The sequence below is a fragment of the Pseudomonas purpurea genome (genome assembly GCF_039908635.1).
Lineage (GTDB): Bacteria > Pseudomonadota > Gammaproteobacteria > Pseudomonadales > Pseudomonadaceae > Aquipseudomonas > Aquipseudomonas purpurea.
This window is the reverse complement of the sequence record NZ_CP150918.1, coordinates 516,613-631,955: the sequence shown is the minus strand read 5'-3', so window position 1 is coordinate 631,955 and position 115,343 is coordinate 516,613. Positions and strand designations below refer to the sequence as shown.

General features: G+C 60.3%; 91 protein-coding genes, 7 pseudogenes and 1 riboswitch (2 of these 99 only partly in view). Of the genes and pseudogenes, 55 read left to right on the top strand and 43 right to left on the bottom strand.

The genetic code is table 11. From position 1 onward, the window contains the following. Nucleotides 1-569: the beginning of a phosphoserine phosphatase SerB gene (gene serB / locus AABM54_RS02830; protein ID WP_347903604.1), read on the bottom strand. 646 nt of this gene lie to the left of the window's left edge; 569 of the gene's 1,215 nt are visible here — the first part of the coding sequence; the start codon lies at nucleotides 567-569; the stop codon falls past the left edge of the window. A gap of 134 nt (nucleotides 570-703) precedes the next feature. Between serB and AABM54_RS02825 the strand changes: the two genes are divergently transcribed. After that, complete coding sequence (locus AABM54_RS02825; RefSeq protein ID WP_347903603.1) at nucleotides 704-2,233, top strand: AhpA/YtjB family protein; 1,530 nt, start codon at nucleotides 704-706, stop codon at nucleotides 2,231-2,233. A 179-nt stretch (nucleotides 2,234-2,412) separates the two neighbouring features. On the opposite strand, the gene AABM54_RS02820 is transcribed toward AABM54_RS02825, so the two are convergent. The 9 genes and pseudogenes from AABM54_RS02820 to AABM54_RS02780 all read right to left on the bottom strand — a co-directional run bounded on the left by AABM54_RS02820 (nucleotide 2,413) and on the right by AABM54_RS02780 (nucleotide 11,838). Continuing rightward, nucleotides 2,413-3,126 (bottom strand): PqiC family protein, encoded by a 714-nt coding sequence (locus AABM54_RS02820; protein WP_347903601.1) that lies wholly within the window; start codon nucleotides 3,124-3,126, stop codon nucleotides 2,413-2,415. 175 nt (nucleotides 3,127-3,301) lie between these two features. Continuing rightward, complete coding sequence (parC, locus tag AABM54_RS02815; RefSeq protein WP_347903599.1) at nucleotides 3,302-5,566, bottom strand: DNA topoisomerase IV subunit A; 2,265 nt, start codon at nucleotides 5,564-5,566, stop codon at nucleotides 3,302-3,304. A gap of 10 nt (nucleotides 5,567-5,576) precedes the next feature. Beyond that, nucleotides 5,577-6,099 (bottom strand): annotated as a pseudogene (locus tag AABM54_RS02810) (TIGR02281 family clan AA aspartic protease). Further along, nucleotides 6,096-7,079 (bottom strand): esterase-like activity of phytase family protein, encoded by a 984-nt coding sequence (locus AABM54_RS02805; RefSeq protein WP_347903598.1) that lies wholly within the window; start codon nucleotides 7,077-7,079, stop codon nucleotides 6,096-6,098. The pseudogene AABM54_RS02810 and the gene AABM54_RS02805 overlap by 4 nt, the downstream one beginning before the upstream one ends. Continuing rightward, nucleotides 7,079-8,983 (bottom strand): DNA topoisomerase IV subunit B, encoded by a 1,905-nt coding sequence (parE, locus tag AABM54_RS02800; RefSeq protein ID WP_347903597.1) that lies wholly within the window; start codon nucleotides 8,981-8,983, stop codon nucleotides 7,079-7,081. Before parE ends, AABM54_RS02805 begins: the two co-directional genes overlap by 1 nt. Before the next feature lie 42 nt (nucleotides 8,984-9,025). Beyond that, the gene (locus AABM54_RS02795; RefSeq protein ID WP_347903596.1) at nucleotides 9,026-9,625 is read right to left on the bottom strand and encodes a YqiA/YcfP family alpha/beta fold hydrolase; all 600 of its coding nucleotides are present in this window, start codon (nucleotides 9,623-9,625) and stop codon (nucleotides 9,026-9,028) included. A gap of 242 nt (nucleotides 9,626-9,867) precedes the next feature. Further along, nucleotides 9,868-10,678: pseudogene (cpdA, locus tag AABM54_RS02790) on the bottom strand (3',5'-cyclic-AMP phosphodiesterase). 99 nt (nucleotides 10,679-10,777) lie between these two features. Next, nucleotides 10,778-11,230 carry a DUF1249 domain-containing protein gene (locus AABM54_RS02785; protein ID WP_347903594.1) on the bottom strand — a complete coding sequence of 151 codons (453 nt, stop codon included), beginning with the start codon at nucleotides 11,228-11,230 and terminating at the stop codon, nucleotides 10,778-10,780. Continuing rightward, complete coding sequence (locus AABM54_RS02780; protein ID WP_347903592.1) at nucleotides 11,221-11,838, bottom strand: NUDIX domain-containing protein; 618 nt, start codon at nucleotides 11,836-11,838, stop codon at nucleotides 11,221-11,223. Before AABM54_RS02780 ends, AABM54_RS02785 begins: the two co-directional genes overlap by 10 nt. A gap of 213 nt (nucleotides 11,839-12,051) precedes the next feature. Here AABM54_RS02780 and AABM54_RS02775 point away from each other — a divergent pair, with 213 nt between their 5' ends. Then, entirely contained in the window at nucleotides 12,052-12,798 is a 747-nt protein-coding gene (locus AABM54_RS02775) for an RsiV family protein (protein ID WP_347903591.1), read from the top strand. Here the strand turns inward: AABM54_RS02775 and cytX are convergent. Continuing rightward, on the bottom strand, nucleotides 12,767-14,059 hold the full coding sequence (gene cytX, locus AABM54_RS02770; RefSeq protein ID WP_347903590.1) for a putative hydroxymethylpyrimidine transporter CytX: 1,293 nt from the start codon (nucleotides 14,057-14,059) through the stop codon (nucleotides 12,767-12,769). The genes AABM54_RS02775 and cytX overlap by 32 nt on opposite strands. 212 nt (nucleotides 14,060-14,271) lie before the next feature. Beyond that, nucleotides 14,272-16,161, bottom strand: coding sequence for a phosphomethylpyrimidine synthase ThiC (gene thiC, locus AABM54_RS02765; protein ID WP_347903588.1), 1,890 nt, complete (start codon nucleotides 16,159-16,161; stop codon nucleotides 14,272-14,274). A gap of 170 nt (nucleotides 16,162-16,331) precedes the next feature. Further along, nucleotides 16,332-16,437: riboswitch (TPP riboswitch) on the bottom strand. A 196-nt stretch (nucleotides 16,438-16,633) separates the two neighbouring features. Between thiC and AABM54_RS02760 the strand changes: the two genes are divergently transcribed. Next, nucleotides 16,634-18,067: a TolC family outer membrane protein gene (locus AABM54_RS02760; RefSeq protein ID WP_347903586.1), complete on the top strand. Its 1,434-nt coding sequence runs from the start codon at nucleotides 16,634-16,636 to the stop codon at nucleotides 18,065-18,067. A 171-nt stretch (nucleotides 18,068-18,238) separates the two neighbouring features. Here the strand turns inward: AABM54_RS02760 and waaA are convergent. Next, nucleotides 18,239-19,520, bottom strand: a pseudogene (gene waaA, locus AABM54_RS02755) (lipid IV(A) 3-deoxy-D-manno-octulosonic acid transferase). A gap of 23 nt (nucleotides 19,521-19,543) precedes the next feature. After that, nucleotides 19,544-20,434, bottom strand: coding sequence for a LysR family transcriptional regulator (locus AABM54_RS02750; protein WP_347903585.1), 891 nt, complete (start codon nucleotides 20,432-20,434; stop codon nucleotides 19,544-19,546). Between the two features lie 103 nt (nucleotides 20,435-20,537). Here AABM54_RS02750 and AABM54_RS02745 point away from each other — a divergent pair, with 103 nt between their 5' ends. The 4 genes from AABM54_RS02745 (at nucleotide 20,538) to AABM54_RS02730 (ending at nucleotide 24,064) form a co-directional block, all read left to right on the top strand. After that, nucleotides 20,538-20,870: a multidrug efflux SMR transporter gene (locus AABM54_RS02745; protein WP_347903583.1), complete on the top strand. Its 333-nt coding sequence runs from the start codon at nucleotides 20,538-20,540 to the stop codon at nucleotides 20,868-20,870. A gap of 199 nt (nucleotides 20,871-21,069) precedes the next feature. Further along, a complete protein-coding gene (locus AABM54_RS02740) occupies nucleotides 21,070-22,245 on the top strand; it encodes an FAD-dependent oxidoreductase (protein ID WP_347903582.1) in 1,176 nt (391 codons plus the stop codon). Further along, nucleotides 22,242-23,054: an aldo/keto reductase gene (locus AABM54_RS02735; RefSeq protein WP_347903581.1), complete on the top strand. Its 813-nt coding sequence runs from the start codon at nucleotides 22,242-22,244 to the stop codon at nucleotides 23,052-23,054. Before AABM54_RS02740 ends, AABM54_RS02735 begins: the two co-directional genes overlap by 4 nt. 44 nt (nucleotides 23,055-23,098) lie before the next feature. Next, nucleotides 23,099-24,064, top strand: a complete 966-nt coding sequence (locus AABM54_RS02730) for a metal ABC transporter ATPase (RefSeq protein WP_347903580.1) — start codon at nucleotides 23,099-23,101, stop codon at nucleotides 24,062-24,064. Nucleotides 24,065-24,228: 164 nt separating this feature from the next. On the opposite strand, the gene hldE is transcribed toward AABM54_RS02730, so the two are convergent. The 6 genes from hldE to AABM54_RS02700 all read right to left on the bottom strand — a co-directional run bounded on the left by hldE (nucleotide 24,229) and on the right by AABM54_RS02700 (nucleotide 32,294). Then, on the bottom strand, nucleotides 24,229-25,650 hold the full coding sequence (hldE, locus tag AABM54_RS02725) for a bifunctional D-glycero-beta-D-manno-heptose-7-phosphate kinase/D-glycero-beta-D-manno-heptose 1-phosphate adenylyltransferase HldE (protein WP_347903579.1): 1,422 nt from the start codon (nucleotides 25,648-25,650) through the stop codon (nucleotides 24,229-24,231). A 75-nt stretch (nucleotides 25,651-25,725) separates the two neighbouring features. After that, nucleotides 25,726-27,147: a PIG-L family deacetylase gene (locus tag AABM54_RS02720; RefSeq protein WP_347903578.1), complete on the bottom strand. Its 1,422-nt coding sequence runs from the start codon at nucleotides 27,145-27,147 to the stop codon at nucleotides 25,726-25,728. A 16-nt stretch (nucleotides 27,148-27,163) separates the two neighbouring features. Further along, nucleotides 27,164-28,060 (bottom strand): GNAT family N-acetyltransferase, encoded by an 897-nt coding sequence (locus AABM54_RS02715; RefSeq protein ID WP_347906124.1) that lies wholly within the window; start codon nucleotides 28,058-28,060, stop codon nucleotides 27,164-27,166. Then, nucleotides 28,060-29,850, bottom strand: coding sequence for a lipid A export permease/ATP-binding protein MsbA (msbA, locus tag AABM54_RS02710; RefSeq protein ID WP_347903576.1), 1,791 nt, complete (start codon nucleotides 29,848-29,850; stop codon nucleotides 28,060-28,062). The genes AABM54_RS02715 and msbA overlap by 1 nt, the downstream gene beginning before the upstream one ends. 142 nt (nucleotides 29,851-29,992) lie before the next feature. Then, nucleotides 29,993-31,099: an O-antigen ligase family protein gene (locus AABM54_RS02705; RefSeq protein WP_347903574.1), complete on the bottom strand. Its 1,107-nt coding sequence runs from the start codon at nucleotides 31,097-31,099 to the stop codon at nucleotides 29,993-29,995. A gap of 76 nt (nucleotides 31,100-31,175) precedes the next feature. Next, complete coding sequence (locus AABM54_RS02700) at nucleotides 31,176-32,294, bottom strand: capsular biosynthesis protein (protein WP_347903572.1); 1,119 nt, start codon at nucleotides 32,292-32,294, stop codon at nucleotides 31,176-31,178. A 314-nt stretch (nucleotides 32,295-32,608) separates the two neighbouring features. Between AABM54_RS02700 and AABM54_RS02695 the strand changes: the two genes are divergently transcribed. Next, nucleotides 32,609-33,235 (top strand): toluene tolerance protein, encoded by a 627-nt coding sequence (locus tag AABM54_RS02695; RefSeq protein ID WP_347903570.1) that lies wholly within the window; start codon nucleotides 32,609-32,611, stop codon nucleotides 33,233-33,235. A gap of 18 nt (nucleotides 33,236-33,253) precedes the next feature. Here AABM54_RS02695 and AABM54_RS02690 read toward each other — a convergent pair whose 3' ends face one another. The 4 genes from AABM54_RS02690 to AABM54_RS02675 all read right to left on the bottom strand — a co-directional run bounded on the left by AABM54_RS02690 (nucleotide 33,254) and on the right by AABM54_RS02675 (nucleotide 37,717). Beyond that, a complete protein-coding gene (locus AABM54_RS02690; RefSeq protein ID WP_347903569.1) occupies nucleotides 33,254-34,558 on the bottom strand; it encodes a capsule biosynthesis protein in 1,305 nt (434 codons plus the stop codon). After that, complete coding sequence (locus AABM54_RS02685) at nucleotides 34,555-35,481, bottom strand: glycosyltransferase family A protein (RefSeq protein ID WP_347903567.1); 927 nt, start codon at nucleotides 35,479-35,481, stop codon at nucleotides 34,555-34,557. The genes AABM54_RS02690 and AABM54_RS02685 overlap by 4 nt, the downstream gene beginning before the upstream one ends. Further along, nucleotides 35,453-37,207 carry a carbamoyltransferase gene (locus AABM54_RS02680; RefSeq protein ID WP_347903565.1) on the bottom strand — a complete coding sequence of 585 codons (1,755 nt, stop codon included), beginning with the start codon at nucleotides 37,205-37,207 and terminating at the stop codon, nucleotides 35,453-35,455. The genes AABM54_RS02685 and AABM54_RS02680 overlap by 29 nt, the downstream gene beginning before the upstream one ends. 174 nt (nucleotides 37,208-37,381) lie before the next feature. Continuing rightward, nucleotides 37,382-37,717 (bottom strand): YceK/YidQ family lipoprotein, encoded by a 336-nt coding sequence (locus AABM54_RS02675; RefSeq protein WP_347903564.1) that lies wholly within the window; start codon nucleotides 37,715-37,717, stop codon nucleotides 37,382-37,384. 256 nt (nucleotides 37,718-37,973) lie between these two features. Here AABM54_RS02675 and AABM54_RS02670 point away from each other — a divergent pair, with 256 nt between their 5' ends. Then, nucleotides 37,974-40,076, top strand: coding sequence for a TonB-dependent receptor (locus AABM54_RS02670; RefSeq protein WP_347903562.1), 2,103 nt, complete (start codon nucleotides 37,974-37,976; stop codon nucleotides 40,074-40,076). Nucleotides 40,077-40,112: 36 nt separating this feature from the next. Here the strand turns inward: AABM54_RS02670 and AABM54_RS02665 are convergent, their stop codons facing one another. From AABM54_RS02665 to glnE, 8 genes and pseudogenes are all read right to left on the bottom strand, one after another. Next, nucleotides 40,113-41,564 (bottom strand): lipopolysaccharide kinase InaA family protein, encoded by a 1,452-nt coding sequence (locus AABM54_RS02665; RefSeq protein WP_347903560.1) that lies wholly within the window; start codon nucleotides 41,562-41,564, stop codon nucleotides 40,113-40,115. After that, nucleotides 41,564-42,317: pseudogene (locus tag AABM54_RS02660) on the bottom strand (lipopolysaccharide kinase InaA family protein). The gene AABM54_RS02665 and the pseudogene AABM54_RS02660 overlap by 1 nt, the downstream one beginning before the upstream one ends. Next, nucleotides 42,314-43,048, bottom strand: a complete 735-nt coding sequence (locus AABM54_RS02655) for a lipopolysaccharide kinase InaA family protein (protein WP_347903558.1) — start codon at nucleotides 43,046-43,048, stop codon at nucleotides 42,314-42,316. Before AABM54_RS02655 ends, AABM54_RS02660 begins: the two are co-directional and overlap by 4 nt. Further along, nucleotides 43,048-43,854 (bottom strand): lipopolysaccharide core heptose(I) kinase RfaP, encoded by an 807-nt coding sequence (gene rfaP, locus AABM54_RS02650; protein WP_347903557.1) that lies wholly within the window; start codon nucleotides 43,852-43,854, stop codon nucleotides 43,048-43,050. Before rfaP ends, AABM54_RS02655 begins: the two co-directional genes overlap by 1 nt. After that, nucleotides 43,854-44,975, bottom strand: a complete 1,122-nt coding sequence (locus AABM54_RS02645; RefSeq protein ID WP_347903555.1) for a glycosyltransferase family 4 protein — start codon at nucleotides 44,973-44,975, stop codon at nucleotides 43,854-43,856. The genes rfaP and AABM54_RS02645 overlap by 1 nt, the downstream gene beginning before the upstream one ends. Then, a complete protein-coding gene (gene waaC, locus AABM54_RS02640; RefSeq protein WP_347903553.1) occupies nucleotides 44,975-46,036 on the bottom strand; it encodes a lipopolysaccharide heptosyltransferase I in 1,062 nt (353 codons plus the stop codon). Before waaC ends, AABM54_RS02645 begins: the two co-directional genes overlap by 1 nt. 1 nt (nucleotide 46,037) lies before the next feature. Beyond that, nucleotides 46,038-47,072, bottom strand: coding sequence for a lipopolysaccharide heptosyltransferase II (waaF, locus tag AABM54_RS02635; RefSeq protein ID WP_347903551.1), 1,035 nt, complete (start codon nucleotides 47,070-47,072; stop codon nucleotides 46,038-46,040). Nucleotides 47,073-47,375: 303 nt separating this feature from the next. Beyond that, nucleotides 47,376-50,316: pseudogene (glnE, locus tag AABM54_RS02630) on the bottom strand (bifunctional [glutamate--ammonia ligase]-adenylyl-L-tyrosine phosphorylase/[glutamate--ammonia-ligase] adenylyltransferase). 382 nt (nucleotides 50,317-50,698) lie between these two features. On the opposite strand from glnE, the gene aceE reads away from it, so the two are divergent. The 5 genes and pseudogenes from aceE to msrA all read left to right on the top strand — a co-directional run bounded on the left by aceE (nucleotide 50,699) and on the right by msrA (nucleotide 60,426). Further along, entirely contained in the window at nucleotides 50,699-53,344 is a 2,646-nt protein-coding gene (gene aceE, locus AABM54_RS02625; protein WP_347903549.1) for a pyruvate dehydrogenase (acetyl-transferring), homodimeric type, read from the top strand. Between the two features lie 11 nt (nucleotides 53,345-53,355). After that, the gene (gene aceF, locus AABM54_RS02620) at nucleotides 53,356-54,975 is read left to right on the top strand and encodes a dihydrolipoyllysine-residue acetyltransferase (RefSeq protein ID WP_347903547.1); all 1,620 of its coding nucleotides are present in this window, start codon (nucleotides 53,356-53,358) and stop codon (nucleotides 54,973-54,975) included. A gap of 303 nt (nucleotides 54,976-55,278) precedes the next feature. Next, a complete protein-coding gene (locus AABM54_RS02615) occupies nucleotides 55,279-56,673 on the top strand; it encodes an alkaline phosphatase D family protein (protein ID WP_347903546.1) in 1,395 nt (464 codons plus the stop codon). Between the two features lie 214 nt (nucleotides 56,674-56,887). Continuing rightward, nucleotides 56,888-59,582: pseudogene (locus AABM54_RS02610) on the top strand (EAL domain-containing protein). Between the two features lie 196 nt (nucleotides 59,583-59,778). Beyond that, nucleotides 59,779-60,426 carry a peptide-methionine (S)-S-oxide reductase MsrA gene (gene msrA / locus AABM54_RS02605; protein WP_347903545.1) on the top strand — a complete coding sequence of 216 codons (648 nt, stop codon included), beginning with the start codon at nucleotides 59,779-59,781 and terminating at the stop codon, nucleotides 60,424-60,426. A 114-nt stretch (nucleotides 60,427-60,540) separates the two neighbouring features. On the opposite strand, the gene AABM54_RS02600 is transcribed toward msrA, so the two are convergent. The 5 genes from AABM54_RS02600 to putP all read right to left on the bottom strand — a co-directional run bounded on the left by AABM54_RS02600 (nucleotide 60,541) and on the right by putP (nucleotide 66,437). After that, entirely contained in the window at nucleotides 60,541-61,377 is an 837-nt protein-coding gene (locus tag AABM54_RS02600) for a 23S rRNA (adenine(2030)-N(6))-methyltransferase RlmJ (RefSeq protein ID WP_347903544.1), read from the bottom strand. Nucleotides 61,378-61,493: 116 nt separating this feature from the next. After that, nucleotides 61,494-61,799 (bottom strand): hypothetical protein, encoded by a 306-nt coding sequence (locus tag AABM54_RS02595; RefSeq protein ID WP_347903543.1) that lies wholly within the window; start codon nucleotides 61,797-61,799, stop codon nucleotides 61,494-61,496. A gap of 118 nt (nucleotides 61,800-61,917) precedes the next feature. Further along, entirely contained in the window at nucleotides 61,918-62,652 is a 735-nt protein-coding gene (locus tag AABM54_RS02590; protein ID WP_347903542.1) for a DUF4123 domain-containing protein, read from the bottom strand. Then, on the bottom strand, nucleotides 62,645-64,663 hold the full coding sequence (locus AABM54_RS02585) for a type VI secretion system tip protein VgrG (protein ID WP_347903540.1): 2,019 nt from the start codon (nucleotides 64,661-64,663) through the stop codon (nucleotides 62,645-62,647). The genes AABM54_RS02590 and AABM54_RS02585 overlap by 8 nt, the downstream gene beginning before the upstream one ends. A 289-nt stretch (nucleotides 64,664-64,952) precedes the next feature. Beyond that, a complete protein-coding gene (putP, locus tag AABM54_RS02580) occupies nucleotides 64,953-66,437 on the bottom strand; it encodes a sodium/proline symporter PutP (RefSeq protein WP_347903538.1) in 1,485 nt (494 codons plus the stop codon). 463 nt (nucleotides 66,438-66,900) lie between these two features. On the opposite strand from putP, the gene putA reads away from it, so the two are divergent. Further along, nucleotides 66,901-70,854, top strand: coding sequence for a trifunctional transcriptional regulator/proline dehydrogenase/L-glutamate gamma-semialdehyde dehydrogenase (putA, locus tag AABM54_RS02575; RefSeq protein ID WP_347903537.1), 3,954 nt, complete (start codon nucleotides 66,901-66,903; stop codon nucleotides 70,852-70,854). Between the two features lie 256 nt (nucleotides 70,855-71,110). Continuing rightward, the gene (locus AABM54_RS02570) at nucleotides 71,111-72,913 is read left to right on the top strand and encodes an acyl-CoA dehydrogenase (protein WP_347903536.1); all 1,803 of its coding nucleotides are present in this window, start codon (nucleotides 71,111-71,113) and stop codon (nucleotides 72,911-72,913) included. A 146-nt stretch (nucleotides 72,914-73,059) separates the two neighbouring features. On the opposite strand, the gene AABM54_RS02565 is transcribed toward AABM54_RS02570, so the two are convergent. The 3 genes from AABM54_RS02565 to AABM54_RS02555 form a co-directional block, all read right to left on the bottom strand. After that, entirely contained in the window at nucleotides 73,060-74,997 is a 1,938-nt protein-coding gene (locus AABM54_RS02565; protein ID WP_347903535.1) for a methyl-accepting chemotaxis protein, read from the bottom strand. 99 nt (nucleotides 74,998-75,096) lie between these two features. Continuing rightward, nucleotides 75,097-75,399, bottom strand: coding sequence for a cell division protein ZapA (locus AABM54_RS02560; protein ID WP_347903533.1), 303 nt, complete (start codon nucleotides 75,397-75,399; stop codon nucleotides 75,097-75,099). Next, nucleotides 75,396-75,626 carry a hypothetical protein gene (locus AABM54_RS02555; protein ID WP_347903531.1) on the bottom strand — a complete coding sequence of 77 codons (231 nt, stop codon included), beginning with the start codon at nucleotides 75,624-75,626 and terminating at the stop codon, nucleotides 75,396-75,398. Before AABM54_RS02555 ends, AABM54_RS02560 begins: the two co-directional genes overlap by 4 nt. 278 nt (nucleotides 75,627-75,904) lie before the next feature. Between AABM54_RS02555 and AABM54_RS02550 the strand changes: the two genes are divergently transcribed. The 4 genes from AABM54_RS02550 to selO all read left to right on the top strand — a co-directional run bounded on the left by AABM54_RS02550 (nucleotide 75,905) and on the right by selO (nucleotide 84,463). Continuing rightward, nucleotides 75,905-77,530, top strand: coding sequence for a methyl-accepting chemotaxis protein (locus AABM54_RS02550; RefSeq protein WP_347903530.1), 1,626 nt, complete (start codon nucleotides 75,905-75,907; stop codon nucleotides 77,528-77,530). Nucleotides 77,531-77,821: 291 nt separating this feature from the next. After that, nucleotides 77,822-79,564: a potassium/proton antiporter gene (locus AABM54_RS02545; RefSeq protein ID WP_347903529.1), complete on the top strand. Its 1,743-nt coding sequence runs from the start codon at nucleotides 77,822-77,824 to the stop codon at nucleotides 79,562-79,564. Between the two features lie 36 nt (nucleotides 79,565-79,600). Beyond that, nucleotides 79,601-82,951, top strand: a complete 3,351-nt coding sequence (gene mscK / locus AABM54_RS02540) for a mechanosensitive channel MscK (RefSeq protein ID WP_347903527.1) — start codon at nucleotides 79,601-79,603, stop codon at nucleotides 82,949-82,951. 48 nt (nucleotides 82,952-82,999) lie between these two features. Then, complete coding sequence (gene selO / locus AABM54_RS02535) at nucleotides 83,000-84,463, top strand: protein adenylyltransferase SelO (protein ID WP_347903526.1); 1,464 nt, start codon at nucleotides 83,000-83,002, stop codon at nucleotides 84,461-84,463. A gap of 6 nt (nucleotides 84,464-84,469) precedes the next feature. Here selO and AABM54_RS02530 read toward each other — a convergent pair whose 3' ends face one another. Beyond that, nucleotides 84,470-84,859, bottom strand: coding sequence for a transcriptional regulator (locus AABM54_RS02530; RefSeq protein ID WP_347903525.1), 390 nt, complete (start codon nucleotides 84,857-84,859; stop codon nucleotides 84,470-84,472). Beyond that, on the bottom strand, nucleotides 84,856-85,152 hold the full coding sequence (locus AABM54_RS02525) for a type II toxin-antitoxin system HigB family toxin (protein WP_347903523.1): 297 nt from the start codon (nucleotides 85,150-85,152) through the stop codon (nucleotides 84,856-84,858). Before AABM54_RS02525 ends, AABM54_RS02530 begins: the two co-directional genes overlap by 4 nt. A 306-nt stretch (nucleotides 85,153-85,458) precedes the next feature. Here AABM54_RS02525 and AABM54_RS02520 point away from each other — a divergent pair, with 306 nt between their 5' ends. The 23 genes from AABM54_RS02520 to trxC all read left to right on the top strand — a co-directional run bounded on the left by AABM54_RS02520 (nucleotide 85,459) and on the right by trxC (nucleotide 105,423). Next, the gene (locus AABM54_RS02520; protein ID WP_347903521.1) at nucleotides 85,459-87,243 is read left to right on the top strand and encodes an SLC13 family permease; all 1,785 of its coding nucleotides are present in this window, start codon (nucleotides 85,459-85,461) and stop codon (nucleotides 87,241-87,243) included. 308 nt (nucleotides 87,244-87,551) lie between these two features. Next, a complete protein-coding gene (locus tag AABM54_RS02515; RefSeq protein ID WP_347903519.1) occupies nucleotides 87,552-88,070 on the top strand; it encodes an Hcp family type VI secretion system effector in 519 nt (172 codons plus the stop codon). 408 nt (nucleotides 88,071-88,478) lie between these two features. Beyond that, nucleotides 88,479-88,997, top strand: a complete 519-nt coding sequence (locus tag AABM54_RS02510) for an Hcp family type VI secretion system effector (RefSeq protein ID WP_347903517.1) — start codon at nucleotides 88,479-88,481, stop codon at nucleotides 88,995-88,997. Nucleotides 88,998-89,129: 132 nt separating this feature from the next. Further along, the gene (gene tssI / locus AABM54_RS02505; protein ID WP_347903515.1) at nucleotides 89,130-91,214 is read left to right on the top strand and encodes a type VI secretion system tip protein TssI/VgrG; all 2,085 of its coding nucleotides are present in this window, start codon (nucleotides 89,130-89,132) and stop codon (nucleotides 91,212-91,214) included. Continuing rightward, nucleotides 91,211-92,005, top strand: a complete 795-nt coding sequence (locus AABM54_RS02500; protein ID WP_347903513.1) for a DUF4123 domain-containing protein — start codon at nucleotides 91,211-91,213, stop codon at nucleotides 92,003-92,005. Before tssI ends, AABM54_RS02500 begins: the two co-directional genes overlap by 4 nt. Beyond that, nucleotides 92,002-95,166 (top strand): hypothetical protein, encoded by a 3,165-nt coding sequence (locus tag AABM54_RS02495; protein WP_347903511.1) that lies wholly within the window; start codon nucleotides 92,002-92,004, stop codon nucleotides 95,164-95,166. The genes AABM54_RS02500 and AABM54_RS02495 overlap by 4 nt, the downstream gene beginning before the upstream one ends. Before the next feature lie 109 nt (nucleotides 95,167-95,275). After that, nucleotides 95,276-95,812: a hypothetical protein gene (locus tag AABM54_RS02490; protein ID WP_347903509.1), complete on the top strand. Its 537-nt coding sequence runs from the start codon at nucleotides 95,276-95,278 to the stop codon at nucleotides 95,810-95,812. A gap of 161 nt (nucleotides 95,813-95,973) precedes the next feature. Next, entirely contained in the window at nucleotides 95,974-96,882 is a 909-nt protein-coding gene (locus tag AABM54_RS02485) for a hypothetical protein (RefSeq protein WP_347906122.1), read from the top strand. After that, the gene (locus AABM54_RS02480) at nucleotides 96,879-97,451 is read left to right on the top strand and encodes a hypothetical protein (protein WP_347903507.1); all 573 of its coding nucleotides are present in this window, start codon (nucleotides 96,879-96,881) and stop codon (nucleotides 97,449-97,451) included. Before AABM54_RS02485 ends, AABM54_RS02480 begins: the two co-directional genes overlap by 4 nt. A gap of 23 nt (nucleotides 97,452-97,474) precedes the next feature. Next, on the top strand, nucleotides 97,475-97,936 hold the full coding sequence (locus AABM54_RS02475; protein ID WP_347903506.1) for a hypothetical protein: 462 nt from the start codon (nucleotides 97,475-97,477) through the stop codon (nucleotides 97,934-97,936). A gap of 51 nt (nucleotides 97,937-97,987) precedes the next feature. Further along, nucleotides 97,988-99,241, top strand: a complete 1,254-nt coding sequence (locus AABM54_RS02470; protein WP_347903505.1) for a hypothetical protein — start codon at nucleotides 97,988-97,990, stop codon at nucleotides 99,239-99,241. Nucleotides 99,242-99,364: 123 nt separating this feature from the next. Next, a complete protein-coding gene (locus tag AABM54_RS02465) occupies nucleotides 99,365-100,348 on the top strand; it encodes a DUF6708 domain-containing protein (protein WP_347903503.1) in 984 nt (327 codons plus the stop codon). A gap of 90 nt (nucleotides 100,349-100,438) precedes the next feature. Continuing rightward, the gene (locus tag AABM54_RS02460; RefSeq protein ID WP_347903501.1) at nucleotides 100,439-100,831 is read left to right on the top strand and encodes an immunity 22 family protein; all 393 of its coding nucleotides are present in this window, start codon (nucleotides 100,439-100,441) and stop codon (nucleotides 100,829-100,831) included. A 90-nt stretch (nucleotides 100,832-100,921) separates the two neighbouring features. Further along, a complete protein-coding gene (locus tag AABM54_RS02455) occupies nucleotides 100,922-101,215 on the top strand; it encodes a DUF3349 domain-containing protein (protein ID WP_347903499.1) in 294 nt (97 codons plus the stop codon). Between the two features lie 43 nt (nucleotides 101,216-101,258). Further along, nucleotides 101,259-101,687, top strand: a complete 429-nt coding sequence (locus tag AABM54_RS02450; RefSeq protein WP_347903497.1) for a hypothetical protein — start codon at nucleotides 101,259-101,261, stop codon at nucleotides 101,685-101,687. A 25-nt stretch (nucleotides 101,688-101,712) separates the two neighbouring features. Beyond that, nucleotides 101,713-102,057, top strand: a complete 345-nt coding sequence (locus tag AABM54_RS02445) for a hypothetical protein (RefSeq protein ID WP_347903495.1) — start codon at nucleotides 101,713-101,715, stop codon at nucleotides 102,055-102,057. Nucleotides 102,058-102,084: 27 nt separating this feature from the next. Next, nucleotides 102,085-102,531 (top strand): SMI1/KNR4 family protein, encoded by a 447-nt coding sequence (locus AABM54_RS02440; RefSeq protein ID WP_347903493.1) that lies wholly within the window; start codon nucleotides 102,085-102,087, stop codon nucleotides 102,529-102,531. Between the two features lie 29 nt (nucleotides 102,532-102,560). Beyond that, nucleotides 102,561-102,824: a hypothetical protein gene (locus AABM54_RS02435; protein ID WP_347906120.1), complete on the top strand. Its 264-nt coding sequence runs from the start codon at nucleotides 102,561-102,563 to the stop codon at nucleotides 102,822-102,824. A 36-nt stretch (nucleotides 102,825-102,860) separates the two neighbouring features. Then, the gene (locus AABM54_RS02430) at nucleotides 102,861-103,466 is read left to right on the top strand and encodes a hypothetical protein (RefSeq protein ID WP_347903491.1); all 606 of its coding nucleotides are present in this window, start codon (nucleotides 102,861-102,863) and stop codon (nucleotides 103,464-103,466) included. A gap of 104 nt (nucleotides 103,467-103,570) precedes the next feature. Beyond that, nucleotides 103,571-103,798, top strand: coding sequence for a hypothetical protein (locus tag AABM54_RS02425; RefSeq protein WP_347903489.1), 228 nt, complete (start codon nucleotides 103,571-103,573; stop codon nucleotides 103,796-103,798). Then, the gene (locus tag AABM54_RS02420) at nucleotides 103,795-104,220 is read left to right on the top strand and encodes an SMI1/KNR4 family protein (RefSeq protein WP_347903487.1); all 426 of its coding nucleotides are present in this window, start codon (nucleotides 103,795-103,797) and stop codon (nucleotides 104,218-104,220) included. Before AABM54_RS02425 ends, AABM54_RS02420 begins: the two co-directional genes overlap by 4 nt. A gap of 197 nt (nucleotides 104,221-104,417) precedes the next feature. After that, nucleotides 104,418-104,888: a hypothetical protein gene (locus AABM54_RS02415; RefSeq protein ID WP_347903486.1), complete on the top strand. Its 471-nt coding sequence runs from the start codon at nucleotides 104,418-104,420 to the stop codon at nucleotides 104,886-104,888. A gap of 100 nt (nucleotides 104,889-104,988) precedes the next feature. After that, nucleotides 104,989-105,423, top strand: coding sequence for a thioredoxin TrxC (gene trxC / locus AABM54_RS02410; protein WP_347903484.1), 435 nt, complete (start codon nucleotides 104,989-104,991; stop codon nucleotides 105,421-105,423). A gap of 7 nt (nucleotides 105,424-105,430) precedes the next feature. On the opposite strand, the pseudogene AABM54_RS02405 reads toward trxC, so the two are convergent. Then, nucleotides 105,431-106,202, bottom strand: a pseudogene (locus tag AABM54_RS02405) (ParA family protein). A gap of 359 nt (nucleotides 106,203-106,561) precedes the next feature. On the opposite strand from AABM54_RS02405, the gene AABM54_RS02400 reads away from it, so the two are divergent. The 12 genes from AABM54_RS02400 to AABM54_RS02345 form a co-directional block, all read left to right on the top strand. After that, on the top strand, nucleotides 106,562-107,281 hold the full coding sequence (locus tag AABM54_RS02400) for a beta-ketoacyl synthase chain length factor (protein ID WP_347903482.1): 720 nt from the start codon (nucleotides 106,562-106,564) through the stop codon (nucleotides 107,279-107,281). Further along, complete coding sequence (locus AABM54_RS02395) at nucleotides 107,257-108,069, top strand: lysophospholipid acyltransferase family protein (protein WP_347903480.1); 813 nt, start codon at nucleotides 107,257-107,259, stop codon at nucleotides 108,067-108,069. Before AABM54_RS02400 ends, AABM54_RS02395 begins: the two co-directional genes overlap by 25 nt. Further along, nucleotides 108,047-108,322, top strand: coding sequence for a phosphopantetheine-binding protein (locus AABM54_RS02390; RefSeq protein ID WP_347903478.1), 276 nt, complete (start codon nucleotides 108,047-108,049; stop codon nucleotides 108,320-108,322). The genes AABM54_RS02395 and AABM54_RS02390 overlap by 23 nt, the downstream gene beginning before the upstream one ends. Nucleotides 108,323-108,331: 9 nt before the next feature. Next, on the top strand, nucleotides 108,332-108,586 hold the full coding sequence (locus AABM54_RS02385; RefSeq protein ID WP_078469483.1) for an acyl carrier protein: 255 nt from the start codon (nucleotides 108,332-108,334) through the stop codon (nucleotides 108,584-108,586). Beyond that, nucleotides 108,583-109,128 (top strand): hypothetical protein, encoded by a 546-nt coding sequence (locus AABM54_RS02380; protein ID WP_347903476.1) that lies wholly within the window; start codon nucleotides 108,583-108,585, stop codon nucleotides 109,126-109,128. The genes AABM54_RS02385 and AABM54_RS02380 overlap by 4 nt, the downstream gene beginning before the upstream one ends. Beyond that, nucleotides 109,125-110,807 carry an AMP-binding protein gene (locus tag AABM54_RS02375; protein ID WP_347903474.1) on the top strand — a complete coding sequence of 561 codons (1,683 nt, stop codon included), beginning with the start codon at nucleotides 109,125-109,127 and terminating at the stop codon, nucleotides 110,805-110,807. Before AABM54_RS02380 ends, AABM54_RS02375 begins: the two co-directional genes overlap by 4 nt. Nucleotides 110,808-110,932: 125 nt before the next feature. Then, nucleotides 110,933-111,667, top strand: coding sequence for a glycosyltransferase family 2 protein (locus AABM54_RS02370; RefSeq protein ID WP_347903472.1), 735 nt, complete (start codon nucleotides 110,933-110,935; stop codon nucleotides 111,665-111,667). Beyond that, entirely contained in the window at nucleotides 111,664-112,608 is a 945-nt protein-coding gene (locus AABM54_RS02365) for a glycosyl transferase (RefSeq protein WP_347903471.1), read from the top strand. Before AABM54_RS02370 ends, AABM54_RS02365 begins: the two co-directional genes overlap by 4 nt. Continuing rightward, nucleotides 112,589-114,133: an aromatic amino acid ammonia-lyase gene (locus AABM54_RS02360; RefSeq protein ID WP_347903470.1), complete on the top strand. Its 1,545-nt coding sequence runs from the start codon at nucleotides 112,589-112,591 to the stop codon at nucleotides 114,131-114,133. The genes AABM54_RS02365 and AABM54_RS02360 overlap by 20 nt, the downstream gene beginning before the upstream one ends. Further along, entirely contained in the window at nucleotides 114,126-114,551 is a 426-nt protein-coding gene (locus tag AABM54_RS02355; RefSeq protein ID WP_347903469.1) for an acyl-CoA thioesterase, read from the top strand. The genes AABM54_RS02360 and AABM54_RS02355 overlap by 8 nt, the downstream gene beginning before the upstream one ends. A gap of 164 nt (nucleotides 114,552-114,715) precedes the next feature. Continuing rightward, nucleotides 114,716-115,294: an outer membrane lipoprotein carrier protein LolA gene (locus tag AABM54_RS02350; protein ID WP_347903468.1), complete on the top strand. Its 579-nt coding sequence runs from the start codon at nucleotides 114,716-114,718 to the stop codon at nucleotides 115,292-115,294. Further along, nucleotides 115,278-115,343, top strand: the start of a protein-coding gene (locus AABM54_RS02345; RefSeq protein WP_347903467.1) for an MMPL family transporter. Its footprint extends 2,274 nt past the window's final position; the window shows 66 of its 2,340 coding nt (coding positions 1-66); its start codon is at nucleotides 115,278-115,280; its stop codon lies beyond the right edge, outside the window. Before AABM54_RS02350 ends, AABM54_RS02345 begins: the two co-directional genes overlap by 17 nt.

Sequence of the window (115,343 nt, the reverse complement as noted above, 5' to 3'; positions counted from 1 at the left end):
CGATTGCGACGGAACAGCGAGTCTTCCTGGAACGCGATGTCGACATTCAATTCCTGCGCGACGCTGAGGAACTCGGCGCGCAATGCCTGCGGATCAGCCGCTTCACCACGCACGGAAAACTCGATACAGCCCTTGCCCTGGTCTGCTGGCGTGTCCAGCGGCATGCGTCCCGACAGACGGTCGATGTGATCGATGTTCAGGCCATACTTGGCGGTGATCGAACTGACACGCTGCAATTGTTCGGCGGTCACTTTGCGGGTCAGCAGGGTCACGATGTGACGCTTTTTACCCTGGGCACCGACCCATTGCTGGTAATCCTCTTCGGACACCGGCGTGAAGCGCACCTGCTGATCCAGCTCGTAAGCCTTGAACAGTATGTCCTTGAGCACCGACTGACCGGCCTCGGTGCCTGGAATCTCAACGAGGATGCCAAATGACAACGTGTCGTGGATCACAGCCTGACCAATGTCGAGAATGGTCACGCCACCCTGGGCCAGAACACCGGTAATGGCCGCAGTCAGACCCGGACGGTCGACTCCCGTGATGTTTATCAGGACGATTTCGCGCAAGGCGCACCCCCGCAGGTGGAAAAAAACCGCATTCTACCCACTTTCAGTGACCATCGGGCACAGCCAGCGCTTTGCCGGTCTAGGGGCTATCGCTATACTGCGCCTCAACTTCACGGACAAAAGAGCCGAGCTCAGTGAACCGGCCTACGCCAGTCAAAACCGACAACTTCTTCCTGCTGATCTTCCGTGCGCTGCGCCACCGCCGTGTACCGATTGCATTACGCATTGCCAGCCATAACGTGATCCTGGTCGCCCTGGCCCTGGTGATCTACGCCTGCGTGATGGGTTTGCAGTTCAAACAGGCCATGCACGAACAGGCCGATGCGCTGGGTCAGAGCCTGACCACCCAGACCGCCACGTCCGCCACCGAGTTGCTGGTGTCCAACGACATCCTCAGCCTCAACGTGTTGCTGAACAACCTGACCAAGAATCCGCTGGTGGCCCACGCCGCTATTTATAGCGTGGACAACCGCATCCTCGCCGAATCCGGCCAACGCCCCAAACACAGTTTGCTGGGTGAAGCCGAGGGGTTGTACCAGAGCAAGATCACCTTCCAGGACGTGACCGCCGGCCACCTGCGCATCAGCCTGGACATGGACCAGTTCCAGCAGCCGATGACCATCAGCCTGCAAAGCATGGGCATTCTCAGCGCCATCCTGCTGGCATTGTCCCTGGCCCTGAGCCTGCGCCTGGGTCGGCACATCTCGACACCATTGCTGCAATTGCGGGTATGGCTGCGCGATATCGACGAACACACCCCGGCGACTCAACGCCAGGATGAAATCGGCGACCTGGCCCGCCAGCTCCACTCAAGCTTCGCCCCGGAGCGGGTAGAACCGGAGCCCGAGCCGGAGCCCGAATACGACGACGCCGAAGACCTCGATCCTGTGTTCGAAGTCCGCAACCTGCGCGACCCGAGCTTCGACGAAACTGCCCCGGTCGCCGGCCTCAAGCCTGCGCCACGGCATCTGGTGAGCGCCGAAGAAGACGAACTGGATGAAGAAGACCCGTTCGCCGACCTGCGCGACCACACGGCCACCGCACCAGCCATCAAGCCGCAACCCAAACCGGTGGTTCCGGCGTTACCTCAGCACAGCGCGGTACTGGCCGTGCAACTGGGCGCCCAGGAACAACTGCGTCGCCTGCCCCGCGCACGGCTGACCGAGTTGCTTGAACGTTATCGCGACTGTCTCGACCAGGCCGCCTCGCTGTATCAAAGCGAGCTGCACACCCTGAACGATGGCAGCACACTGATGCTGTTCCACAGCGAAGACAGCGGCGACGACTACCTGACCAACGCCATTTGCTGCGGTGAACTGCTGCGCGCGCTGGGCCATCAGTTGCAGATTGAAGTCGCCGACAGCGGCATCACCCTGCAACTGCAATTGGGCCTGACGCTGGGCGAGGAACTGTTCGGCCTGAGCCAGATCGACCTGTTGCTCACCGAAACCGCCCAGGATGCCCTGGCCCTCTCCCAGCACAGCCGCAACCTGCTGCTGGTGGAGCGCAAGATCAGCGACGACACACTGATCCGCCAGCGTGCGCGTATCCGCCCGATTGCCAGCCCGGAAGGCGCGTGCTGCGTAGAGCGCTTGATGGAGCCTTATCCATCGATGCTCGAGCGACAACTGGCGCGCATGCACGAGACCCGAGCCAAAAGCTGACTCCGGCCCGTGAACGAAAAAGCCCGCAGACGAGTGATCGTCTGCGGGCTTTTTGTTGCCTGCACTGACGCCATCGCGAACAAGCTCGCGATGAGGCCGGAAGCAGCACCAGAGATCTCCAACCGTCAGAAACAACAAAGCCCGCATCAACGCGGGCTTTGTCTTTGCAGCAATCCAACCTAGAACCTGAACACTTCCATATCCGTACGGATCGGCGAGGCCATCGGCATCTTCTGCTGCTTTTCCGCTTCCGGTGGCGCGGCCACAGGCTTGGGTGCCGGTTTGCGCGGAGCTTCGGCAATCGGCGGCTGGTTGGCCAAGGGCTTGAGTGCTACCGACAACTGATCGGCCAGGCGCTGCAACAACACTCCCTGAGCCTGAACCTGAGCGGCGGTGCCACCGGCATGCTGCTCTTGCAGGTGGATGATGCGGTTGTCACGAACCTGGCCGCGACGGTCGATCAGGCGCCATTGAGCATCAAGAATCGCCGGTTGCGATTCGCCCGAATCCAGGCGAGTGATCGACAGCAGCACCTGAACGTCGGGAGTGAAACCCAGGGTCGCCGGGGCCAATACGACGCGCTGGCTGTCCAGATGGCCAGCCACCTGACGCAACAACAACTGATTGATGTCAGACGACAGGCTGCCCGCCCAACGACCATCGGTGGACGCTTGCAGGCTGCCATCGGGCTGACGTTGCAGCAGGGTTTCACGTTGCAGGTAATCGGCAACCAGCACCGGCCCCAACAATACCGACATGCCCGCGCTTTGCGCAGGCTGGGCCGGACTTCCGCTGTCCAGCTGATACAGCGACACCGGCTGGTGAACGCTGCAACCCGCCAGGCCAAGAACGCCGGCGAGCAACAAAATTAGAGGAAGGCGCAGAACAGTCATCATCCCATCCAGGGGTGGCCACAAGGCCAGCCACAGTAAAAATACTCAATAAATATGAAGAACGCTGGGCCACGCCCGCGTGTGAAAGGCCATATCATCCGTGAATATGCGTTCCGACTCCAGCGCGAAAGCGCCGATCTACGGGTTAAATCGTAGATCGAACGCTCTAGACCGCTTAATTGAGAGTTTCTACCAACAACGCGTCAACCCGCTGAAAACCCCGCGGCAGCTTGTTGCCACGACGCCCGCGCTCACCTTTATAGTGCTCCAGGTCGTCGGCCTTGAGTGACAGGGTCCGTTTACCGGCTTGCAGAACCAGCGTGGCGCCTTCCGGCAGCACGGCGATATCAGTGACGTATTCCTCACGGCTGGCCACACGTTCGCCGGAAATCCCGATGATCTTGTTGCCCTTGCCTTTGCCCAATTGCGGCAGGTCGCTGATCTTGAAGATCAGCAGGCGCCCTTCGGTGGTCACCGAGGCCAGCCAGTTCTGCTCACGGTCGGCGACCGGACGCGGCAGGATCACCTTGGCATTGTTCGGCAGGCTCAACAGCGCCTTGCCGGCCTTGTTCTTGGCTTGCAAGTCTTCGCCCTTGACCACAAAGCCGTAACCGGCGTCGGAGGCGATGACATACCGCGCATCGTCCTCAGGCATCAGTACGCATTCGAAAGTCGCACCCGGCGGCGGTGTCAGACGGCCGGTCAGTGGCTCGCCCTGGCCACGGGCCGACGGCAGCGTGTGGGCCGGCACCGAATAACTGCGACCGGTGGAGTCGATAAACACCGCGAACTGGTTGGAGCGACCGGCCGCCGAGGTTTTGAAACCGTCCCCTGCCTTGTAGGAAAGCCCGGTTGCATCGATTTCGTGGCCCTTGGCAGAGCGAACCCAGCCTTTTTCCGACAGCACCACTGTCACTTTCTCGTTCGGCAGCAGGTCGTGTTCGGTCAGGGCCTTGGCTTCGGCGCGCTCGACAATAGGCGAGCGGCGGTCGTCGCCATAGGTTTCGGCGTCCTTGATCAGTTCGGTACGCACCAGTTTCTTGAGCTTGGCTTCGCTGCTCAGCAAGGCTTGCAGTTTGGCTTGTTCTTTGAGCAGTTCATCCTGCTCGGCGCGCAGCTTCATTTCTTCCAGGCGCGCCAGCTGACGCAGGCGAGTGTCGAGAATATAGTCGGCCTGGATTTCGCTCAGGGCGAATCGCTCGATCAACTTGGCTTTCGGGTGTTCCTCGGTGCGGATGATGTGGATCACTTCATCCAGGTTGAGGTAGGCGATCAACAAGCCGTCCAACAGGTGCAAGCGACGCTCGACCTTGTCCAGACGGAATTGCAGGCGACGACGCACGGTCTGAACCCGGAACTCCAGCCATTCCACCAGCAGCGCCCGCAGGTTTTTCAGCTGCGGCTTGCCATCCAGGCCGATGATGTTGATGTTGACCCGGTAGCTCGACTCCAGCTCGGTGCTGGCGAACAGGTGCTGCATCAGCGCGTCGTGGTCGACCCGGTTGTTGACCGGAATGATCACGATCCGGCACGGGTTTTCGTGGTCGGATTCGTCACGCAGGTCGGCCACTTGCGGCGCCTTCGACGGCTTGGCCTGCATCATCGCGGCGATCTGCTCCAGCACCTTGGCGCCGGACACCTGATGAGGCAGAGACGTGACGATGATGTCGCCGTCTTCGATGTGGTACACGGCGCGCATGCGCACCGAACCGCGACCGGTTTCGTAGATTTTCAGCAGGTCAGCGCGCGGCGTGATGATTTCCGCTTCGGTCGGGTAGTCCGGGCCCTGGATGTGTTCACAGAGCTGTTCGACCGTGGCCTTTGGTTCATCGAGTAAACGCACGCAGGCCGTGGCGACTTCCCGCAGGTTGTGCGGCGGAACGTCGGTGGCCATGCCCACGGCGATGCCGGTGGTGCCGTTGAGCAGGATGTTCGGCAAACGGGCCGGCAATACCAGCGGTTCGTCGAGGGTGCCGTCGAAGTTCGGGCCCCAGTCTGCCGTACCCTGGCCCAGTTCGCTGAGCAGCACTTCGGAGTAACGCGACAGGCGCGCCTCGGTGTAACGCATGGCGGCGAAGGATTTCGGATCATCCGGCGCACCCCAGTTACCCTGGCCGTCCACCAGCGTGTAGCGGTAGCTGAACGGCTGGGCCATCAGCACCATGGCTTCGTAGCACGCCGAGTCGCCGTGAGGGTGGAATTTACCGAGCACGTCACCGACGGTCCGTGCGGATTTCTTGTGCTTGGAGTCAGCGTCCAGCCCCAACTCACTCATGGCGTAGATGATTCGCCGTTGTACCGGTTTCAGGCCGTCGCCGATGTGCGGCAGGGCACGGTCCATGATCACGTACATGGAGTAGTTGAGGTAGGCATTTTCGGTGAAGTCGGCCAGTGAACGGCGTTCTACGCCGTCCAGGCTGAGATCCAGGGAGTCGCTCATGCGGGCCTCATCAGTTCGTTGTCTGGCGCAGCAGCAAAGTGCCGCCACGCTGAGTGAATTCAAGTTGTTTCAGGGCGCTCATGCCCAGCAGCACTTGCTCGCCGCCCAGGGCCTGGTGCCACCAGGGCACGCACATCGTGCAACACGATGTCGCCCAGCTTCAGTTGGTCGAGGCGGGTTCGATAGCCCTCGCTGCGACCGTTGGCGGTGCTCAGGGTGACCGGAGCGCCTTTTTCCAGGCTCAACCGTTCGGCCAGGCTGGACGGGATCGACACATCGGTCGCCCCGGTGTCGAGCATGAAACTCACCGGTTGGCCGTTGATCTGGCCGCTGGCAACGAAGTGCCCCTGGCCGTTACCGACCAGTTTCACTTCGATATAGCCCTCGCCCTGTTGCGAGGTGACCTGTGCATTGGGGTTCTCCTGGCGCTGTTCCCATTGCCCGAAAAACCGCGTCGCCAGAAACAGTCCGGCACACCACGCCAGGACCAGCAGCACGCGGCCAGCACGTTTACCCGGTGTCTGTTGACTCATGGCTTGGCGCTCCAGCCACCTTCCGGCGCCGCGAAGCGCCAGACAATCGGGCGCTTCTCGCCATCGGCACGGGCGCCGTTGTTGTTGTCGATACCGATCCAGGCACCGTCCGCGTCCACCACCAGCGCTTCGGCCAGGCCGTAACGCTGTGGATAACGTCGATGGGGCTGCAACGCTTCACGGGCATACGACCAGCAGCGCTCGACCTTGGCGGTTTCAGTGTCCCGGCGACAGACCTGAAACGCATTGCGTTCAAGGGTGAAGAGCTTGCCGTTGAACAGCGACAGGTCGGCAAAGTCCCTGGGGACCGGCTTGGGATCGGGAAACTGTGTTGGCTGCATTTCCAGGCCGGCCTCACTCAGCAGTACACAACCGCCATCGCAATCCCAGACCGTCTGCTTGCGTTTGATCAGCATCAGCCCGCGGCGCTCGCGCTCGGCGGCCAACCAGATGCTGTCGCCCGCGGCGTTGACGGCCAGGCCCTCGAACAATGCGTTGAAGTGCAGCAACAAACCACTGGCCCGCGCTTCACGGACCATGATCGGCGAGATCTTGAGCCACGACGCAGGCCCCAATGGCGGCACTTGCAGCACCGCCGCATAGGACTCGCTGACGATGTAGCGATTGCCGGCCTTGTCGCAGGTGATGCCTTCGAAATCCAGCTCCCCGCCGCGCACGAGCGATGCCGCCCAGGTCCTCGAGTTCAAGCCCCAGGGCAAGCCGCTGTCGGGCGGTGGCGGTACGTCGATACGCACGGTTTCAGCCAGCCAGGTGTTTTCGCTGGTGTCTAGACGATAGATTCGGTCATCGTCGCGGTCGGACACTGTCCACAGTGCCTTGCCGCACAGCGCCAACCCCGAAAGGTTGCCGCCGCGCATGCCTTCCACGGGGTGCTCGGACACCAGAGTCAGCTCGGGGGCAGGCTCTGCGGCCACGCTCGACGCCAACAGCAGCAACGCCAGGGCAAAGCCTTTGCGCATCAGGCCAGAACCTCGGCCAGGTTGCCTTTGGACTCCAGCCATGACTTACGGTCACCGGCGCGCTTTTTCGCCAGCAGCATGTCCATCATTTCCGCCGTCGCTTCGTAATCTTCCAGCGTCAGTTGCACCAGGCGCCGTGTGTTCGGGTCCATGGTGGTTTCACGCAGTTGCGGCGGGTTCATTTCACCCAGACCCTTGAATCGGGTGACCTGCGGCTTGCCGCGTTTCTTCTCGGCCACCAGACGATCGAGAATGCCATCGCGCTCGGCCTCGTCCAGGGCGTAGTAAATCTCTTTGCCCAGGTCGATGCGGTACAGCGGCGGCATCGCGACGTAAACGTGACCGGCGTCCACCAGCGGGCGGAAATGCTGGACGAACAACGCGCAGAGCAAGGTTGCAATGTGCAGGCCGTCGGAGTCGGCGTCGGCGAGGATGCAGATCTTGCCGTAACGCAGTTGGCTCATGTCCGCAGCGCCCGGATCGACGCCGATGGCCACGGCAATGTTGTGCACTTCCTGGCTGGCGAGTACTTCACTGCCGTCGACTTCCCAGGTGTTGAGGATCTTGCCGCGCAACGGCAGGATCGCCTGGAACTCTTTGTCCCGCGCCTGCTTGGCCGAACCACCGGCGGAATCACCTTCCACCAGAAACAGCTCGGAACGCATCGGGTCCTGCCCGGCGCAGTCGGCAAGTTTGCCCGGCAGCGCCGGACCTTGGGTGATGCGTTTGCGCTCGACCTTTTTGCTGGCCTTCAAACGGCGGCCGGCGTTGTTGATCGCCAGTTCCGCCAGTTGCAGGCCCAGTTCAGGGTGAGCGTTAAGCCACAGGCTGAAGGCGTCCTTGACCACACCGGAAACAAACGCCGCCGCCTCGCGGGACGATAGACGCTCTTTGGTCTGGCCGGAGAATTGTGGCTCCTGCATTTTCATCGACAGGACAAAAGCAATGCGTTCCCAGACGTCTTCTGGCGCCAGCTTCACGCCACGCGGCAGCAGGCTGCGGAACTCGCAGAATTCGCGCATCGCATCGAGCAAACCCTGACGCAGACCGTTGACGTGAGTACCGCCCTGGGCCGTCGGGATCAGGTTGACGTAGCTTTCCTGCACACTGTCGCCGCCTTCAGGCAACCACAGCAGCGCCCAGTCGACCGCTTCCTTGTTACCGGCCAGGCTGCCGCAGAACGGCTCGTCCGGCAGGCGTTCGAATTCGCTGACCGCGTCCACCAGGTAGGAGCGCAGGCCGTCTTCGTAATGCCATTCGACTTTTTCGCCAGTGGCCTTGTCTTCAAAACTGACCAGCAGGCCGGGGCACAATACAGCCTTGGCCTTGAGCACATGTTTGAGGCGGCTGATGGAGAATTTGGGGGAGTCGAAGTACTTCGGGTCCGGCGCGAAGTACACGCTGGTCCCGGTGTTGCGCTTGCCAACAGTGCCGACGACTTCCAGGTCGGTGGCCTTGTAGCCATCGGCGAAGGTCATCTGGTACTCGTTGCCGTCGCGTTTGACGCGCACCCGCACCTGGGTCGACAAGGCGTTGACCACCGAAATACCCACCCCGTGCAAACCGCCGGAGAACTGGTAGTTCTTGTTGGAGAACTTGCCGCCCGCATGGAGCTTGGTGAGGATCAGCTCGACGCCCGAGACGCCCTCTTCCGGGTGAATATCCACCGGCATGCCACGGCCGTCATCGCTGACTTCCAGGGAGTGGTCCGCGTGCAGGATGACCTGCACCGATTTGGCGTGCCCGGCCAAGGCTTCGTCGACGCTGTTGTCGATGACTTCCTGGGCAAGGTGGTTCGGCCGACTGGTGTCGGTGTACATGCCGGGGCGTTTACGCACCGGGTCGAGGCCCGAGAGGACTTCGATGGCGTCTGCGTTATAAGAGCTAGCGCTGGGAGTGGCCATGGGGTCTCGTCGTCAGTCGTTCATGAAATAGGGGGCGAAGGTTCACAGTGCCGTGAAGTCGATCGAATCCGCGCCAATACCGGCAAAACTCAACAAGGCCGGCAATTGCCCGGCGAACCCCTGAAAGCTATGGTCGCCGCCGGCCTGGATGCGCAAGGCACAGGCTCGGTAATACTGCTGGGCGTGGCGATAGTCCAGCGTTTCGTCGCCGGTCTGCAACCACACCTGGAACCGCTGCGGGTCCTGGGGTGCCGGCACTTCCAGCTCGGCCAGGGCCGTCACGTGGTCGTGGGTCAATTCCCAGGCTTCGTCGGTGTAGAGATTCTTTTGTGTGCCCAGGTAACCGTCGAACATCCGGTGGGGACTGACGGCGGGGTTGACCAGCAAGGCCTTGAGGCCATGGCGCTCGGCAAGGTGAGTGGCATAGTAGCCGCCGAGCGAGCTTCCGACCAGCAATGGCCGTCCCAGCTCGGCAATCGCCTGCTCCAGCTGACCGATGGCCTCACGCGGGTGGTGATGCAACGCGGGCACCCGTAATTGCTCGCCCAGGCCCAGGGAATCCATGACGGCGATCAGTTGGCAGGCCTTTTTCGACGCGGGGGCGCTGTTGAAACCGTGGATATAAAGGATCGAACCGGACATGTGAACTCCCTGGACGTCTGGCAAAAGGCGCAGTTTACAGGGAGTCGACGAGATTGACTTGCTCGGGAGCGAATCGGATTGCTCCGTTCAGAGACAAACCCTGTGGCGAGGGAGCTTGCTCCCGCTCGACCGTGAAGCGGGCGTAAGTTCGGCGAGAGCGGTATATCAGATCAACCGCAATCGAATGTCTTGGGGCTGCTTCGCAACCCAACGGGAGCAAGCTCCCTCGCCACAAAGGCACCTCAGTAACCGGTCGAGCCATAATCAACTTCAAAATCGAACCCCGTCACCCGTTCCACACCGGTTTCCAGCCGTCCATCCGGCAACAAACGCAACCAGCGATAGCCCGGCGCCAGGGTATCGACCGTGAAGTCCTCACTGCCCGGCTCGAACTGAATGCAAGTTGACGGTGAAGCGATCAACCGCACATCGTTGCGCCACTGGTCGATTTCTTGATGCACGTGACCCCAAAGTACCGCGCGCGCCTGCGGAAAACGATCCAGGACAGCAAACAACGCGTCAGGGTTACGCAGGGCCTATCGGTTCCATCCAGGCACACCCAATGGACACCGGATGATGGTGAAAACACACCAGATGGTGGTGCTCCGGGGCTTCGCTCAACGCCTGCGCAAGCAATTGCAGTTGGTCATCCTGCAAATACCCCGGCACGGAGCCCGGCACTGCCGAGTCGAGCAAGATGATCCGCCAGTTGCCCAAGTCCACCACCGGTTCCAGCAACTGACTTTCGACGGCGGCGTGGGCCATGATCTGTGGCTCATCGTGATTGCCCGGAATCCACCGCGCCGGCGCATCGATCTGCCGGGTCATGTCGCGAAACTGCTGATAGGACGCCAGCGTACCGTCCTGGGACAAATCACCGCTGGCGATGATCAGGTCGACCCGGGGTTGCTGCGTCACCACCAGTTCGATGACTTTTTGCAGGCTTTCGCGGGTCTTCATGCCCAGCAGCGTACCGTCGGCTTCGGCGAACAGATGGCTGTCGGAGAGTTGCACCAGCAGCACTGAATCGGCGGCGGTCAGATGGCTTGGCAAGGCGCCCTCCCAGGACAAGATCACGGGTGTGGATGAATGGCGCAATTATGCTGGGGGAACGCGCAAAGTGGAAACCCGCGAACCGGACGCAGTTCACATCTATCGAACCGCTTCGAACTCGTGCCCGCAGGCCAGGCAGTGGCTGAGCCACTCGCCGAGAAAAACATTGAGCTGGGACTTTTCGTCTGGCTGATGCATCAAGGCGTTGGGGTAAGGATAGATGCCGCGAAAGCGTCGCGCATGCTCGGCACTGATGACCTCGGCCATGCGCGCATCGTGGTAGACCTGAACTTCAAGTTGCGGCACCGGCAGCCACGGCAGGCTGTGTTCCTGACGCACGCGCAACGTGGTGGTGTAAGGGCAGGCCTGTATCACTTCCAGGGTCAGCACCCCGAGCATCTGGTCGCCCTGGGTCATCGCAATGCGCCGCGCGGCCGGCTGGTTGCGCATGTCCGGCAACAGGCGCATCAGGCGGGCGTAATTGGCCTCGCAGGCGCTTTGCAGCCCCACGAGGTCGACCCGATAACGATCGCGCTGTTTGTTTACGACCATAACCCCCTCACTTCATCGCGGTTCAAGGCCAGCCATTGCAAGGCAATGATGCTTGCCGCGTTGGAAATCCGTCCATCACGCACCGCTTGCAGGGCGTCTTCAAAGTCCCAGACCGAGACACGAATGTCTTCCGCTTCCTCCACCAGACCATGCAGGCCGCCAACCCCGGCACTGTCGCAACGCCCCAGATACAAATGCACGTACTCGGTACTGCCGCCAGGCGATGGGAAATAGTTGAGCATCGGCCACAGCGCAGAGAACACAAGCCCAGCTTCCTCCTGCGCTTCGCGATGAGCAACTTCTTCCGGTTGTTCATCCTTGTCGATCAGACCGGCTACCAGTTCGATCAGCCATGGATTGTCGATCTTGCCCAGTGCGCCTGCACGAAACTGCTCGATCAGCACCACTTCGTCGCGCTGCGGATCGTAAGGCAATACACACACGGCATCATGACGAACGAACAGTTCACGACTGATCTCGCGACTCATGCCACCGGCGAACAGCTCGTGACGCAGGTGAACGCGATCAAGTCTGTAGAAACCCTTGAAGCAGTTTTCGCGGCGCACGATGTCTACGGCGGTTGGGGTGGCGTTGGCAAAATCAGTCATATCAATCCTCGTCTGCTGCAATTGCGTCCGAGGTTCCCCCTCGAGTTCGCGCCATCCTAACGCGCCCGCGCCCATTGATGCAGCCCCTTTGCCGTCAGCGGGATAGACGGCAGGAGCTTAAACATCTCTAATTAGCGTAGTGGCGAACCGAGCGCCACGCTGGCAGTCGAAGCCGGTAACTTTTTGCCTTTCCCTGTTTGATGAAGGACGCCCATGTCGCTTTTCAAAGTTGCCTCCGTGGCCTGTATCGCCCTTACGCTAGGCGCTTGCCAAAGCCTGTTTCAGCCCGGCGCGCCAGCGCCGGCGCAATCCACTCGCGATGCGTCCGAACAGGTCAAACCAGGTTGCACGGGCCCCGACTGCCCACTGGTCAACATCGACACGGTGCATTTCCCGAGCGAACCGCAACTGGACCGGATCATCGAACAGCGCCTGCTGCAAATGACCCGCACCTCGGCGGGCGCGGCGCTGCCGGCCTCCCTCAACGCCTACCGCGAGCAGTTCCTGCGCGAGGCGAGTGACCGCCACAGCATGTACCTGCAAGCCAAGGTACGTGAGCAACATGACGGGCTGGTAATCATTGAACTCTCCAGTTTCCTGGACACAGGCGCGGCCAATGGCACGCCGGGACGGGGTTTCATCAACTACTCGCGCCCACAGCAAAAAGAGCTGAGCCTGAGCGACATGCTGTTGCCGGGGCAGGAAGGAGCGTTCTGGAAGACCGCACAGGTCGCTCACAACAGCTGGCTGATCAATTCGAAAATGGACCGTGATCCGGACTTCGTTAAAAATTGGCCCTTCCAGAAGACCCCGAACGTGGCCTTGACCAGCGCCGGGGTGGTACTCAAGTACAACGTAGCGACCATCGCACCCTACTCGATGGGCCTGATCGAAATGAACATTCCCTACGCGCGCCTCAAGGGTCTGATCAAGCCCGAGCTGGTGCCCGAGCGTCGCTGAAGACCCGACCCAGCAACAACTGCAGCAGCCCTGCCACCACCAGTGACGGCAGGGTTGCGCCCACTTGCGGGTAGAGGTTGGCAAGCAGGTGATAAGTGCTCACCCCGCCCAGCCAGGCCAGCAATGCCGGCCAGCGCAGTACGCTCGACGCTGCCTTGGCGCTGCGCTTGCGCAGGATGAAGTGATCCACCAGCACCACGCCGAACAGCGGCGCAAACACCGAACCGATCAACAACAGGAAGTTCTGGTACTGGGCCAACGGCGCCAGGCACGCGATCAACGTGCAGATCACACCAATGGCCAGCGCCAGGTGTTCGACTTTCAAGCGCAACAAAATCCCGCTGGAGACCGCCGCCGAGTGAATGTCGGCGAAGGCGTTTTCCGACTCATCGAGCAGAATCAACAGCAGCGGAATTCCCAGACCGGCACCGGCCAGCGCCAACAGCAAGGCATTGACTTCACCGCTCGGGGCAAACGCCAACGTGTAGGCCACACCCAGGCTCATCAGCCAGAAGTTACCGATGAAAAACCCCAGCGCAGTGCCGCCGAACACGCTTTTGGCGCGTTTGCCGAACCGCGAGTAATCGGCGATCAGCGGCAACCACGACAGCGGCATGGCGATGGCGATGTCAAAACCCACGGCGAACGGCATCGAGCCGTCACCGGCCTGCGCCCACAGCGCGGCCAGATCGGCTTTGGCGAAGAGGTTCCAGGTCAGCCAGATGCAGGCCGCCAGCAGCAACCAGATGCCCCACTTGCGCAGGATCTGACGCACGAACGTCAACGGACCGCTGACCGCCAGCAGGGTCGCCAAGGCGCCAAAGAACAGGGTCCAGATCAGCGGGCTGGCCATCAGGCTACCGTCGCTGAATGCACGGGCGCCCAGCAGGCTGGCCGCATCGCGCATGACGATGATTTCGAACGAGCCCCAACCGATCAGTTGCAGCAGGTTCAGCAGCGCCGGCAGGCTCGCGCCTTTTGCACCGAGGCTGAGTTTGAGCGCGGCCATGGCCGACAGGCCAGTGTCGCTGCCAATCACCCCGACGCAGGCCAGCAGCAGAACGCCGACGAGCGTGCCGAGAAAAATCGCCAGTAACGAACCCGACAGGCCCAGCCCCGGCGCGAGCAAAGCGCCCGTCTGCAAGACCATCAGGCCGATGCCGAGGGAGAACCACAGGGAAAACAGATCGCGACCGCCGAACACACGTTTGTCGATTGGCACCGCGATATCGGGAGAATAGGTACTGGTTGAAATGCTCAAGGGTGTTATCTCAGAGGGACATTTGTTGTTGTGTTGACCACCCTTTGTGGCGAGGGAGCTTGCTCCCGCTGGGCTGCGAAGCAGACCCAAAACCAGTCACCGCGTTCCGACAGATAGATCGCGAATACCGGGTTTACGACTGCTTCGCAGCCGAGCGGGAGCAAGCTCCCTCGCCACAGGGGTAAGCGGTGCAGCTGAGTGCACCGCTCAGATCAAACCTTCTTGTACAGCTGACTGCCTTCCTGCTTGAAGCGCTCGGCCTGTTCGGCCAGGCCTTGGGCGACGTCCACGTCGACCGCGTCGATCCGCTGGTTGGCCGCGTACTCGCGGACTTCCTGGGTGATCTTCATCGAGCAGAACTTCGGCCCGCACATGGAACAGAAATGCGCGACCTTGGCCGAATCCTTCGGCAGGGTTTCATCGTGGTACGAACGCGCGGTGTCCGGGTCCAGGCCGAGGTTGAACTGGTCTTCCCAGCGGAACTCGAAACGCGCCTTGCTCAAGGCATTATCGCGGATCTGCGCGCCCGGATGCCCTTTGGCCAAGTCCGCTGCATGCGCGGCGATCTTGTAGGTGATGATCCCGGTCTTCACGTCATCCTTGTTCGGCAGGCCCAAGTGTTCCTTCGGCGTGACGTAGCAGAGCATGGCGCAACCGAACCAGCCGATCATCGCCGCACCGATACCGGAGGTGATGTGGTCGTAGCCCGGCGCGATGTCGGTGGTCAGTGGGCCGAGGGTGTAGAACGGCGCCTCGTCGCAGCACTCCAACTGCTTGTCCATGTTCTCTTTGATCAACTGCATCGGCACGTGGCCCGGGCCTTCGATCATGCACTGCACATCGTGCTTCCAGGCGATCTTGGTCAGCTCGCCGAGGGTTTCCAGTTCACCGAACTGCGCGGCGTCGTTGGCGTCGGCAATCGACCCCGGACGCAGGCCATCGCCCAGCGAGAAGCTGACGTCGTAGGCCTTCATGATTTCGCAGATGTCTTCGAAATGGGTGTAGAGGAAGTTCTCTTTGTGGTGCGCCAGGCACCACTTGGCCATGATCGAACCGCCGCGCGAAACGATGCCGGTCACGCGTTTGGCGGTCAGCGGCACGTAGCGCAGCAACACACCGGCGTGAATGGTGAAGTAGTCGACGCCCTGCTCGGCCTGCTCGATCAGCGTGTCGCGGAACAGCTCCCAGGTCAGGTCTTCGGCCGCGCCGCCGACTTTTTCCAGGGCCTGGTAGATCGGCACGGTGCCGATTGGCACTGGCGAGTTACGGATGATCCACTCACGGGTTTCGTGAATGTGCTTGCCGGTGGACAAGTCCATGACCGTGTCCGAACCCCAGCGAATGCCCCAGGTCAGTTTCGCCACTTCTTCTTCGATGGACGAACCCAGTGCGCTGTTGCCGATGTTGCCGTTGATCTTCACCAGGAAGTTACGGCCAATGATCATCGGTTCCAGTTCGGTGTGGTTGATGTTGGCCGGAATGATCGCGCGACCGCGGGCGATCTCGTCACGGACAAATTCAGGGGTGATGATTTTCGGCACGCTGGCGCCGAAGCTGTGACCCGGGTGTTGCTGGTCCAGCAGGCCGGCGGCGCGGGCCACTTCGAGCTTCATGTTTTCGCGGATGGCAACGTATTCCATCTCGGCGGTGATGATGCCTTTGCGCGCGTAGTGCATCTGGCTGACGTTGGCCCCGGCCTTGGCGCGGCGCGGGTTGTTCACGTGGGCGAAACGCAGCTTGGTCAGCTCGGCGTCGGCCAGGCGTTCCTGGCCAAAGTTGGAGCTCAGGCCCGCCAGGCGCTCGGTGTCGCCACGGGACTCGATCCACGGCGAACGCACATCGGCCAGGCCTTTGCGCACGTCGATGATGACGTTGGGGTCGGTGTACGGGCCCGAGGTGTCGTACACCACGACCGGCGCGTTGATCTCGCCGCCGAAGTCGGTCGGGGTCACATCAAGGCTGATCTCGCGCATCGGCACCAAAATGTCCGGGCGCGAACCCTGAACATAGATTTTTTGCGAGCGGGTAAACGGCTGAACGGACTGTTGATCGACTTGGGCCGATTCACTCAGGTGGGTCGTATTTTTTGGTTTTGTACTCATCACGGGCTCTCCAGACAGCATCCAGGCAGTGGAATTTTGTCGGAGCGAACCTGTAACGAATGGACGCAGCCAACCAGCGATAACAAAGCCTGGATGGTGCTGTGCTTGGCGCACGAGGGCTGTTCGATTGTCGAACAACATCCCGGACGAAGCACAAGAGGACTCGCCGGGTGACGAGAAATCTTGTTCCCTACGCAGGCGCTAACCTGATCAGGTTCAACGGGATCCGAAATTATTCGATCTCAGCCTCATAGCAAGGCACCCCGACAAGAACCCGGCCAGTCTAGACACAACTGGCAAAGAACACCAACCCCGGAGCAATCAGCGTGATGAATGGCGCAATTACAGGATTGTTGCCACCCCGGACCGCTACTACACTCGCTAGCCACTGCCGAGCCTTGACGCTCCGAATCGTGCGCCGTAGCCTTGGCGCTTGAATTATCGCCGTAATATTCACTCTAGGGATCGTCTCATGCTGCGCAAACTTTCACTGGCCCTTGCCGTGTCTTGTGCGTCCAACGGAATGGCCTGGGCAGCAGAAGCGCCCTTAAGCACCAAAACCGATCTGGTCAGCGTCTATCAGGAAGCCGTCGACAATAACGCCGACCTGGCGGCCGCCCGCGCCCAATACGGCGCGCAAAAAGAAGTCGTGCCCCAGGCCCGCGCCGGCCTGCTGCCCAACCTCTCGGCCGGGATGGACGTCAACAACACCCGGACCCAGCTCGACCAGCCGTCATCGACCTTTACCCGCAGCGGTAACGTGTATCAGGCAACGCTGGCACAACCGATCTTCCGCGCCGACCGCTGGTTCCAGTTGCAGGCCGCCGAAGCCGTCAACGAACAAGCGTCCCTGCAACTCTCGGCCACCGAACAGGACCTGATCCTGCAAAGCGCCGAAAACTACTTCTCGGTGCTGCGTGCCCAGGACAACCTGGCCTCGACCAAGGCCGAAGAAGCCGCATTCAAACGCCAGCTCGACCAGTCCAACGAGCGCTTCGATGTCGGCCTCTCGGACAAGACCGACGTCCTGCAATCGCAAGCCAGTTACGACACCGCCCGCGCCAACCGGATCCTCGCCCAACGCCAGGTCGATGACGCCTTCGAAGCGCTGATCACCCTGACCAACCGCCAGTACAACTCGATTCAGGGCATCGTCCACACCTTGCCGGTGCTGGCGCCGACGCCGAACGACGCCAAGGCCTGGGTCGACACCGCCGCCAGGCAGAACCTCAACCTGCTGGCCAGCAACTACGCGGTCAGCGCCGCCGAAGAAACCCTCAAGCAACGCAAGGCCGGCCACGCGCCGACCCTCGATGCGGTGGCGCAATACAAGAAAGGCGACAACGACGCCCTGGGCTTCAGCAACCCGAACCCGCTGGGCCAGCGTTACGGCAGCGATGTAGAACAGCGCTCCATCGGCCTGCAACTGAGCATCCCGATCTACAGCGGCGGCCTCACCAGCTCCCAGGTGCGCGAGTCCTACTCACGCTTGAATCAAACCGAGCAACAGCGCGAAAGCCTGCGCCGGCAAGTGGTGGAAAACACCCGCAACCTGCACCGGGCGGTGAACACCGACGTTGAACAGGTACAGGCACGCCGCCAGTCGATCATCTCCAACCAGAGCGCGGTGGAAGCCACGGAGATCGGCTATCAGGTGGGGACGCGCAACATCGTCGACGTGCTCGACGCCCAGCGTCAGCTGTACACCTCGGTACGCAACTACAACAACAGCCGCTACGACTACATCCTCGACAACCTGCGCCTGAAACAGGCCGCCGGCACCTTGAGCCCGGGCGACTTGCAGGACCTGGCGCGCTACCTGAAGGCCGACTACAACCCGGACAAGGACTTCCTGCCGCCAGACCTGGCGAAAGCGGCAGCCGAGCAGCTAAAAGCCCGGCCTTGAGTGGTTTTTGTGGCAGGTCTTACCTGTGGCGAGAGAGCTTGCTCCCGCTGGGCGGCGAAGCGGCCCTAAACCCTGAACATGCGATCTGTCAGGCAGACCGCATTGGCTGATTTCACGACTGCTGCGCAGCCGAACGGGAGCACGCTCCCTCGCCACAATGGATCGGCAGATTCAGGATTTTTCGATCAACCGCCCCAACCCATCCAGCAACCGCTGCAATGCACCCTGATTGGTGCGCATCACCTTGAGTCCCGCCTCGGCCATTTTCTGTGCGTCACGGGGCAACTCGAACAAGCGCTGCACCTGCACCGCCAGCCCTTCGGCATCATCGACTTCCAGCAACGCACCGGCACTGCGCATCAGCGCGGCGATCTCGTGGAAGTTGAACAGGTGCGGGCCGCTCAGCACCGGTTTGGCCAGTGCTGCCGGTTCCAGCAGGTTATGCCCGCCATTGGGCACCAGGCTGCCGCCGACGAACGCGCTGTCAGCCAAGGCATACAAAAACAGCAACTCGCCCATGGTGTCGCCCAGCAGCACCGAGGTGTCGGTGCTGACGGCGTCGCCCGTCGAACGGCGGACCGTGGCAAAACCTTGCTGCTGGCACAACTCGAACACCGGGCCGAATCGCTCGGGGTGACGCGGCACCAGAATCAACAAGGCATCCGGATGGCTGGCGAGCAATTGCCGATGGGCCGCGAGCACCACCTCGTCTTCGCCTTCATGGGTGCTGGCGGCAATCCAGACCGGACGCTCGCTCGCCTGCCATTGCTCGCGCAGTTGTGCGGCGCGCTCAAGCAACTGGGGATCGATGCTCAGGTCGAACTTGATCGAACCGGTCACCTCGACGGTTTCCGCCCGTGCACCCAGATCACGCAAGCGCTGGGGCCTCGGCCTCTGTCTGCACCGCAAACAGGCTCATTTCGGCCAGCATCGGCCCGGTCAGTTTACGGAAGCGACCATAACCCCTGGCCGAACGTTCCGAGAGTCGGGCATTGGCCAGCGCCACGGGAATCCCGCGCTTGGCGCACTGATGAATGTGATTGGGCCACAACTCGGTTTCCATGATCACCGCCAGTGTGGGCCGGACCTTGTCGAGAAACCGCGCCGCCGCGCAGGGCACGTCATAGGGCAAATAGCAGTGCTGAATCCGCGACTCGCCCGCAAACATTGCCTGAATCCGCTCCGAGCCGGTCGGGGTCATGCAGGTCACGGTAATCGGCAGCTGTGGATAACGCTCCAGCAAGGCGCGAATCATCGGCGCTGCCGCAATGCTTTCGCCCACCGAGACCGCATGCACCCAGATCCCGCCCGGCTGCATGGCCGGCAAGCCCAGGGAGAACCGCTCGCCGATACGTTTGGCGTATGCCGGCGCCTTGCGCGCTCGCAGCCACAGCCGAATCGCTACCAGTGGCAGCCCCAGATAAAACAGCGCGGTGTAGAGAGTTCTATTCATGGCGGCGGAGTTTATCGACTTTTCTAGCCAATCGCCCGCAAGTGCACGGCAAATCGCTCAGCCAGCCAACGCGCCGCCGGACCGAGAGGCTCATCGCGCCGCCAGACCAGCTCTACCACCAACGCGGGCGGGGTCCATTCGCTGACCAGTTCGACCATCTGGTTCTGATACGCCGAATACTGCACCACGTTGCGCGGCAACCAGGCCCAACCGAGGCCACGCATCAATAATTCGGCCATCACGTAGAAGCTGTCGGCCCGCCAGACTTGGGGGCTGGCCGCTTCGCTGCCGGGATAAACGCTGGACTGAGTGGCCATCAACAACTGCCGATGCTGCGCCAGTTGCTGGCAATTGACGCTCGCCAGCGCAGCCAGCGGGTGCCCGACCCCGCAGACCGTGACCATCTCGATGCTGCCCAACACCCGGCGCTCCAGGGCTTCAGGGATTTGATCGTGGTAAAACAACAGCCCCAGGTCGGCCCGACGCTCCACCAGTTTGCGTGCCACGTCACCCTGGGCGCCGCTGGCCAGTTGCACCTCCAGGCTGGGAAACTGCTCGGCCAACGATTCAAGGCTGTCGATCACCGGTTGAAACGGCATGGCCTCATCCTGAGCCAGACGCAACAGCGCTTCCTGACCCCGCACCAAGGCCTGCGCCCGGCCATTGAGCCGCTCGCACTGGCGCAGTACTTCCCGCGCCTCTTCCAGTAATGCACTGCCCGCTTCGGTCAGGCGCGGCTGGCGCCCGCTGCTGCGCTCAAACAGGCTGACGCCCAGGTCCGCCTCAAGCAGCGCAATCGCGTTGCTGACCGCCGACTGCGCCTTGCGCTGTTCCCGTGCCACGGCGGAAAACGAACGCTGCTCGGCGACGCTGACGAACAGGCGCATCTGTTCCAGGTCCCATTGAATATCCACGGCACAACCCATCTGTAAATAAGATAGGTAATGACTTTACCGCATCTAAAGAGTCTCTAAAATGCCGACCTCATCAAGCAGGCCCAAACACGAGGAACTCCCCATGAACGCTTACTACTACCTGGCTATCGCCATCTGCGCCGAAGTGATTGCCACCGTATCGATGAAAGCGGTCAAGGGACTGAGCACGCCGCTGCCGCTGGCGCTGATCATCGTCGGCTACGGCATCGCCTTCTGGATGCTGACCCTGGTGGTGCGCACCGTGCCGGTGGGTGTGGCCTACGCCGTGTGGGCCGGGATGGGCATCGTGATGGTCAGCGTCGCGGCGCTGTTCCTCTACGGGCAGAAACTCGACATCCCGGCCATGCTCGGCATGGCGCTGATCGTCCTGGGCGTGGTTGTTATCCAGCTGTTCTCGAAAACGGCCGGTCATTGAGATTTGAAGCCCGATCATTGTGGGAGCGAGCTTGCTCGCGATGGCGACATAACATTCAGCATCAATGTTGACTGACCCACCGCTATCGCGAGCAAGCTCGCTCCCACTGGCTCTGCATCCACCCGATTGATCAGCAACAATTCCCCTCTTCCACGAGTCTGTATACTGCGTCCCTCGTCTTGAACACTGAGGTCGCTGCATGCCATCCGTTATTTCCACCGACGTGCTGATTGTCGGCGCAGGCGTTGCCGGCCTCTGGCTGAACGCACGCCTGCGTCGCCAGGGTTTTTCGACCGTGCTGGTGGAAAGCGCCAGCCTGGGCGGCGGGCAGAGTGTGAAATCCCAGGGGATCATCCACGGTGGCGCCAAGTACGCGCTGCACGGTGCGTTGACCGGCGCCTCGGAAGCCATTGCCGACATGCCCCGCCGCTGGCGTGAAGCCCTGGCGGGCAGTGGCGAGCTGGACCTGTCCGGCGTGCGCCTGCTGTCCGAAGCCCACTATCTGTGGTCGCCCGGCACCCTGGCAGGCAACCTCACCAGTTTCTTCGCCAGCAAAGCCGTGCGCGGGCGGGTCGATCAGGTCAAGGGCGAGCAACTGCCGCCAGCTCTGCAAGACAAGCGCTTCAAGGGCAAGGTCTATCGCCTGGCGGAACTGGTGGTCGACGTGCCAAGCCTGATCGGGCGTCTGGCCGAGCTGGCCGGTGACGGCCTGCTGGCCGGGCAAAGCATCGAACCGCTGCTGGAAAACGGCGAGCTGGTGGGCTTGCGGGTCGATGGCCGTGAGATTCACGCGCAACGCATCGTCCTCAGCGCCGGCGCTGGCAACGCCGATCTGCTGACGGCCCTGGGCCTCGCCCAACCGGCCATGCAACGCCGACCGCTGCACATGATTCTGGTCAAAGGCCCGAGCCTCAAGCCGCTGTACGCCCATTGCCTGGGCGGCGGGCCGAAGCCGCGCATCACCGTGACCACCCACCCGGCTGCCGACGGCCAGTGGGTCTGGTACCTGGGCGGCGACATCGCCGAGGCCGAAGGCGTGGCCCGCGAACCGGCCGCGCAAATCGCCGCGGCCCAAAAAGAACTCGGCAACCTGCTGCCATGGGTCGACCTTAGCCAGGCGCAGTGGGCGACCTTGCGCGTCGACCGTGCAGAACCGCTGCAATCGGGCCTGAGTCGCCCTGACAACGCCTTCCTCGCCGAGCAGGATCGCCTGCTGGTGGGCTGGCCGACCAAGCTCGCCCTTGCCCCGGACTTCTCGGACCGTGTGCTCGCCGCCCTGCAACGCGACGGCATCCAGCCACGCCAGGTCGCACCGCTGCCGGCACTGCCAAAACCACCGATGGGCGTTCCGGCCTGGGAGCAATTGCTGCCATGAGCCAAGCGACCCTGCACGACCTGCATCGCCCACTCGGCAGCACTGGCCTGCTGGTTTCGCCGCTGGGCCTGGGCACAGTGAAACTGGGCCGCGATCAAGGGGTGAAATACCCCAACGGCTTTCAGATTCCGGATGATGACGAAGCGCGCATGCTGCTCAAGCTGACCCGCGACCTGGGCATCAACCTGATCGACACCGCCCCCGCTTATGGTCGCAGCGAAGAACGCCTCGGCCCCTTGTTGCGCGGCCAGCGCCAGGAATGGGTGATCGTCAGCAAGGTCGGCGAAGAGTTCGCCGACGGTCAGTCGCGCCACGACTTCAGCGCCGCTCACACGCGCTCCTCGGTGGAGCGTAGCCTGCAACGGCTTGAAACGGACTTTATCGACCTGGTGCTGGTGCACTCGGACGGCAATGACCTGGCAATCCTCAACGAATGCGAGGTGTACCAGACCCTGGCCGACCTCAAGCGCGAAGGCAAGATTCGCGGCTTCGGCTTCTCCGGGAAAACCGTCGACGGTGGGCTGAAGGCCCTGGAACAAGGCGATTGCGCCATGGTCACCTACAATCTCAACGAGCAGGCCGAGCGGCCGGTCATCGATTACGCCGCCGCCCATGGCAAAGCGATCCTGGTGAAAAAGGCCCTGGCCAGCGGCCACGTGTGCCTGAGCCCCGGCGTAGATCCGGTGCGGGCCAGCTTCGAGCTGTTGTTTGCCCAACCCGGCGTTGCCAGTGCTATTGTCGGGACCATTAATCCGCTGCACCTGGCCCACAATGTGGCCACCGTTGCGCAAGTCCTGCGTAGTCACTAAATACGCCGCCCACGCGGCCGACCCCGACGCAAGAAGGAGCCGACATGCCGCGTACGCTCATCAGAAAGAACCCCAGCAACTTCAAGACCCTGCCGTTGTACGTCGAGGCAACCGCCGAAGGCCTGAGTTATCAGAGCGTCGGGCGGCCGCTCAACTTCGCCCAGACCCTGCAACGCCGGCGCCCGGTGACGGTGGCCAATCCCGAGCATTTTTCGCTGGAACTGGCCAACCTCGGGGTCTCGGTGCGCCTGACCCTACACTGGCAGAATCGCGATTACTGGGTGTTGGTACGCCAGCGTCGCCAGGACCGTGGCGACGTGGTGCTCAAACTGATTTCCGGCTACGTGCCGGCCCACGAGCTGAACCTGCCGCTGCACACGGCCATCCAGGAAATCGCCGAAGAATGCCTGCTGGAAACTCCCGAAGGCTGGTTAGGCGGGCGTTTCAACGACACCTGGCTACCGGCGCCCTACGCCAGCGCATTGCATTACCGTGAAGCCCTGCCGTTTCGCCTGACGCCGCTGTCCGGCAGTGCGCGACCGATACGTTGCGCCAACCTGACCTTGATCGAGCGGCCACGCGCCTACGTGCACCTGCCAACGGCGTCGCTGCAACTGATCTACGATTTGCGCCTGGACGTGCCCAGGGAAGCCAAATCCCTGAGCCTGTTTCACGTCGATGAACGGCTTGAAGGCGATCAACTGGTTGCCCGCCTGGACCGCAAGCGCCCCGACCTGTACCTGATGCCGCTTCAGGACGGCCAACCGTTGCCCGAGCTCTATACCTTGAAAAAGGATCAGCTCTACCCCGCAAGTACGCGTGGTTTGTATCTGGCAGAGAGTTTTGCCCGACAGGAGGGCTGGCTGGTGCGCGATGAGCGAATTCGCTGGAAGGACTGGCTCAGGCAGCAAGGGCTGAGCCAACCGAACAAGGAGTCAGGCCTCAAACGCCTGACCGGCAAGGCCAAGCAATTGCTGAAGAAAATCGTGCCGCGCAAGGCCGCGCGATAGACAGACGGGTGGGCTGTTGTGGCGAGGGAGCTTGCTCCCGCTCGGTTGCGCAGCAATCGTAAACCACCAGACGCAGTCACTCTGAAAAACCGCGGTGTATGGTTTCAGGGCCGCTTCGCGCCCCAGCGGGAGCAAGCTCCCTCGCCACAGTGACCGCGTCGTTTTCAGTTATTACGGATCTTCTCGACAATGGCCGTGGTCGAGCTGTTTTCAACCAGCCCCAGCACTTTCACCTTGCCGCCGTACGCGGTCACGATGTCGGCGCCGACTACCTGGTCGATGCCGTAATCGCCACCTTTGACGAGGACGTCCGGCTTGACCTGCGCCAGAAGGTTTTCCGGGGTGCCTTCAGGGAAGCTGATCACCCAGTCCACGGCGCCCAGACCTGCCAACACCGCCATGCGCCGGTCGACGCTGTTGATCGGGCGTCCCGGGCCTTTCAAACGGCTGACCGAGGCATCGTCGTTGACCGCGACGATCAAGCGATCACCCTGGGCCCGCGCCTGCTCCAGGTAGGTCACGTGACCGGCGTGGAGGATGTCGAAGCAGCCGTTGGTGAAGACGATTTTCTCGTTGTGCGCACGGGCATCATCGATGGCCAGCAGCAGTTGATCGAGGCTCAACACACCGCGCTCAGAACCTTCTTCACGCTGAATGGCGCGACGCAGCTCCGGGGCGCTGATGGCCGCCGTACCCAGCTTGCCGACCACAATGCCCGCCGCCAGGTTGGCCAGGGCCACCGCGTGCGGCAGCTCTTCACCGGCCGCAATCGCCGCCGCCAGGGTGGAAATCACCGTATCGCCCGCACCCGTCACGTCGAACACTTCACGGGCCCGAGCCGGTAAATGCAGCGCCGGATGCTCGGGACGCAGCAAGGTCATGCCGTGTTCGCCACGGGTCACCAGCAGCGCACCCAGTTCAAGGTCGTGCATCAGTTTCGCGCCCTTGGTCACCAGGTCGTGCTCATCGGCGCAACCGCCGACGATGGTTTCGAACTCGCTGAGGTTCGGCGTAATCAGGCTCGCGCCACGGTAGATCGAGAAGTCCTTACCCTTGGGGTCGGCCAGCACCGGAATGCCACGGGCACGGGCGGCCTGGATCAGCACCTGGTGATTCTTCAAGGCACCTTTGCCGTAGTCGGACAGCACCAGCACCTTGATGCCTTCGAGCAAACCGTCGACTTCAGCACCCAGCGCGAGCGCATCGGTGGCAAACGGTTCTTCGAAGTCGATACGCAGCAGTTGCTGGTGACGGCTCATGACCCGCAGCTTGACGATGGTCGGCTGGTGCGCAATGCGCTGGAACAACGCCCGGACGCCTGCGCCCTTGAGGCTGTTGGTCAGGCTGTCGGCGGCTTCGTCGTCGCCGGTCACGCCGACCAGGGACGCAGGCGCACCGAGGGCCGCAATGTTCAAGGCAACGTTGGCGGCACCGCCCGGGCGGTCCTCGATTTGCTCGACTTTGACCACTGGCACGGGCGCCTCAGGGGAAATCCGCGAGGTACCACCATGCCAGTAACGGTCGAGCATGACATCGCCGACCACCAGGACAGGGGCCTGATCAAATCGCGGCATGGACAACTTCATGGAAACTCCAGGGGCGGTAAAAACGCCGCGAATAATAACATAGGGAGGGGGCCTGACCGCACGCGAAGCGCCGGCTCAGGAGCGCTCATCATTTGACGGCGAGCCCAGCGGGCGCACCCAGAACAGTTCATGGCGGCGCACAGCCTTGCGCATGAACTCATCTTCACCGGTAACCGGCCAGCGACGACCCGCCAGCACGCGCTGGATCAGACGGCGCAGGCGCTTCTTGAAGGGTGGCCGGCCTTGTAAATCATGCTGCATGCCCAGCGCCATGGCCTTGTCCAGACGCTTGTCGGCGTCCAGCGTCGGGCTCCACAAGGCATCGGCCGGCAGCGCTTCAATGGTCGGCGGCAAGGCGATGCCATAACCGGCCGGGCCCATCGGCCAGCGGTCATTGTCGTGCAGGTGATTGGCATAGAGCAGCAACGTGCGCGGGCGCCAGGCACTGAGTTCGATGGCTTCCAACAGCGCGTGGGTGCTGGCGATGTGGTCGCTGTGAGGGTCCAGTTCCGGGTGCGGCGTGAGCACCGCTTCAGGCCGGCAGTGCTCAAGCACGCCCACCAGGTCGGCGACAAGATTGCGCCAATGCGGCTGACCATCGACATCACCGGCCAGGCTCAGTGGGTTCTGTCGACGCAGCGGGCGGATATCACACTCACCAGACTCACGGGAACCGAAAGCCTGATCAGGCTGCTGCGCCATGGCGGGCAATTGCAGGCAGTAATAGCCGAGTTGGAGGCAGCGATGTTGCGACACACCGCCCCACAGCGGCACCGCCAGGCTGTCCCATGTGCGCAAGCGCCCCTTGAGACGCGCCGCCTGCGCACTGTCGAGCCCCAGCTTGCGATAGTTCTCGGCTTCGATCTCGCCCTGGGTCAGGGTGACAATCGTGACCTCGGGTGCTCGACTGTAAAGACCAAACGCCGCCAGTTCGGCGTCGTCGGCATGGGGAGCAACGATCAGCAAACGCTGATCGGCGTAATCGGGATGGCTCAAGGCATACAGGGTTGCGGTTTGACTCAGCGTGCAGAAACGCCCGCGCAGCGTCAGTTGCCCGGCCACCAGTGCCGCACCTTGACCGGACAGGTTGAGAAAACGCTCGCCATTCACCCCGCGCTCGAAATCCTGACGGTCCTCGCCGACCCACACCTGCGGGTCGAACAAACGCCCCAGCCCACGGCTTTTGACCCGCAGTTGCAGCACCAGTGTCTGCGCATCGCCAATCTCGCCGGCAACCTGCAAACGCCCTTGCTGCACGCTCACCGCAAACTGTGGCGTGCCAGGCGGGAAATCATAGCGGTAGTCATCGCCAGGGGCATAAAACAGATGGTCGGCAAACCAGGCTTCATGGGCAATCCAGCCCAGCAGCAATAGCAGCGGCAACGGCCACCAAGCCACGAAAACGCCGAACAACACCAGCAGCGATGCCGCCACCAGCAGCACCAGACGCTTGTTTTTACGATGGCGCTTGAGCAATTGCTGCTTGCGTCCGCTCATGGCTGCATGACCTCGTTCACACCTGGTAGACCGGGACCCGGTTGCACCAGCGGTCCTTGTATTCGCGATCGGCGCGGCCAAAAGAGTAGCGCAGCGGTTTGCCAACGGCGCGCGCCTGTTCCCAGGCGTCCTGGGTATTGACGAAACTGAGCACGCTGCCGGGGCTGAACTCGCGGTTCTGCGGGTCGACGCCACCGTTGATGTACTCCAGGCTGACCCACTGCGGTGCCTCCACCCGGTACAACACCTGGATGGCAACCGGTTCATCGTTCAGGTAGACCAGCGAGCCGGTCATGAACTCACGCAGCAGCGTGAACACTTCGGCGAGGAGGGCCTTGCCCGGCGCTTCGAAGTTCCAGCGGCGCTGGAACAGGTCGGCATAAATCGTCGCCTGCTCGGCGGCGCTCAACTCCAGCATCGGCCGAATGCGGCCGCCCGCCTCTTCCAGCAAACGCTGTTCGCGACGCTGGTTGTAGCGGAACTTCTTGCTGTAGTCCTCGGGCAGACGCGCCAAGGCCAGGCCTTCGGGCTGTTCGATCAGGGAGCTGATGCGCCCGGCATTGAGCTCGGACACATACCGCGCACGATGACGCAGGCGAATCTGTGCCTGCTCCGCCACTGGCAGGATGATTTCGGCATTGCCCATGTCGAACATGCCGCGCTTGCGCTCACGCTTGAGCACGTCCTTGGACAGCGCCAGGTGACGGCCCCAGGTCGGTATCGCAGCCTGCAACTCGCCATCGGCAAACCAACCCAGGTAACGCACGGCGATGCCCGCCAACGCGGACAATCGTGCAACAACCTCGGGATGGGTCGCGACGCTGCCGCCAAACCGATGCCAGGCCTGGGCGTAGGCATCGGCATCGATAGGGGTCCAACCGTTTTCTCGCCAGACTCGCCAGTGACTCAAAATCAAACGTGCGACTCCGTCATTGCCTCGTCCGTACTTTCGATAAAGTCCTTCTCGTGCAAGCGTGCATAAAGACCATTGAGCGCCAGCAGCTCGGCATGAGTGCCGCGCTCGACGATCTGGCCCTTGTCCATCAGCAGGATCAGGTCGGCTTTTTCAATGGTCGACAAGCGGTGAGCAATCACCAGCGTGGTACGGCCCTTGATGACTTTATCCAGCGCCGCTTGAATGTGCCGCTCGGACTCGGTGTCGAGTGCCGACGTTGCCTCGTCGAGGATCAGCAGCGGGGCGTTCTTGAGCAACGCCCGGGCAATTGCCAGACGCTGGCGCTGACCGCCGGAAAGCAGCACGCCGTTTTCGCCCACCAACGTGTCGTAGCCTTGCGGCATTTGCTCGATGAACTCAGCCGCATAGGCATCTTCCGAGGCCTTGCGCACATCTTCGAACGGCGCTCCGGCGAGGTCGCCGTAAGCAATGTTGTTGGTGACCGTGTCATTGAACAGGGTGACCTGCTGGGTCACCAGCGCAATGTGGCGACGCAGGTTGGTCAGCTTGTAGTCTTCGACGTCCAGCCCGTCGAGCAGGATCTGCCCCTTTTCGTGCTGGTAGAACCGTGGAATCAGGTTGGCTAGGGTCGACTTGCCACTGCCTGAGCGCCCCACCAGCGCAACCATCTGACCGGCCTCGGCGGTGAACGAAATGTCGTTGAGCACAAGGCGCTCGGTGTTCGGGTATTGGAAGCTCAGGTTACGGACTTCGAGGCGGCCGCTGATCTTCTCGCGCTCCTGGGTGCCGGTATCGACTTCAGGTGCCTCATCGAGCTGCTCGAAAATGCTTTCGGCACCGGCCAGACCCTTCTGGATCGTGGCACTGACTTCCGACAACTGACGGATCGGTTTGGGCAGCAGGCCCGCAGCGGTGATGTAGGCAATCAACTCACCGGCAGATGCGTCGCCACGGAGGTAGAGGACCAGATACATCAGCACGGCCATGCCGACGTAAATCACCAGTTGCAGGACCGGGGTGTAGATCGACTGGGTCCGGGTCATGCCCAGGCTGCGATTCATGTTGTCGGAGCTGGCCTTGTGGAAACGCTCCTTTTCATAGGTCTCGCCACCGAAGCTGCGGACCACGCGGTAACCTTGAATGGTTTCCGAGGCCACGTGGGTCACGTCGCCCATCGCCACCTGGATCTTTTTGCTCTGCTTGCGGAATTTCTTGCTCGCGCTGCTCACCAGCACCGCGATGATCGGCAGGATCGCCAGCAACACCAGGGTCATTTTCCAGTTGCTGTACACCAGGTAACCGAACAGGAAGACCACGGTCAGGCCTTCACGGATCACCACTTTGATCGCGTCCGTTGCCGCGCCGGTGACCATGGTCACGTTGTAGGTGATGCGGGAAATCAGGTGACCGGAGTTGTTGTTATCGAAATAACGGTTCGGCAAGGTCAGCAGGTCGTCGAACAAGGCGCAGCGCAGGTCGTGAACCACGCCACGCGCCACCTTGGCCAGATAATAGTTGCCCAGGAATGAACCAATACCCTGATAGACCGCAATCATCACGATCAGGAACGGCACGCCGAGCACCAGCGAAACGCCCAGGAACTTGGTGTCCGAGGGTTTCTGCAAGGCATCGAGAAAGTGCTTGAGCATGTCGGCCAGCATCGGCTGGCTGGAGGCGAACAGTACAAAACCAACAATACTGATGGCAAACGCCCCCCAGTACGGGAGTACGTATTTCAGCAATCGCAGGTAGATCTTCATACTGGATTGCTGGGCAGGATTGGCCATTCGGCGAGCCTCGTACAGTTTAAAAAAGAGACAGGGGGCGGATTGTAACAGCGAACCCATCGCAAAATGGCGATGTCGGCCAGCCGACCGGCAAAAGGGCCGGTGGCCAGGCAGACATCATGCTCACAGGGAGCTGAATCACTTACAGAGGCGGGCCTGAAACATTGGCCGAAGCCTCACCTGTTTTCCCTTCGCGACCGGCCAGGACCAGGCTCAGGCCAATGGGCAGCCAGGTAATAAGCCAGTCAGCATTGGGCTTGAACCACAGGCCGATCCCGTCGGTCAGCAACGACACACTGGCGAACACCCATAACGCCAGCAATGCCTGACCCAGCGGTACATCCCGGCACGCCCAGCCACGCCAGCCGACGCGCACCCACAACAACAAAAACAGTATCAAGCCGGGCACACCCAGACGAACGCCCGTGTCCAGAAACAGGTTGTGCGGGTGCTTGTATGTGGAACCATCCGAGAGCTGGATCAAGTAGGTGTCAAACCCGACACCTGTCATCCAGTGGTCGCGTATCAATTGGACGCCGCCATGCCAGAGTTCCGGCCGGTAGGAAACGCCACGCTGAAGCAATATCTCGGGGTCGACAGCGGCTATGCATGCGATACCCACCACGGCCACAAGAATGAAGTACCCGCAGCGACGGGACTTGAGCGCTATGGCCATGACCACCAGCGTTGCAGCCAGGGCGATCCAGACGCCACGTGTCTGGCTCGATGCCAGAAATGCGGCATAACCCAAACCCGCAAACAGCAGCAACACTGCAACAGCAGGCTTGAGGCGAACATTCTTGAGCATGAACACGCCCATCACCGCCAGAGCGCCAACGGCATGGGAAGCCATGATGATGGCGTTCCAGACACCGATGGCGCTCAATCGGCCGCTCATGGGATTGCCGACAACAATATAGAAGTACACCCAGGACACACCGGCCATCAACCCGCCAAACACGCCGGCATACAGCAGCAAGCGCTCCAGGGGAATCATCGGTTGTTGCGCCGCCAGAACAATTCCAGCCAGGGAAAGCCCAATCAGAAACGGCATTTTGCCTTCACCGATCGGATCCTCGGCTCCGTGTATCAACAGCACCGTCAGTACCCAACCGGCCAACGCACCGTACAACCAGCACTCCGACTGCTTAAGGCGAAGACGGAAGTCGCGCGTGAACAACGCCAACAAGGCCGGCACCCACATAAAGGCGATGATCAGTTGGTGGTATAGCTTGCTGGTCGGCGACACCCATGCCCCACACAGGAATACGACCAAGCCTGCAAATGCCAGGGACGGAAGCAGGCCTTTACCTCCCGGACCGAACCTAAGCCACGTCACGAAAGGCCCTCAGCATTCGGCTCGCAACCCGTTCCAACTGCTTGGCGTCTGCATTTTTCCATCCCCCTTCAATGCAGTATTCATGGGTCATGTAGTGCAAGAAATTCAGCCTTATCCGCTCCTCGAGCGGCCAATGGGGGAAAGCCTTTACCCGTTCGACCAGTTCATCGCTGGAGTCAGCATGAACGACCAGTCCTTCGATGTTGAAAAATGCCTGACCCAACGTCAGAACCGGTTTACCTAACAGCAGACTTTCCAGCCCAACCGTCGAGTTCAGGGTGATGACGAACTGACTGGCCTCGATCAACTCTTGAGTCGAGTTGCCATTGGCGAACAGCAGACGCTCATGGGTCCGGGCATGGAGCTCCGGGTAGCATTCGTGGCTCGACGGGTGTTCCTTGAACACCACGGTTACGCCGGCTTCCCGGGCCAGCCGCTCACCCAGGGCAAACATCTCCCGCATGTTGCCGACCCAGGGCGAAAAGAGCCGGACCTGAGTGTCACGATCATCCTGAAACGGGATGAAAACAAACTGCTCCGGCAAGACGATCGGCGCAATACCTGTAGTGCGGGGCTTGCGTGGAATGAGTGTAGGAGCCGCCTGGTCCTCATGCACCGAAAAAGGATAGTTGAGGTAGAAACCGGCATCACGCGGGACGGAGTTGCGGTAGTTCACACCACGCCCATCCACCGTCGTGGTATCGGGCAGCAGGCCGTTTTCGAAAAAGAAGGTTTTGCAGCCGGACGGCGCCAGTGCCACCAGCAACTGGCAATAGCGATGGGAACCATTCCAGACCACCAGGGCATCGGGGCGCTCTCGATCAAGCAAGGCTTGCGCGCGGAGGGCCATCCAAGTTAATTCAAGACGTAACAAAAAGCGGTACAGGCGACCACTGTTCTTGTTTTTGACGTTCCGCTCTTCGCACTTTTCCTCGATAAGCCCCTGCCAGTCGATTCGCGCAAGTACGCTGGAGATCCGCCAAGGCCTCGGCCAAGGCATTTGTGGCACGGTGACAACTTTACCCTTGAGCTCGGTTTCATTGATCAACCGATTGAAATAGAGGCCTTGGTGCTTGGCCATGGAAATGAACAGCATTGTCGTCATAGGGCGTCCAGAAAATAGGCTGCATCCACCCGCCTAGGTGCAACAGAATCACGTGAGACAAACCCGGTATTTCAACGTCCTGTCATGCGCCGGTTCGCGCATAGAAGCATGAAACCATAATAGAAGGGGCAAGCGCTCAGTGGTAGTCGGCCATACAACGTGACAGGCGGGCAGCTGCGACGAGAACCACGTAATACGAGCGAATTCGTCATAAAAAAAGTGGGGCGATTGTACCACAGCGGTTTTTTGCGACGTGCACGCTGCGGTAACATAGCCGGCTGCCCATCCCCTCAGGCCAAGCCTCTGGAGCCTTGATGCAAACGCTGGACCATGCCGTTTATCTCAACATGCGCGAGGGCGCCGACGTTCTCGAAGCCGATGGTAAAGGAGATAAAGTATTGCGCCTGGCCGACGGCTCGATGCTCAAGCTATTTCGTCGCAAGCGCCTGCTGACATCCGCCCTTTGGGCACCCTATGCCCGGCGCTTCGCCGACAATTGCCAGGTGCTGCGTGAACGCGGCATCGAATGCCCGAGCGTTCGCCAGGTCTATCGAATCCCCAGCATCAAACGGGACGCCGTGCACTATGACCCCCTGCCCGGACGCACCCTGCGTCAGTTGCTGGGCACCGACGCGAGCCTTCGCGCACAACTGGGCGAGTTCATGGCCCGCCTGCACGAAGACGGCATTTACTTTCGCTCGGCCCACTTGGGCAACGTGGTACTGACACCTGAGAACACGCTGGGGCTGATCGACATCGCTGACTTGCGCGCCTACCGCAAGCCACTTCGAAAGGGTCTGCGCCTGCGCAACTTCAAACACATGCTGCGCTATCGCGAGGACCGCGCCTGGTTACTGGCCGATACTCAATTTGCCGAGCATTACCTACGCCACCAGCACGTGTGCAACGCAAAGGAATTGAGCTTGGCACTCAACACCTGAACCCGGAAATGCCGGCTATCAACCGGCAGCAGGCAACGTAAACGTCTCGAAGTGACGTTTCGGATCTTCGCCGCGCAGCAGCTCGTCGACCAGTTGCGCGGTTTTTGCCAACCCCTGAGAGCCATGTACCAGGTGGTAATCGGCAAACCCGCGCGCCTTGGCGACATGCCCCGGATAATCCTGTTCGACCGCTTGCAACTGCCGGGAAAACTCCTCGACATTGCGCACTTGCGGGCCGAAAAACAGCGCGTGAGAGAAAATATCCTCATCGCCACCGGCGTTGACATGGATCACCGGCCGCCCCGCCAGCCCTGCCTCGATACCGGCATTGGACATGATGTTGACGACGACGCTGGCCTGCGCCAAAGCGTCTGCCAGTGAGTACTGGGTGTCGAGCAACTCGATGTTCGGTAACTGCGCAGCGGCATCGCTCCAGAACTGCGCACGACTGCGCGGGTGACGCTTGAACAGCACGCGATAATGCGAATGCTGCTCGGCCCAGTCGCGCAGCAACTGATAGGTCTGTTGGTAGCCAGGCTCTTTCTCTTTGTCCGGGCCGACCCCCAGAATCAGCAACGTGTGCAGGCCGGGCTCGGCGACCGGCAAATCATAGGTTTCATCGGCCAGGTAAGAGCCGAGCAGCACCACGGTCGATTCGCCAAAGCGCAGCGTTCGCTCCTGCAGGGCAACCAGTGAACTGTGGCCAAAGACGCCGTAATAGTCGTAGTCGTTCATCCCCAGCCGCCGCGACGACTCCAGCGTCGTGGCATGGGCCAAATGCAGCAACGGCGCGCCACGCGCCGCCAATGCCAACCGCAGAAAGGGCGCGTGAAGGCTGCCGTTGCGTTCGTTGATCAGCACCTTGGGGGTGTAGGTACTCACCAGCCATTGAGCATGGGCGGCGTACACCAGATAACGCAGCGGCACCGACTGCGGCGGCCTCGCCAGCATGCGCTCGGCACAGGCATCGGACGGCGAACGCAGGGCTGCCTCCACCAGATGCGCGCCCCGCTTGCGCACGGCATCGATCAGAATATTTTTGCGTTGAAGCGCCATGGATTTTGGCGCTGAATGCAGCAGCAGCACTTCGCAAGGGGCTGCCACTACCGAACCATTCATGCATGCCTTGGCACGAACACCGACCGCCACATCCACCAACACGTCACGCAACAGGCGCATCACACTGGCGCAGCGACCATGCCGTTCGCGCAACAGCTTCCAGCGATAGCGGTCCAGCTCGCGAGCCTTTTGCGCCCAACTGCCTTCAGCCTGAAACACGCCCTCAACAGGCAATGGCGTAGACACCGGACGCGGCTCGTTCATTTGAACAGCAACCGGATAGCCTTGCGGGTGTAAGACCAACGCGTGAGTGCACGCACATCGGTGCGCACGGCCTGACGATAGAACGCCTTGGCGTTGACATAGTCGCCAGCGCTGTAGCAATCGCGAAACAACGACAGGCAACGCTGAGCCAGGAACGGCTGACGCAAATCCTGAAGTTCAGCCGGCATGCGCGCAGGGGAAAACACCTCGTCGACCATCCCGGCACCCGCCGCCAGGCTTTGCTTGAGGTCATGCCGCATGCTGTCGCCGTGCTTGTAGATCAGCGCCAATGGCTGATCAAGCACGCTGCATGGAAACCGCGCCAGCACTTGGGCAAACACCGGAATGTCTTCGACGTTGCGCAGGTGCTCGGGATAGTTGCCCGGCGCAAACACTTCGCGATGCATCGCACAGGCACCGTTGGACAGCGACACGGTCTTGTCCAGCAAGTAGCCGCGCACCCGTTGCCGGGCAGTGGCCGGCAATGGCTTTACGGCGTGCAGGGAGCGACGACCATCGTCGAACACCGACCAGTGCCCGCCAATCACCAGACGGCTTTCGGGGTGACTGGCAATGTGTTGCGTCAACGCAGCCAACGCGCCCTGGGCCATCTCGTCATCGGCATCGAGGAAGATCAGGTAGCGCCCCGAAGCCTCCACAATCCCGCGATTTCGTACCGAAGACAGACCGCCATTGGGTTTGCGCAAGGCACGAAAACGTCCGGGATGTTGCGCCTGAAGCTGCTCCAGAACTTGCGGGGTCGCGTCGGTAGACCCGTCGTCGATCACCAGCAATTCGGCTTGGGCGTCAGCCAACTGCGCCAATACCGATTCCACCGCACGCGGCAGGGTCTTGGCGTAGTTGTAGGCCGGAATGACGACGCTGATCAGCAGCTCAGACAACGGTGTGCCCTTCCACGCCATCCTTGACCACCAGAATGTCTTCCATGATCAGGTACTGCAGATCGGAGCCGAAGAACATGTTCAGGGCGTCGGTCGGCGAGCAGATCATCGGCTCGCCACGGCGGTTCAGCGAGGTGTTCAGCGACACACCGTTGCCGGTCAGCACTTCCAGCGCTTTCATCATGTCGTAGTAGCGCGGGTTGTATTCGCGCTTGAGCACCTGGGCGCGGGACGTGCCGTCTTCATGGACGACTTCCGGCACACGGGTTTTCCACTCTTCAGCCACTTCGAATGTGAAGGTCATGAACGGTGCCGGGTGATCGATCTTGATCATCTGCGGCGCCACGGTGTCGAGCATCGACGGGCAGAAAGGCCTCCAGCGCTCGCGGAACTTGATCTGATGGTTGATCCGGTCAGCCACGCCGGTGGCGCTCGGGCAACCAATGATCGAACGACCGCCCAGCGCACGTGGACCGAACTCCATGCGACCCTGGAACCAGGCCACCGGGTTGCCCTCGACCATGATCTTGGCGATACGCTCCGGCATGTTGTCGATCTGCTGCCATTTCGGCGCGCTCGGGTGACGTGCGCAGGCGGCGATCACGTCTTCGTTGCTGTACGACGGGCCGAGGTAGACGTGTTCCATCTTCTCGACCGGTACGCCACGGGCGTGGGACACATAGGCCGCAGCGCCGACCGCAGTACCGGCATCGCCGGACGCCGGTTGCACGAACAGCTCCTTGACGTCATCGCGGGCGATGATTTTCTGGTTCAGCTTGACGTTCAGTGCGCAACCGCCCGCGAAGGCCAGCTTGCCGGTTTCCTTGAGCACGTCGCTCAGGTAGTAATCGATCATCTGCAACGCCAGTTTCTCGAACAGCGCTTGCATGCTCGCGGCGTAGTGGATGTACGGCTCGTCGGCAATGTCGCCTTCACGTTTCGGGCCCAGCCACTCGATCAGCTTCGGCGTGAAGTAGAAACCTTTGCCTTTCTCTTTGTAGCGACGCAGGCCGATGACGTTGGCGTAGTCGGTGTTGATCACCAACTCGCCGTTTTCGAACGAGGCCAGGCGCGAGAAGTCGTATTTGCTGGCGTCGCCGTACGGCGCCATGCCCATGACCTTGAACTCGCCATCAAGCATTTCGAAACCGAGGAATTCGGTGATCGCGCCATACAGGCCACCGAGGGAGTCCGGGTCAAAGAACTCTTTGATCTTGTGGATCTTTCCGTTCTCGCCATAACCGAAGAAGGTCGTGGCGTACTCGCCCTTGCCATCGATCCCCAGGATCGCGGTTTTCTCTTTGAAACCGGAGCAGTGGTAAGCGCTGGAGGCGTGGGCCAGGTGATGCTCGACCGGTTCGATCTTGATTTTCTTCGGGTCGAAGCCCAGTTGCTGGAGACACCAGACAATCTTGTTGCGATAGCGTTTGTAGCGACGGTTGCCCATCAGGATCGCATCAAGTGCACGATCCGGGGCATACCAGTAACGCTTGGCGTAGTGCCAGCGCGCCTTGCCGAACAGGCTGATCGGGGCGAACGGAATCGCAACCACGTCAACGTCGGACGGCTTGATGCCCGCCTGTTCCAGGCAGAACTTCGCCGATTCGTAGGGCATGCGGTTCTTTGCATGTTTATCGCGTACGAAGCGCTCCTCTTCAGCCGCCGCGACCAGCTTGCCGTCGATGTACAGGGCTGCGGAAGGATCATGGCTAAGGGCGCCGGACAGGCCAAGAATCGTCAATGCCACAGGGGTCTAGCCTCTTAAGTCTGCATGCAGGCGACGTGCGCCTGAAAATAATGTGTCCTCGCACAAGGGCGAGAAACAGCTAAAGGGCGGGATTATAGCGTAAAGATCGCGGGAATGACCCAGCGGTTATCAGCCCCTGAAAGATCACATCGAGCGAGCGCGTTCCGACTTTGATCATCCGCGACCGGGCCTCCAGTAAATGTTGATACTGCCATCCGCGCTCTGCCGGTAGACCGTATAAGGCAAGGCAAACGTGTCGAGGACACCCGAGACCGTCATGTCCAGTAATATGGCCGGCGCAAGGATACCCGTGGAGTCTGGTGGTGCATTCAATATGCAAAAGTCATAAGCCAGGCCGCTGTAGATGCGCGGAATGGATTGACAGTAGGTCTTGTGTTTCCTGAGGCCATGAGCCGCTTCGGCCTCATCGCGCAGTACCGTACTGACGGTCCCGCAACCCGCCACTGCCAGTAAAAAGATACCGAACACCACTGCCATTTTTATCGTCAAGATTCGCCCTCCGAGAACGTCAGGCAAACTAGCATTGCAGTGGTTCACGTCACAGATCACAGCCTCTCTAGACTGCGTAGGAAGGTTCGTAACGATTTGTCGCCCCTGACCCACAGAGCCCGCGCTTGCCCGCCGAGGCGCGACTGAATGTCGCACAGGGGCTGCGCCAGAAGTTTCACTCGTTAAACTCGCGGCCCTTTTTCATCCTGCATCCGCGCGCTGATCGCCATCGCCCTCTCGGAAACCCTCCCCGCCCATGAAAATTGCTGTCCCCGCGCACGTTGCGCTGCTGCTCTATGGCCTGAGTTTCAATAGCCCCAGCCAGGCCGACGACTCCCCGCTGTTGCTCGACCCGAGCGTGGTCACCGGCTCGTGCAGTGCCAGCCCGACCTTCGATTTGCCGTACTCGGTCGACAGCATCAGCCGTGAACAGATCAGCGACGGCCAACCGGGCATCAACGCCTCCGAGACCTTGCAGCGCGTACCAGGCCTGGTGGTGCAAAACCGCCAGAATTACGCCCAGGACTTGCAGATTTCCTCCCGTGGCTTCGGTGCCCGTTCAGCCTTCGGGGTGCGCGGGATCAAGCTGCTCGCCGACGGCATTCCAGCCAGCACCCCGGATGGCCAGGGCCAGGCAGCCACCTTCAACCTCGACACCGCCGAGCGCATCGAAGTGCTGCGCGGCCCGGCAGCGACCTTGTATGGCAGCAACGCGGGCGGGGTGATCCAGATGTTTTCACGCAACGGCGAAGGCCCGCCGCGCATTGGCGCCGAAACGCTGATCGGCAGCGATGGCCTGGGCAAAAACCACCTCACGGCCGAAGGTGCGGTGGACGGCGCGGGCTTCGTGCTCGACGCCTCTGGGATGGACACCGACGGCTATCGCGACCACAGCGCCGCTCGCCGCGACCAGACCTTCGCCAAGCTCAACCTCACGCCCGACGACGACAGCAAACTGGCGCTGACCTACAGCAGTCTGGAGCAGAACGCCACTCAAGACCCACTGGGCCAGACCTGGGACGCCTACAAGGCCGACCCGCGCTCGGTGAGCCGCAACGCACTGACCTACAACACCCGCAAGAGCATTGATCACCAGCAGATCGGCCTGAACTACGAGCGCTACTTCGGCGATGCAACCTTGCAAGTCAATGCCTACACGGGCGAGCGCAGCGTAATCCAGTACCTGTCGATCCCCAAAGGCACGCCGGCCAATGAACGCGGTGGTGGCGTAGTTCAGTTTGATCGAAAGTTCTACGGCGCCGGCGTGCGCTGGTTGCAACCCGTCAGCGGCGTCCCCGGCGAGCTGACGCTGATCACCGGGCTGGATGTCGACCAGAGCCAGGACGACCGCCACGGCTATCAGAATTACCGTGGCGGTACGCTGGGTGTGAAAGGTGAAATGCGTCGCAACGAAGTCGACACTGCGCGCAGCCTTGATCCCTACATTCAGGCCAACTGGGCCATCGAACGCTGGACGTTCCAGGCCGGGTTGCGCCACAGCACCATGGAACTGGACGTCGACGACCACTTTCTGAGCAACGGCGACGCCAGCGGCAACAAGCGTTACCAGAAAAACACCCCGTCAATGAGCGTGATGTATGCCTTCAGCAATGACTTGCATGGTTACGTCAGCGCCGGTAAAGGCTTCGAAACCCCGACCCAGGCAGAGCTGGCCTATGCGCCGGGCGCCGCCGAAGGCTTCAACTTTGGCTTGAAACCGTCCGAAAGCACTCAATACGAAATCGGCTTGAAAGCCCAACTCGGCCACCGCACACGAGTGAACGCGGCGCTGTTCCAGATCACCACCGAGGACGAGTTGGTGGTGGCCCAATCCATCGGCGGTCGCACCAGCTACCAGAACGCCGGACGCACATTGCGCCGTGGTTTTGAATTGGGTGTCGAAAGCCAGTTGAGCGAGCAGTGGAGCGCGAACCTGGCCTACACCCGCTTGCAGGCGACCTACGACAGCGACTTCACCAGCGGCACCGGTGCGGCGCAAAAACATATCGAACAAGGCAACTACCTGCCGGGCGTGCCGCAGACCACGCTGTTCGCGGAGCTGAACTGGAAGCCGCGAGACGGGGTCAGCACCGCCGTCGAAGGGGTGTATCGCAGCAAGGTCTACGTCGAAGACACCAACCAGGCCCACGCGGCACCGGGCTACAGCGTGTTCAACTGGCGCGCACGGTTCGAACAGAAAGCCGAGCACTGGACGTTCCACCAGACCGTGCGCCTGGATAACCTGTTGGACCGGCAGTACGTCGGCTCAGTGATCGTCGGCGACGGCAATGGCCGCTATTACGAAGCGGCGCCGGGACGCTCGTGGTATGCGGGCGCGGGGGCCGAGTACAGCTTCTGAGGATGGCGACCGCTTGCGGTCGATCGCAGGCTCGGCTTAGTGGGCGCTACCCGCATCCTTGGGCAGGCGCTGATCAATCACTTGATACAGCGCGCTGCTCTCTGGCCAGTTGCGCATGAACCGCGCCCGGTCCCGTGCATACGCGGGGGCGAAGCTGGCGAGGGAGCCGTGCTGACACATCGAATCGAGGTCGATCAACGCCCAGCGACCCTCGTGCCAGAACAGGTTATGCCCCTTGAAATCGCCATGGCTGATCCGCTCGCGAATCAGCTCGGCGAACAAATGCTCCAGCGCCTGCAACTCGGCCTCGGGGGCCGCGCCACTTTCCACGAACGGTGCAAAACGCCCAATGATGTCCGGGCCCGGTAAAAACTCGGTCACCAGGTACGCACGGCTGCGCAGCCAGAGAAAGCGCTTCTCCAGCAAGGCCAGCGGCTTGGGCGTGGCAAAGCCCAGGAACGCCAGGCGATTGCCTTCACGCCAGGAACACCAGGCCCGGCTCGGGCGCCAAAAACGCTTGAGCCAGTGGGCGAAGCCTTTGATGTTGTAGCGCTTGACAAGCAACGTACGCCCTGCCACCTCAACCTTGCCGACGCTCGCCGCGCCGCCGGTCTTGAACAGGTGACCACGACTCAGCAAGGCATCGGCCTGCTCCAGCACCGGCAGCATGGCGGCGGCTTCTTCGCGACGTATCGCCCGCAAGCCGAAGGCCCCGCGCTGAACGCTGAACAACGTGCATTCGCGGCCGACCTTGTTGAGGAAGTCCTTCAGGCGCCAACTGCGAACCTTGTTCACCTGCTTTTGCAGGGCTTCGAGCGGCAACGCGTGCTCGCTGTTGCTCAGCAGGTAATGCACCAGCAGTTCTTCGGTGAAGGGTTCGAGGGTCTTGGGCAACTGGGCGAAAAACACCCCGAGATTCTCCAGCACCTTGTCTCTGGACAACGGTTTGCCGGCCTGCTCGACGCAAATACCCGCGCCGTCGATCAAGTACAGTTGGCCGCCGTGGCGCAGCAGGTTGTCCAGGTGCAGGTCTTCCTGCCACAGGCCCTTGCCGTGCAGCCGGGCGATGGCGGCAAGCGCTTCGGCCAGCACCGCCACTTGTGGGTCCGCCAGCAACGGCAGCGCCTCGACAGCTTGCCAGGCGTCGCCCAGGCTTTGCGCGTCCTCGAGAAACTCGAACAATAACCAGCCGCCCTCACCGTCTTTCAAGCCATCGGCCAGCAGCAACGGGGTGGTCATGCCTTGCTCGGCAAGCAAACGCACGCCGTCCCGCTCACGCTGAAAGTGCCGGGCGGCCTTGCTGCCGACCAGCAGTTTTGCCAGCACCGGACGCCCGCGCCATACGCCCGCCCCGACGTAGCGCTGCCCCGGCAGCACCCGCAGCAGCGTAAGCAATTGCAGTTCGGCGCTGCCAGCGGCATCCGCCAGCTCAAGACTCAACGGCAGGCTCGGCGCACGGCCGGCATGCCTCAACTCGGACAAACGCATCAGCGTGCTTCCTTGTCGCTGCGTCGTGCGCTCAACCGACCGATCCAGGTATCGACCAGTGCACCGTCCTGCGGATGATCCAGGTAAGTCGCCAGCAGCAACCGCACATGCTCTGCGCTCCAGGCCTGCGAGCGACGCAGCAGCGGCTCAAGGTCCTTGATCCGGTCGCGCAGACCGAATAACAACGGACGGGTCTTCTCCAGGTCGATCAACTGCGCCCGATACCCGCCAACCGTGGCCTGCAAGAAAATGTGCTTGGGATAGAAACAGCCGTGCATCTGCCGCACGCCGTGCAGGCGCCGCGCCAGCTCGCCGCAGGCCCTTGACGATGGCGCGCTGCTCGCTCTCGGCCAATTGCGGCCATTGCTGCAACAGCGAATCCAGATCGTCCCAACCGTCCAGCGCCCGAGTCAGCAACACGGCGCGGGTTTCGCCCGGCACCTTGCGCTCACCGAAGAATGCCGCCTGCAACGCCGGAATCCCCAGCGTCTGATAACGGAGGATATTGCGAAATTCACGGGCGAAACTCGGCTCGCCAAAGGGCCGGTGCAAGGTCCGCGTCAGGTAGTTGCTCTGGCGCTTGAGGTAGAACCCCCGCCCCTCCAGATCCATCCGGAACACACTGCTCCAGCCTCCCCGGTTGGTGTTGGGTTCGTCCACCGCGTCAAGCTCTTTGGCCCACAACGCGTCAAAGTTGCCAAGGCCATGACGCTCAAGCAGCGCCTTATCATCGGCGGCCAGGAAATCAGTCATTCGCGTCCCTCGAAAAATCTCACAACATGCCGGATACGCCGCTTGTCCGCGACAGTCAGCCGAGCCCGTTGACGGTATTGCAAATAGAAGCGCAGGCGCTGGGTTGCCGACAGATGATACTTGGCGACCTTGTCCAGGCAGGCCAGATCCTTGGTGATTCGGTACTTGAGCCAGAAGCCGCGCCAGAAGTCGCCGTTCGGACAGTCGATCAGGTACAGCTGCGCCTCGTCATCGACCAGCAGGTTGCGCCACTTCAAGTCGTTATGGGTGAAGCGCTGCTCATGCATGACCCGCGTATAACGAGCCAGTTGACGGCTGACGCTATCGACCCAGGCCCGATCGGCCAGGCGCGGATCCTTGCGAGCCGCCAGCACCGACAAGTCCTCAGTACACGGCAACTCGCGGGTGATCATCGCCCCACGCGCGTAGGCGGCGTAGCGCCGCTCCAGGCCCCAGCCCACCACTTCGGCCGTGGGGATGCCCCATTTGGCGAAGCGCTTGAGGTTCTGCCACTCGGACTTGACCCGAGGCCTGCCCAGGTAGCGGCGCAAGCCCTTGCCGGCGCCGACATAACGCTTTACGTAATAATTGATCCCGTGACGCTGGACACGAATGACCTCGGACAACGGGTCGCGCGTCAGACGCTCACCCTCCAGGGCGAATACGGCGTCGAGACTGCCAAATTCATCGTGCAGCGCACGATAGGCAGGCTCAAGGTTCCAACCCGCCATCAGAGCGCATCTCCATAGCGCTGTTTGCGCTCGTAGAGTTTGTTGGCCTTGCCTTCAAGCCAGGCGAGCAATGACGCTTCTTCACGCAGGACCTGACGCAAGGGTTGCTGGAAATAACCCTTGAGGAACCGCAGCTTGTCGCGGCGAGTCAGGCCGATATCCAGTGCCGAGAAGTACAGCGCCGCCAGGTCTTTGTTGCGCCAGCGCTTGGTGATCGCCGGGCGGGTCTGGGCGCGGTGCAGGTCGATCACCGAGAGTTTGAAGTCGTCGGCCGTCACTGGTTTGTCGGTGTGCAGCAGGAAGTGACAGATGTAGCAGTCGCGGTGGTTGACCCCGGCGCGGTGCATCATGCCAGTCATGCGCGCCACTTCGGCGATCAGCGCATGTTTGAGCGCAGGTGCCGGCGGCTGCTTGAGCCAATCGATGCTGAAGTCTTCCAGGCTGACGGTCGGCGCCAGTTCTTCGGTGACGATGAACGAGTGCTGATCCGCCGGGTTGCTGCCGCGCTCGCCGTAGGCGACGGCGGTCATGGTCGGCACGCCGACTTCCTGCAAACGCTGGATCGCCCGCCATTCCTGGCCGGCGCCGAGCACCGGCAACTTGGCGGTGAGCAGGTTCTTGAAAATCTCGCCCCAGCCAATACCCCGGTGAATTTTCACGAAGAACCCGTTCCCGGCAACTTCAGTGCGCAAGGTGCGGCGAGCTTCGAGCTCACGGTAAACCTCGCCCTTCAGGCCTTCGACTTCGGTGAACGCATCGCGTCCGGCCCAAAGGCTCTTGAACGGTTCGGCAAGAATCAACTTCATCAGTGCTGCTCCGCCAGAATCACATCCGCCGCATGTTGCGGCATGCTGTAGAGATCGGCCGTGTCGGCGAAGGCCAGGCCATTGCGGCTCCAGGCCGCACGCGCTGCGTCGTCGCTCAACATGGTCGTCAGGTACTGCGTGAGTTGCGCCTGTTCGAACGGCTCGTCCAGCACCAGACCGCTGTCGGCCTCGGCAATGTAATGGGCATAACCGCACACCGCACTGACCAGCACCGGCAAACCGGCCACCAACGCCTCAAGCAATACCGTCCCGGTGTTTTCGTTGTAGGCCGGGTGAATCAACAGGTCGGCGCCCAGCAGGAAACGCGGGATATCGCTGCGCCCCTTGAGGAACTGCACGTTGTCGCCGAGCCCCAACGTGGCGCTCTGCAACTGGAATACTTTGGGGTCGTCCTGGCCAATCACAAACAACCGGGTCCGTTTACGCAGTTCCGACGGCAACGCCGCCAACGCCTTGAGGCTGCGGTCGACACCCTTGGTCTTGAACCCGGAACCGATCTGCACCAGCAACAACTCATCGTCGGCCAGGGCGAACTCGCGGCGGAATTCGGCGCGAATCTCGGCCGCATTGGCCGGCGCACGACGATCCTGGGCAATGCCCGGTGGCAGCAAATGGAAGCGCTCGAGCGGCGTGTCGTAATGCTTGATGAACAGCGGCTGTTGCACTTCGGAGATCATCAGCACTTCGGTTTTCGCGTCTTTGGCGAACACCGCGCGCTCGTACTCGGCGAAGTGCCGGTAGCGGCCCCAGCGACGGTAAAGCGAATGGCGCAGGTTCTGTGCCTTGTCTTCGAAGCAGCCGTCGGCGGCGTAGTAGACGTCCAGGCCCGGCATCTTGTTGAAACCGATCAACCGGTCCACCGGCCGCTTGGCCAGGTCTGCTTCCATCCAGGCCGTGAGTTTCTCGTTGCGCCGATGGTTGAAGATCGCCTTGACCGGCGCCACCAGCACTTCGAAACCCGGCGGGACGTCGCCTTCCCAAATCAGCGTGTAAACGCGGATTTGATGCCCGCGCTGCTGACATTCCAGCGCAATACGCATGAAATCACGCTGCAAACCGCCAAACGGGAAATATTTATAAAGGACAAAAGCCAGTTGCATCAGCGCAGCTCCTCAGCCAGTAACAACGTGCTTAATCGGCTCGCGACACGCTCGGGGTTCAGGCGAGTGAAGCACAGCGGCCACTCGCGCTTGATGTCGAACCGGCGCTGGTCTTCAGCGCTCGGTTGATAAGTGCATTTCTTTTGCAGGCACGGCGCGCACGAAAAGTCGCTCGCCAGGTGAATCTGACTCTTGCCATAGGCGCCGGTCAGGCCCGGATTGGTCGGGCCAAACAACGACACGGTCGGCACATCCAGCGCGGCGGCCAGGTGACCGAGGCCGGTGTCCACCGCGACGCAGGCTTGAGCGCCGGCCAACACCCGCGCGACGCCCGCCAGGTTCAACTTGGGCAGCACTTCGGCGTTGCGCATGCCCTTGGCAATGCGTTCGGCTCGGGCCTTCTCCAGCGGATTGCCCCACGGCAGTTTCACCGCCATGCCCTGGTGCCCCATGCGCTCGGCCAGTTCACGCCAATAGGTTTCCGGCCAGTGCTTGGTGTCCCAGGTGGTGCCGTGCAGGAACACCACGTAGGGATTCTTGCGCGGCAGTTCCACCAGGCGCTCGACGTTCAGGCCATAGTCGCCCAGCCCTTGCGGCAAATCGTAACCCAGAGCCACGGCAAACAACTGGCGCAGCCGCTCCACCGCATGCTGCCCACGGGCCACCGCCAGACGCCGCGAATAAAAGCGCGCCGCCATCGGCTCGCGGGCCGAATCCTTATCGAGCCCGGCCACCGGGGCGTTGACGTAACGGGTCAGCCAGGCGCTTTTGAGCAAGCCCTGAGCGTCGATCACCAGGTCATATTTCGTGGCGCGAACGCTTTGCTTGAAGCGTTTCCACTCGCCGCTTTTGAAGGTCTGCCAGAGGTTCTTGCGCCAGCGACGGATCGCCACCGGAATCACTTTGCCCACGGCCGGGTGCCAGGTCGGAATCTCGGCAAAGCCTTCTTCCACCACCCAGTCGAATGTGATCCCGGGGATAGCCCGCATCGCGTCGGTCAATGCCGGCAACGCGTGGATCACATCGCCCAGGGATGAAGTCTTGATCAGCAATACCCGCAACTTAACGGACCTCTACCGGAGCGCCTTGCAGGCGTTCTAAGGCTTCGTTCACCGGTTGCGGCATCAACTGGCGCAAGCAGTTGTAATGGCCGAAGCGGCAGGTGCGATCAAAGCAAGGGCTGCATTCGATGCCCAGACGCACGATCTCGACCTTCTCGGCCAACGGCGGGGTGAAGCCCGGCGACGTCGAGCCATAAACCGCCACCAGCGGACGGTTCAGCGCAGCGGCAACGTGCATCAGGCCGGAGTCGTTGGACACCACCGAATCGGCACAGGACAGCAAGTCGATGGCCTCGGCCAGCGAGGTCCCACCACTGAGGTTCACGGACTCTTCACGCAAGCCCGGAATCAGCCGCGCGCGAATATCTTCGCCCACCGCGTGATCGTTTTTCGAGCCGAACAGCCAGACTTGCCAACCTTCACGGTTCTTCGCCTCCGCCACCTTGGCGTAGTGCTCGGACGGCCAGCGCTTGGACTCGCCGAACTCGGCACCGGGACACAGCGCCAGCACCGGACGGTCAAGGGTCAGGCCAAACTTGGCCAACGCCGCATCACGGCTGCCCGGGTCGATTTGCAGGCTCGGGCGCGGGTACGGCGTGGGCAGGTCGGCGCCCGGTTCGTAGGCCAGCGCCATAAAGCGCTCGATCATCAGCGGGTAGCGTTCTTTATCGAGTTTGCGCACGTCATTGAGCAGGCCGTAACGGAACTCGCCACGCCAGCCGGTGCGCTTTGAAATGCCAGCGAAAAATGGCACCAGCGCCGACTTCAGCGAGTTGGGCAGCAGAATCGCCTGGTCGTACTGGCCGGCCAGGGACTTGCCGATCCGCCGCCGCGTTGCCAGCTCCAGCGCACCGTGGCCGAGCGGGAAGCTCAAGGCCTGGCGCACTTCGGGCATGCGCTCAAGGATGGGCCGACTCCACTCGGGGGCCAGCACGTCGATTTCGCACTGAGGATGACGCTGTTTCAGACACTGAAAGAGTGTCTGCGCCATCACCATGTCACCGACCCAACTGGGCCCAACGATCAGAATTTTCATAGTTATCCACAAACGAATAAGGGAGGCATAAGCCTCCCCGCCTCGATAATCCAGCACCTGCAGCCTTGGCTGTCAGGTCATTTGGACGAGCCGGCTGGGGCTCGTCGGAACAATTCTGTACACATCATCAGTCAGCATAAACCTTTGTGGCGAGGGAGCTTGCTCCCGCTGGGCTGCGAAGCCGCCCAAAAACCTGCCACTGCATTTTATCTGACACACCGCGCCGACTGAGTTACGACTGCTTCGCCGCCGAGCGGGAGCAAGCTCCCTCGCCACAAAAGCCCGCCACATTCCGAGTCGGTTTCAGCTTAGCCCCAGCTCACGCCAGATCCGTAGCACTTCGCGACGTTCGGCCACGAATTGGTCACCGGCAATCACCCCGGCCTCGTTCTGCAGGGCCTGGCGATGAGCGGCGGCGCGGTAGGTCTTGTAAGCCTCACGCAGCAGGCTGGCATCGTCGGCGGGCATCAACCCGACCTCCTCCAGCCCTTCGAGTATCCGGATGTTATCCGTGTACCGCAGCAGCGAGGGGTGCGTGTCGGACCACGCCAAAGCGGCGTATTGCACCATAAATTCAATATCGACGATACCTCCGGCGTCCTGCTTGAGATCGAACGGCGCCGTGGCTTCGAAGGCATTTGCCGCAGTGCCGGCGGCGGTCGCCTTGCTGCCAAGGTTGTCGCGCATCTTGGCACGCATCTCGCTGACCTCCTGGCGCAGCATCGACAAGTCACGCTCACGCCCCAAAACCTGCGCCCGGACCTTCTCGAATGCCTGGCCGACATCCTGACTGCCCACCAGCACCCGCGCCCGCACCAGCGCCTGATGTTCCCAGGTCCAGGCTTCATTCTCCTGATAACGCGCAAACGCGCCGAGCGAACTGACCAGCAGCCCCGACGCACCGGACGGACGCAAGCGCATGTCAACCTCATACAACTGGCCGGAGTTGGTCTGGGTGGTCAGCAAATGAATGATGCGCTGGCCGAGACGGGTGAAAAACTGCGCGCCGTCGATCGGTTTCACGCCATCGGTTTCCGCCTGCGGATCGCCGTCGTGAATGAACACCAGGTCCAGGTCCGAGCCATGCCCCAGCTCCAGGGCCGCCCACCTTGCCGTAACCGACAATGATGAACCCCGGGTCGCACAGTGTGCCGTCGCTGCGTTGCGGCGAACCGTATTTGGCCACGGTTTGACGCCATGCCAGCGCCAGCACTTGCTCCAGAATCGCTTCGGCGAGCCAGGTCAGGTAATCGCTGACTTTCATCAGCGCCAGGCTGCCGGCGATCTCCGAGGCGGCCACCCGCAAACGGTGCGCCAGTTTGAAATGGCGCAGGGCTTCCATCTGTTGTTCGAGGTCATCCTCGGGAATCCGCGTCAGGCGCTCGCGCAACTCGGCGGCCAGTTCCGGCGCCAGCGGCGGCTTGAACAGGCGACCTTCGTTGAGCAACTCGTCGAGCAACAACGGGAAACGGGTGATCTGCTCGGCGATCCACGGGCTCGCCGCGCACAAGGTCAACAACCGCCGCAGCGCACCGGGGTTTTCGGTGAGCAACACCAGATAAGCCGAACGCCGCGCCACCGCCTCAACCAAAGGCAGCACGCGTTCCAGCACCAGGTCCGGGCTGGCATGTTCCACGGCCTGGGCCAGCAAGCGCGGGATGAACACATCCAGACGCTCACGCCCCAGACGCTGCATCGAACGCAATTGCGGGCTGCTGCGCAAGCCGGCCAGCGCCTTCAAGGCCTTGCTTGCATCGATGAAACCGCCCTCTTCCAACTGTCGGCACGCCGCTTCGTCGTCCTGAGCTTCTTCCCAGAGCGGCAGCCATTCACCGCCGACCACCACTTCGCTTTCCTCACCCTCTTCTTCGTCAGGGTCGGCGATGACCTGACGGAAGTGCCAATCAACGCGACCGCGCCAATACATCAGCCGCTCATGGAACGACGCCCAATCGGCGAACCCGAGCATGAAGGCAATGCGCGCCTGATCCTGCGCGCCGTCCGGGAGCATTTGGGTCTGGCGGTCGGCAATCGCCTGGATCGCATGTTCGGTGTATCGCAGAAACTCGTAACCGTCGCGCAACTCGCTGACCACTGCTGGCGGCAGATAACCTTGCCCTTCCAGCGTACTCAGCACTTTTAATAGCGGGCGCTGCTGCAAACTCAGGTCGCGGCCACCGTGGATCAACTGGAACGCCTGGGCAATAAACTCGACTTCGCGAATGCCGCCGGAGCCGAGCTTGATGTTGTCGGCCATGCCTTTGCGCCGCACTTCCTGCTGGATCAACTGCTTCATGGTGCGCAGCGCTTCAATCGCCGAGAAGTCCAGATAACGCCGATAAACGAACGGGCGCAGCATGTCTTGCAGTTGCGCACCGGCCACTTGATCGCCGGCCACCACCCGCGACTTGATCATCGCGTAGCGTTCCCAGTCGCGGCCCTGGTCCTGGTAGTACTGCTCCAGCGCATTGAAGCTGAGCACCAGCGCGCCGGACGAACCATAAGGCCGCAGGCGCATGTCGACGCGGAACACAAAACCGTCGACGGTCATCGGGTCCAGCGCCTTGATCAACCGCTGGCCCAGACGAATAAAGAACTCCTGATTGTCCAGCGCACGTTTCACACCGACTGTTTCACCGCCCTCGGGGTAAGCGAAGATCAAGTCAATGTCCGACGACAGGTTGAGCTCGACGGCGCCGAGCTTGCCCATGCCGAGGATGACCATCTGCTGCGGCTCGCCACTGCGCCGCCCGGTCGGTGTACCGAACTGCTGGCAGTGGCGCTGATACAACCATTGATACGCCTGGTCGATGCTGGCGTCGGCCATGTCCGAGAGGTCGCGGCAGGTCTGGATCAGGTCGGCCTGACGCGTCAGGTCGCGCCAGATGATCCGCACTTGCAGGCGGGTCCGCTGGCGGCGCAGCACGCGCCCCAACTCATCGTCGGTGGTCGCGGCTTGCACGGCGGCCGCGATTTGCCCGCACAACTCGCCGGGGGCGAGGCTGCGCTCAAGCTCCCCGGACTGCGCCAGCTCAAGCAACATCAAAGGATCACGAACGCTCTGTTCAATCACGAAGTCGCTGGCAGCGGTCACACGGGCGAATGCGGCCCAGCGTTCGGGCGACCAGGTGGACAAGCCATGGTCATGGTCCAGCGTGGCAACCGCGGCACGGAACGACTGCTCGGCACGGCTGACAAACGGCTGGAGAATGGCGGGCAGTTCGGCAAGCGAAGGGAGGCTCATGGGCTATCCTTGATCGGCGTAGAAAGGGCGGTCTGTAGTGAACGCATCAAATGCACTACGCGATGGACTGTCGAACAAAAGTTAGAAATAGCTGAAAAAAGAATTTTCTTGGCAGCCAGCATCAAGCTTTCACCTTTCTTTGTTGGCAAAAGACCAACCTTAACGATTATTCTCACAACGCAGCAGGAGGCCACAAGCCGTTCTTCTGTAGTTTTACTACTCGTATATACATTCGAAAGGCTGAAATGGCCGACGATTTGTAGTAAAACTACACGCCGCCGAATCAACCTTCGGCAATCCAAGAATTTATATCGTCTGCCCACAAGGCCAGTCGCAAACTCAGGCAACCGATTCTGGTAGCCTTTCCGCCCTGGAGCAAGCCATGCAAGACCTCGATCCCGTCGAAACCCAGGAATGGCTGGACGCCCTGGAATCGGTTCTCGACAAAGAAGGCGAAGACCGTGCTCACTATCTGATGACCCGTATGGGCGAACTCGCGACCCGCAGCGGCTCGCAACTGCCCTACGCCATCACTACGCCGTACCGCAACACGATTCCCGTTACCCACGAAGCACGCATGCCTGGCGACCTGTTCATGGAACGCCGCATTCGCTCGCTGGTACGCTGGAACGCGATGGCCATGGTTATGCGCACGAACTTGAAAGATTCTGACCTGGGCGGTCACATCTCCAGCTTCGCTTCCAGCGCAACCCTGTATGACATCGGCTTCAACTACTTCTTCCAGGCCCCGACCAATGAACACGGCGGCGACCTGATCTACTTCCAGGGTCACACCTCGCCAGGCGTTTACGCCCGTGCGTTCATGGAAGGCCGCATCACCGAAGACCAGATGAACAACTTCCGCCAGGAAGTCGACGGCCAGGGCTTGTCGTCCTATCCGCACCCATGGCTGATGCCTGACTTCTGGCAGTTCCCGACTGTATCCATGGGTCTGGGCCCGATCCAGGCGATCTACCAGGCACGCTTCATGAAGTACCTGGAAGCCCGTGGCTTCATCCCTGAAGGCAAGCAAAAAGTCTGGTGCTTCCTGGGCGACGGCGAGTGCGACGAGCCGGAATCCCTGGGCGCGATCTCCCTGGCAGGCCGCGAGAAGCTGGACAACCTGATCTTCGTCATCAACTGCAACCTGCAGCGCCTCGACGGCCCGGTTCGCGGCAACGGCAAGATCATCCAGGAACTCGAAGGCGTGTTCCGCGGTGCTCAGTGGAACGTGACCAAAGTCATCTGGGGCCGTTTCTGGGACCCACTGCTGGCCAAGGACGTCGACGGTATCCTGCAACGCCGCATGGACGAAGTCATCGACGGCGAGTACCAGAACTACAAAGCCAAAGACGGCGCGTTCGTGCGTGAACACTTCTTCAACTCGCCAGAACTCAAGGCGATGGTTGCCGATCTGTCCGACGACGAGATCTGGAAACTCAACCGTGGCGGCCACGACCCGTACAAGGTCTACGCGGCGTACCACGAAGCGGTCAACCACAAAGAACAACCAACCGTCATCCTGGCCAAGACCATCAAAGGTTATGGCACCGGTGCCGGCGAAGCGAAAAACACCGCGCACAACACCAAGAAAGTCGATGTCGACAGCTTGAAGTTGTTCCGTGATCGCTTCGACATTCCAGTCAAAGACGACGAACTGGAAAACCTGCCGTTCTTCAAGCCGGAACCGAACAGCGCCGAAGCCCGCTACCTCAGCGAGCGCCGCACTGCACTGGGCGGTTTCGTGCCACAGCGTCGCGCGCAGAGCTTCAGCGTTCCGACACCGTCGCTGGACACCCTGAAGGCCATTCTCGATGGCTCGGGCGACCGTGAGATTTCCACCACCATGGCGTTCGTGCGGATCCTCGCGCAACTGGTCAAGGACAAGGAAATCGGTCCGCGTATCGTCCCGATCATCCCGGACGAAGCCCGTACCTTCGGTATGGAAGGCATGTTCCGCCAGTTGGGCATCTACTCCTCCGTCGGCCAGCTCTACGAGCCAGTCGATAAAGACCAGGTGATGTTCTACCGCGAAGACAAGAAGGGCCAGATCCTCGAAGAAGGCATCAACGAAGCGGGCGCCATGAGCTCCTTCATCGCTGCCGGTACTTCGTACTCCAGCCACAACCAGCCAATGCTGCCGTTCTACATCTTCTACTCGATGTTCGGCTTCCAGCGTATCGGCGACCTGGCCTGGGCTGCCGGCGACAGCCGTACCCGCGGCTTCCTGATCGGCGGCACCGCCGGCCGGACTACGCTGAACGGCGAAGGCCTGCAACACGAAGACGGTCACAGCCACATCCTGGCTGCCACCATCCCGAACTGCCGCACCTTTGATCCAACCTACGGCTACGAGCTGGCGGTGATCATCCAGGACGGCATGAAGAAGATGACCGAAGAGCAGCAGGACGTTTTCTACTACATCACCGTGATGAACGAGTCCTACCAGCAGCCAGCCATGCCGGCCGGTGTAGAGGAAGGCATCATCAAGGGCATGTACCTGCTCGAAGAAGACAACCGCGAAGCGGCGCACCACGTTCAACTGATGGGCTCCGGCACCATCCTGCGTGAAGTCCGTGAAGCGGCGAAGATTCTGCGTGAAGAGTTCAACGTCGGCGCTGACGTGTGGAGCGTTACCAGCTTCAACGAACTGCGTCGCGACGGCCTGGCCGTCGAGCGCACCAACCGTCTGCACCCGGGCCAGAAGCCTAAGCTGAGCTATGTTGAAGAGTGCCTGAACGGCCGTAAAGGTCCGGTCATTGCTTCTACCGACTACATGAAGCTGTTCGCCGAGCAGATCCGTCAGTGGGTTCCGTCCAAGGAATTCAAAGTGCTGGGCACCGACGGTTTCGGCCGTAGCGACAGCCGCAAGAAACTGCGTCATTTCTTCGAAGTCGACCGTCATTTCGTGGTGTTGGCAGCCCTGGAAGCACTGGCTGACCGTGGTGACATCGAACCCAAGGTTGTGGCTGAAGCCATCGCCAAGTTCGGTATCAACCCGGAAAAACGCAACCCACTGGACTGCTGAGGAGACACTCTGTGAGCGAACTCATTCGCGTACCTGACATCGGCAGCGGTGAAGGTGAAGTAATTGAACTGATGGTCAAGGTCGGTGATCGCATCGAAGCTGACCAGAGCCTGCTGACTCTTGAGTCGGACAAGGCGAGCATGGAGATCCCGGCCCCCAAGGCCGGCGTCATCAAGAGCCTGAAAGTGAAGCTGGGCGACCGCCTGAAAGAAGGCGACGAGTTGATGGAGCTGGAAGTCGAGGGCGCCGCTGCGGCACCTGCGGCTCCGGCCGCCGCTCCTGCGCAGGCGGCAGCACCCGTTGCTGCGCCAGCCCCGGCTGCTGCTCCGGCGCCAGCCGCTGCGCCTGCTGCGGCCACTATTCAGGACATTCACGTCCCGGACATCGGCTCGTCGGGCAAGGCCAAGATCATCGAAGTGCTGGTCAAGGTCGGCGACACCGTCGAGGCTGATCAATCGCTGATCACCCTGGAGTCCGACAAGGCGAGCATGGAAATCCCTTCGCCGGCTGCCGGCGTCGTGGAAAGCATCGCAGTCAAACTCGAAGACGAAGTCGGTACTGGCGATTTCATCCTCAAGCTGAAAGTGGCCGGTGCTGTGGCACCTGCTGCTCCGGTTGCCGCACCTGCCCCAGCGCAAGCCGCTGCCGCCGCGCCAGCGCCTGCTGCAAAAGCCGAGGCCGTGCAGGCCCCGGCGGCTGCGCCAGCGCCAAGCGGTGCCAAGGTTCACGCAGGCCCGGCGGTTCGTCAGCTGGCTCGCGAGTTCGGCGTCGAGCTGAACGCCGTCAGCCCAAGCGGCCCACACGGTCGCGTGCTGAAAGAAGACGTGCAGGTTTACGTCAAGGCCATGATGCAGAAGGCCAAGGAAGCTCCGGCCGCAGGCGCAACCGGCGGTGCCGGTATTCCTCCGATCCCGGTCGTGGACTTCAGCCGCTTCGGTGAAACCGAAGAAGTGCCGATGACCCGCCTGATGCAGGCTGGCGCAACCAACCTGCACCGCAGCTGGCTGAACGTGCCTCACGTCACGCAATTCGACTCGGCGGATATCACCGAGCTGGAAGCATTCCGTGTCGCTCAGAAAGCCGTGGCCGAGAAGGCTGGCGTCAAGCTGACCGTGCTGCCACTGCTGCTCAAGTCCTGCGCGCACCTGCTCAAGGAACTGCCGGACTTCAACAGTTCGCTGGCGCCAAGCGGCAAAGCGATCATCCGCAAGAAGTACGTGAACATCGGCTTCGCCGTCGACACCCCGGATGGCCTGCTCGTACCGGTCATCAAGAACGTCGACCAGAAGAGCCTGCTGCAACTGGCTGCCGAAGCCGCTTCCCTGGCTGAGAAAGCCCGGACCAAGAAGCTCTCGGCGGACGACATGCAAGGCGCCTGCTTCACGATCTCCAGCCTCGGCCACATTGGCGGCACCGGCTTCACGCCGATCGTCAACGCGCCGGAAGTGGCGATCCTCGGCGTGTCCAAGGCAACCATCCAGCCCGTCTGGGACGGCAAAGCCTTCCAGCCGAAGCTGATGCTGCCACTGTCGCTGTCCTACGATCACCGCGTGATCAATGGCGCCGCTGCTGCACGCTTCACCAAGCGTCTGAGCGACCTGTTGGGCGACATCCGCACCATCCTGTTGTAAGACCGGGCGGCCCTCCCTCACCGGAGGGCCACTCGCGCTCACTGTTTTCCGAGCGCCACGCTCGTACCTCAACCCCGTCAATTTGGCGGGGCTTTTTTTGCCCGATTTTTGCCAAAGCTCAACGCCCCCTACACCCATCTACAACAAAGACTACTTGCCGGGCTTATACGCCTTACAGGCAAAGTCCACTTACCCCTCAATATTTATGAAGCACCGGGCCCTAGCATGAGCGGCACCCGGCAGACGCTATCGGCTGCCGGACCACTATTAATTCATGCCGCACCACTTCGAATGGATTCGAATATGTTAAAGCCGACTGTCGGCCCGATTCTTGGCCACACGACGTCCCGTCACGCCCGCATCTTTCTGCGTGGCGGGCCAGATAAACATTCGCCGGTCTTTGCCGGCATCCGCTATCGCCGTACGGGCGACAGCACTTGGTCAACCGGCCGGTTCGCGGCCTTGCACCCCTCACGGGACATGACGGCGGTGATCGTACTCGACGGACTTGCCGCCGATACCCGTTATGACTATCAGGCAGGCTGGTTCACCACCATGAGCCCGGTGCATACCGTCGAAACCGTGCGAGAGCTGCCATTGCAGTGGCCCAGGGAGACTTACCACCTGCACACCGCCTCAGGAAAAAACAGCACGCCAAGCCGCTACATCGTCGGCTCATGCCGCTATTTACGCATGACCCTGGGCGTACCTTCGGCACCCGCAAAGGGTGACCGGATCTTCGCCGCCATCCAGGACCTGGTCGCAAAAGCTTCGCCCCCCTTCAACGCCCTGTTGATGACCGGCGACCAGGTCTACGTGGACGACTTGAACATCATCGCCCCCGACCGGAGCTATCAGGACATCCTCCATAAGTACCGGACGGCCTTTTCCCAGCCGCATATCCAGGAACTAATGTCGCAACTACCGACGTATATGATCCTGGACGATCACGAGATAGAGGATAACTGGCCAGCTAACGAAAGTGCCTCCGACAAACACTTGTTCACTCACGCCATGAAGGCCTACGAGTTATACCAAGCCAGTCATGGACCTGGCCCTGTACTGCAAACTAACGGGCAACTAACGAACACACTTGAACGTTATTGGTATCCGTTTGGCGAGGGCGATATCCAGTGGTTTGTCACCGACAGCCGCACCCGGCGCAACCTCTCGGCCGACGACCGGCGCATTCTCGACGTCGCACAGGAACAGGCCCTGCTCACATGGCTGATCCACAGCCCGGCACGGGTCAAATTCGTGGTCACCAGCGTCATGTTCTACCCCGACCGCAAAACCCATGGCGACGACGCCTGGAAAGCCTTCCCCGAGCAGCGACTGCGCCTGCTGGAAACCATCCGTAGCCATCGGATCAAGAACGTCATCTTCGTTTCAGGTGACGTCCATGGCTCCCTGACCAGCCGCCTGACTCACAGCGAAGACCCCGGGTTCGAAGTGCACACCATCGTGTCCTCGCCGCTCTGTAACAGCGCCCTGCTGCCCTACGCCAAAGCGTCCACGTTTATACTCGACCAGCCGCTGGCCCGCGTCGCCACCGGCGAGTACCGCCATGTACTGACCAGCCCGGTGATCAGCGAAGACAATTTCGCCCAGCTGGAAATTGATGCAGATCAGCTCAACGTCACCTTCCACAACCGGGACGGCAAGGCGCTGCAAACAGTGGCCATCACCCTTCGTTGACCCGAGCCACCCGCAGGACGGCAGGCCAGAGACCTGCGCCAACTTTAGTTTCGGTCGCCGGGTGCAGAAATCACCCGGCCGGCCGACACATTCTTATAGCACTTGGCCTTCATCTCACTTGTCAGTGAGTGCCGCATGATGCAACCTTGCCGCAGGCAACAGTAAAGAGGGCGCGAGCCCGGCGCGATCAGCATTTTCGAAGCGAGTTTCCCCCATGAAAAGCCAACCTGATGCCACCAGCCGTATGGTGGCCGAGGTAGTGACGCAGTTGCCGGTGCCCTCGCGGCTCGGCATGCTGCGTTTCGAACGGCTGAATGAAGCAAGCTGGGCGCTGCTGTTTCTCGACCCCAATTGCGAACGCCAGTTCGGCTTGCCCGCTGTCGAACTCTGCGCACTGGTCGGCTCGCCTTACGCCAGCCTGATGGAACCCGAAGCACGCTACCAGTTGCACGACGCGATCCAGCAGCAACTGACGCTTTCCCCGCACTACCTGATCCGCTACACCCTGCACACCGCCCAAGGTCCATTGAGCCTGCTTGAACTGGGCGAAGCCTACAAACAACACAATCGCCACCTGCTGCGCGGCTACCTGCTGGTGGTCGAAGGGCCTGTTCAGCGATGACCCCTTGCTGCCCGCGCTGGACCTGGAAACCCAGAACTCGCGCCTGCAAATCGCGCTGGAGCTGAACCAGCGCGCCCAGCAGGAGCAACTCCAGCATCTGGAACGTGTGCGCGCCCAGCAGGACCTGATCCTGCTGCTTGCCCGCCAGCGCTACAGCACCGGCAACTCCTTGCAGGAAGCCGCTGAACTGATCACCCGCAGCGCCTGCGACATCTACGAAATCGACTGCGCCAGCCTGTGGAACCTCGAAGGCCAGCAACTGGTACCGATCTCGGCGTACCACCGCGCCTCCCAGGAATATCGCTTGCCGCCGGTGATCGACGCCAGCAGCTTCCCGGACTACCTGGAAGCGCTGCACACCAGCCGGGCCATCGACGCCCACAACGCGATGCGCGACCCGCGCACCCGCGACATGGCCGAGAGCCTGCGCCCGCGTGACGTCAATGCCATGCTCGACGCCAGCATTCGTGTCGACGGCCAGGTGGTCGGCGTGCTGTGCCTGGAGCAGACCGGCGCGACCCGCGCCTGGCAGTCGGACGAAATCGCCTTCGCCGGCGAGTTGGCCGACCAGTTTGCGCAAGTCATCAACAACCACAACCGCCGCACCGCCACCAGCGCCCTGCACTTGTTCCAGCGGGCGGTCGAGCAAAGCGCCAACGCCTTTTTGCTGGTCAACTGCGACGGCGTGGTCGAGTACGTCAACCCCAGCTTCACCGCGATCACCCAGTACAGCACCGAAGAAGTCCATGGCCATCGGCTGTCGGAACTGCCGGCACTGGAAAACCTCAGCGAGCTGTTGTTCGACGCGCCCTCAAGCCTGGCCAAGAGCAACAGCTGGCAGGGCGAATTCAAGAGTCGGCGCAAGAATCTGGAACCCTATTGGGGCCAACTGTCGATCTCCAAGGTCTATGGCGACAACCGCGAACTGACGCACTACATCGGTATCTACGAAGACATCACCCAGACCAAGCTCGCCCAACAGCGCATCGAGCGCCTGGCCTACACCGACAACCTGACCAACCTGGGCAACCGTCCGGCGTTCATCCGCAACCTCGACGAGCGCTTCGCCCGCGACAGCGATACGCCGATCAGCCTGCTGCTGGTGGACATCGACAACTTCAAGCGGATCAACGACAGCCTCGGCCACCAGACCGGCGACAAGCTGCTGATCAGCCTCGCCCGACGCCTGCGCAACAGCCTGAGCCCGAGCGGCAGCCTGGCGCGTTTTGCCAGTAACGAATTCGCCGTGCTGCTGGACAACACCGACCTTGAGGCCGGCCAACTGATCGCCAGCCAGTTGCTGATGACCCTCGACAAACCGATGTTCGTCGACAACCAGTTGATCAGCGTGACCGGCTCCGTGGGCCTGGCCTGTGCGCCGCTGCATGGCCGCGATCCGCAGACGCTGATGCGCAACGCCGGGCTCGCGCTGCACAAGGCCAAGGCTAACGGCAAGCATCAGGTCCAGGTGTTCACCGAGGCGCTGAACGCCGAGGCCAGCTACAAACTGTTCGTCGAGAACAACCTGCGCCGCGCCCTGACCCAAAACGAGCTGGATGTCTTCTACCAACCCAAGCTCTGCCTGCGCAGCGGTCGCCTGCTGGGCATGGAAGCCTTGCTGCGCTGGAACCATCCGGAAAAGGGCATGATCCGCCCGGACCAGTTCATCAGCGTCGCCGAAGAAACCGGCCTGATCATCCCCATCGGTAAATGGATCGCCCGCCAGGCCTGCCGCATGAGCAAGCAACTGACCGCGGCCGGGCTGGGTAACTTGCAGGTGGCGATCAACCTGTCGCCCAAGCAGTTTTCCGACCCGGACCTGGTGGCGTCGATCGCCAGCATCCTCAAGGAAGAACAGCTGCCCGCGCATTTGCTGGAGCTGGAACTGACCGAAGGCCTGCTGCTGGAAGCCACCGAAGACACGCACTTGCAGCTCGATCAGCTCAAGCGCCTGGGCCTGACCCTGGCCATGGACGACTTCGGCACCGGGTATTCGTCGCTCAGCTACCTGAAGAAATTCCCGATCGATATCATCAAGATCGATCGCAGCTTCATCCACGAAATCCCGGACAACCAGGACGACATGGAAATCACCTCGGCGGTGATCGCCATGGCCCACAACCTCAAGCTCAAAGTGGTCGCCGAAGGCATCGAGACCTCAGAGCAGTTGGCGTTCTTGCGCCGACACCGTTGCGACGTCGGCCAGGGCTACCTGTTCGACCGGCCGATCCCGGGTTCAGAGCTGATCGAGAAGCTCAAGCGCTACCCGCGCGGTCCAATCGCCTGACAGCACTTCAGTCAATACGCAAAACCCTGTGGGAGCGGGCTTGCTCGCGAATGCGGTGTGTCAGCAGGCATTGATGTTAACTGTCACAACGCCTTCGCGAGCAAGCCCGCTCCCACATGGGTAGTGCGTAACCGGATAGCATTGGGCAAACTGTGTGTCTGACAATTTACATTCAACCTGACTGAGGGGACTGATCATGGTCTTGCGCTCGGAAATTCTGGTGAACAAAAACGTGCTCCCAACCAAAGAACAAGCTCTGCCTGGCCGCGAAACCCCAATGACCGTGCCCGAAAAACACTTCGTCCACGACGCCCCGCTGCTGGGTCCGTTCGTCACCGACGTGGATTTCGCGATCTTCGGCCTGGGCTGCTTCTGGGGCGCGGAACGCAAATTCTGGCAGCGCGAAGGCGTGGTCAGTACGGCGGTGGGTTATGCCGGTGGCTTTACGCCGAACCCGACGTATGAAGAAGTCTGCTCTGGCCTGACCGGCCACACCGAAGTGGTACTGGTGGTCTACGAGCCGGCAAACGTCAGCTACGACGCGCTACTGAAGATGTTCTGGGAACTGCACAACCCGACCCAGGGCATGCGCCAGGGCAACGACATCGGCACCCAGTACCGCTCGGTGATCTACGCCACCACCCCAGCCCAACTGGAAGCCGCCAAGGCCAGCGAACACGTGTTCCAGGCTGAGTTGACCAAGGCTGGCAAAGGCACCATCACCACCGAAATCGAAGAAGCCCCGACTTTCTTCTTCGCCGAGGCCTATCACCAGCAGTACCTGGCCAAAAACCCTGAAGGGTATTGCGGGATTGGCGGCACAGGGGTGACTTGCCCGATCTGATGGAAAACTGATGATCTTGAGGGCTCTGTCTGACTTGAGATCACCCCTCACGGTAAAGGATGTACCGTTCTCTACAGTGAGGGGTTGTCCTGACGGATGCTGCAAAGCCAGAACTTACTCCGCAATCAACCAATCCATCTGCCACCCGCCCTGGGTCTGGCCGAGTTTTTTCGACAGCCACGGCAACAACTCGCGCAATTCTTCCTCCAGCCCCCACGGCGGATTGGCAATCGCCAGCCCGGAGCCGTTCAGACTGTTCGGCGTGTCCAGCGGATGCACCAGCAACTCCACGCGCAACAGCTTCGGCGCGCCGGTCCCGGCCAGGTCCTGGTAGAAGCGGCGCAACATGCGCTGATCCTTCACCGGGTACCAGATGGCCGCCACGGTCTGGCGCATCCGGCCAATCGCCTCTTTGAGCGAGGCCGCGCAGCGCTGCATCTCATCGAGCTTCTCGAACGGCGGGTCGATCAGCATCAGCCCACGCTTCTCCGGCACCGGCAACAGCGCACGCGGCACATGCCAGCCCTCGCCCAGGTGCACTTTGACCCGGCGATCGCCCTTCATGTTGTCCTTGAGCAGCAACCCGTCTTCAGGGTGCTTTTCGTTGAGCAGCACCCGATCCTGCGGACGCGTCAGGCGTCTCGCCAACTCGGGGGAGCCTGGGTAGTAACGCAACTGGCCATCCGGGTTCATCTCATGCAGCACTTGCATGTAGTCGGCCGTCAGCACCGGCAGATCCGGCTCACCCCACAAACGCGCGATCCCTTCCAGGTACTCGCCGGTCCGGCTGGCCTGGTCGCCCTGCAAGTCATACAGACCAATGCCGGCGTGGGTGTCGAGATAGGCGAACGGCTGCTCCTTGCGCGACATCAAGGCGATGAGGCGGGTCAAGGTCAGGTGTTTGAACACGTCGGCGTGATTGCCGGCGTGGAAGGCGTGACGATAATTCATGGCTGCTCCTGCGAAGGAGGCGAAGTTTACCTTGTACAGCGCTGAACGTCAGGACCGCCTGTAGGCACGGCTTTTGTACCCTCTGATCCAGGCGCGTGACGCCTTGCACAGGCCACTTACCCGGCTGAGGGTTCTGGCTGCCAAAACTGCAACGTCTGCATGTAGCGCTCCAGATCGTCCATGTCGTCATCGCCCAAGGTGCTGTCGAAGTGCTGACTGATCAACCGGCGGACCTTTGCAAGGCGCTGGGTCACCGCGAAGTCGTCGATGAAGTCCGTGGTTGCCTTACGATAATCCTCCTGGGATTTGTCCATGTAAAACGTGCCCATCTTCCTTAGCGAAATCAGAATGAACTCAATCTCGGCCAGCGCTTCCATGGCGTCTACACCGGCCATTTCTATTGTCTTGTTTGAATCAAGCATTCCATTCATTCCCGAGCCCTTTCGAGAGCGACCACTTTGAGTTCGCGGGCCACCACGATCAGTACCACCCGCCAAAGCGCCAAAAATTACGCGAATCTTCTACCCCTGTCTCATCCCGTCAGCGCCGCTGAGACATCAGGCAGTGAACCAACGCTTCCGGCGTCGCCCCGGCAGGACCACACCGTGCGACAAAAGCCTTCACCTTGCAATGCAGTACTGCTGGGGAATATGCCTGATCGACGTCCGGGCGCGCTTCGCCCAACCACTTCAGCAGATTGGCGATTCGGGTGTCCGCTGCCTGTGGCGCCAGCGTCTCAAGCAATGCCGTCGGGACATTCCACCAGGGGAAAACCTGAACGGGCTCCACGCCACGACCACCCACCTCCAGCGCCTGGCCATTGATCAGGCAACGCTCGACCACCGGCAGCAGTTCAGCGCGCTCCACCTGTGCCAAGCGCAAGATCGGCAGCACATGACGTCCGTCCCAAAAGCGAAAAAATACCGCCGCCCCCTCGGGCAACAGCACCTGAGTCAGGCTGCGCAAATGCTCGACCATACGCTCCAGGCTACTCGACGAAACCGCCAGCCAACCCCAATCCTGACGGTCGCATCGGCCCACCCATTCAAGGAAATCGCTGCCCGCCTCTACGATGCCGACGTAAGGCATCACCGGCTCCCATTCAGCATAGGCGGTGCCGGCCCAGATCGGGCTCGGCGCCTGGGTGCCGCTCGCACAACGCCAGGCCTGCAAAGGCTCAGCGTCACTGGTGTTGCTGAAGATCGCGAGCAGCTGTTGCGATGGCTGCAACGGCTGGCGCTCAAGCCAGTCCCGAGGTGAAATTCGCTCAGACATGGCAGACTCCCGCCTTGCAGCGCTCGCACTCTTCACAGAACGGCGCATTGCTTTTCAGGCTCACAATCTGTGCCGCACTGAGGGCGGCCGGCAGCGCTGCGACGAGCTTCTCGACCATGCCCGGCATGTGGGGAGTGGCCGCCAAAGCAGGTGCAGGCGCACCGCCCTGCACAATCGGCACACTGCTGAAGATCCCGGCGGCACTGATGTTGATCCAGTGCCCGCCGGCCTGGATTGTCGCGCTGGCGCCGCCGTCGATCACCACCTGCCGACCGGCACTGACATGCACCTGCGCAAGCGCATTCAACGTCTGATTGGTCACCCGGATGTGCTGGTTACCACCGACCTGCACGTGATCGTCCTGTTTGAGTTCGGTCAGGCGATTGCCGTGGGTGATGCGCTGCTCATCGACCTTGAATTCATGACGACTGATGCCGCCAACCACCACCCGACGCTGGTTGTCGACTTGCACCCGCTGATCGTGCAACACGTGCTGCGTCCAGTCGCGCTGGGCTCGCAGGTAGATCTCCTCGGCGCCCTTGCGGTCTTCGATGCGCAGTTCGTTGTAACCACCGCCACCAGGGCTGCTCTGACTGCGAAAAATGCTCCGGGTGTGGTCGGCCGGCAAATCCAGCGCCACCGGATTCGCAGCGTTGGGCAGGCAACCCATGATCACCGGTTTATCGGGGTCTGCATCGACAAACCCCACCAGCACCTCCATGCCGACCCGTGGAATCAGCGTGCTGCCATACCGCTCGTGCGCCCAACCGCTGGCCACCCGCAGCCAACAACTGGAATGCTCGTTGAGCTGACCGTCGCGGTCCCAGGCCAGTTGGACCTTGACCCGCCCGTACTCGTCGCAATGGATTTCGCTGTGTTGGGGGCCGGTGACCACGGCGGTTTGATAGCCCGACATTCGCGGTTTGGCGGCCTCCAGTGGTGGACGAAACGGCACGTCCCACGGTGTCGCCAAAAAGCGGTTGCGGTAACCCTGAAACGACTGCGCCCCCTCGCCCGCCCCCGTCTCTTCCAGAACCTGAGGTTGACGGCCATGGTGCTCAACCTCGGTGAGCAGCCACAAATCGTTCCACTCGGCACGCGGGTGCTCGGCAATGCTCAGATGATGCCCGCTGACCAGCACCGGCTGATCACTGTGCCCCCGGGCCTGACGGTAGTCCGCGCGATGCCGCTCCAGTTCACGCTGGACCCGATGTTTACCGTGCTCGCGGTCAGAGAATTGTCCGGGGTAGTTGTAGTCTTCCAACGCTGGCCACTGTGGGCCAGCCGTCGCACTTTCCAGTAGCAGGCGCGGTTTCTGAAAGTCGTAATCACGCCGGGTGACGCTTGTGGTGCGGCTTTCCAGGCGCACGCTGAAGCGGTTGATCACGGGCTCGCTGGCAACCATCCCGGTACCCGGCGAATAACGAGTGGGCGCGCTCAACAGGGAAAACACCGTTTGATCATCACCAAATACCAGGCAGTGACCCTCAGGGCTGTGCCGGAAGTGATAGTGAATGCCAACCTCGGTACAGAGCCTCTGAATAAAGGCCAGGTCGCTTTCGGCAAATTGCACACAGTATTCACGCTCCGGGTAGTCGTTACCCAGTTCGAACGCGACCCCGCCCCCCAGAATTCCGTGTTCCTTGAGTAACAGCGCAACAATCGCCGGGACACTCTTGTGCTGGAAAATACGCTGGTTCAAGCGCTGCCCGAGATAGGCCAGATGCGGCACCAGGCTGACCTGATAGCGCGTCAGACGCTTACCGGAATCACCTTGGGCAACGCGATAAACCTGACCATGGATGCCGGAACCCTGAGCATCAAAGCTGAGAAACGCCTGGCGGTGAAGGAGGTTCTCGAGGTCGAGGTCCGGCCGTTCGCTGACCAGTTCCAGATCGAAACGGTAAGGCTGGCTGATGGCTTCCTTGCCCGTGAATTCAAGGACCTTGAGCCCATCCTGGACGCCGTCGAGGGTCAACGTGAAACGCGGTTGATTGGCAGGGGCAGACATCCGATGTCTCTGTGCAGAATGAGGGCGAGCGATTCTGCATGAGCAGCAAGGAGCATTGAGCAGGGGACAGGAAAATCAGATTCGCCCTACTTTTTTAGAGATTTCCCCTTCAAGAATCAGGACATCCAGCTACAGATATTCCCCTCAAAACCAGTGCGCCACATTGGAGGACGCGATGGCGGTAGTGAGCGCACTGATTCCTTAACCGCAAACGAAAAAACGGCCCGCCTCCACAAGGAGACGGGCCGTTTTCATGTCGGCGAAAGGTCAGAGCCTCAGCTCATCCCGATCACTTGTTCAGGCGGAAATCTTTCTCGGCCGCTTCGAAACGCATGAGCATGTCTTTGCTCGGAGCGCCCATCTTGCTGACCAGCAGAATGGCCACGCTGGCGAAGATGAAGCCTGGGATGATTTCGTACAGACCCAGCAGGTTGTAGTGTTTCCAGACGATCACCGTCAGTGCGCCAACCACGATACCGGCCAGGGCGCCGTTACGGGTCATGCCTTTCCACAATACCGAGATCAGCACCACAGGACCGAACGCAGCGCCGAAACCGGCCCAGGCGTAGCTGACCAGACCCAGTACGCGGTTTTCCGGGTTAGCGGCCAACAGGATGGCAACCAGTGCAACCGCCAGCACCATGGCACGACCGACCCATACCAGCTCAAGCTGGGAAGCGTTCTTGCGCAGGAAAGCTTTGTAGAAGTCTTCGGTCAGGGCGCTCGAGCACACCAGCAACTGGCAGCTCAGGGTACTCATCACAGCGGCCAGAATGGCCGACAGCAGCACACCCGCGATCCATGGGTTGAACAGGATTTTGGCCAGTTCGATGAACACACGTTCGTGGTTTTCACTGACCGGCATCGCAACGGCAGGGTTCGCCGAGAAGTAAGCGATACCGAAGAAGCCTACAGCGACAGTACCGCCCAGGCACAGGATCATCCAGGTCATGGAGATGCGACGGGCGTTGGCAATCGACTTGACCGAATCCGCCGCCATGAAGCGCGCCAGGATGTGCGGTTGGCCGAAGTAGCCCAGGCCCCAGCCCATCAGCGAAATGATGCCGATGAACGTGGTGTTTTTCAGCATGTCGAAGTTGCTTGGATCTTGCGCTTCGATGGCCAGGAACGTGGTGTCGATGCCACCGGTGGCCAGCAGCACGATGATCGGCGTCAGCAACAGGGCGAAGATCATCAGCGTGGCTTGCACGGTGTCAGTCCAGCTCACCGCCAGGAAACCACCGACGAAGGTGTAGGCAATCGTCGCAGCAGCACCGGCCCACAGCGCAGTCTCGTAGGACATGCCGAAGGTGCTTTCAAACAGACGGGCACCGGCCACGATGCCGGAGGCGCAATAGATGGTGAAGAACACCAGAATCACGATGGCGGAGATGATCCGCAGCAGGCCGCTTTTGTCTTCGAAACGGCTGGAGAAATAATCCGGCAGCGTCAATGCATCGCCGTTGTGTTCGGTCTGTACTCGCAGGCGACCGGCTACGAACAGCCAGTTCAGGTAGGCACCGATGATCAGGCCGATGGCGATCCAGCTTTCCGACAGACCCGACATATAGATGGCGCCCGGCAGGCCCATCAACAACCAGCCACTCATGTCCGAGGCACCGGCGGAAAGCGCAGTCACGACGCTGCCCAGGCTACGGCCGCCCAGAATGTAGTCAGAAAGGTTGTTGGTGGAGCGATAGGCCATGAAGCCGATCATTACCATTGCTGCGATGTAGATCACGAACGTGATCAAGGTTGGATTGCTTGCACTCATTGAGTTACGCCCTGGCTTTGTTTTTATGTAGCAGCGGTCTTTTGAACCGCCGCCAAACGCTTGCGTTTGAAAGACGATCTGATAATCCGCGCATTTATGACTGATGTTTCCCCAGGAAAGCCATCAGCCGATGAACCGCCGGTTTTGGGTCGGTTGCACCTTGGGCGCGAATGCTATTCAACAAAGTAAATAAGGTGCAACCTGTTTCTTGCGAATAAGTTGCACCTAGTCGGATATTTCTTTTTTACCCCCGTTTTTGCTCCATTTGGGAGCAAGAACTCACCTGAACCCAAGTAAAAAGCACCAAGCAGGAGCGGTACTTTCGTACCAGAATTTAATTCCTGACGAGCTGCCTGTTATTCCGAGAAAAAAAGGGTTGCACCCGGTTGCACCTCTTTCGGCTCGCGGCTAATCTTGCCGCCAGCTGATGCCACCCCATCGTGGCAAACATGAGGATAAAAATATGGCTACCACCACCCTTGGGGTCAAACTCGACGACCCGACCCGCGAGCGCCTCAAAGCCGCCGCGACCTCGATTGATCGCACGCCGCACTGGCTGATCAAGCAGGCGATTTTCAATTACCTGGAAAAACTCGAGGGTGGTGCAACCCTGTCCGAGCTGAACGGTTTGACCACCAAGGATGCCGATGACGGCTCCGACGTACAGGTCGACCACGCTCACCAATGCTTCCTCGAATTCGCCGAAAGCATCCTCCCGCAATCGGTACTGCGCGCAGCGATCACCGCCGCCTACCGTCGCCCAGAGCCGGAAGTCGTGCCGATGCTGCTGGAGCAGGCCCGCCTGCCCGCCGCGATGGCCGAAGCCACCCACAAGCTGGCGTCCTCGATTGCCGAGAAACTGCGCAATCAGAAGAGCGCCGGCGGCCGTGCAGGCATTGTACAGGGCCTGTTGCAGGAATTTTCCCTATCGTCCCAGGAAGGCGTGGCACTGATGTGCCTGGCCGAAGCGCTGCTGCGTATCCCGGACAAGGGCACCCGCGATGCACTGATCCGCGACAAGATCAGCACCGGTAACTGGCAGCCGCACCTGGGCAACAGCCCGTCGCTGTTCGTCAACGCCGCGACCTGGGGCCTGTTGCTGACCGGCAAACTGGTCGCCACCCACAACGAAGCAGGCCTGACTTCGTCCCTGAGCCGCATCATCGGCAAAAGCGGCGAGCCGATGATCCGCAAGGGCGTCGACATGGCCATGCGCCTGATGGGCGAGCAGTTCGTCACCGGCGAAACCATCGCCGAAGCCTTGGCCAACGCCAGCAAGTTCGAAGCCAAGGGCTTCCGCTATTCCTACGACATGCTCGGCGAAGCCGCACTGACCGAACATGACGCCCAGAAATACCTCGCGTCCTACGAGCAAGCCATCCACTCGATCGGCAAGGCCTCTCACGGTCGTGGCATTTATGAAGGCCCGGGCATCTCGATCAAGCTCTCGGCCCTGCACCCGCGTTACAGCCGCGCCCAGTACGAGCGTGTGATGGACGAGCTGTACCCGCGCCTGCTGTCGCTGACCTTGCTGGCCAAGCAATACGATATCGGCCTGAACATCGACGCCGAAGAAGCCGACCGCCTCGAGCTGTCGCTGGACCTGCTGGAACGCCTGTGCTTCGAACCGCAACTGACCGGCTGGAACGGCATCGGTTTCGTGATCCAGGCTTACCAGAAACGTTGCCCGTATGTGATCGACTACGTGATCGACCTGGCTCGCCGCAGCCGCCATCGCCTGATGATCCGCCTGGTGAAAGGCGCGTACTGGGACAGCGAAATCAAGCGCGCCCAGGTCGAAGGCCTGGAAGGCTACCCGGTCTACACCCGCAAGGTGTACACCGACGTTTCCTACATTGCCTGCGCACGCAAACTGCTGTCGGTGCCGGAAGTCATCTACCCGCAGTTCGCCACGCATAACGCCCACACCTTGTCGGCCATTTACCATATCGCCGGTCAGAACTACTACCCGGGCCAGTACGAGTTCCAGTGCCTGCACGGCATGGGCGAACCGCTGTACGAACAGGTTGTAGGCAAGGTTTCCGAAGGCAAGTTGAACCGTCCGTGCCGCGTGTACGCACCGGTCGGCACTCACGAAACACTGCTGGCGTACCTGGTACGTCGCCTGTTGGAAAACGGCGCGAACACCTCGTTCGTCAACCGCATCGCCGACCAGTCGATTTCGATTCAGGAACTGGTAGCCGATCCGGTAGCCAGCATCGAGCAGATGGCCACGCTGGAAGGCGGCTTCGGCTTGCCGCACCCGCGCATTCCACTGCCGCGTGATTTGTACGGTGCCGAGCGCGCCAACTCCAGCGGCATCGACATGGCCAACGAACACCGTCTGGCGTCGCTGTCCTGCGCCTTGCTGGCCACCGCGCACAACCACTGGAAAGCTGCGCCGATGCTCGGTTGCGCGTCCAGCACTGAAACGCCGGCACCGGTACTCAACCCGTCTGACCTGCGTGATGTGGTCGGTCATGTGCAAGAAGCCACCGTCGAAGACGTCGACAACGCCATCCAGTGCGCCCTGAACGCCGCCCCGATCTGGCAGGCCACTCCGCCCGCCGAACGCGCCGCGATCCTGGAACGTGCCGCCGACCTGATGGAAGCCGAAATCCAGCCGCTGATGGGCCTGTTGGCTCGCGAAGCCGGCAAGACCTTCGCCAACGCCATCGCCGAAGTGCGTGAAGCCGTGGACTTCCTGCGTTACTACGCAGTGCAGGCCCGCAACGATTTCACCAACGACGCCCATCGCCCGCTGGGTCCGGTGGTGTGCATCAGCCCGTGGAACTTCCCGCTGGCGATCTTCAGCGGTCAAGTCGCTGCCGCACTGGCCGCCGGTAACCCGGTACTGGCCAAACCAGCCGAACAAACCCCGCTGGTCGCTGCACAAGCCGTGCGCCTGCTGCTCGAAGCCGGGATTCCGGAAGGCGTGCTGCAACTGCTGCCGGGCCGTGGCGAAACCGTCGGTGCCCGCCTGGTCGGCGACGACCGGGTCAAAGGCGTGATGTTCACCGGCTCCACCGAAGTCGCACGTTTGCTGCAACGCAACGTCGCCGGGCGTCTGGATGCCCAGGGCCGTCCGATCCCGCTGATCGCCGAAACCGGTGGCCAGAACGCGATGATCGTCGACTCCTCGGCGCTGACCGAACAAGTGGTCATCGACGTGGTGTCCTCGGCGTTCGACAGTGCTGGCCAGCGTTGCTCGGCGCTGCGGGTGCTGTGCTTGCAGGAAGATTCGGCCGACCGTGTCATCGAAATGCTCAAGGGTGCCATGGCCGAATGCCGTCTCGGCAACCCGGAGCGCCTGTCCGTGGACATCGGCCCGGTGATCGACGCCGAAGCCAAGGCCGGCATCGAGAAACACATTCAGGGCATGCGTGAAAAAGGTCGCAACGTCTATCAGGTGGCCATCGCCGACCTGGAAGAATGCAAGCGCGGCACGTTCGTCATGCCGACCCTGATCGAGCTGGAAAGCTTCGACGAGCTGCAACGGGAGATCTTCGGTCCGGTGCTGCACGTGGTTCGCTACAAGCGCAAAGACATCGACCAACTGATTGCGCAGATCAATGCATCCGGTTACGGCCTGACGCTGGGCGTACACACCCGCATCGACGAAACCATCGCCAAGGTGATCGACAACGTCAACGCCGGTAACGTCTACGTCAACCGCAACATCGTGGGGGCCGTGGTCGGCGTGCAGCCGTTTGGTGGCGAAGGCCTGTCGGGCACTGGCCCGAAAGCCGGTGGTCCGCTGTACCTGTACCGCTTGCTGTCGACACGTCCGAGCGATGCGATCGAACAATCCTTCGCTCGCGGTGACGCCGTGACGGCACCGGACGTTCGACTGCGTGACGCCATGCGCAAACCGCTGACCGCCCTGCAAACCTGGGCCGACAGCAACAAGCTGACTGACCTGAGCGCCCTGTGCGTGCAGTTCGCGGCGCAATCGCAAAGCGGTATCACCCGCACGCTGAGCGGCCCGACCGGCGAGCGCAACAGCTACGCCATCCTGCCGCGCGAGCACGTGCTGTGCCTGGCGGAAGTCGAAGCTGACCTGCTGACTCAACTGGCAGCGGTATTGGCCGTCGGCGGTTCGGCGGTGTGGCCGGAAGGTGAGCTGGGCAAGGCACTGTTGGCTCGCCTGCCGAAAGACGTACAGGCGCGGATCACTCTGGTGGCCGACTGGCACAAGGACGAGGTGATCTTCGATGCGGTTCTGCATCACGGGCACTCCGACCAGTTGCGTGCGGTCTGCCAGCAAGTGGCCAAGCGTGCCGGCGCCATCGTCGGGGTTCACGGTCTGTCGCAAGGCGAAACCGGCATCGCGCTGGAACGCCTGGTGATCGAGCGCGCACTGAGCGTCAACACGGCGGCTGCGGGCGGTAACGCCAGCCTGATGACCATCGGCTAAATCGCAATGAAGCCAGGCGTCCGCAATGGGCGCTTGGAACGCAAAACCTTGTGGGAGCGAGCTTGCTCGCGATAGCGGTCTGTCAGTCACATCCTTTTTGAATGTGCCGCCGCCATCGCGAGCAAGCTCGCTCCCACATTTGTTTTGTGGTGCCTGTTAAGCCGTCGTTCTGCCCCACCATCAGCCCCATCAATCATCCTGTTCAGCCTCTATTCCTCTGCCTAGACTTGGTCCACTCCACTAAAGGTAGGCCGCCATGTCCGAGACGTTGCTCAGTTCCCGCAATCTGGCTTTCGAGCTGTATGAAGTCCTCGATGCCGTGGGCCTGACCCGGCGCGAGCGTTTTGCCGAGCACAACCGCGAGACTTTCGACGCGGCCATTGGCACTGCCCGCAGCATCGCCGAGAAGTTCTTTGCCCCGCACAACCGCAAGGGCGACGAGAACGAACCCCGCTATGAAGACGGCAAGGCGATCCTGATTCCGGAAGTCAAACCCGCCGTGGATGCGTTCCTGGAAGCCGGTTTCCTCAACGCTGCCCGCCGCTTCGAGGCCGGTGGCATGCAGTTGCCGACCCTGCTCTCGCAAGCCTGTTTTGCGCATTTTCAGTCCGCCAATGCGGCGACAACTTCCTACCCGTTCCTGACCATGGGCGCGGCGAACCTGATCGAAAGCTTCGGCACCGACGATCAGAAACAACGCTTCCTGCAACCGATGATCGACGGCCGTTTCTTCGGCACCATGGCCTTGACCGAACCACACGCCGGCTCCTCGCTGTCGGACATCCGTACCCGCGCCGAACCTGCGGCGGACGGCACTTACCGGCTCAAGGGCAACAAGATCTTCATCTCCGGCGGCGACCACTCGCTGTCGGAAAACATCGTGCACATGGTGCTGGCCAAACTGCCGGATGCACCTGCGGGCGTGAAAGGCATTTCGCTGTTTATCGTGCCCAAGTTCCTGGTCAACGATGACGGCAGCCTGGGCCAGCGCAACGACGTGCTGCTGGCTGGGCTGTTCCACAAGATGGGCTGGCGCGGCACCACCTCTACCGCACTGAACTTCGGCGATAACGGGGAGTGTGTCGGCTACCTGGTGGGCAAGCCGCATCAAGGCCTGAGCTGTATGTTCCAGATGATGAACGAGGCGCGGATCGGTGTCGGCATGGGCGCGGTGATGCTCGGTTACGCAGGTTATCTGTACTCGCTGGAGTACGCCCGCGAGCGTCCGCAAGGTCGGCTGCCGGACAGCAAGGACCCGAACACCGCGCCGGTCTCGATCATCCAGCACGCCGACGTCAAACGCATGCTGCTGACCCAGAAGGCGTACGTCGAAGGCGCGTTCGACCTCGGTTTGTACGCAGCGCGGCTGTTCGACGACACCACCACCCTTGCGACCGAAACCGAGCGCCAGCAGGCCCACGAACTGCTCGATCTGCTGACGCCCATCGTCAAGTCCTGGCCCTCGGAGTTCTGCCTCAAGGCCAACGAACTGGCAATACAGATCCTCGGTGGCCACGGCTACACCCGCGAATACCCGGTGGAACAGTATTACCGCGACAACCGACTGAACCCGATCCACGAAGGCACCCACGGTATTCAGTCGCTGGACCTGCTGGGGCGCAAACTGGCGCAGAACGGCGGTGCCGGGCTCAAGCAATTGATTCGGCTGATCGCCAACACCGCCGAACGGGCGCAAGGGTTTGAATCATTGACGCCGCTGCGTGAGCCGCTGGAAAAACTGGTGGCACGCCTGCAAGCCGTCACCCTCGGCCTGCTGAACGATCTGGCACAAGGCAAGGTCAACAGCAGCCTCGCCAATTCGGCGCTGTACCTCAAGGCATTCGGTCACACGGTGATCGGCTGGCGCTGGCTCGAACAAGCGATTCGCGCTGAAGAAGGACTGGCCAAAGGCAACGCCGCAGATATCAGTTTCTATAAAGGCAAGCTGCAAGCGGCGCGCTACTTCCTGACGTGGGAAGTGCCAGGTTGTCACCATGAACTGGCGATTCTCGAGGCACGGGATGATACGTGCCTGGGGATGCAGGATGAGTGGTTCTGATCCAAAACCTGTTTTGTTGCTGAAATCCAATCGCGGGCAAGCCCGCTCCCACAGGAATCCCTATTGATCACAAATCCTGTGTTCAACACCCAAACCCTGTGGGAGCAGGCTTGCCCGCGATGGCGTCAGTCCAGTCACCACCTTATTCAGCTCAGCTTGAACCCGCCCATCTGCCGCGCCAGATCATCGGCCAGGCGTTGCAACATCTGACAGTCTTCACGGCAAGCCCTGACCTCCCCCGCCGTGGCTCGCGCCAGGTCGGAAATCCCTTGCACGTTGCGGTTGATTTCTTCGGTCACTGCCGACTGCTCTTCCGTCGCCGTCGCCACTTGATGGTTCATATCGCTGATGCGCTCGACCTGCCCGGTAATCGCCGTCAACGACGCGCCGGTGCGCTGGCTCGACTCAACACCTGTCCCCGTCGCCGCTTGCCCCGAATGCATTGATGACACGGCATTTTCCGCGCCCTGCTTGAGGCTGCCGATCATCTGCTGGATTTCGTCAGTGGAGGACTGGGTGCGCCGCGCCAACGTCCGCACTTCATCGGCAACCACCGCAAAGCCTCGGCCCATGTCACCTGCCCGCGCCGCTTCAATCGCCGCGTTCAGGGCCAGCAAATTGGTCTGCTCGGAGATCCCGCGAATCACCGCCAACACCTGATCGATGGACGCCACTTGTGTCGCCAGTTCACCCACCGCGCCCGCGGCGATGCCGATTTCGTCGGACATGCTTTCAATATGCCGGATCGAGCCGCCGACCACTTCACGGGCCTGCATCGCTTCATCGCGGGCAGTCTGCGAGGCGAGTGCGGCGTTACCGGCGTTCCGGGCGATGTCCTGAACGGTCAGGCCCATCTCGTGCACGGCGGTGGCGACCATGTCGGTCATTTCCTGCTGACGACCGGAACGCTCGGCGGTGTTTTCCACCACCTGCGTCACCTGGCCAACGGCTGTGCGCAATCGCTCGCTGGTGGCCAGCACGTCACCTATCATGCTGTGCTGATTTTCCAGGAAGCGATTGAAGCCGCGGGCCAGGTCGCCCAGCTCATCGGCGCGACTGGAATCCAACCTGTGGGTCAAATCGCCACTACCGCTACCAATCGCTACCAGTGCCGCTGTTACCTGACGGATCGGCCGCACCAGCCCACGGGCCAGCAGCACGACCAGCAACAGGCAAACCAGCGCCACCGCCAGGCCGATGCCACTGGTCAGCCACATGGCTTTTCTCGCCTCGGCGTAGATCTGCGACTGCGGCACTTCGGCCACCAGGGTCCAGCCCAGATCGCGCAACGGCAAGCTCAACGCCAGGAACTCTTCGCCGTCACGCTGGAAGCTGCTGCTGGTCAAACCCTGATGCCCCATGACGGCAAGTGCGGCGGGCGCGCTGATCTGCTCGGCCAACTGTTGCTTGCCACTGAACGGCGCTTCGGGATGCACCTGGATCAAACCGTCGGAACGCACGAGATAGACCTTGCCGCGCTCACCAAAGCTGAAGTTGTGAATCAGCTCCGACAGCTCTTTCAGGCTCAGCCCAAGCCCGGCAACGCCCACGACGTTGCCGGCCTGCTGGACCTTGAGGTCGATAAACAGAGCCAACTCGCCGGTGGCGGTGTCATTGTCGATATTGAGGGTGCGCGGCTGGTCGCTGTCCAGGAAACGGTAGAACCAGGCGTCGGCCGGGGTGGATCGACTGAGGGTCCGATCCAGGCCTTTTTCGGTGTAGTAGTGGCTCGACTCGGCACCTGCAATCAGCGCGGTAAAGGCTTTGTGTTCGGCGCGAATGCTTTCCAGGTAACTGACGAAGCTGTTGGCCTGGGCACTGTTTTCGCCCCCGGCCAACCACTCGCGCACCATGCTGTTGCTGGCAATGTCTTTGGCGGCGGTGAGCGGCTGAACCAGAATCCGTTCGATGTCGTTGCGCATCGCTTCGACGCTCGACGGCAAGGCTTGCTCGACCAGATAGCGCTGGGCGAGGCGGTTGACCACCAGGGTGTAAATGCCAACCACGATCAGAATACTGACCAGCAGGGCGGTGCCCATGCTCAGGATCAGCTGCCATTGAATACTGCGTCGCCAGAACTGCATGGAGCACCCCCAAAGAATAAGAGGCTGAACTACTGCAACAGCCATGCCGATTGTATACAACTTATTCGACAATCTATTCTTTGGTTGTGCGCAACACCATCAGACCTGATTGATGGTCTTGGAAATCACTTCAACCGTGGCGCTGACTTGCTCTTGGTAACGGTCGAGTTCCTGAGTGTGGCGTTTCTGCATTTCGAGCTGCTGCGAACACAGGTTCATCGCCGTCAGCACCAGCAGTTTGTCGCCAATCAGCGTCGGGTATTTCTTTTTGGTGTCAGCCAGAACGGCTTTCAACATTAATGCGGCGTCCAGCAGGGTCTGCTCTTCCCCGGCCGGCGCCTTGATCGAATAGTCTTCTCCGAGAATGGAAACGACTTTTACCCCTTCGGCGCCGTGTCTCATGCGTTCACTGGCCCTGCGCTCACGCGCTCAACCAACGCCTGGATACGTGCGGCGGTTGCACCCTGCTTTTCTTCCTGTTCCATCAGGCTCAGTTGCAGGCTTTCGTTTTCATCCTTGGCCTGGGCCAGTTCTGCGCTCAGGGTGGCGTTCGTACCGAGCAGTTCCTGGTTCTGTTGCACCAGGTCGCTGACCAGCTGTTCCAATTGGCTTAGGGATGTTTCCAACATTTTGATTTTCCGAGCATTTTCAAAGGGCGCGTACGATAAAGAAAAGTCACCACTGGCGCCAGGGTTATTCGGGCTCAGAGCCTTGATTTTCCTGGCGGCGACCTTGCTTGCGAGCTTTAAAGACTGCGATTCGGCGCTCTGGTTCCTCACACCTTGTCGCCGTAATAAATCTGCGACAAAAGCGCGCAGCGCCTCAAGACTTTAGTCGTATGACCGATAAGTCAAAGATAACCAGTCTCACAGTCGCACGGATCGCGCTCTTCTCCCAGGTAGACACCATGTCCCTTCGTAATATGAATATCGCACCGCGGGCGTTCCTCGGCTTTGCCTTGATCGGCAGCCTGATGCTGATTCTGGGTGTGTTTGCCTTGAACCAGATGAGCAAGATCCGCGGCGCCGGTGAAAACATCATCCAGAGCAGCGTGCCGAGCATCAAGGCACTGGACGAGTTCACTCAGTTGACCCTGCGCCTGCGGGTGCTGTCCTACCGCTTGCTGCTCAACCGCGAAGCGGACATGCAGCAAAAGACCCTCGAACTGTTCGAGCAACGCAATCAGCAGATTCGCGCCGCACAGACCGACTATGAAAAGGTCATCACCACCGCGCAAGAACGTGCTGCTTACGATCAGTACGTGCAACTGGTTGGACAGTACCGTCAGCTTGAAGACCGCATGAAGAGCCTGTCGCGCAATAACCAGGTCGATGACCTGCGCAACCTGATCAACACCGATTTGCTGAACAACTCCGAGGCGCTCAATGAGGTCCTCAACCGCCTGATGCAGATCAACAACGACCAGGCGGTTGCCATCAACGAGAAAGCCGCCGATCAATATGATTCGGCCTTCGACCTGGTGGTAACGCTGCTTTTGATCGCCACCGGCCTGACATTCCTGTTCGCCTGGTTGCTGACCAACAGCATCACCCAGCCAATTGCCAAGGCGCTGGACGCGGCTGAAGAAATCGCCGAAGGCAACCTGACCCGGCCGATCACCGTTGACGGCACCGACGAAGCTGGCCGCCTGTTGCTGGCCATGTCGAAAATGCAGGAAAAGCTGCGCGACACCCTGCAGCGTATTTCCGGCTCCGCCACGCAACTGGCGTCCGCCGCGGAAGAACTGAACAGCGTCACCGACGAAAGCGCCCGTGGCCTGACCCAGCAAAACAACGAAATCGAGCAGGCCGCCACCGCCGTCAACGAAATGACCAGCGCCGTGGAAGAAGTCGCCCGCAACGCGGTCAGCACGTCCGAAGCCTCGAAGAACGCCACCACCTCTGCCGGTGACGGCCGTGACCTGGTACAGGAAACCGTCAGCGCCATCGAACGCATGAGCGGCGACGTGCAAAGCACCGCGACCCTGATCGGCAACCTGGCCAACGAGTCTCGTGACATCGGCAAAGTGCTGGACGTGATTCGCGGCCTGGCCGACCAGACCAACCTGCTGGCCCTGAACGCCGCCATCGAGGCCGCCCGTGCTGGTGAAGCCGGTCGTGGTTTTGCGGTCGTCGCCGACGAAGTCCGTGCACTGGCTCACCGCACTCAGCAGTCGACCAGCGAAATCGAACGCATGATCGGCAGCATCCAGAGCGGTACCGAACACGCCGTGGACTCGATGCGCAACAGCACCGAACGCGCGGAGTCGACCCTGAACATCGCTCGCGGTGCCGGGATGTCGCTGGACACCATCAACACCGCCATCGTCGAAATCAACGAGCGCAATCTGGTGATCGCCAGCGCCGCCGAAGAACAGGCGCAAGTGGCCCGCGAAGTCGACCGCAACCTGGTGAACATCCGCGACCTGTCTGTGCAGTCGGCCACCGGTGCCAACCAGACCAGCGCAGCCTCCAACGAGCTGTCGCGCCTGGCGCTGGACCTGAACAACATGGTTGGGCGGTTCAGCCTGTAACGGTCACTGAACAGCCTGTGGCGAGGGAGCTTGCTCCCGCTCGGGTGCGCAGCAGCCGTAAACCCTGCGAATGCGTTCCACATGACGCACCGCAGTGCTGGGTTCTGGGGCCGCTACGCGCCCCAGCGGGAGCAAGCTCCCTCGCCACAGCGATCTCATCCAGCCCAACGGGTGTGGATAATCGCAGTAAAAAGCTTTTTGACAGCATCACAATTCAACAGGTTAGAATCGCTGGCACGCAGACTGCATGGTCAGTTTGCGCCCGCCTTTCAGCTTTCTGGAGTACTGCCTTTGAATGCGACGACCATCAACAGCCTGTTCTTGATCGGCGCGTTGCTGGTAGGTGCGAGCATTCTGGTGAGCTCACTTTCGTCCCGCCTCGGGATCCCGATTCTGGTGATCATCCTGGCCGTGGGCATGGCTGCCGGCGTCGACGGCGGCGGCATCATCTTCGATAACTACCCCACGGCTTATCTGGTCGGCAACCTCGCCCTCGCGGTGATCCTGCTCGACGGCGGCCTGCGCACCCGCGTCTCGAGTTTCCGCGTGGCCTTGTGGCCGGCGCTGTCGCTGGCGACCGTCGGGGTGCTGATCACCACCGGGCTGACCGGCATGGCCGCCGCGTGGCTGTTTGACCTGAACCTGATCCAGGGCCTGTTGATCGGCGCCATCGTGGGCTCCACCGACGCCGCGGCGGTGTTTTCGCTGCTGGGCGGCAAGGGCCTGAATGAACGGGTCAGCGCCAGCCTCGAAATCGAGTCCGGCAGCAACGACCCGATGGCAGTGTTTCTCACCGTCACCCTGATCGACATGCTCGCCAGCGGCCAGACCGGCCTGCACTGGAGCCTGCTGGGGCACCTGATTCGCGAGTTTGGCATCGGCGGCCTCATTGGCCTGGGTGGCGGCTGGTTGATGTTGCAAATGGTCAACCGGATCAACCTGGCCAACGGCCTGTACCCGATTCTGGTGGTCAGCGGCGGTCTGGTCGTGTTCGCCCTGACCAACGCCTTGCACGGCAGTGGCTTCCTCGCGGTGTACCTGTGCGGTCTGGTGATCGGCAACCGCCCGGTGCGCAGCCGCCACGGCATCCTGCACATGCTCGACGGCATGGCCTGGCTGGCACAGATCGGCATGTTCCTGGTGCTGGGGCTGCTGGTTACCCCACACGACTTGCTGCCTATCGCCCTGCCCGCCCTGGGCCTGGCGCTGTGGATGATCCTGTTTGCCAGGCCGCTGTCGGTGATGGTCGGCCTGCTGCCGTTCAAGGCGTTCCATGGTCGCGAAAAAGCCTTTATCTCCTGGGTCGGCCTGCGCGGCGCGGTCCCGATCATTCTGGCGGTGTTCCCGCTGATGGCCGGGCTGCCCAATGCCCAGCTGTATTTCAACCTCGCCTTCTTCATCGTGCTGGTGTCGCTGCTGGTGCAGGGCACGAGCCTGCCGTGGGTGGCCAAACTGTTGAAGGTCACGGTGCCGCCGGAGCCTGCGCCCATCTCTCGTTCGGCGCTGGAGGTCCATGTCACCAGCGAGTGGGAGTTGTTCGTTTATCGCCTGGGCGCGGAAAAATGGTGCATCGGCGCCGCCCTGCGCGAGCTGAAAATGCCCGAAGGCACGCGCATCGCCGCCCTGTTTCGCGACCAACAACTGCTCCATCCGTCGGGTAGTACGGTGCTGGAAGTGGACGATTTACTCTGCGTTATCGGCCACGAACACAACCTCCCGGCCCTCGGAAAACTCTTCAGCCAGGCACCGCAACGCGGCCTCGATCTGCGCTTCTTCGGCGACTTCGTTCTGGAAGGCGACGCCCAGCTGGGCGCGGTTTCAGCGCTGTACGGGCTGCAACTCGAAGGGGTCGATCCAGACATCTCGCTGGGCCGCTTCATTGCCCAGAAGGTTGGGGGCGCGCCCGTGGTCGGTGACCAGGTGGAATGGAACAACACCATCTGGACGGTTGCCGTCATGGACGGGAACAAGATCGGTAAAGTGGGCGTCAGATTCCCCGAAGGAAGTCGCCCGGGCCCCGGCTTGTTCCTCTAAACTGCCTTTCTTTTCACCTTGCACTGACCGGTCTCTATGCCAACTCTGCGCACCTACTTCGCTATCGCCCTGCTGGGCCTGAGTCTCTCCGTCGGCACCCTGCAAGCGGCCGAACCGCCGTCCAGCGACGCCGTGCAGAAGAGCCTCGACAAGATCGCCGAACGCAAACTGCCAGAGGCCGATCAAAAGGCCCTGCAACTGGTGTTGCAGCAGACGCTGACCCAACTGACCAACCGCAACGACTACGACCAGCGGCTGAGCGACCTCAAGCAGCAGCTCGCTAACGCCCCCAAGCAGAACATCGAAAACCAGCGCGAACTGGCCCGCCTCAAGGCCAGTAAACCGGCCCCGGTGGCGCAACGTTACGCCAGCCTGCAGATCCCGCAACTCGAGCAACTGCTGACCGAGCGCACCACCCAGCAAAGCGATCTGCAAAAAAGCCTGGCCGACGCCAACAGTCTGATCATCACTGCCCAGACCCGTCCAGAGCGCGCCCAGGCCGAAATCAGCAGCAGCCAGACGCGCATCCAGCAAATCAACGGCATCCTCAAGCTCGGCAAGGACAACGGCAAAACCCTCAGCGCCGATCAGCGTGGCCAACTCAATGCCGAACTGGCTGCACTCAACGCCCTGATCCCGCTGCGGCGCCAGGAACTGGCCGGCAACAGCCAACTGCAAGACCTGGGCAACAGTCAGCATGATTTGCTGATGGAAAAAACCGCGCGCATGGAGCAAGAGATCCAGGACCTGCAAACCCTGATCAACCAGAAGCGCCTGGCCCAGTCCCAGCAAACCGTGACGCAGCAATCGATCGAGGCGCAAAAGGCCGGCAGCAGCAGCCTGCTGGCGACCGAGAGCGCGGCCAACCTGAAGCTGTCCGACTACTTGCTCAAAAGCACCGACCGCCTCAACGAACTGACCCAGCAGAACCTGCAAACCAAGCAACAGCTCGACAGCGTGACCCAAAGCGACTCGGCGCTGGACGAACAGATCAACGTGCTCAAAGGCAGCCTGCTGCTGTCCAAGATTCTCTACAAACAGAAGCAGTCCCTGCCACGGCTGCGGGTCGACCGCGACCTCGCCGACCAGATCGCCGACATTCGCCTGTACCAGTTTGAAGTCAATCAACAACGGGAGCTGATCAGCAGCCCCGGCACCTACGTCGAAAACCTGCTGGCGACCCAGCCGCCCGATCAGGTCACCCCGCAACTGCGCCGCACCCTGCTGGACCTGGCCGTCACCCGCAGCGACCTGCTGGAGCGCCTGAGCCGCGAACTGAGCGCATTGCTCAACGAATCCATCACCCTGCAACTCAATCAGAAACAACTGCTGAGCACCGCCCAGACCCTGCGCGCGACCCTCGACGAACAGATGTTCTGGATTCCCAGCAACAAACCGCTGGACCTCGAGTGGGCACGCACCGTGCCGGAGCGACTGGAGAAACAGGTCACGACCCTGCCGTGGGCGTCGAGCTTCAGCGAATTGACCGATGGCCTGACCCAGCGTCCGCTGCTGTTCCTGCCCCTGGCCCTGCTGATCGGTTTCCTGCTGTGGCGCCGTAAGTACCTGTATGCGCGGTTGAACAAGGTTCACCAGGACATCGGCCACTTCAAGCGCGACAGCCAGTGGCACACGCCGCAGGCGATCCTGATCAACATTTTGCTGGCGATGCCGGTTTCCCTGGGCCTGGCGCTGTGCGGCTACGCCTTGCAAGTCGACGCACGCGGGCAGAACGCCAACCTCGGCGCCGCGTTGCTGCAAATCTCCCAGGCGTGGCTGGTGTTCTACACCGCGTACCGGATCCTCGCGCCGGGCGGCGTGGCCGAACTGCACTTCCGCTGGGAGAAGCCGCAAGTCGAGTTCCTCCAGGGCTGGATTCGTCGTCTCGGACTGGTGGTGCTGGCGTTGGTGGCCGTGGTGGCCGTTGCCGAGTTGCAACCGGCGGCGCTGGCCGATGACGTACTCGGCATCGGCGTCGTCCTGACCTGCTACGCCTTGATGGCCTGGCTGCTCAGCCGATTGCTGCTCAACAGCCCGACCCACAACAATGCGTCGCTGTTTCGCAAGGCCGTGGGCATCCTGTTCACCGCCCTGCCAATCGCGTTGTTCATCGCCGTGTGCTTCGGCTACTTCTACACCGCGCTGAAACTCAGTGACCGGTTGATCAACACCCTGTACCTGCTGATGTTCTGGCTGGTGATCGAAGCCACCTTCGTTCGCGGCCTGAGCGTGGCGGCACGGCGCCTGGCGTATCAACGGGCCCTGAGCAAACGCCAGGCCGCCCGAGAGGCCGGCGACGGCGAGGCCGTGGTCGAAGAGCCCACGCTGGACATCGAGAAGGTCAACGAACAGTCCCTGCGCCTGATCCGCCTGGCGCTGCTCGGCGGTTTCATCGCTGCGCTGTACTGGGTCTGGGCCGACCTGATCACGGTGTTCTCATACCTGGACAACATCACCCTCTACGAATACACCAGCGGCACCGGCATCAACATGAGCATGGTGCCCATCAGCATCGGCGACATGCTCGGCGCGCTGATCATCATCGGCATCACGTTTGCCCTGGCGCGCAACCTGCCGGGGCTGCTGGAAGTGCTGGTGCTGTCCAAGCTCGACCTGGCCCAGGGCAGCGCCTACGCCACCACGACCCTGCTGACCTATGTGATTGCCGGTATCGGTTTCGTCTCCACCCTGTCGACCCTCGGCGTGAGCTGGGACAAGTTGCAGTGGCTGGTAGCCGCGCTCTCCGTCGGCCTGGGTTTCGGCATGCAGGAGATCTTCGCCAACTTCATCTCCGGGATCATGATCCTGTTCGAGCGCCCGGTGCGGATCGGCGACACCATCACCATCGGCAACCTGTCGGGCACGGTCAGCAAGATCCGCATCCGCGCCACCACCATCACCGACTTCGACCGCAAGGACATCATTGTCCCGAACAAGACGTTCATCACCGGGCAACTGATCAACTGGTCGCTGACCGACACCATCACCCGCGTGACCCTCAAGCTCGGCGTCGACTACGGCTCGGACCTGGACCTGGTCAAGGAATTGCTGCTCAAGGCCGCCCGCGATAACCCGCGAGTACTCAAGGAACCCGAGCCTCAGGTGTACTTCCTGAATTTCGGTGAAAGCACCCTGGACCATGAACTGCGCGTGCACGTGCGTGACCTCGGCGACCGCAACCCGGTACTCGACGAGATCAACCGCTTCATCAACCGCGAGTTCAAGAAACAGCACATCAACATTTCGTTCCGCCAGATGGAGGTCTACCTCAAGAACCTCCAAGGCCAGGAATACAAAATGGTGCCTATCGAGCCGGAAGCCAAAACCATCGTTGCACCGACCGAGATCAAATCGGCGAAGCAACCGCCTGCGGCCAAACTCGACTAACGGGTTTATCCCTAGCAGAATGCTCGGACATTCTGCTGGAGATGGCCGTTGAAAGCCCTCGACGAACTGACCTTCGACAACCGCTTCGCCCGCCTGGGCGATGCGCTCTCAACCCACGTGCTGCCCGAACCCATCGCGGACCCTCGGCTGGTAGTCGCCAGCCCCGCCGCCATGGCGTTGCTGGACCTGGACCCGGCCGTCGCCGAAACGCCGGTGTTCGCCGAACTGTTCGGCGGCCACACGCTGTGGGCCGAAGCAGAACCGCGGGCGATGGTCTATTCCGGGCATCAGTTCGGCTCCTACAACCCGCAATTGGGCGACGGTCGCGGGCTGCTGCTGGGCGAGGTCTACAACGAGGCGGGCGAACACTGGGACTTGCACCTCAAGGGCGCCGGGCAAACACCTTACTCGCGCATGGGCGATGGCCGCGCGGTGCTGCGTTCGTCGATTCGCGAGTTTCTGGCCTCCGAAGCACTGCATGCCCTGGGTATCCCGACCACCCGCGCGCTGTGCGTGATCGGCTCCAGCACCCCGGTCTGGCGCGAGAAACAGGAGCGCGCGGCAATGGTCCTGCGCCTGGCGCCGAGCCATGTGCGCTTCGGGCATTTCGAATACTTCTACTACACCAAGCGCCCCGAACAACAGAAAGCCCTCGGCGAACACGTGCTGGCCATGCACTTCCCCGAGTGCCTGGAACAACCGGAACCGTACCTGGCCATGTTCCGCGAAATCGTCGAGCGCAACGCTGAACTGATCGCCAAATGGCAGGCCTATGGTTTCTGCCACGGCGTGATGAACACCGACAACATGTCGATCCTGGGCATCACCTTCGACTTCGGCCCGTTCGCCTTCCTCGACGACTTCGACGCCCACTTCATCTGCAATCATTCCGATGACCAGGGCCGCTACTCGTTCAGCAACCAAGTACCCATCGGCCAGTGGAACCTCAGCGCCCTGGCCCAGGCCCTGACGCCGTTCATCAGCGTCGATGCCTTGCGCGAAACCCTCGGCCTGTTCCTGCCGCTGTTCCAGACCCACTACCTGGACCTGATGCGTCGGCGCCTCGGCTTGACTACCGCCGAAGACGACGACCAGGCACTGGTCGAAACACTGCTGCAACTGATGCAAAACAGCGGCGTCGACTACAGCCTGTTCTTTCGTCGCCTCGGCGAAGAGCCGGTCGATGTGGCCGTGGCTCGCCTGCGCGACGACTTCGTCGACATCAAGGGTTTCGATGCCTGGGCCGAGCGCTACAGCGCCCGCGTCAGCCGCGAAGGCACCATCGACCAGGCACAGCGCCGCACGCGCATGCACGCAGTCAATCCGCTCTATATCCTGCGCAACTACCTGGCACAGAAAGCCATCGACGCCGCAGAAAGCGGTGACTATTCAGAAGTGCGTCGCCTGCACACCGTGTTGAGCAAGCCGTTCGAAGAACAGCCCGGCATGGACAGCTACGCCGAGCGCCCGCCTGAGTGGGGCAAGCATCTGGAGATCAGTTGTTCGTCGTAAGTTCGCTCAGATAAAGGTCTCCACCGAGACACCAAAGCGCTCGGCCAACCAGCGAACTTGCCGCAGGTTGAGCTGGCGCTTGCCGCTGAGAACTTCCGACACCACCGATTGCGCGCCAACACCCGGCAGGTCGCTTTGGCTCAAGCTGTGTTCGCGCATCAGGTAACGCAGTGCATCCACGGGCATCGGCCGATGTTCATGGTCATACGCCTCGATCCAGTCGCCGATGATGTCCACCAGGCTCATGAGCGGGTTGGACTCATCTTCACCCACCAGCTCCAGCAGTTCATCAAGCGCTTTGACCAGCAGGTCGTAATCGGCCTCGTTCGTTGGCTTGTGCAGCAACGGCGAGATGAACTGCCAATGCTCGACAGCCTGTTTTATGAGTGCGCTCATCTGCGGTCCTCTTTCCATTTGCCTTTGTCATAGTCGTGATGATCCAGCACATGCCGGATATAGAGCTTTTGAACCTTGTAGCGGACCAGCGCGATCAGTCGCAGCTTGTTGCCGCCCACATCGAAAACATGCCACGACTCAACCTTGTCCACCGCCGCAAACATCGCCTTCATCTGCGCAAAATCAGCGGGGCTGTAGATTTTCATCCGTCGATACCATTCATCCAGCGCACTCGCTGATTGCGGCCATTTTTCCTTGGCCTCCCAGATCCGTTTGGCAGTGATCACACGCATGCAGCATCCTTATCGCATCTTGCTATGGAGGGTAGGCACCGAGCGCGACTATCGCAACCCGCTATTGGCATGGGCTGACCAGCGGTGCGCACTCGATGTACTTCCAAAGCCTAGGTATAGGGCGCACGCCTACACCGGTGAATATATGAGCAGATACGACGGGGCACAGACCCAATAACCAAATCGCATATCAACCAACTTAAACATTCTTAGACTCTCTAAGCGCGCCTCACTATCGTGTCGGCCGCGGCCGCCTCCGAGCGCGCCCGATACCTCATACGAGATTCGTTCGCCAAAGGAAGCCCCATGTCCTGGGACTCGTTACCCCTGCTGTTCGTCGCTGCGTTGCTGATCTGGTTGCTGATTTCTTTCGTGCGCGAAAAATGGAGCGCCGACGTGGTGGCGGCGATTGCCGTTGCGGCGTTGCTGGTGACGCAGATCCTCAGCCCCGGCGAAGTGCTGGGTGTGCTGAGCAACTCGGCGCCGGCCACCATCGCCTGCATGTTCGTGCTGTCCGCTGCGCTGGAGCGCACCGGTTGCATCGATGCCCTGGGCAACTGGCTGGGCAACCTTGTCGGCGATAAACCGCTGCGGGTGCTCGGCGGCTTGATGATTACCGCGCTGGTGATTTCCGCGTTCCTCAACAACACCCCGGTGGTGGCGATTCTCACGCCCGTGGCGATTGCCCTGGCCAAACGCGCCAACAGCTCGCCCTCGAAACTCTTGATTCCGCTGTCCTACGCCACCGTGCTGGGCGGCATGCTGACGATGATCGGAACCTCGACCAACATTCTGGTGGACGGCGTGGCGCGCAAGGCCGGCCTGGCGCCGTTCGGCATGTTCGAGATCACCCCGGCGGCGTTGATGTTCGCCGCCGTCGGCTTCATCTACCTGATGCTCTTCAGCAATCGCCTGCTGCCGGACCGCGACAGCCTGTCCAAACAGCTGCGCCCGGACCTGGGCCGCACGTTCATGAGCGAGTTGCTGGTGCCCCACGACTCACCGGTGATCGGCAAGACCCTGGCCGAGGCCAACCTCAACGGTGGCAGTGGCCTGCAAGTGCTGAAGATCTTCCGTGACGATCAGGAACTCAGCACCCCGGACCACCACACCCAACTGTTGAGCGGTGACCGACTGGTGCTGCACGGACAAGTCCAGGACGTGGTCGAGCTGCGCGAAAGCGGTCACCTGACGTTCAATCGCGGTGAAGCCTTCGAAACCATCAGCAGCCACGACGTGATCCTCGCCGAGGCCATCGTCGGCCGCAGCTCGCGCTACAGCCACCGGCCGATGCGCGACCTCGACCTCACCGCACGCTACGGCATCAACGTGCTGGCGGTACACCGTCAGGCCGAAAACATTCAAGGCAACCTCGACGACCTGCACCTGCAGTTCGGCGACGTGATGCTGGTTGAAGGCACCCCGGCGCAAATCCGCCGCTTCGCCGACAACGGCGACCTGATCAGCCTGAACACCGTGCAGGAGCGCGCCTACCGCCGCGACAAGGCGCCGATTGCCTTGATCGCCACACTGGCCGTCATGGTCCTGTCTGCGTTTGAAATCATGCCCATCGAAGGCATGGCGCTGATCGCCGCCGTGGTGGTGGTCGCCACCCGCTGCCTGGACGTCGAAGACGCGTATAAAGCCGTGGACTGGAAAATCCTCAGCCTGATCTTCGGCATGCTGGCCATCAGTATCGCCATGGACAAGGTCGGCCTGATCGACCTGGTGGTGAACAAAACCATGGCCGCGATCCCAAATCCTGGGCCGTTGCTGATGCTCGGTTTCATTTACCTGCTGACCACGGTGCTCACCGAAATTCTCTCCAACAACGCCGTGGCCGTGCTGCTGACACCCATCGCCATCGGCGTCGCCCAGCAACTGGGCGTCGACCCTCGGCCCTTCGTGGTCGCGGTGATGTTCGCTGCCAGCGTCAGCTTCGCCACACCCATCGGCTACCAGACCAATACGTTTGTGTATAACGCGGGCGGCTACAAATTCAGCGACTTCATGCGCATCGGCATCCCGCTGAACATCCTGATGATGATCGTCGCGATGTTCGTGATTCCGTGGTTCTGGCCGCTGGTCTGAGTGATGACGGCCACTACCTGGCCATGATGCGCAAGAAGTTGCACAACGGATTGCGCGTCATTGGCTGAAAATTCGCCTTGCAGCATGGCCTGTATGGCTTTCAGGGCACTGCGCAAGTTGTTGCGCAGTGGTGCGCAAGAACTTGCGCAGTTTTCGATTGAACAGTGCCTTAATTCATCGTGTAAAAATCATAAGCATTTGATTTATATAGATTATTTTTAAATGGCATGGACCTTGATAACCCTCTGGTACTCCCGAGGCAATTTCACCTCCGGGGGCTTTTGGTTTATCAGGCAAGGAAAGCTCACATGCCAACACCCGCGTATCTCTCCATCACAGGCACCAAGCAAGGCCTGATCACCGCAGAAACATTCACCCAGAAATCTGTCGGCAACATCTATCAGGAAGGCCACGAAGACCAGATTCTGGTCCAGGCCTTCCAGCATCAGGTCATCATTCCCAGGGACCCGCAATCGGGCCAGCCAACCGGTCAGCGCGTACACAAGCCACTGATGATCACCAAAGTTTTCGACAAGTCTTCGCCGTTGATTTTTGCCGCGCTGACCTCTGGAGAGCGGTTGGAAAACTGCCACCTGGCCTGGTATCGAACCTCCGTTGAAGGCATTCAGGAGCACTACTTCAGCATTGAGCTGGTGGATGCGCTCATCGTCGAGGTTCAATCACGTATGCCGAACTGCCAGGACCCGCAGATGTCGCACTTCACTCACCTGGAAGATGTGTACTTCACCTACCGCAAAATCATCTGGACCCACGAAATATCCGGGACTTCCGGCTCTGACGACTGGCGTGTCCCGATCAGCGCCTAAAACCGATTGCTCATCTCGATGGCATCGGCAGGGATCAGTCAGATGAGCAACGCGTCGTAACGTCATCCCGCTCGCTGCCGATCCCTTCGCCCACCCACGAAGCCAAAACCTCAAGTGCGCAACTTCTTGCGCACTTGTTTCCAGAAATCCGCTCGTAAATCCCCTACAGCCCACGGCCCACCTGACCTGTAGCCGAGTGCGCAACTTCTTGCGCAGTACTGCGCAACTTCTTGCGCACTTTGGCGACCTTTCCTACGCGCAACAAGGCAAACTCTTACGCCTTTAACGCATAACTATTTGATTTAAATAGTATTTTTTATACATGGCACAAACCTTGATACATAAAGATCACCCACCGGGCGATTTCGCCCCCGGGCTATCTCATTTATGTCAGCAAGGAGAGCATCCATGGCAACACCAGCATATATGTCCGTCACCGGCGAAAAACAAGGCCTGATCACCGCCGGCGCCTTCACCGCAGACTCCGTTGGCAACACCTACCAGGAAGGTCACGAAGACCAGGTCATGGTTCAGGGTTTCAGCCACGAAGTCATCATCCCGCGTGACCCGCAATCCGGCCAACCCACCGGCCAACGCGTTCACAAACCCGTGGTTATCACCAAAGTCTTCGACAAGGCTTCCCCACTGTTGCTGGCTGCCCTGACGTCGGGCGAGCGCATGACCACTATCGAAATCAAGTGGTACCGCACCTCCGCTGCCGGCACCCAAGAGCACTACTACACCACCAAACTTGAAGACGCGATCATCGTGGACATCAAGGACTACATGCACAACTGCCAGGACCCATCGAACTCGCACTTCACCCACCTGGAAGACGTGCACTTCACCTACCGCAAAATCACCTGGACCCACGAAGTATCCGGTACTTCGGGTTCCGATGACTGGCGTTCCCCGGTCGCTGGCTAAGTCTGGCCGACCGTTACAACACATCGGCCAGCTCTGCTGGCCGATGTCGTTTATGCCCTATAGAATTCCTGCCTTCGTCCACACCCTCACCCGGTGCCGACGCGCGCCGCAAGACTGCAAAAGGAACAATGGATGTTCGCTCCGGCCAATCAGACTCACTTCAGCCTGACCATCGAAGGTCTGGAGAACGATCTCCAGGTGCTCGCCTTCAAAGGCCGGGAAGCCATCAGCCAGCCGTTTCAGATCGAGGTCGAACTGGTCAGCGAACGACCGGACCTGAACCTCGAAACCCTGTTGCACAAACCGGCGTTCCTGCAAATGTCGCCCGACGGCAGCGGCATCCACGGGCAGATCTATCGCGCCGCCCAAGGCGATTCCGGCAAGCGCCTGACGCGCTACGCCGTGACCCTGCGCCCGCAGCTGTCCTACCTGGCGCACCGCATCAACCAGCGCATCTTCCAGAACATCACCGTGCCGAAAATCATCGGCCAGGTGCTTGAAGAACACGGCATCCAGAGCAACGCCTACCAATTCCAGCTAGGGGCGGTTTATCCCGAGCGCGTGTACTGCGTTCAGTACGATGAATCGGACCTGCATTTCATCCAGCGCCTGTGCGAGGAAGAAGGTATCCACTACCACTTCCAGCACAGCGCCACGGGCCACAAACTGGTGTTTGGCGATGACCAGACGGTGTTCCCGAAACTCGCCCCCGTGGCCTACCAGCAAGACTCCGGCATGGTCGCCAACGACCCGGTGATCAAGCGCTTCGACCTGCGTCTGGAAACCCGCACCAGCCGTACCACGCGCCGCGACTACGACTTCGAGAAGCCGCGCCTCACCCTCGAAAGCGCCGCCCCCGGCGATGCCAAGCCAGACCTCGAAGACTACGACTACCCCGGCCGCTTCACCGACCGCGAGCGTGGCAAACACCTGGCCACCCGCGCCCTGGAACGCCACCGCAGCGACTTCCAACTGGCCGAAGGCAAAAGCGATCAGCCGCTGCTGGTCAGCGGGCACTTCCTGGCCCTCAAGCAGCACCCAAAAGCCAAATGGAACGACCTCTGGCTGCTCACCGAAATCCTCCACGAAGGCAAACAGCCGCAGGTCCTCGAAGAGTCGGTGACCAGCGACACCACGGCCCTCAAGGACGATTTCCACCAGGGTTACCGCAATCGCTTTCAGGCCACCCCGTGGGACGTACCCAACCGCCCGCCCCTGAACCACCCCAAGCCGCGCATCCTCGGCAGCCAGAGCGCCGTGGTCACCGGCCCCAAGGGTGAAGAGATCCACTGCGATCAGTACGGCCGCGTGAAGGTGCAGTTCCACTGGGACCGCGAAGGTCAGGCCGACGACAAGACCAGTTGCTGGCTGCGCGTCTCCTCGGCCTGGGCAGGCGCCCATTACGGCGGCATCGCCATCCCGCGTATCGGCATGGAAGTGCTGGTGACGTTCCTTGAAGGCGACCCCGACCAGCCACTGGTCAGCGGCTGCCTGTATCACAAGGAAAACACCGTCCCCTACGCCCTGCCGGCGAACAAGACCCGCAGCACCTTCAAGACCCTCAGCTCACCGGGCGGCGGCGGTTACAACGAACTGCGCATCGAAGACAAGAAAGGCCAGGAACAGATCTTCCTGCACGCCCAGCGCGACTGGGACGAGAACATCGAACACGACCAGAGAATCCGCGTCGGCAACGAACGCCATGACACCGTCGAAGCCAACAGCTACAGCGAGTTCAAGGTCGAGGAACACCACACCGTCCACACAGACCGCAAAGTCGAAACCCAGGCCAGCGACCACCTCACCGTGGGCGTGAACCAGCACATCAAACTCGGCACCAGCCAGTTCATCGACGCCGGCCAGGAAATCCACCTCAGCAGCGGCCTCAAAGTCGTCCTCGAAGCCGGCAGCGAAATGACCCTCGTCGGCGGCGGCAGCTTCGTCAAAATCGACGGCGGCGGCGTAACCCTGAGTGGCCCGGTGATCAACATGAACTCGGGCGGAAGCGCCGGGAACGGCACGGGGGCGGCGCCGTTGCTGCCGGGGCCGTTGAAGCAGGCGGATGCGGATAAGCCGGGGGCTCTTCTACAGCAGCGCTTGCGGGAGAATGTGCCAATTGTTGAGTTGTGCCAGAAACCCAAGGGCGGTACGCCGATGGAGTGTCCGTTGACGGATTGCCCATGCAGAAAAGCCCTGCTGGCAGGAGCAAAAGCGTGACGATTTCGGTACTGCTTGAACGCACAGATGACTTGCTCGAGAAGATTTACCGCCACTTGGAAGATCCCAACCTGAGCCTTTTATTCGACACAACCGAACTGGCCCTCTATGCAGATCAAAGTCCTCTGTGGTTGGAGACACCCACTCACTCGGCGTTCCTCGAAGCAATTCGCAACGAGCCGGTTAATTGGCCCGGGCTGATTATTGAGAGTGAGGCTGACGCACAAACGCTGCTCACTCATCTACGACACATATTGCTAGTGCGCTTTGGCCAGGGCCGCAAAGGTGTCCTGCGCTACTCCCATCCGACGACAGCCAGCTATCTCTTCCCGGTCGATGATGTCCAGGCCGGCCCGACGTGGATGGGACCGATAAGCTGTCTGACATGGTACGGCGGAACCTGGAGCGATCTGGCGCTGGGAGGTCAACGCTGGATCAGCATCGACAATCCCAAAGCATTGCAATGGAAGGCCGTCGAGAACATGACACCTGTTCACCTGAGCGCCCCCTATGAACAGGCATTGCAGCGCCAGCAAAAAGAACACTTCCTGTACCAGTGGTGGGAAAAACACGACACAACGCCCTACCCACAAGCCGAGAAATATCTGCAAGACGGGATGAGCAGCGGCTTTGCGCAAGCCGCAGAACTCAACGAATACCTGTCACTGCGAGCGCACCATCCAAGCCAGGATGCGCCCCATGTTCCCCCTCACGGCACCAGCGAAGATCGCCTGGAACAGATGCGATTGCATCTGGAACGAAACCAACAAGACAAGGAGTCCCTGACATGAGCGCACCCGTTGGGAGTTTGAGCTCCGGCCCGGCTTGCGAAGCTGGAAAACTGATCGTTCAGGTGATTGGAAAGGACCATCCCGCTGGCCAGAAAATCGTCCTGTGCGATGAGGCCAACAAGGAGCTCAAGGGTAAACCCGAACCCTTGGAAAAAGACCTGTGCAGCAGTGTGTTGCATGTCTGGGATTGCGCCGGCCAAGCCACTCGCAATCTATGGCTGGAAATCACCTCAAGCACAGGCAAGCCGATTCGTCTGCCACTGCTCAAGAATGTACGGGCAAGTCCACGCCAGGCAGATGCACAATGGAACCAGTTGGTTCCCGTACTTCCATTCGTCGCGCTGCCGGGCTCGAAAAGCAGCTACGACCTCGGCGCTCCGGTTCTTGCCAGAACTGGCTTCATCTACGCCTTTTACCAGAAGAAGCTGTGGCGTGAACTGGAGGTGCGGATTGAGGAAGGCAAAACCACTTACCATGACATTGATGTTGCTCAATACCGTCAAGGCAATGGTTTCAAAACCGGGAATCGCCAAGCCACCGGGCAACCCCTGGAAGATATCTGGCTCCCTGCAATCTGGAACAATCAGCGTGTTATGGACCTGCAGTTGTGTTTCTCCGAAATACAACTCAACGCACCACGCCTGCGACACCTTGAACAAGATGCCAAGGCACGTGACCAACGCTGCCGAAACCCTGATCTGAGCTGTTCAAATGCCCGGTTCAAAGACCTCTACAAAGGCAAGCCAGACGGCCAGGCCATGCTGCAGGCATTTTCGAACTTTGATGTTCGTGACCGTGCCAATCAGACCTCCGTGGCCCAAGTCACAGTCGTCAGACGCAACCTTGACCTGAGTGTTTTCCCGCTCACTGTGGTAGCACCTCAACGCCCCCGTAGCCCTGCTTACGAGTACATGCTCGATCACCCGGCCCAACACCTGTTCAGCCTCGACGGACAGTTCCCGGTCAAGGCCGGTCAGGAAGCCAAGGATTTTCTGATTGAGTGCGCCAAGGGGACCTCTCCCAAAGCTACCGCAACACTGGAAGTGACGGCCGTAGCCGACACCTTGGAAAACTCGTTGCCTGTGCCCAAACCGACGGAAGAGAAAAAGGATGACCCTCCCGCAAAAAAACCCGATCTGTGGCTGGCTCATCCAAGCACTACCGATGTACTGACTAAAGCCCGAGAACGACAAGTCTGCGGTGTACTGCTGGATGACTCACGCTATCGCTTGCGCTACCTGCAGAATCGCATCAAAACCCATCCGCACCTGCTGCTCTTGTGCGCTCGCCACGCTGCGCGCCAGGTCAACCATGCCAGCGCCCTGCTGGTGCAACAACTGGTAGTCCCTCGCAACATTTCGGGCGCGGCCAACCCGCTGCACGCCAGCATGGAAAAACTCAGCGCCAGCGGCAAGCAAGATATCAACCGCTGCACCGCCACCGTAGAGCGTGCCATGGTGTGGCAACACATGAACACAGCTCAGGACTTGTTGACCGAGAGTCTGCAGCAGGCGAGCACCCAACAGACACTGGCCGACCATTTCAGCCTGGATGATTTTGAGTACGCCTGCGCACTGTTCTGCATCAGCCAGACGATTGCCGCCATCGCCATACCGCCTGCGCGTCTTGACCCGCTGGCCCCAAGCGGAGATGTGGTCGACGCAGTCAGTGGGGTCAGCCTCTACAGCCCCACTGCCAGCGAAGGACAAAAGTTCATTGGAAAAATTGCCAGTGATAAAAAGTCTCCGCTGCACGTCATGCTTTGGCCTGAATGCGACGAGCAAACCACTGACGCTCCCTACCAAGTACCCACCAAAGAGGATGAAAACACGGGCGATGGTCGCTTCCGCGCCACAGAGTTGGCTAAAAACGAGAAAAAGCCAGCACCTGCCATCGCCCAACAAAAAACCGAGGACAGCCTGGACGTGGCCAATCTGTTGGCCGGGGCCAGTCTCAACAGTTACCTGACTACCAAGGGCAAGGCTGTCACCGGTGCGCTGGTCAGTATTTTTGAAAACCTGCAGGGCGCCGTGAATCTGGCCGTCAAAGCAATCGAAGCCCCCCAGGCAGCTGCCGACCTGGCCGCAGATGAAGCCAAGGCCCGCAAAAAAACCAGTACAGAGTCCAATGATCGCCTGGAAAGCCTCCGCAAGCGTTTAGCCAGCAAAGCCAAACCCGTGACCGTGCAATTGCACTCCATAGGCGTACAACAATTACGCAGTATGCTACCCGATGCCTTTGGGGCGGCTTACTTCATGAGCCGAGGCAAAGTTACTCAAAAATACTATGTGTTTGGCCTGGAAGACCTACCGGCACCAGAAACGACGCCCAAGACACTGTATGGCGAGTACCTGGATAAAAATGGCAAGTTACTGGGCAGTACCGATCGCAAACGCATGCCCGCTGACGGTGTGGAAACAGCAACCCATAAAGTTCTGGTTCTTCCCCGCGACCATGTCACAGCGAAATTGACCAGCAATATGAACAAAGAGCAGGCCACCAACAAGCAAGCCAAATCCGCGGCCAACAGCGCTGACGATGCAGCCAAGGCCGCAGACAATGCCTTGAATACGGTGATCAAAAGACACAAAACACTTGCAACTGCCCAAAAGGTTCTTGGTTCCAGCCCTGTCTGCATCGCAGTATTGATGTTGGAGATATGGAATGTGGGGAATGAAACACAAGCATGGACACAAAGCTTGCGGGAAAAAAACATGTTCCGAGTTGTAGGCGGAGTTGCCGGCGCTGGCCTTGACCTCATAATTGCCATGGAAGCGCTGACCGTTAAAGTGATGGGCTCTCAGTCAGCCTTAGCTGCCGCACGAGAACCTATCTACATTATTCCTAAGGGTAGATTCAGTACCGGTTTTGGTGAGGCCTTGGGAAAGAGATTGGTTGAAAAGGTTACCGCCCGCCTTATTGGCCAACTAGTCTCTGGAACAGTCTTTGCCTTTCTGAACATATACGATGCCATATATGCTTGGCAATGGAATGACAAAGCCATGTATGGCTACTTGTTAATGGCTGGTGGAGCCTTGGCTGGAGTCACTTCCGGTGTATTCAGTGGCGTGGCGATGTCGTTCCTAGGTATGCAACCACTAGGCTGGTTAAGCCTTCTATTGATTGGTATTGGCGCCGGCCCTGGTGTTTTGGCTCAGTAGCACACCGCTGGATGACTGGATGAGCAATGGGCCTTTCGGTCCGGGAGGCGGAACCCCTTCTGTACATCTACGAGATCCCCACGAAGCCTTCTATCGCCTGATAGGGCTTATGTCTGGCATCGGCATCTCGATCCGCGCCAATCCTGAGTATCAACCCGGTGCAAAACTGGATGTCAATGCCAGCGTACCCTACGAAATACGCAGTGCTGGCACCCTGATTCGTCTGGAAAGCCGCCTGCCTGGCTTGCTGGGAAGTCTTGGCAGCATGAGCATCACTGCCGACTGTCGCCTGTGCGAGCAAGTCACGCATTACAGCATCAAAGGGTCCCCCTATCGCACCGACACCATTGCACCTAAGACACCCGCCGTGGCTCAGGCTCAGCGCCTCTACAGTGACGCACTTGAATTATTTTTTGCCCCGCCCCCTACTTCCACTGCCCCCGCAAATCCGGGCAGTAGTAGCCGCAATACCCAATGGGCAGTACGAGCACAGTTCATGCTTAGCGGAAATGGTGAGAACCTATATTTCCCTGCTCCCTCAGTGAAAGACCCCGCTCAGTATAGTTCGATCTACAGAGCTTCAGACTTCAACATGACTGGCCGGCCTTTTTGGGCGGATGAACAGACCCACAAGGCGCCAAACTAATGGATAAAATCAACCAAGCTTTAACTTACTATGAACATGATGCATTCCAACATGAAAGAGTCCCAAAACAACCAACCTCTGTCAAACGCAGTTGGTTAGATACATTTTCTGGCACACGCCTACCCTGGGGCAATACTCAAAATGTAGCCCCACGTTGCATCATGGAAGATCCCACGCCCAATGACATGCGCTTTTGGGAACAGGCCAAAAAAAAAGCAGAAGAGGAAAAAGCAAGCAATACATATACAAAACCAACATTCGACGGAGTGAACCTGCATCAAAAATTCGATCACGAGCGTTTTCGACTGGCCCAACTACCAATAAGCTCAAAACTATGGCTATATTTAACCATAGTTGGAAAAATCACTTTTTTCATAATGACTCCGCTATATGCACTAGTTAGCCTAGGAATGCATATCGCCTCTAGAAGTTCAGACATAAAATATGGCTTCTTTGAACTGTTCATGTCTGGGTTTTGGCCATTCACGTTTCTACCCTTGTTCTGCTGGGGCGTTGGACATACCGTCATTAGCTATTTCCCGAAAGTTTGGTTCCGTCCACCCAAAGGACCACTTTGGGAGCTGAATCGTCGTACTGGCCTGGTTACCGTCTTTGATTATAAAAACTTCAAAAAAACAGGTGTCATCGGCGAGCACATCGCACCGTTCTACGAGTTCGATGCCTATCTCGTCACGACCCCGGACCGTCAGGGCCTGCCCATGATCGGACTTTTTTTGATTCATCGTTACCGGGACATCCGCATCAACTTCAATAGCCTGATCACACCTGACAACACCGAGCAAAAGCCCTGCGCATTATGGGATTTTTTCCAGAATTTCATGGATGTCAGCCGTCCACTGCCAGACCTGCCTCTCTATGAACCCCACCGCCATCTCGACCCGGTAAGTGCCGAAGCCGACCGAGCCAGCGGACGTCAACCCCGTTACTGGATCGACATGGACGACGAAACGTTCAAGACCAAGGTCAAGGAAATGCTGGGGCGCATTGACGCCATTGATACCCTGTCCCGCCCCAACTTAATGGCTCAGCATGTGGACTACAGCGATTGACGAAGCCTTCTCATTACGGAATTACAACTTACTGCCCCGCCGACATCCCCGATCAAGCGGAGTCGGCGGAGCGCAGTTGGTTCAGTAAATTTTCTGGTACGCGCCTGCCTTGGGGCAATACTCAAGATGTTGCCCCAAGCTGCATCATGGAAGACCCGACACCCGACGACATGCGCTTTTGGGAGCAGGTAAAAAAGGAAAAGGAAGAAAAAAAGGCCAACGGCACCTATGTACCGCCAACATTTGAAGGCGTCGAGTTACATCAAAAGTATGATCATGAGCGCTTTCGTCTGGCTCAACTCCCTATAAGTTCAAAGCTCTGGATATATCTGGCCACGGCGGGAAAAGGTATATTTTTTATAGCCGCCCCTCTGTATACAATTGTTAGCCTAGGCCTCTACATTGCATCAAGAGACTCATACATAAAGCTGGGTTTCCTTGAAGTACTCATGATGGGATTTTGGCCATTTTTTTTCTCCCCTTGTTCTGCTGGGGCGTTGGGCATATCGTCATTAACTATTTCCCGAAAGTTTGGTTCCGTCCACCCAAAGGTCCACTTTGGGAGCTGAATCGTCGTACCGGTCTGGTTACCGTGTTTGATTATAAAAACTTCAAAAAAACAGGAGTCATCGGCGAACACATCGCACCGTTCTACGAGTTCGATGCCTACCTCGTCACGACCCCGGACCGCCAGGGCCTGCCCATGATCGGACTTTTTTTGATTCATCGTTACCGGGACATCCGCATTAACTTCAATAGCCTGATCACACCTGACAACACCGAGCAAAAGCCCTGCGCATTATGGGATTTTTTCCAGAACTTCATGGATGTCAGCCGTCCACTGCCGGACCTGCCTCTCTATGAACCCCACCGCCATCTCGACCCGGTGAGTGCCGAAGCCGACCGTGCCAGCGGACGCCAATCCCGTTACTGGATCGACATGGACGACGAAACGTTCAAGACCAAGGTCAAGGAAATGCTGGGGCGCATTGACGCCATTGATACCCTGTCCCGCCCCAACTTAATGGCTCAGCATGTGAACTACAGTGATTAATGAAGCCAATAACATGCCCTGCTGGCTGAGAATAATACGGTCTTTCAAGATATGAACGCTGCGACAAATCCCCCCATAAATTATGGCCTCGCTGCATTCAACAGCGGAGCGGTTCCTGCGCAACCTCCCCATAAGTGGCCTGAGGATGCCAACCGCTCTGGTTGGATGCGTACTGTTCTTCATTGGGGACACTATGCCAATCGGGAACCCTGGCAAGATGTAAATGTTCAACTCCAAGCCAAAGTAGTTGATGTTGCTGACTCAGCGACCTGTAATGATATTTACATCAATCATCAACGCTGGCGCTTTGAGAACTTCAATAAAATTTTGCTGCTGCTCATTTTTCTTAAATGGACATCTCTTGCCTTTATTCCTTGGTTTATATGGTCTATGGTCCTTGCCGACCCACTAGGGAGTTTTGTTGACAGGCTTTTAGAAGCCTACGGTAAAAATCTGGGCGTCTACGCTCTGATGTTGATGAGCTTAGTGTCTGTCGCCATGATAGGACTGAGCATTTGGTTCACCGGCCAAAAAGAACCGAACATCAAGTATTACCTGATCCAGACGGGAATAGGCGTAACCCTATGCCTGATAGCCTCTATCGCCGACTACGGTAATCCCGCTCATGGAAATATCCACTTCATCGGTACTGCCGCCATGGCAATTACCGTATTCATGGGCGTAATCGGTTGGGACTATGTAACGGGCCTGTATTTCCGTGTGTTTGTACACGACGGCAGCGAGTTCAATCGACAAACCGGCATGCTCACCGTCGCCCACCGCTTCCGCACACCTTTCACCGCACCGTTCTACGAATTCGATACCACCATGGAGTTTCGCCCTGGCCCTCACGGCAGCAGTTGCATGGCTATCTGGCTGCATCACCGTTACAGCGACTTCGAAGTATTCTTGGGCGCCAAGGTCCAATCGCTGGGCATGAATCGCGAAGAGTGCCTGGCCTTCTGGGACACCTTGCAGCGTTACATGGACGTGAGCCAGCCATTGCCGGAGTTACCGATCCTTGAGCAATTCCGCCATCTCGACCCAACCACCGCTGCTCATGACAAACTCACCAAGCGCCCGCCACGCCGCTGGCGCGACTTGAAATACCAGGTCTGGGAACGCACCGAAAGATCCGCCATGATGAAAGGTAATCTTAAATATCAGTGGCAAAATCAACCGTGCATCCTGAGAGCCAGAATAGACCCGACCCTGAGCATCGAAACCTACTACCGCACGCAAGAAGCCAAAGGCATTCATTCGACGCCCAAAGCGGACGATTATGACAATGTGCACCGTGGTTGATGGTTAGAGCTACTCGACTGAAAGGCATCCTGTATGACGATTAAATCGAAGACTTCCTGTTCTTTGGATGCCTGCCAAGGCAAAAAATTGAACGCTTGCTTTCCAGCGGACCTGAGCTGACCCATGAGTCTGAATAAGTTACGTGCTCTGCTGTCTGAGAAACTCAGTGGCAATAATCCGAGTGCAATCCTTCATGCATATGAACCCACCGGTCAGCCACCAATGAGTTTATTTGATATAGAGGAACATAAAGAACACTACTTGACAATTGCATCCAGCGACGGGACATATCGGGGGATGCTCACCGGCGCACTAGCCGGTGTGGGTGGATTAGGGTTTGCTGTACTAGCCTTTCTAGTTTTACTAGATGGAAAACTTCAACCTGCATTAATGACAGCGCTTGTAGCTGCATTACTATTTATAGTCCCTTTTCTTTGGGAAGTATTCCGCCCTCTCCCCCCTCCGATTCTTTTCAACCGCCGAACCCGTGAAGTTTACTTTCAGCACGATGGCGACTTGTACCATACTCCCTGGGACGGCATCGCAGCAGCTGCTTACGAGTTTGAAATGGTAGGACCTTATACGGGCGGCACTCGTCACGCATCTCTTGAGGTGCTGGTTCAATGCTTTGGCCATCCTGAAAAACAACTACTGATCAGCCTTGGATTGCCGATGGCTAAAAGCCTGAAATTACAGGAGAGTTTTTGGGAGTATTTGCGTTCCTACATGAACAACGGACCATGGTTCGATGAAAACGGGCACCATAGCGAGTCAGATACCTTTGTTAAAGGCCAGCTAGAAATAGCTGACAGCGCAGGAAAAGTATTACGTAATACATGGAACTTTGTCGCCAGCGAATATAAAGCCGCTGATGGAAAAAACTTTCTGGATTTAGGCAGCGCAATCATGTTGATTTGCGCGGTCTTTCTCCAACCCATGAATAGCATCCATGACTTCACCTATAGCGTTGTAAAACTCCGAAACCGCAAGCGCTGGCCAACATTGGTAACAGAGCGCCTGCGGCCGGACGGCCCGACAACCCGGCTCATTGATATAGAACCAACACAAGTAAACCCTCAACAATCAAACGATCTATCCGCTAGCTAATCATCCTTATCTGCCAGCCATTGGTGCGGACGATTAAGAAGTAATCACCATGACTGAATACAAAACAGCAAATGACGCTCCGAGAGTTAAATGAATGTGACCAAGACCGTCTCGATCTGGATTGCGAATACACACTGGGACATAACAACCCTGCAGGAAGTCGTGAGTCCGTCCTATTCCGAAGACGGGGATTCTCTGGGCTCAGCGTTCACTCGTGCGTTTTCGCTGGGTTTCATAGACGATGACTTGATTGAAATAGACATTATCAAACCAACGTACTCATTGGCAGAAGCCATTACAGGCTGTTCCTATGACACAGCGCTTTTGAGCGCGATTAATAGCAGACCGGCTCATTTGCACCCAGTCACCATAGACACAATAGTCTTGATTTATGATCATGAGGCGCCTGTCACTCTAGAAACAAACACCATTAGAGACAAACAGTTCTTGCATGTCGGAAAATTCAAATACAGCGAGAAATAGACCATTAACGAATTTACACTTCGAAAACACCGGTCTGGCCCCACTTATTGAACTTCAGAATCGAATCAAGCCTGATACCAAGGTAAAAAGATGCCCCCTGAATTACATGCGTCATCCGTCGGTGCACTCGACCTACTTAAAGGCATGTACCCCACAGGGATTGACGAAGCCGATTACCTCCCGTTACTTGCCGTGTTATACGAGCATTTTTCTGACCGGAATCTGGCGAACCTGATTTCGAACCTCACCCCCAAAGACTCGGACGTGGTCCTTAACGACATCTACGCGGCTGTCAGCACCAAAAGGCCCAGCCCATCGGCCATTGAGCAGGTAACAAAAAAGCTGGAAAAGCTCTGCTTCAGCTTGAAAAATACCGACGATTAAAGACGCAGGGGCTCGCCTCAGTGCCACTCAAGGAGAATTACGGGTGATTTTTCGTTTGGAAGGAAAAGCCATCGACTCATCCTCAGTCAGCTACAGGAGCATGGGTTTTGGGCATAGCACGACGCTTGCGACTAAACCGTTCGAGCTTTGCGTCGATCTAAACGATCTACAACCCGGCTTCGAAAGCAAAGCAAACTCGTTCATCGATGACTGCGTCACCGATGACCAACAGCAAGGCTACGAAGACCTCCCCGAACTGGCGGCCATTGGGTACCCGGATTTCATCACACTCGTTCGGGAGCACGCTGCAATCGCCGAAGCATTGATTCTGGACTATCTGTTCATTGATATCGTTGACTACCTGTTCGGGGCTGGAAATGACCCGCGGCACATCATCAACAACTTGCACTCCGTAAAGATCGAGCACAGCGCGATCACTCTAACGGGAGAAGTATTTACCAGGAACCCGTGATGTCTGGCTCAGGGAGCGTTTACACATGAACTACAAGACATTGTCGGCTCTGCTCGCAAACGCAGACACGCTGGACTGGCAAACAGCCCTCTATTTGCCTGTGGATAAAAGCCGCTGGGGCCTCGATTGCGTAGCGATTGTGGAAAACCCCGATGGCTTCGATGATTATGATGGCGACGATAATCCGGTGGCGATTTCAAAGCTCCATTACCGCTACGTCGTCCAGTGTGACGATGTGCAATCCGTAGTACTCAACCTACGGGAACAATGCCCGGCATTCGACTTGCACCTGGCGTACAGGGCATTCATTTTTTACCTGGAAAATGACGCTTTTATCAGGATCGAGCCAAACCGGGCACCGTCCTTTTGAATCGGTGTACTCGGCCGGAGACCGCTTATGCATGACTACCCGGCACTGGCCAGACAACTGGATGGCTCTGGTGAAGAAACATGCTGGTTTCCACCCGCCAGTCGTCAAGAAGTCATCACGCTTGAAACACTGCTCGACCTGAGGTTCCCTGACGACCTGATCAAATTCCTCATGACATGCGGTGGCGGCGGTGTTGTCGAGTCGGCAATCGGCGGGATCGCAGACGATGATGCGTCGATAGCCATTGGGGGCACGATCCACTACAACACCGTTTACTGCCGAGCCGAGTTCCAGTTGCCCTCTCACTTGGCGGTTATCTACTTACACGATGACGAGGTGTGTTGGGCGGTGGACTGTCATTCAGCCGGGGGCGGAGCCGTCGTCAGTTACAACGTTTTCCAAAGACGCATCGAAAACACCCTGGCAAACAGCTTTTTCATGTTCTTCAAGGAATATGTAGAACTGAGATGCTGATTTCAACTAACCATCAGGCCCCCCTCACCATGAAGTTCAACGACGTTTTTGTGGACCGGGTAGAACGCTTCTCCCTGGGCATCGAACAAGAGTCGGGGCGGTTTTACCTCTCGATACCGGTCAGCAACCGCCTGGTTGATTACGAGGAATATTACCAAATCGACCAGGCCTGCTTTGACGCCTACAGGGCAAACCCTGCTTTGGCACTGGCGTTTTTACAGGGCTGCCGCAACCGTGAGCGGGACGAGTTGCTGATGCTCAAACCCGGCCGTGACCGGGGCGTCGCCAGCTAGCGGGATGTGCACTTTTGACAGGACAGGAGTCACCGTTTGAACTACCCCGAACTGCAAGATGCTGTTAAACGCACCGGGTTCCACGTCGTTGAATTCGAAGACTGCCGGGAGTTCTTCGGCTGTTGGTCACTGACGGTCGAAGGCCATGGTTGTACCTGCTTGATCGTCCACGAAGGACGAGACGGTTGGCTGCTGTTCTACCGCGCAAGTGCCGACGGTACGTTTACGGAACTGGAGAGAAAGCAATCGGACTGGATGGACAGCGCCGACAGAGCCGCTTGTTGCCTGGGCTGGCTCTCCAACTGCAACCCCGCGCGACACGAACACAAAGTCCGAAGTTATTACATGATTGCCGAGAAGGACCTGGTCCCGCACCAACCCCACAGCGCTGAATGGCCCAAGTCGATCGGCTATTGCTACAGCGATGACTACTTCATGTTTTATGAAGGTAAAGGGCATGGCCTCGGTGGCTGTACCGTACCGGCCAGCGAAGCCAAAGAACCCAAATGGCGATACCTGTTTAGCGCGCTGGACCTGGAGTGGTTTATCGACTTTCTGGAGGCATCGCCATTCACCTCCGAGGCCGTGTTTGTCCAGGCGTTAGAGGAAAAAGTTGGCCCACTCGGCATTCAACAACACTAAGCAGTCGACCTCGCGACTGCCACCCGCAGGTTTCAGCCACACCCTCGATGAAGTACCCTAGCGTGGCCCTGAAACGGCAGTGATTTTAACTTCTGGCAGTGAACATGGACGATCAGCAACAGGCTTCACCGAGCAAACGCAATACATTCGGCCTCTACACCAAATGGCTGATGGGTATTCTGGCCGCTGCGGCCATCGCAACCCGCTCCCCCACCTTCAAACTCCTCCTGTTCTTGAGCGTCATTTTGCACCTCGTGCAGGCTGGCATCTTCCTGCTGCGCCGAAAATCCGCCGCAAAAACACCGCTCGATAAAACGCAGACCGATAAATGATTCCTGAACGTTTGGTCCGCCTTATCGAGAAGCAGACCGGCGATATTCACACGGTAGACAAGGCCTCAGTCACCGAGGCACTCAACCGGCTCGATATTCCTGTGAACAGTGAATTTGCAGCGTTTTTTCTCCGCTACCAAGTCACCTTCTACGAGAGCAATTCTTCGTACATCGAACTCTCCAACCTTGGTGGCCCAAGCCATGAAATAGAGATGGCCACCGGGTTCATTCACGAGGTGTGGGAACTGCCGGAAAACTTCATCTGCCTGACGGGCGTTCAGGGTGAAGGTTGCTACGTATACGACAAACACAGTGGCGAGGTAGTGGACTTCGATCTTGCACAACGCGATGCGTTTCTGGCGGGGGAAACAGCGTTGAGGTGGAAGAGTTTCTTTGCGTTTTTAACCTGGTATTTGTCCTAGGGACTGTACGAAAAGTCGCCGAGTGGCGATCAGGCAAGGCAAAAACAGGCGAGGAAGCGGAGTTTACGGGTTGTAAATGAGCATTCCGAGCCTGTTTTTAACGCAACATGATCGACACGCAGGCAGTTTTCGTACAGAGCCTAGCGATCACCGAGCTCAAGAACGCCACAGCAAGGTGCAAAACAGGAACACCGCCGATGACCACCAGCTTCGAAATCGCAGCAAGCAACAACGAATTCCCTGAGTACTTCAGAGGCACCGGACAGTATTTCACCCGAGACCCTGACTGGGGCACCCAGTTGCACATCATCAACTGGCAAGAGCTGTGCGCTTTTCTGAAAACCCATGCCACCCCGGGCCCTACACTCAAACAGGCCTTCAGTGAGTACCTGGGTACGGTAGAAGCAACACAAGAGGATGCCAGCTCCCTTCTGGAGAACATCGGTTGTTACTACTACATGAGAAAAAAGTCGCCCGCGTTATCCTCGAACGGGTTTGATCTGGTCAGGGACATGACGGATGAAGAAAAGCAGACCCTGTCCAGATTGATAAGGTTTTTACGCAACGAAATGACGACAACCGCCACCCCTCAAGCGCTGCAGTTTTTCAACGTGAAGCTCGCAAGACTGGTCAGGGATGGCGGCCCCGAAAACATTGAAGACCTTTGACCAGCAGGAAAACCGGCAACCTTGAGTCACCCTGCACACCTTGATAAACAACGTTGCAGGCTCCAGATTGGTTGCATTGCCTGAATTCCGGAGCCCGTCCATGACCGATCCTCTTCTCATCCCCTGCCCTCATTGCAACGGCCTCAACCGTATTCCCGCCGAACGCCTGGGCGATCAGCCCAAGTGCGGGCGCTGCAAAGCCGAGGTGTTGCTGAGCAAACCGTTCGACCTGAAGCAAGGCGACTACGCCAGCCAGATCAAGGGCGACCTGCCGTTGCTGGTGGACGTGTGGGCGGAGTGGTGCGGGCCGTGCAAATCGTTCGCGCCGGTGTTCGAACAAGCGGCGCAGCAACTGGCCGGTCAATGCCGTTTGGCCAAGCTGGACAGCGAGACCAATCAGCAGTTGTCGGCACAGTTGGGGATTCGCTCGATTCCCAGCCTGATTCTGTTCAAGAACGGCCGGGAAGTGGCACGCCAGAGCGGCGCCTTCCCGTTACCGCAGTTGCTGAGCTGGTTGCGCAGCCAAGGGATTTGACCGCCGCTCAGGCGCTTTCGAGCAGGTTGTGCAGCTCGACGAATTGCCGGGTCAACTTGTGCCGTGGGTCAAGGTGGATCAGCGGCATGTTGGCCTGGTGCGATTCGCGCATGCGCACCGAGCTGCCCAGGTACACCGGCAGCACCGGCAGGCCTTCGCTGATCAGTTCGTCGAGCATTTGCTGCGGCAGGCTCGCCCGGGCCCTGGAACTGATTGACCACGATGCCTTCGACTTGCAGGCCTTCGTTGTGGTCGTCCTTGAGTTCTTCGATTTCTGCCAGCAGGCCGTACAGCGCCTGACGGGAGAAGCTGTCGCAGTCGAACGGGATCAACACCCGGTCTGCCGCGATCAACGCCGAGACCGCATAGAAGTTCAGCGCCGGCGGGGTGTCGAGGTAGATCCGGTCGTAATCCTCGGCCAACTCATCGAGCAGTTTGCGCAGCTTGTTGATCTTGTGTTTGGCCTCAAGCTTGGGCTGCAAGTCCGCCAGTTCCGCCGTGGCGGTGACCACGTGGAGGTTGTCGAACGGGGTTTCGTAGATGTCGACCTGGGTTTTCTTCGAAAACGGTCCCGAAGACAGGGTTTGCTTGAAGAAATCGGCGATGCCCATGGGGATATCGTCGCCGGTCAGGCCCGTCAGGTACTGAGTGGAATTGGCCTGGGCATCGAGGTCCACCAGCAGGGTGCGATAGCCCTCGCTGGCGCTGACCGCCGCCAGATTGCAGGCAATACTGGATTTGCCCACGCCACCTTTCTGATTGAACACCACGCGCCGCATGTCGAAACCTCCGTGTATCAAAGAATGACCGAGTGTAGTAGTCGATGACGCCGGTTAGCTACCTCGATGGCGAACGGACTACGCCGTTAGCGGCAATCACTGAGAAAACGTGGCGCCCTTCTTGCGCTGACAGGTGAATCCACTGGCAGACGGCCTTATCAGAATCTGGATAATGGCCAAACGACAGCTTTTTTGCTGAAAAATGGCAGAAATCGCTGCACAAAATGTAACCAGTGTTTGCTACAAGCCAGCCGCAGCGGGATAATGCGCGTCACTCGGCCATCGCGCCGCGTGTAGTGCCAGCCGCCATTCGACGCGGTTCGCCACCTCAAGGAAGCCCGCAGGGGCGGGATAAATCTGTGATCAACTTCAACATCGCCCAATGGCGCGCCTGGGCCCCTGGGCTCGAAAGCGTGGACGATTGGCAGGCCTGGAGCCGACAACCGGTCGTGCCCGACCGCAGCGATGCCGCCCCCGATGTGTCTTTTTTACCGGCCATGCAGCGCCGCCGCCTCAGCCGCCTCGCGCGGATGGCGTTTTGCGTCGGCTGGCCGTTAGCCGATGGTCGCGAACACCTACCGTTGGTCTTTATTTCACGCCACGGCGAAACCCCGCGCACCCTGGAAATCCTCAGTGACCTGGCGGCCGAACAGCCGTTGTCGCCGACCCAGTTCAGCCTGTCGGTGCATAACGCGGTGATCGGCCTATGGTCGATCATGCGCGGCGAAACCAGTGAAATGACTGCCCTCGCCGCAACCGGCGACGGCCTTGAACACGGCATGCTAGAGGCCGCGGCGCTCCTGAATGAGGGTGCGCCAGCGGTGTTGCTGGTGGTCACCGAAGAGCAGCCGCCAGAAGCCTATGCCACCTGGATCGATGACGTGCCGTTCCCCTACGCCGTCGGGTTGTTGCTGACACCGGGCGACGATTGGCAACTGTCCTTGACCAGCACCAGTGCCGAGACACCCAAGGCCCAGTGGCCCCATGCCCTGAGTCTGTTGCGTACGCTACTCAGTGAGCAGACCACCTGCCAACACGCCTGGAAGAACCGAGTATGGAACTGGCAACGCAACCAGTGACCGGCAAACCCCGCGACGCCTACTACTGGCGCTTGTTCGCCACTGCCATGAGCTTTGCGCTGTTTGGCGTCAGCGGGCTGTGCCTGCGGCTGGTAATTTTTCCGCTGCTCAGCTGCCTGCCGGGTGACGCGCACACGCATCGACAACGGGCGCGGCGGACCGTCAGCCGGTTGTTCTGGCTGTTTATCCGCTTCATGACCCGCACCGGCGTGCTGACCTACGACGTCGAAGGCGCGGAAAAACTCGGGCGCCCGGGCCAGATGATTGTTGCCAACCACCCGTCACTGATCGACGTGGTGTTTCTCATTGGCCTGGTGCGCAACGCCAACTGCGTGGTCAAGAAAAGCCTGTGGGAAAACCCCTTCACCCGCGGCCCGGTGCGCTCCACCCAATACATCAGCAACGACGGCAGCATGGAGATGCTCGATGCCGCCGCCACGGCGCTGAAAGAGGGCCAGACACTGATCATTTTCCCGGAAGGCACCCGCACCCAACCGGGCCAGGCGCCGGCCTTTCATCGGGGTGGCGCGGCGATTGCGTTGCGCGGTGCCAAAATAATTACACCCGTGGTAATCAAGGTCAGCCCAAGCACCCTGACGAAGGCCGAGCCCTGGTATCGCATTCCCTTTCGACGCGTTCACTTCAGTTTTCGCGTGGGGGCCGATATAGACCCACACACCTTTGCCACGCAGGGCCCGCCACCCCAAGCCTCGCGCAAGCTCAACGACTATTTGCACACTTACTTCATTAAGGAGCTCGCCGAAGATGAGCGATCTGAACACTGTTAGCCTGGAGCGGGACATCAAACTGCTGATCATCGATGCCCTGGGCCTCGAAGACATCACCGAACACGACATCGGCAACGAGCAGACGCTCTTCGGGGAAGGCCTGGGCCTGGACTCCGTAGACGCCCTGGAACTGGGCCTGGCGATTCAAAAGAAGTACGGCATCAAGATCGACGCCGACGCCAAGGACACGCGCAATCACTTCAGTAACGTGGCGAGCCTTGCGGCATTCGTCATTGCAAAACAGGCAGCTTGAGACCGGACCATGCAAACTCGTGACGACATTTTCAACACCCTGCGCGATGCCCTGGTCGAACTCTTCGAGTTGGAGCCAGAGCGTGTGAGCCTTGAGTCCAACCTGTACCAGGACCTGGAAATCGACAGCATCGATGCCGTCGACCTGATCGACCACATCAAACGCCAGACCGGCAAGAAAATCGCCGCCGAAGAATTCAAGTCGGTGCGCACCGTCAACGACGTGGTCGAGGCGGTCTACCGTCTGGTCCAGCCGGCCGCATGAGCCGTTTGATCGGCCTCGGCCTGCTGCTGGCGGGCCTGTTGTACCCCTTCGCGGTGTATTTCGGCATGGAGCACTTTGCACCGTGGCAGTTCGGCCTGCTGCTGGGCGGGCTGTGGCTGGCCCGCGCACTGACCGGCCAGCGTCGCCCCGGCAGCCTGTGGATGGCGGTCGCGGCCATCGGGTTTTGCCTGTTGCTGGCGCTGTTCGATAACCCGCTGTTGTTGCGCTGGTACCCGGTGCTGATCAGCAGCTTCATGCTCGGGCTGTTTGGCCTGAGCCTGAAATACGGCCCGCCGGTGGCCGAACGGCTGGCGCGTCTTAGCGAACCGGAGCTGCCGGAAAAAGCCATTCGCTACACCCGCCAGGTGACGATTGCCTGGAGTATTTTTTTCTTCTGTAACGGCTTGCTCGCCGCCGCCCTGACCCTTTGGGCACCGCTGAGCTGGTGGACGTTGTACAACGGCCTGATCGCCTACGGGTTGATGGGTCTGCTGTTTGCCATTGAATGGCTCTTACGACAAAGGGTACGAGGCCGCCCATGAATTGGATATCACTTGAGCATCTGTTGCTCGAGGCTCAACCGGATCGCACCGTTACGGCGGACCCGGCGCTCAATCACGTCGGCCTGTGTGAGCAGGCCCTGCGCCTCGCCGCCGGCCTGCAAGCCCAAGGTGTGACACGCATCGCCGTGCACCTGGAAGACGCCGCAGAACTGGCGATTGCCCTGCTTGGTGCCTGGCGTGCCGGGGTCAGCGTGCTGCTGCCCGCCGACCTGCAAAGCCAGACCCGCCAGCGCTGGTCGAGCCACGTCGATCTGTGGCTGACCGATCAAGCCGATGACGCGCACCTGGCCGACTTCCAGCATGCGCCGCTCGCGGCCGCCGAGCTGGACCTGGATCAATGCCGCCTGAGCCTGTGCACTTCGGGCTCCAGCGGCGAACCCAAGCGGATCGAGAAAACCCTGCGCCAGATGGCCAACGAGGTTCAAGCGCTGGAGCAACTGTGGGGCGCCGACCTGGGCGAAGCCTGCATCATCGGCAGCGTCGCCACCCAACACATCTACGGCCTGCTGTTCCGGGTGCTGTGGCCGCTGTGCGCCGGGCGTGTGTTTGTCCGCAAACAACTGGCGTTCCCGGAAGACCTGCAACGTGCCAGCCGCGAGTACCCGCAATTCGCCTGGGTCGCCAGCCCCGCGTTGCTCAAGCGCATGGGCGATAACCTCGACTGGCCGGCCATGCGCCGCGTACGCCGCGTGTTTTCCTCGGGCGGCGCATTGCCGGCCGAGGCCGCACAGAGCCTGCATCAGCGTTTGGCGCAGTGGCCGACCGAGATTCTCGGCAGCTCGGAAACCGGTGGCATCGCCTGGCGTCAGGGCGACAACCTCTGGCAACCGTTTGCCGACGTCGTGCTGACTCAGGACAGCGACGGCGCCTTGTGCATCGCTTCTCCGTACTTGCCCAGCGGTCACATCGAACACACCGCCGACGCGGCGCGCATCGCTGCCGATGGCCGTTTCGAACTGCTCGGGCGGCTGGACCGGATCGTCAAACTGGAAGAAAAACGTATCTCGCTGCCAATGCTCGAACAGGCGTTGATGGCTCACGACTGGGTCGCCGAAGCGCGCCTCGGCGTGGTGCAGGAAAACCGTGCGTCGCTGGGTGCCTTGCTGGTGCTCAGCGAACAAGGCCTGCATGCGCTGCGCAATCAGGGCCGACGGACACTGACCCAGGAACTGCGTCAGCACCTGAGCCAGCATTGCGAAGCCCTCGCCCTGCCACGGCGCTGGCGCTTGCTGCGACAACTGCCGTTGAACGCCCAGGGCAAGTTGCCGCAAGCCGAAGTCGAAGCCCTGCTGCTGGCGCCGCGCCCACAAGCGCCCGAGGTGCTGGAGCAAGCCGAGGCCGACGGCGAATGGAACCTACACCTGTCGATCCCGCCGGACCTGGCCTACTTCAGCGGTCACTTCCCGCAGACCCCGGTGCTGCCGGGCGTGGTGCAGGTCGACTGGGCGCTGAACCTGGGGCAACAGTTGCTCGATCTGCCTGCCCGGTTTGCCGGCATGGAAGTGCTGAAATTCCAGCAACTGGTGCGTCCCGGCGATCAGGTTCAACTGCACCTGCGCTTCGACCGCGAACGCGGCAAGTTGTACTTCGCCTATCGCAACGACACCGCTGCCTGCTCCAGCGGACGGATTTTGCTGGAGGCACTGAGCGATGCATAACCTGTGGCGAGGGAGCTTGCTCCCGCTGGGCTGCGCAGCAGCCCTAAAAAACATAATGGCGAGCGCTACGCACTCGAACGGGAGCAAGCTCCCTCGCCACATGGGGTCAAGCGAGGCTTCAGATCATGCATAACCCCTGCGCCGTCATTCCAGTCTACAACCACGAAACCGCCGTGCCTGCCGTGGTCGAAGCGCTGCTCGCCAGCGGCTTGCCGTGCGTGCTGGTGGATGACGCCAGCAGCCCGGCATGCGCGGCGGTACTGGAACAACTGGCTACGCGTGAAAACATCTACTTGGTGAAGCTCGCGGTCAATCAGGGCAAGGGCGGAGCGGTCATGGCCGGCCTGCGCGAAGCGTCGCGCCTGGGCTTCAGCCACGCGCTGCAAGTAGACGCCGACGGCCAGCATGACCTGCGTGACGTCGAGGCCTTTATCGACGCCTCGAAGGTCAATCCCGAAGCGCTGATCTGCGGTTATCCGCAATACGATGCCAGCGTGCCGAAGGGCCGTTTGTACGCCCGCTACCTGACCCACGTGTGGGTCTGGATCAACAGCCTGTCGTTGCAGATCCCCGATTCGATGTGCGGCTTTCGCGTGTACCCGCTGCCGCCGACCCTGGCGCTGATCAACTCGGTAAAACTCGGCAAACGCATGGACTTCGACCCGGAGATTCTGGTGCGCCTGTCCTGGCGCAATCAGCCGATGCGCTGGCTGCCGACCCAGGTTCACTACCCGCAGGATGGCCTGTCGCACTTCCGCCTGTTTCACGACAACGCACTGATCTCGAGCATGCACACGCGCCTGTTCTTCGGCATGTTGCTGCGCCTGCCGATGATCCTTTGGCGACGGTGGCAGGCATGAGTCGCGAGCAGGAGTCAAAACACTGGGCCAAGCATGAGGAGCGCGGCAGTTTCTGGTTGATGAAGCTCACCGCGTTCGGCGTCAAGGTCCTCGGCCGTCGAGTGCTGAGCCCGGTGCTGCACGGCATCGTTCTGTACTTTTTCCTGTTCGGCCGCACCGCCCGCCGCAGTGCCTGGCAGTACCAGCAACGCCTCGCCGACTGGAGTGGCCGTAGCGATTTGCGCCCGACTCGCTGGCGCGTGTTCGGCCAGTTCATGGCGTTTGCCGACGCGCTGCTGGACAAGCTCGACGTGTGGAACGGCAAGCTGAGCATCGAGCAAATCGAAATCGTCGACCCGGCGCTGCTGCGCCATCAACTGCGCGGCGAACGCGGGCAGATGTTGGTGGGCGCGCACTTGGGCAACCTTGAAGTGTGCCGGGCGCTGGCCGAACTCGGCGAGCAAGTGACGATGAACGTGCTGGTGCACACCAAGCACGCCGAACGTTTCAACCGTCTGCTGGGCGAGGCAGGCGCAACCAATCTGCGACTGATCCAGGTCAGCGAGCTGGACCCGGCGATCATGCTGCAACTCAGCCAACGGCTGGACCGTGGCGAGTGGCTGGCGATTGCCGGCGACCGCGTGCCGCTGCATGGCGGGCGCAATGTGCGGGTGGACTTCCTCGGCCACCCGGCAGCGTTTCCCCAAGGGCCGTGGCTGTTGGCCGGCCTGCTGAAATGCCCGGTCAACCTGCTGCTGTGCCTGAAAAACAACGGCCGCTATCGCGTGATCCTGGAACCGTTCACCGACGCGGTGGTATGGAAGCGCAGCGACCGCGAGCACGTCATTGCCCAGTGGACCGCACGCTACGCCGAACGCCTGGGCCAGTACTGCCTTGAAGCGCCCCAACAATGGTTCAATTTTTACCCTTTCTGGAAGACCGATGACGACGCATCTGCTTGAGCCGGTAACCTTCGGCGAACTCCCTCTGCGCATCGAAGACGTGCTGGCCCTGGCCAACCGTCAGGTGCCTGTGCAGCTGCAAAACGACAGCGAGTACCGCGAGCGTATCGCCAAGGGCGCACGCTTCCTCGACTCCTTGCTGGACAAGGAAGGCGTGATCTACGGCGTGACCACCGGTTACGGCGATTCCTGCGTGGTCGCGGTGCCGCTGCACCACGTCGAGGCGCTGCCGCGTCATCTCTACACGTTCCACGGTTGCGGCCTGGGCAAACTGCTCGACGCCCAGGCCACCCGTGCGGTGCTGGCGGCGCGTTTGCAGTCGCTGTGCCACGGCGTGTCCGGCGTGCGCGTGGAGTTGCTGGAGCGCCTGCAGGCATTCCTCGAACACGACATCCTGCCGCTGATCCCCGAAGAAGGTTCGGTGGGCGCCAGCGGTGATCTGACGCCGCTGTCGTACGTGGCCGCGACCTTGTCCGGCGAACGTGAAGTGTTGTTCAAGGGCGAACGTCGCCTGTCGGCCGATGTGCACCGCGAACTCGGCTGGGCTCCGTTGGTGCTGCGTCCCAAGGAAGCGCTGGCGTTGATGAACGGCACCGCCGTGATGACCGGCCTCGCCTGCCTGGCCTTCGCCCGCGCCGATTACCTGCTGCAACTGGCCACGCGCATCACCGCGCTGAACGTGGTGGCACTGCAAGGCAACCCGGAGCATTTCGACGAGCGCCTGTTCGCCGCCAAACCGCACCCGGGCCAGATGCAAGTGGCGGCCTGGCTGCGCAAGGACCTGGCGATCGACGCGCCGACCGCGCCGCTGCATCGTCTGCAAGACCGTTATTCCCTGCGCTGCGCGCCCCATGTGCTCGGCGTGTTGGCCGACAGCCTGAACTGGCTGCGTTCGTTCATCGAGATCGAACTCAACAGCGCCAACGACAACCCGATCATCGACGCCGAAGCCGAACGTGTGCTGCACGGCGGGCATTTCTACGGCGGGCACATTGCCTTCGCCATGGACAGCCTGAAGAACCTTGTGGCCAACGTCGCCGACCTGCTCGATCGGCAACTCGCACTGCTGGTGGACGAGCGTTACAACCACGGTTTGCCAAGCAACCTGTCGGGCGCAACCGCCGAGCGGGCGATGCTCAACCACGGCTTCAAGGCTGTGCAGATCGGCACCAGCGCCTGGACCGCCGAAGCCCTGAAAAACACCATGCCGGCCAGCGTGTTCTCGCGCTCCACCGAATGCCATAACCAGGACAAAGTGAGCATGGGCACCATCGCCGCCCGCGATGCGATCCGTGTGCTGGAGCTGACCGAACAAGTCGCCGCCGCTACCCTGCTGGCCGCCAATCAAGGTGTCTGGTTGCGCAGTCAGGCAGAAGACGCCCGCCCACTGCCACCGGCCCTGGCGCAGATGCACACAGCGCTCGCCAAGGACTTCCCGCCGGTCATCGAAGACCGCGCCCTGGAAGGCGAACTGCGCCTGTGCCTGCAACGCATCGCCGAGCAACACTGGAGGCTGCATGCGTAGCAAGGGAGTGCTGCACGCCGACACGCAAATCCTCGTGCCGTTCTTCGACGTCGACACGATGCATGTGGTTTGGCACGGCCACTACGTGAAGTACCTGGAAGTCGCGCGTTGCGCCCTGCTCGACAAACTCGGCCACAACTACAACGCGATGCTCGAGTCCGGCTACGCGTGGCCGGTGATCGACCTGCAATTGCGCTACGTGCGCGGCGCAGTGTTCGGCCAGACGCTCAACGTGCGCGCCAGCCTGGTGGAATGGGAGAACCGTCTGAAGATCAATTACCTGATCAGCGACCTGGCCACCGGCGAACGCCTGACCCGCGCCTGCTCGGTGCAAGTCGCCGTGGAAATCGCCAGCCGCGAGATGCAACTGGCGTCACCGAAGGTGTTTGTCGATGCCGTTGAAAGGATGCTGCCATGACTCAAAAATGCCGACTGGACCGCTACTCTGTGGCGAGGGAGCTTGCTCCCGCTCCGGCGCATAGCGCCGGTAAACCTGGTGACTCGATCCCCCCGAGAGAACACCGCCGCCCAAGGCAGGGAGCAAGCTCCCTCGCCACACGCAGCCGCTACAGAGTCGTGGGAATGTTGTTCGCGTTGCTGGGCTTTTCATCCCTGGCAAACGCCTTTGACCTGCAACAACTGAGCGATCAGTTGGCCAGGCCCAGCGTGATCCACGGCAGTTTCATTCAGGAAAAACACCTGCGAGCCCTGCCGCAACCGCTGACCAGCAAGGGCACGTTCGTGCTGGCCAAGGACCACGGCTTGCTCTGGCTGCTCAAGACACCGTTGCAACAGGACTACCGCATCAGCGCCAAAGGTATCGCCCGGCGTGACGGCGATCACTGGCAAGCGGTGCCGAACAAGAGTGCCGGGGCCGAACAGAACCGTTTGTTCCTCGCCGTGCTGCAAGGTGACAGCAGCGGCCTGCAACGAGATTTCGAGCTGTCGCTAAGTGGCGACGCCCAGAACTGGAAGCTCACGCTGACGCCGCGCTCGTTGCTGCTCAAGCAGGTCTTCAACCAGATCAACATCGACGGCGGCGAACTGGTGCAACGCATCGAACTGCTGGAAACCCAGGGCGACAGCACCGTGCTGCGCATGCAGGACAGCACCAGCGCCCAACCTTTGAGTGATGCGGAGCAACATGACTTTGCCGAGTGAACGGATGCTTCCACGGCTGTTCCTGATCCTGCTGGTAGCGGTGCTCGCG

What these genes read in the sequence shown, in the direction of transcription:
- aceE (WP_347903549.1), top strand. Translation starts at nt 50,699, where the DNA reads ATGCAAGACCTCGATCCCGTCGAAACCCAGGAATGGCTGGACGCCCTG.
- AABM54_RS02390 (WP_347903478.1), top strand. Translation starts at nt 108,047, where the DNA reads ATGAGCGATCTGAACACTGTTAGCCTGGAGCGGGACATCAAACTGCTG.
- AABM54_RS02445 (WP_347903495.1), top strand. Translation starts at nt 101,713, where the DNA reads ATGAACTACAAGACATTGTCGGCTCTGCTCGCAAACGCAGACACGCTG.
- mscK (WP_347903527.1), top strand. Translation starts at nt 79,601, where the DNA reads ATGCCAACTCTGCGCACCTACTTCGCTATCGCCCTGCTGGGCCTGAGT.
- AABM54_RS02360 (WP_347903470.1), top strand. Translation starts at nt 112,589, where the DNA reads ATGACGACGCATCTGCTTGAGCCGGTAACCTTCGGCGAACTCCCTCTG.
- msbA (WP_347903576.1), bottom strand. Translation starts at nt 29,850, where the DNA reads ATGGCCAATCCTGCCCAGCAATCCAGTATGAAGATCTACCTGCGATTG.
- AABM54_RS02470 (WP_347903505.1), top strand. Translation starts at nt 97,988, where the DNA reads ATGAACGCTGCGACAAATCCCCCCATAAATTATGGCCTCGCTGCATTC.
- AABM54_RS02685 (WP_347903567.1), bottom strand. Translation starts at nt 35,481, where the DNA reads ATGGCGTGGAAGGGCACACCGTTGTCTGAGCTGCTGATCAGCGTCGTC.
- AABM54_RS02550 (WP_347903530.1), top strand. Translation starts at nt 75,905, where the DNA reads ATGTCCCTTCGTAATATGAATATCGCACCGCGGGCGTTCCTCGGCTTT.
- AABM54_RS02645 (WP_347903555.1), bottom strand. Translation starts at nt 44,975, where the DNA reads ATGCAACTGGCTTTTGTCCTTTATAAATATTTCCCGTTTGGCGGTTTG.
- waaF (WP_347903551.1), bottom strand. Translation starts at nt 47,072, where the DNA reads ATGAAAATTCTGATCGTTGGGCCCAGTTGGGTCGGTGACATGGTGATG.
- AABM54_RS02805 (WP_347903598.1), bottom strand. Translation starts at nt 7,079, where the DNA reads ATGCGCAAAGGCTTTGCCCTGGCGTTGCTGCTGTTGGCGTCGAGCGTG.
- AABM54_RS02655 (WP_347903558.1), bottom strand. Translation starts at nt 43,048, where the DNA reads ATGGCGGGTTGGAACCTTGAGCCTGCCTATCGTGCGCTGCACGATGAA.
- AABM54_RS02460 (WP_347903501.1), top strand. Translation starts at nt 100,439, where the DNA reads ATGAATGTGACCAAGACCGTCTCGATCTGGATTGCGAATACACACTGG.
- AABM54_RS02385 (WP_078469483.1), top strand. Translation starts at nt 108,332, where the DNA reads ATGCAAACTCGTGACGACATTTTCAACACCCTGCGCGATGCCCTGGTC.
- AABM54_RS02760 (WP_347903586.1), top strand. Translation starts at nt 16,634, where the DNA reads ATGCTGCGCAAACTTTCACTGGCCCTTGCCGTGTCTTGTGCGTCCAAC.
- AABM54_RS02425 (WP_347903489.1), top strand. Translation starts at nt 103,571, where the DNA reads ATGGACGATCAGCAACAGGCTTCACCGAGCAAACGCAATACATTCGGC.
- AABM54_RS02615 (WP_347903546.1), top strand. Translation starts at nt 55,279, where the DNA reads ATGTTAAAGCCGACTGTCGGCCCGATTCTTGGCCACACGACGTCCCGT.
- hldE (WP_347903579.1), bottom strand. Translation starts at nt 25,650, where the DNA reads ATGAAGTTGTCCATGCCGCGATTTGATCAGGCCCCTGTCCTGGTGGTC.
- AABM54_RS02820 (WP_347903601.1), bottom strand. Translation starts at nt 3,126, where the DNA reads ATGACTGTTCTGCGCCTTCCTCTAATTTTGTTGCTCGCCGGCGTTCTT.
- AABM54_RS02570 (WP_347903536.1), top strand. Translation starts at nt 71,111, where the DNA reads ATGTCCGAGACGTTGCTCAGTTCCCGCAATCTGGCTTTCGAGCTGTAT.
- AABM54_RS02530 (WP_347903525.1), bottom strand. Translation starts at nt 84,859, where the DNA reads ATGAGCGCACTCATAAAACAGGCTGTCGAGCATTGGCAGTTCATCTCG.
- putA (WP_347903537.1), top strand. Translation starts at nt 66,901, where the DNA reads ATGGCTACCACCACCCTTGGGGTCAAACTCGACGACCCGACCCGCGAG.
- AABM54_RS02695 (WP_347903570.1), top strand. Translation starts at nt 32,609, where the DNA reads ATGCAAACGCTGGACCATGCCGTTTATCTCAACATGCGCGAGGGCGCC.
- AABM54_RS02780 (WP_347903592.1), bottom strand. Translation starts at nt 11,838, where the DNA reads ATGACTGATTTTGCCAACGCCACCCCAACCGCCGTAGACATCGTGCGC.
- AABM54_RS02440 (WP_347903493.1), top strand. Translation starts at nt 102,085, where the DNA reads ATGCATGACTACCCGGCACTGGCCAGACAACTGGATGGCTCTGGTGAA.
- AABM54_RS02435 (WP_347906120.1), top strand. Translation starts at nt 102,561, where the DNA reads ATGAAGTTCAACGACGTTTTTGTGGACCGGGTAGAACGCTTCTCCCTG.
- AABM54_RS02355 (WP_347903469.1), top strand. Translation starts at nt 114,126, where the DNA reads ATGCGTAGCAAGGGAGTGCTGCACGCCGACACGCAAATCCTCGTGCCG.
- AABM54_RS02735 (WP_347903581.1), top strand. Translation starts at nt 22,242, where the DNA reads ATGAGCCAAGCGACCCTGCACGACCTGCATCGCCCACTCGGCAGCACT.
- trxC (WP_347903484.1), top strand. Translation starts at nt 104,989, where the DNA reads ATGACCGATCCTCTTCTCATCCCCTGCCCTCATTGCAACGGCCTCAAC.
- AABM54_RS02565 (WP_347903535.1), bottom strand. Translation starts at nt 74,997, where the DNA reads ATGCAGTTCTGGCGACGCAGTATTCAATGGCAGCTGATCCTGAGCATG.
- AABM54_RS02350 (WP_347903468.1), top strand. Translation starts at nt 114,716, where the DNA reads ATGTTGTTCGCGTTGCTGGGCTTTTCATCCCTGGCAAACGCCTTTGAC.
- AABM54_RS02745 (WP_347903583.1), top strand. Translation starts at nt 20,538, where the DNA reads ATGAACGCTTACTACTACCTGGCTATCGCCATCTGCGCCGAAGTGATT.
- AABM54_RS02420 (WP_347903487.1), top strand. Translation starts at nt 103,795, where the DNA reads ATGATTCCTGAACGTTTGGTCCGCCTTATCGAGAAGCAGACCGGCGAT.
- tssI (WP_347903515.1), top strand. Translation starts at nt 89,130, where the DNA reads ATGTTCGCTCCGGCCAATCAGACTCACTTCAGCCTGACCATCGAAGGT.
- AABM54_RS02590 (WP_347903542.1), bottom strand. Translation starts at nt 62,652, where the DNA reads ATGTCTGAGCGAATTTCACCTCGGGACTGGCTTGAGCGCCAGCCGTTG.
- AABM54_RS02465 (WP_347903503.1), top strand. Translation starts at nt 99,365, where the DNA reads ATGAGTCTGAATAAGTTACGTGCTCTGCTGTCTGAGAAACTCAGTGGC.
- parC (WP_347903599.1), bottom strand. Translation starts at nt 5,566, where the DNA reads ATGAGCGACTCCCTGGATCTCAGCCTGGACGGCGTAGAACGCCGTTCA.
- AABM54_RS02785 (WP_347903594.1), bottom strand. Translation starts at nt 11,230, where the DNA reads ATGGTCGTAAACAAACAGCGCGATCGTTATCGGGTCGACCTCGTGGGG.
- AABM54_RS02775 (WP_347903591.1), top strand. Translation starts at nt 12,052, where the DNA reads ATGTCGCTTTTCAAAGTTGCCTCCGTGGCCTGTATCGCCCTTACGCTA.
- AABM54_RS02365 (WP_347903471.1), top strand. Translation starts at nt 111,664, where the DNA reads ATGAGTCGCGAGCAGGAGTCAAAACACTGGGCCAAGCATGAGGAGCGC.
- AABM54_RS02370 (WP_347903472.1), top strand. Translation starts at nt 110,933, where the DNA reads ATGCATAACCCCTGCGCCGTCATTCCAGTCTACAACCACGAAACCGCC.
- AABM54_RS02525 (WP_347903523.1), bottom strand. Translation starts at nt 85,152, where the DNA reads ATGCGTGTGATCACTGCCAAACGGATCTGGGAGGCCAAGGAAAAATGG.
- AABM54_RS02690 (WP_347903569.1), bottom strand. Translation starts at nt 34,558, where the DNA reads ATGAACGAGCCGCGTCCGGTGTCTACGCCATTGCCTGTTGAGGGCGTG.
- AABM54_RS02600 (WP_347903544.1), bottom strand. Translation starts at nt 61,377, where the DNA reads ATGAATTATCGTCACGCCTTCCACGCCGGCAATCACGCCGACGTGTTC.
- AABM54_RS02670 (WP_347903562.1), top strand. Translation starts at nt 37,974, where the DNA reads ATGAAAATTGCTGTCCCCGCGCACGTTGCGCTGCTGCTCTATGGCCTG.
- msrA (WP_347903545.1), top strand. Translation starts at nt 59,779, where the DNA reads ATGGTCTTGCGCTCGGAAATTCTGGTGAACAAAAACGTGCTCCCAACC.
- AABM54_RS02395 (WP_347903480.1), top strand. Translation starts at nt 107,257, where the DNA reads ATGGAACTGGCAACGCAACCAGTGACCGGCAAACCCCGCGACGCCTAC.
- AABM54_RS02665 (WP_347903560.1), bottom strand. Translation starts at nt 41,564, where the DNA reads ATGCGTTTGTCCGAGTTGAGGCATGCCGGCCGTGCGCCGAGCCTGCCG.
- AABM54_RS02595 (WP_347903543.1), bottom strand. Translation starts at nt 61,799, where the DNA reads ATGCTTGATTCAAACAAGACAATAGAAATGGCCGGTGTAGACGCCATG.
- AABM54_RS02495 (WP_347903511.1), top strand. Translation starts at nt 92,002, where the DNA reads ATGAGCGCACCCGTTGGGAGTTTGAGCTCCGGCCCGGCTTGCGAAGCT.
- AABM54_RS02555 (WP_347903531.1), bottom strand. Translation starts at nt 75,626, where the DNA reads ATGTTGGAAACATCCCTAAGCCAATTGGAACAGCTGGTCAGCGACCTG.
- AABM54_RS02490 (WP_347903509.1), top strand. Translation starts at nt 95,276, where the DNA reads ATGTCTGGCATCGGCATCTCGATCCGCGCCAATCCTGAGTATCAACCC.
- AABM54_RS02730 (WP_347903580.1), top strand. Translation starts at nt 23,099, where the DNA reads ATGCCGCGTACGCTCATCAGAAAGAACCCCAGCAACTTCAAGACCCTG.
- AABM54_RS02520 (WP_347903521.1), top strand. Translation starts at nt 85,459, where the DNA reads ATGTCCTGGGACTCGTTACCCCTGCTGTTCGTCGCTGCGTTGCTGATC.
- AABM54_RS02515 (WP_347903519.1), top strand. Translation starts at nt 87,552, where the DNA reads ATGCCAACACCCGCGTATCTCTCCATCACAGGCACCAAGCAAGGCCTG.
- AABM54_RS02720 (WP_347903578.1), bottom strand. Translation starts at nt 27,147, where the DNA reads ATGAGCGGACGCAAGCAGCAATTGCTCAAGCGCCATCGTAAAAACAAG.
- AABM54_RS02510 (WP_347903517.1), top strand. Translation starts at nt 88,479, where the DNA reads ATGGCAACACCAGCATATATGTCCGTCACCGGCGAAAAACAAGGCCTG.
- thiC (WP_347903588.1), bottom strand. Translation starts at nt 16,161, where the DNA reads ATGAGTACAAAACCAAAAAATACGACCCACCTGAGTGAATCGGCCCAA.
- AABM54_RS02740 (WP_347903582.1), top strand. Translation starts at nt 21,070, where the DNA reads ATGCCATCCGTTATTTCCACCGACGTGCTGATTGTCGGCGCAGGCGTT.
- AABM54_RS02700 (WP_347903572.1), bottom strand. Translation starts at nt 32,294, where the DNA reads ATGACGACAATGCTGTTCATTTCCATGGCCAAGCACCAAGGCCTCTAT.
- AABM54_RS02455 (WP_347903499.1), top strand. Translation starts at nt 100,922, where the DNA reads ATGCCCCCTGAATTACATGCGTCATCCGTCGGTGCACTCGACCTACTT.
- AABM54_RS02380 (WP_347903476.1), top strand. Translation starts at nt 108,583, where the DNA reads ATGAGCCGTTTGATCGGCCTCGGCCTGCTGCTGGCGGGCCTGTTGTAC.
- AABM54_RS02415 (WP_347903486.1), top strand. Translation starts at nt 104,418, where the DNA reads ATGACCACCAGCTTCGAAATCGCAGCAAGCAACAACGAATTCCCTGAG.
- rfaP (WP_347903557.1), bottom strand. Translation starts at nt 43,854, where the DNA reads ATGAAGTTGATTCTTGCCGAACCGTTCAAGAGCCTTTGGGCCGGACGC.
- AABM54_RS02795 (WP_347903596.1), bottom strand. Translation starts at nt 9,625, where the DNA reads ATGTCCGGTTCGATCCTTTATATCCACGGTTTCAACAGCGCCCCCGCG.
- putP (WP_347903538.1), bottom strand. Translation starts at nt 66,437, where the DNA reads ATGAGTGCAAGCAATCCAACCTTGATCACGTTCGTGATCTACATCGCA.
- AABM54_RS02585 (WP_347903540.1), bottom strand. Translation starts at nt 64,663, where the DNA reads ATGTCTGCCCCTGCCAATCAACCGCGTTTCACGTTGACCCTCGACGGC.
- AABM54_RS02560 (WP_347903533.1), bottom strand. Translation starts at nt 75,399, where the DNA reads ATGAGACACGGCGCCGAAGGGGTAAAAGTCGTTTCCATTCTCGGAGAA.
- AABM54_RS02375 (WP_347903474.1), top strand. Translation starts at nt 109,125, where the DNA reads ATGAATTGGATATCACTTGAGCATCTGTTGCTCGAGGCTCAACCGGAT.
- AABM54_RS02485 (WP_347906122.1), top strand. Translation starts at nt 95,974, where the DNA reads ATGGAAGATCCCACGCCCAATGACATGCGCTTTTGGGAACAGGCCAAA.
- parE (WP_347903597.1), bottom strand. Translation starts at nt 8,983, where the DNA reads ATGGCCACTCCCAGCGCTAGCTCTTATAACGCAGACGCCATCGAAGTC.